Origin of the sequence: Vibrio sp. UCD-FRSSP16_30, from assembly GCF_001676025.1 — a bacterium.
GTDB lineage: Bacteria > Pseudomonadota > Gammaproteobacteria > Enterobacterales > Vibrionaceae > Vibrio.
The window spans coordinates 1-115343 of record NZ_LZFW01000057.1 but is presented as its reverse complement, the minus strand read 5'-3'; the positions used below and the strand labels follow the sequence as shown (position 1 = coordinate 115343).

Below are 115343 nucleotides of genomic sequence, written 5' to 3'. Positions count from 1 at the left end.
CCTAGCTCGACACAACCTCTCAAGGTGCAGTCAGTGTATTTGTTTTTAGTCGGGGTGAATCAAATTACGCCGTTACCAGAAAACAAACAAGATGGGCCCAATATCAAAAAGCGCCTAGCGCTATGGATACACAACGCTTTACCGGATAATGATCCGCTAAAGTAAGCATTTTCTATACAAGATTAACGAACTTTCAAATGCATCTAATTTGCTGATTAGGTGCATTTTTTATTTATAAGTGATGCTGTTGCAAGCGTTACGCTATCGGATTGACCTTAATATAAATAGGTTAAATGCACCGCGCCAACCATCGAATTTTGCTTATACTTATCGCGGTCAAATAAGACAGCAGTAAAGTGCAACTGGCCACCAATGGAATGTAGACCGAAACATCTATCCAATTAAGTAACCAAGGCTGAACCGTCTGAAAAGCTTTAATAAATAATGGATGAATAAGGTAGATACCAAAGCTGACCTTAGCAATATTCTCAAGCTTTAGGTTTTTATTGGCATAGTGCTTAATGATAAAAAATAGCGCGATGGAGGCCAATACGATATTGATACTCAGATACGAATAAAAATACAGATGAGTAATAAAGTAACTGCCTGTAATCGTGATTAATATCGCAATGCAAAACAGCAGCAGACAAGCTTTGATATTGACGCTCACACTGTATTTCGCAATATAGCCACCTAAACAGAAATAGCCGATATAGCTTAAAAATTCATTCGTAAACAGACTCACTTTTGCGTTCAAATTAAAATACAGCAGTACGATGTCACTAAGGGCGGCGAGCATGGCTAACGCAAAGCAAAGACAGATAACCACCAACATCTCTTTTTGTGTAATTGCGGTGATGATGACTCTTAATACCGGGGTTATAAGATACAAAAATGGGATCATAAATAGATACCAAAGATGATAGTAAGGCTCACCTAAAGCCCAACCTTTTGCCACGGTAAAATAGGCGCTCGAAATATCCCCATTCATGCTGTGCTTTAATAACAGCCAAATAGAGTAGAACACGGACCAAAAGAGCAATGGAATACCAATTCTTTGCAGACGTTTTTTATAAAACAGTCGGTGTGGCTCGGATGTATTGAGTAAGAAGTAGCCACTGATCATGACAAAAAGCGGAATACACCACATCGACACTGAGGCATAAATATTGCCAGCCCACCAACTGCGACTGCCATACAGTATATCCTGCCCATCAATGTTGCTGACAAACTCAGAGGCGACGTGCAGCAAAACTACCGCAAAGATAGATAAGGCTCTTAAATTATTAGCCCACAGCAGCGGCGGGGAATTGAGCTTATTGATATCCATTTTGTGCACAGCAATACCCTAGATTTTAAAAAAGGGTCTGAACATGATATTCAGACCCTTATGTATGAACTTATTTTAGCAAGATGACTTGCTAACGGTGATTCATTTAAAACTACATGCGCTCTAGAGTTTCGATACCCAATAGAGACAAGCCTTGTTTAATGGTTTTTGCAGTTAACGCGGCAAGTTGTAGACGGCTTTGTTTCGTTGCTTCATCTTCTGCCACTAGGATAGGGCATGCTTCGTAGAAGCTAGAGAATTGACCTGCTAGTTCAAACAAGTAGCTACACATAATGTGTGGCTGACCTTCACGAGCAACAGACTGCACTGCTTCTTCAAACTGCATAAGTTTAGCCGCTAGTGCTTTTTCTTTTTCATCAGTGATGATGATATCGCCTTGCAGGTTGTCCATAGACACACCGGCTTTAGCAAATACAGAAGCAACACGAGTGTAGGCATATTGCATGTAAGGCGCTGTGTTGCCTTCAAATGCTAGCATGTTGTCCCAATCAAACACGTAATCGGTTGTGCGGTGTTTAGAAAGATCTGCGTATTTAACTGCCGCCATTGCGACTGTTGAAGCAATTGATTTTTTCTCTTCTTCTGCAAGCTCAGGGTTTTTAGATTCGATAAGCTTTTGCGCGCGCTCTTCAGCTTCATCCAGTAAATCGACAAGACGAACTGTACCGCCAGCACGAGTTTTGAATGGGCGACCATCTTTACCTAGCATCATGCCAAATGCGTGGTGCTCAAGAGAAACCTCTTCTGGTACGTAGCCTGCTTTACGCACGATAGTCCAAGCTTGCATTAGATGCTGATGTTGACGTGAATCGATGAAATAAAGCACGCGGTCAGCGCCAAGCTCTTCGTAACGGTATTTAGCACATGCAATATCGGTGGTGGTGTATAGGAAGCCACCATCGCGTTTTTGCACGATAACGCCCATAGGGTCGCCATCTTTGTTTTTGTATTCATCAAGGAACACAACTTGAGCGCCGTCATCTTCTTTTGCTAGGCCTTTTTCTTTTAGGTCAGCAACCACGTTTGCTAGCATGTGATTGTATTGGCTTTCACCCATCACATCATCACGAGTTAGAGATACGTTTAAACGGTCGTAGTTAAGTTGGTTTTGAGTCATGGTGATATCAACCAACTTCTTCCACATATCAACGCAGAATGCATCGCCACTTTGCAGTTTTACTACATAGCTACGAGCTTTAACGGCAAATGCTTCGTCTTCGTCATACAGTTTTTTAGATTCGCGGTAGAAGCCTTCAAGATCAGACAGTTTCATTGAAACTTCGCCTTCTTGCTCTTGAACACGCTCAAGGTTAGCAATCAGCATACCGAACTGAGTACCCCAGTCACCAATGTGGTTAGCACGGATAACTTTATGACCTAAGAACTCAAGAGTACGAACTACTGCGTCACCAATGATGGTTGAGCGCAGGTGACCTACGTGCATTTCTTTAGCAACGTTAGGCGCTGAGTAATCGGCAACGATAGTCGTTGGCGCGTCAGCTTTTACGCCTAAACGAGAATCAGCTAATGCTTCTTTAGCAGACTTAGCCAAAAACTCTTCGCTTAGGAAGATATTGATAAAACCAGGACCGGCGATTTCAGTTTTGCTCGCAATGCCTTCAAGGTCTAGGTGCTCAAGCACTTTCTGAGCAAATTCGCGTGGGTTTGTACCTAGTCGCTTTGCTACGCCCATTACGCCGTTAGCTTGGTAGTCACCAAACTGAGCTTTTGCAGATTGACGCACTGCCGCTGGACTGCCTGCTGGCGCGCCTGCGGCTTCTAATGCTTGAGATACTTTGTCGTTAATAAGTGCTTGGATATTCACACGCAATTCCTTCAATTCAAGGACTGTCAAGAAAGCAATTTGTGCTTTCGTGTCGTAGGTAACAAAAATGGCGGTAATGATAACAAGTTAATGGCAAATCTAAAAGCGCTTGAATGACTTGCTCAGGCAATTATCAGTAGTAAAACTCTGTGTTGTAGGTAAACTTTTTCAAAAATAAAGTGAAATGGCTAAAGGGCAATGAAAATGGAACGTTTAATCGCAGCAGGTCTTCATCCACAGCAGATGCTAGATCGAGTACAACAGTTTGCCAATAACATCGAAAAGCTAGGACAGAATCTAGGTTTAGACCTTACGCAGTATCAAGCCGATCATATTGCACTGCGTATTAATGACCATGAATTAGCCGCTTTGGCCCATCAAGCATGGTCTGAACTGGGTAGCACAATATCAGAAGCGATGATTAACGGTCGACCTATTGTCGTGATTGCTTTTAATACGCCAATTAAAGTGGGGAGTTGGTCAATAGAGTGCTTAGAGTTGCCCTATCCAGCGGCAGGTAAAACGTATCCAAAGCAGGATTGGGAGCACATTGAGTTTGTGATTCCGTCAGCAAAAGAGTCAGCCGACGAGTACCTAAAGGATCTGCAACAGAGATTGCCAAGCTTTAACCCTACCAGTGATTTTAAAATGAAGCTATCGAGTCCAAAAGGAGAGGGAGAGCGTATTGCCAACCCAACCGTTGCTTTTAAAAAGGATGGTTTGTGCATCAAACTGCATCCACATCCATTAAAACGCATTGTTGAATCAGAGCAAGGGTAGGGTTCTGAGTACTGGTTCCTCGGAACCAGTACTCCCAGAGTCTTTACAGAATGACCGTCTTATTGCCATAAACAAACACATGGTCATTGACCACTTTGTTAAGGGCTTTGCTCAATACATTCTTCTCTACGTCTCGACCGGCTTGCGCCATATCTTGCGCGCTAAAGTTATGATCAACAGGGATAACGTCTTGCTTAATGATTGGGCCTTCATCTAAGTCATTAGTTACAAAGTGCGCGGTAGCACCAATGATCTTAACGCCACGCTCATAAGCTTGCAGGTACGGCTTAGCACCAATAAAAGCAGGCAAAAAGCTGTGGTGAATATTGATGATGCGATTTTGGTAATGCTCAACAAAACCCGGAGTTAAAATGCGCATGTATTTGGCTAAAACCAAATAATCTGCATCAAAGCTATCAATCGCTTCTTGAACTTTCAGCTCATGCTCTTCTCGGTTGAGACCTTCATGACTGACATGGCGAAATGGTATATCAAACTTATCAACCAATGGCTCAAGAATATCGTAGTTACTGACTACGGCAGTAATATCGACATTTAAGCTACCATCGAATGTTTTCATTAAAATATCACCTAAACAGTGAGATTCTTTGGTGACTAAAACCACCACTTTCTTTTTGCTCGAATCAACCAGTTTTTTCTCTGCATTGTTTGGCAAAGCAAGCTTAAGATCTTCCATAAATACCGTGTCGTTGAAGTTCCCCTCAAGCTCGGTACGCATAAAAAAGTGGCCACTGGTATTATCAACAAACTCATTATTGTGAATAATATTAAGTTGATGTTTGTAACAAATATTGGTGATCTTTGCGATCAGGCCTGGTTCGTCCGAACAGTGAGTAAGTAGGGTCTTTCTTTCCATGATAACTCTTTGATTTAAGATTGATAATTGTATGATGTTGATACATCGCAGCATTTGACAATATCGAATTATGGGCTACCTTGCAAATTCGAGTGCTTGCAGTGTCGGGTATCGCACCTATCAGTAAAAACTGACATAATTATCATTGTCAGTTGCCAATGAACGTTAAGGCCTTTTTTGAATATTCGTACTGTTTTTTCCACCGATGGCGCGCTAGGCCAAGCTATCTCAGGTTTTCAGCCTCGTGATGAGCAAACAATGATGGCGCAAAGTGTGGTGCAAGCTATCAAAGATCAATCGCAGTTAGTGGTTGAGGCAGGAACCGGTACAGGTAAAACCTTTGCCTATCTTGCTCCTGCGTTGCTCAGTGGCAAAAAAACAGTGGTATCAACCGGTTCAAAAAACTTACAAGAACAGCTTTATCATCGAGATTTACCCTTGATGAAAGAGGCGCTTGGCTTTACTGGGCGCATTGCTTTATTAAAGGGGCGTTCTAATTACCTGTGCCTTGACCGATTAAGTCGTCAAATTATTGAAAGTCATAGCCATCAATCCGACCCACAATTACTGAGCCAGTTGGTAAAGGTCCGCGGTTGGTCTTCTGCCACTAAAAGTGGCGACTTGGGTGAATGTGAAGATCTGGCTGAAGACAGCAAAATCATTGCCGACATTACCTCAACAAATGAAAACTGCTTAGGCAAGGAGTGCCCAAGCTTTGATGACTGCTTTGTGTTTAAGGCGCGTAGAAAAGCCCTTGAAGCGGATCTTGTGGTCGTAAACCATCATTTATTTTTAGCGGATATGGCAGTCAAAGAAACTGGTTTTGGTGAATTGTTGCCAGAGGCGGAAGTGTTCATCTTTGATGAGGCTCATCAAATTCCCGATATTGCCAGCCAATACTTTGGTCAGTCGATGAGCTCCAAACAAGTGGCGGATTTAGCCAAAGACATTGAAATTGGTTATCGCACCGAAGCTAAAGATATGCGTCAGTTGCAAAAAGTGGCTGACAAGTTGGTAAGTTCGGCCTCTGAGATGCGTCTTGCCCTTGGTGAACCGGGTTTTCGTGGTAATTGGCGTGATGCATTAAAGAACACTAAGTTACAACGTGAAATCGAGCGACTGCAAGATGCGCTACAACTGTGTCGCGATGTGTTGAAAATGGCGCTCGGGCGCAGTCAATTACTCGACACCGCGTTTGATCGAACCATTCAAATTCAAAATCGACTGACTCGAGTCTGCGATACTTCAATTATGGGTTACTCCTATTGGTTTGAATGTACTCCGCGCCACTTTTCGCTGAACATTACCCCGCTATCGGTGGCCAATAAATTTCAAGAGCAGATGGATGCGCACGGCGGCGCGTGGATTTTTACCTCCGCTACATTATCGGTGTCAGGAGATTTTCATCACTTTACGTCTCGCCTTGGACTAAAAGCCAAACAAAGCTTGGCCTTAAACAGCCCTTTTGATTATCAATCTCAAGCAAGGTTGTGTGTGCCGCGATATTTACCTGAGCCCAACAGTCCGCAAATGGCCGAAAAATTGGTGACTATGCTAACGCCAGTTATTGAGACAAATGGCGGTCGTTGCTTCTTTTTGTGTACCTCACATGCCATGATGAAAAATCTAACTGAGCGTTTTCGTCAATGCTTAGATTTGCCAGTATTGATGCAAGGGGAAAGCAGTAAGCAAGCACTGCTTAAAGAGTTCACTCAATTGGGCAATGCCTTGTTGGTGGCAACGGGGGCATTTTGGGAAGGGATAGATGTTAGAGGTGATGCATTAAGCTGTGTTATTATCGATAAATTACCGTTTACCGCCCCGGATGATCCATTACTAAAAGCCCGCATTGAAGATTGTAAACTCAATGGTGGCGACCCTTTTAATGAGGTTCAACTGCCTGATGCGGTTATCTCTTTAAAGCAAGGGGTGGGGCGTTTAATCCGAGATCAAAGCGATAAAGGTGCATTGATTATCTGTGATAATCGTTTGGTCACTCGTGATTATGGCAAAATGTTCTTATCCAGTTTGCCTCCGATACCGCGCACGCGCAGCATTTCGAGCATTATTGATTTTTTGCAGCTACCGAACGAACAATAAGTTCGGGGCTTAGAGCACAACGAAGAATAGAGAAACAGATGAAAGCGAAAATCCTAGCACTAGATACTTCAACCGAATTTTGCTCTGCCGCCATTATAATTGATGGCGAGATTTTATTTAAAGGGGAAGTTGCCCCAAGAGAGCACACCAGCAAAATCTTACCTATGGTCGATCAATTGTTGGTTGATGCTGGTGTCAAACTCACTGATTTAGATGCGTTAGCGTTTGGTCGTGGTCCGGGTAGTTTTACCGGTGTTCGTATTGGTATTGGCATTGCTCAAGGCTTAGCGTTTGGCGCAGATTTACCTATGCTAGGCGTTTCAACATTACAGGCAATGGCGCAAGGTGCTTATCGTCAAAATGGCTCTAAGCATGTAGCAGCTGCAATTGACGCACGCATGAGTGAAGTTTACTGGGGACGCTTTAGCCGCTTAGAGTCAGGGCTATGGCATACTGAAGATCAAGAATGTGTGATTGCACCGCAAGAGTTACTGGCTCAAAATATCGAAAGTGACGAGCAATGGGCGCAAGTAGGTACAGGTTGGGAAGCGTATGCTGATGAACTGAATCAACTTGGCTTACAGCGTACACAAAGTGGCGTGCTTTACCCTGAGTCACAAGATATTGTCGTGATTGCTCAACATGAACTTGAGCAAGGCAATCAAATCAGTGCAGAACAAGCTTCGCCAGTGTATTTACGCGATAAAGTGGCTTGGAAAAAACTGCCAGGTCGTGAGTAGCATTACTTAAAATAACCCTATTGTTAAATATAGATTCAGTTGTACAAGGACGTAGTATGAGTGTATGTAAATTATTGGTTATTAGCATTTTGGGTATCATCATGACAGGGTGCAGTGCCTTGCCTGAAACACTAGTGTCATCAGATGATAAAAAAGTGGTAACGGATTACGAAACATGGATAAATAATCCAACAGATAAAACCTCTGAGATTCGTCTGGGCGGCGTGATCGCTAAAGTGACAAACTTAGAAAGTCGCACCCGTTTAGAAATGGTTAACCTTCCAATCAAAAAAGACGGCAAGCCAAACATCAGTGTTGAGCCTCAAGGTCGATTTGTCGCTTATATCGATGGGTTTATTGACCCAACTACGTTTGCCGAAGGACGTTTGGTGACGGTACTTGGTCATCCAGATAGCGATGAAGAAGGTAAAGTTGGAGAGTTTGAGTATCGCTTTCCGGTATTAAATGCCACCGGTTACCATCTATGGCAGATTCGTGAAAAATTGATTGTACATGATCAGCCTGTGAGCCGTTTTCCTTGTCGCTCATTGCATTGCCGAGATGCACGTTACGGACCAACCACAGGCTATGTGATACAAAGTGTTGAGTAGTAATAAAAGAGAGTTAATGAGTGTTTAAACATCGCACTTTTCAGGTTCGAGACTTTACGTTAGCTGCGCTTTGCCATGAGCCTAAGACTCCTTCCCATATCGTTATTTTTGTTCATGGCTGGCTAGATAATGCCGCCAGTTTTCAGCCTTTAATGAACGAAATGTCTGTGAGGCTACCAAGCGCAAATTTAATCTCAATCGATCTTCCCGGGCATGGGCTAAGCTCCCACGCCGAAGCGGGCTTTTATCCTTTTCATGATTACCTCGATAGCCTTCACCAAGTGATGCTGCAAATAAAGTCGCATAGCACTTGTCCTATAGCACTGGTTGGGCACTCGATGGGTGCACTTATTACCAGTTGTTATAGCGCCGCATTTCCTGAAAATGTTGACCATTTAATTCAAATTGAGGGTTATGGACCTATCTGGGAGTCAGAACAAAATGCGCTGACTCGCTTAAGAAAAGGGCTGCTCAGCAGGCAGAGAATCAGCAAAAAACCACCGCGCTATTTTGCAAGCTTTGAGGAAATGCTAAATTTGCGCGCGGCTCGCTATAACCTCAGTTCAGATTTACTGTTGGCGCTGGTGGAAAGAGATGCCCAGCATACGCCGCAAGGATGGCAGTGGCGACACGACAACAGACTCAAAGCTCAATCTTTGTATCGAATGTCTCAGGAGCATGCCAATCAAGTGACTCAAGCCTTACCTTGCTCAAATCTACTTATTTTGGGAGAGTCAGGTTTTAGTGACTTGAAGACAAATATCCCGACAAAGGCAAATATTTTACAAGTTAAAGGTGGGCATCATTGCCATTTAAGCGCTGCTAAATTAGTAGCAAACTCAATTATTACGCAAATTTCGCCGTCTTAATGGGCTTTTGTGACCTACGTTTGAATGCATTTCAAATTTCCGACTATTCTGTAATCAAATCGCAATAAAACAAACAAATTCATACTGATAGTCGTATATAATGCGAAACCAAATTTTTCAGGAGTATTAACGTGAATAAACCTTGGCTCTCTCGATATCCTTCTGATGTACCAGAAACTATCGACCCTGACTCTTATCCATCTTTGGTCGAGATGTTTGAAAACAGTGTTCAACGATTTGCCGATCAGCCTGCCTTCTTAAATATGGGCTCGGTAATGACGTATCGTAAATTAGAAGAAAGAAGCCGTGCATTTGCCGCTTATCTGCAAAATGACCTCAAGTTAAAGAAAGGCGATCGCGTTGCTTTAATGATGCCCAACTTATTGCAATATCCGATTGCTCTGTTTGGTGTGCTTCGTGCTGGCTGTATTGCCGTTAATGTAAATCCGCTTTATACGCCTCGTGAGCTTGAACATCAATTAAACGATGCACAAGTAGAAACCATTGTTATCGTGTCCAACTTTGCCAATACCTTAGAGCAAATTGTTGATAATACTTCGGTTAAAAACGTGATACTGACCAGTCTGGGTCAAATGCTGCCTACCGCGAAAGGGACATTAGTTGATTTTGTGGTGAAGTACGTCAAAGGCATGGTGCCAAAATATGACTTACCGGGTGCAATATCATTTAAAAAAGCACTGTATAAAGGCCGTCGCCTACAGTATGTAAAACCGTTTATGAGCGGTGAAGATATCGCTTTCTTGCAATATACCGGTGGTACAACAGGTGTGGCAAAAGGCGCAGTGTTAACCCATCGCAATATGGTTGCCAACGTACTGCAAGCTAAAGGCGCTTACGCACCTAAATTAGAAGAAGGTAAAGAGCTAGTTGTGACTGCTTTGCCTCTTTATCATATTTTTGCTTTGACGGTAAACGGTCTGTTGTTCCTAGAAATGGGCGCAAATAATTTATTGATTACCAACCCTAGAGATATCCCTACTTTTGTTAAAGAGCTTAAAAAAGTGAATTTCACCGCGATTACTGGGGTAAATACATTATTTAACGCTTTAGTGAACAACGAAGATTTTCATGAGCTTAACTTTAGCAAAATGAAGCTTGCGGTTGGCGGTGGTATGGCCGTTCAACAAGCGGTGGCTGATAAATGGAAGAAAACGACAGGCACTTTTTTGTTGGAAGGTTACGGTTTGACAGAGTGCTCACCATTGGTGTCTGGCTGTCCATACGACATGGTTGACTACAATGGCTCAATCGGGCTTCCTGTGCCGTCTACAGAGGTTCGTATTGTTGATGATGAAGGCAATGAGCTTCCTCATACCGAAGTGGGCGAACTTCAGGTTCGTGGCCCGCAGGTTATGCAAGGTTATTGGCAACGTCCTGAGGCAACTCGTGAAGTGATCAATCAAGACGGTTGGTTATCGACAGGTGATGTCGTGAAATTTGATGATGAAGGTTTCTTGCACATTGTCGATCGTAAGAAGGATATGATTCTAGTTTCTGGTTTCAATGTTTATCCAAACGAAATCGAAGATGTGATTGCCCTGCATGGTAAAGTGCTAGAAGTGGCGGCTATTGGCGAACCTCATGAGGTTTCTGGGGAAGTGGTTAAGATTTGTGTTGTGAAACGCGATCCATCATTGACTAAAGAAGAGTTAATTAACCATTGCCGTCAGCATCTAACAGGTTATAAGATACCGAAGATTGTTACGTTTATGGAAGATTTACCTAAAACTAACGTAGGTAAGATTTTACGTCGTGAATTACGCAGTAACGAAGCGACGAAAAAGTCAGCATAACCCATACTGAATATCCTACCAATCACTGACTAAGATTGGTATTAGCCCTACAGAGCAAACGCAATTGCGAATGCAATGTGGGGCGTTTTAATTAAGGTATAGAGAACATTTTGAATTTTCAGATAGTGACAGACACTCAAACTCTGGCCAAGGCGTGCACACAAGCACGACAGAAAGAAGCGGTAATGCTAGATACTGAATTTGTTCGTACTCGCACCTTCTTTCCACAGCTTGGTTTGGTGCAAATGTATGACGGCGAACTACTTAGCCTGATTGATACCACTGTCATTGACGATATCACGCCAATTGTCGAGTTGCTTCAGGACCAAGATTTATTGAAAGTGCTGCATGCTTGCGGTGAAGATATTGAAGTTTTTCAGCATCATTTTCAAAGTGTGCCAACGCCAATGGCCGACACTCAAGTTATGGCTGCATTCTTAGGTCATGGTTTGTCGACCGGCTTTGCCAGTTTAGTCAGTGAATACTTATCGGTTGATCTTGATAAGAGTGAATCTCGCACTGATTGGCTAGCAAGACCACTAACCGATAAACAGCTTGATTATGCTGCGGCTGATGTTTTCTATCTGAAACCGTTATTTGATAAACTGCATGCGGCGCTACAAGAGTCAGGGCATTGGCAAGATGCATTGCAAGAGTCTAAGCATCAAGTTGGCAAGCGTATTCGCCACCATAACCCTGAAAACGCCTACCTTGATATCAAGGGTGCTTGGCAGTTGTCACCAAAGCAATTAAATGTATTAAAGCCTCTGGCTATTTGGCGTTACGAAACCGCACTACGCAAAGACTTAGCTTTGAACTTTGTGTTTAAAGAAGCCGATCTTTTGAGTGTTGCACGTTTTAATCTGACATCTAGTCGTGATATGGAGCGTCAAGAGTGCGATGTACGCTCAGTGCGTCGTTATAGTACGGTACTGGGCAATATTGTGCGTAATGCGCAAAATACCCCAGAATCTGAATGGCCAGAAAAGATTGATCGTCTGGTAGATTTGCCCAACTATAAGCAAACATTTAAGACGCTAAAAGATGAAGTGAATACAGTGGTCAAACAATCCCATTTTGCGCCGGAATTCTTAGCCTCTAAAAAGCAGATTAACCAGTTAATCTCATGGGTGTGGCGAAAAGACAAAGCGGAAGATGCCACTCCTGATTTAATGCAGGGCTGGCGTAAGTCATTATTAGGCGAGCGTTTACTGAAAAAACTAGATTAAAAAAAGAGGCGATGATGATTCATCGCCTTTCTCTTTATTGGGCTTACTGTTTGTTGGTGAGAGTCGTTACTCTTCTTCAGGAAGTTTAACGTTCAGCTCCAATACCGATATATCGTCATCTTTTTGTTCAAAAGAGACATTTACCATATCAGGATCAACCTCAACGTACTTACTGATCACCCTGAGAATATCGGCTTTTAATTCTGGCAGATAAGATGGCGCAGGATCGTCATGACTGCGACGCTCAGCAACAATAATTTGCAGGCGCTCTTTCGCTACGTTAGCAGTAGATTTCTTTTTCGGACGGAAAAACTCTAATAAAGACATAGATAATTAACCTCCAAATAGACGTTTAAAGATGCCTTTTTTCGGTTCGGTTAGGAATCGAAATTCGATTTGCTCACCTAATAGGCGCTGCACCGTATCATTGTATGCCATGCCTGCATCTGACTGGTCGTCAAAAATCACAGGAATACCTTTGTTTGATGCGTTCAGTACCGCTTGGCTTTCTGGGATAACGCCCAGCAAGTTGATATGCAGAATCTCTTCAACATCTTCCACACTGAGCATTTCACCTTGAGTCACTCGTGCTGGATGGTAGCGAGTAAGCAGTAGATGTGTTTTAACAGGCTCAAGACCTTGCTCGGCACGTCGAGACTTAGAATCAAGGATACCTAAAATACGATCAGAATCTCGAACAGAAGAAACTTCAGGGTTAGTTGTCACAACTGCTTCATCTGCAAAATACAGCGCCATTAGAGCGCCTTGCTCGATGCCGGCAGGAGAGTCACAGATGATGAAGTCAAAGCCCATGTCATCCAGGTCATTAAGCACCTGCTGAACACCTTCTTTAGATAGCGCATCTTTGTCGCGAGTTTGCGAAGCCGGAAGAATAAATAAATTCTCAGTACGCTTATCTTTAATCAGTGCTTGGTTAAGCGTTGCTTCACCATTGATAACATTAACGAAATCATAAACTACTCTGCGCTCACAACCCATAATTAAGTCGAGGTTACGCAGGCCGATATCAAAATCGATAACGGCGGTCTTTTTGCCCTGTAGAGCAAGACCTGATGCAATAGCAGCACTAGAGGTGGTTTTACCTACGCCGCCTTTTCCTGAAGTGACAACAATAATACGTGCCATACTTTATCCTTTATTTAATGTTGAGAAGGTCACAGTGTAGGGTTTGATCCGTTAAACTTAAGATCACTTGCTCACCCCAATAGTGAGATTCTATTTGTTCACTAAGCCAATAGTTTCCTGCAATAGAAACTAATTCTGCTTGCATGTTATGACAGATTATTGAAGCCGATTGACCATTTGCTCCAGCTAACGCTCGTCCTCTTAAAGTGCCGTAAATATGAATACTACCATCAGCAATCACTTCAGCACCTGCGCTTACGTGACTGAGTATAATCAGATCGCAGTCTTTAGCGTAAATTTGTTGCCCAGAACGTACTGGATTACGAACGATTTTACTTGGCGTAATTGCAACGGGTGCTTTATCTGGGCGTTGAGTTCCAGACATGACCGCAAGGCCAGCTTCACGAGCTGCTTTTTCTAAGTGTTTATTGGTACATTCGGTCACTCCAACAGGAACCATACCAATATTAATAATGCCTTGTTTAAGGCGAGTGAGGTCTAGGTCAGCGTTTGCCTGAGATAGATTGATAACCACCGGAGCCGATTTGAAAAAAGCAGGGGCTTTTGCCACCTTCTCATCCAAATAACTAATAGCTGAATCGGTGTTGTGTTCATACATATGAAGCACAGTAAGAGGAAAACTGCTTCCCTTTAGATCTGGAGTTTGAGACATCTAACCTAGCCTTGGCATATAATCAAACAATTAGGTGTCATGTTATCCATCGAAACGACACTCGACAAGTAAACTTGTTGTCAAATATTAGTTTTAGACCCAAAATCGAACTAAGTCTTTAAAAACGATGTTTTTACTGCTTAATATTAGATATGAACCCGATAGATCAAGGCTGTGTATGATTTGCGCAATTTATAAAAGTAATAAAAAACAAGGGATGTATCTTTACATTACCAAAAAAGATGACTTCTCTAGTGTGCCAGACGAACTGATGCAAATGTTTGGTAAACCTACCATGGTAATGGTAGTGAATTTGTCTAAGCGTCCTCTGGCAACGGTGGATGTAGAGAAGGTGAAAGCGTCTTTGTTAAAGGATGGTTTTTTCTTGCAAATTCCACCACCGGTAGTGAATGAACTAGAGAGTTATAAGGAACGTAAAAAACAGCAAAGTGACGCAGAAAACGAATAATCGCTTTTAAATACGTTATTTGAATATGGAGACAGCATGATAGGGAAATTGACATACATAAAGAGCGCTGGGCTCATTGTATTTGCCAGTAGTTTTTTCGTATCAGCTAATACTCAAATCTCTGATAGAGGAATGAGTTTTGATGAGTATGTAAAAACCTTAAAAAGTGAGGCAATAGAGCAGGGCATTAGCCGCAAAACGGTGGATAGTGCATTCGAGAGTGTTGAGTTTAAACCTAGAGCGGTCTCATCAGATCGTTCTCAGCCAGAAGCAAAACTCACCCTTGATCAATACCTTCCAAGAGCCGTGCCACAATGGAAGGTAAAGCAAGCTAAACAAAAGTATCGTCAATATCAAACGCAACTGCAGCGCATTGGTCAAGAGTATGGCGTTCAACCTAGGTTTATCGTCGCTCTATGGGGCGTAGAAAGTAATTTTGGTGCATTAACTGGCGGATACCAAGTTATTGATGCGTTGTCGACTATGGCTTATGAAGGGCGCAGAGAAGCCTTCTTTCGTAATGAGGTAATGTCAGCATTAACCATTATTGACCAAGGGCACATTAGTGCCGCGGACATGAAAGGCTCTTGGGCAGGTGCAATGGGGCAACCTCAGTTTATGCCAAGCTCATTTTTAAAATATGCAGCGGATGGTAATGGTGATGGCAGCCATAATATTTGGCACAGCGAAGCGGATGTTTTTGCTTCAGCGGCTAATTACTTAAAACAAGTTGGCTGGGATGACACATACACTTGGGGTCGACAGGTAACGCTAAGTCAACCAGTTAAAAAATCAGACTTTGGATTAAAACCACAACAAGCAAAAACGCTAATCCAATGGCAGGCACTTGGCGTGCGTAATCTTCAAGGACATGATTTGCCTAAGCTCAACAAAGAGATTGATGCATGGCTTATTGCTCCAGATTCACCCTCTGGCAGAGTGTATTTGGTATATGACAATTATCAGGTATTGATGGATTGGAATCGCTCGTACTACTTTGGTTTAGCCGTCAGCTCACTGGCCGATCAGCTAAAGTAGGGGCGGAGTAAAATAAACGTTACATAGAAAAGATTGAGCGAGGAGAACCCTCGCTCAATGTATTTTTATTTACCGTATCGCTCACAAGCAATCATGGTATTTTCAATTAAGCTTGCCACTGTCATAGGACCTACGCCACCCGGTACAGGGGTAATGAAGCTTGCTCTATCCTTGGCCACATCAAATTCCACATCACCAATAAGCTTGCCACTTTCTAAGCGGTTAATGCCTACATCGATCACGACTGCGCCTTCTTTCACCCAGTTGCCCGGTACAAAATTAGGTTTGCCCACTGCAACCACAAGAATGTCAGCCTGACGAACATGGCTTTCAAGATCCTTAGTGAAACGATGGCAAGTAGTGGTTGTGCAACCAGCCAATAGCAACTCAAGTGTCATTGGACGACCGACAATATTGGAAGCACCAACGATAACCGCATGCTTACCATGAGTTGGAATATTGTAACGATCGAGAAGTGTGATAATGCCCTTTGGCGTACATGAACGCAGCTTAGGCATACGTTGAGCAAGGCGACCCACATTATAAGGGTGGAAGCCATCAACATCTTTTTCAGGAATAATACGCTCAAGAATATCTGTTGAGTCGATGCCAGCAGGAAGTGGTAGCTGAACCAAAATGCCATCAACCTCATCATCAACATTAAGCTGATCGATAAGTGTTAAAAGTTCTTGCTCCGTTGCCGTAGAAGGTAGATCAAAAGATTTAGAAACGAAGCCGACTTCTTCACATGCACGGCGTTTACTGCCCACATAGACTTGTGAAGCCGGATCTTGACCCACTAGCACTACAGCCAAACCTGGAGCACGTAATCCCGCTTCAGTGCGAGATTTCACACGAGCTTTAACTTCAGAACGAACAGTTTGAGAAATCAATTTCCCATCAATATTTTGAGCAGTCATGACTATCCCTATAAAGGCGGTTCAATATTTGGGCGCATTGTCGCAGAAAAGAAACACTTTTGCTACATAGCAAACGTTTGCCTTTTTGATTTCTAGACAAATACAGCGTCATTGACTTTTTTTTCGACACTTAGATCTAAATGTGAAATAAACCCGTTGACCAACGCCTCTCAACTCGTATAATCCTTTCCCTATAACGCGCCCTTAGCTCAGCTGGATAGAGCACGTCCCTTCTAAGGATGTGGTCGAAGGTTCGAATCCTTCAGGGCGCGCCACATTCTATAAGGCCTGACAGCTTTTCAAGTTGTCAGGCCTTTGTCGTTTTTGGCGTTTGTAGATAAGTTTGTAGTCAAGTAAGCGCGTGCCTTGGTGATTCATGGATTGCCAAATAGACAGTTAGCACGATGGAGAACGAACTTAACACCAACGTAGCTAAAGGGTAAAAGAGGCTACAGCGTTCCCAAAAACGGCCGAAAATTATTTTGCGGAGAACAAAAAAAGCCTGTTTTAATCAAGACTCGAGGTGGTTTGTAAATCCGTTACTTTATCTCTCCCCATATATTTTGGATGCTTTAGTTTGTTGAAGCGAATGAAGCATTTAATTCAATATCAGTCGGCTTTGTCTGTTCTGAGACAGTATCCCCCGCATTCATATATGTTGTCGAATTTCTTCTGAAAATTGGCTTGCCATCTTCAACTTCCCTTGCAGTGTCTTTATACGGTTTATTGGGGCTGAAATCAGTTTGAGTATGAACAATGGCTTGCTTTGTCGAAGGGTCAGTCTCGTTTATTCGATAGAAGGTTAAATAAATTGTTGTTAATCATAGAATTCATACGGTTCTTCCTAAGATAACGAGCATTGTTAAAAAGTGATAACACGCACGCTCGCTTTTACGTAAAGAAAGAACGCAAATTGTGATGTATATTCGTTATATTTCAGTGGCTTATGGTATTTTAAATGAAAATTAGGTAAGTGGAAAGACGAGCAGGCCTGTTATTAAGAATGTTATGTGATGGCGAAATTTTGGAGTTTCAGTGGCAGAATTATTAATTAAAAATGCGAGTGCTGTATTCGCAATTCTCGGTGTGCTTTTGGGGGCTATTGTGACAGGCCTTTTTGGTTACTTTGGAAAATCAAGAGAAACCAAATTGAAGCTAGCCGAGAAAATAGTGGATAAAAAGCTAGATGCGCACGACCAAATAATCAATTTAGCAAACTCGATGCGTACAATGTGTGTTGTCGAAGGGGATCATGAGGGTACAGAATTACCAAGATATCCCGCGTTATTTGCTAATAGACATCAATTTGACGACTTCTTGAGTTACTTGAGTCAAGTACAAGCTCATCAGAACGTTGGCTATCAGCAGAGCTCAAGCGTGAATTGTGTTTCTTTATTGATTACCTAGTGACTTTGCGTAAGTGGACTGAGCAAGTTAACGACATAGGTTTACCGCGTTTGGGAGTTGCTCTTCGCAATGACTTCATTGACATTTCAAGTCGCATTGAGGACGCAGCTCACGACTTTATCAACAATGACGTTGTAAAGATTAATTTTAAGACCGATCGGCGTTGGCATAAGTTTACTCCCGTAGAAACTGCAAGAATGTTATCTGAGACAATTTTGGTGAGAAGGCAGTCAGAGCTAAAAAAGATTGTTGACGGTGAAATTACATAACAAAAACATCAAGGTGACGGGTTACACTCGGCGGTTTTGGTATGGAGTCCGGTGCGCTTGGTAAGTTTATCGTGGCGCACCTTATATTCGGCGTTAAGTGCCTACGTGAACTATTGGAATTTTGAGGAAAAATTAGTACATGTCAAAAGTTGAAAAAGATATAAAAAGTAATAACTTTTATTCACAAACCAATATTAATTATCAAACAAGAGAGTCAATCGACATCCCTAAAAATAGTGATGAAAAAGCTTTGAAGCACCTGTTTAAAATTGCTCTAGAGAGTCGAAACTTTGAGATAACCCAATTAGTACACAGAAATAATTATTTTATGATATTTCAAGGTGTAATATTCATGGGGCTCATCCAATCCTCACATAATGTACCCATCGTGAGCTTTATGATCTGTTTGGTTGGCTTAGTGACATCATTTTATCAAGCTAGGATGGCTTCTGGTGCAAAGTTTTGGCAAGAATACTGGGAAGCTGCCTTATCGAGAATTGAGCGCTCATTGCTATTAGAATTAAAGGGTTCTAGTGAAGAAAGACGTTCTTTATTTGCTCTGTTTCATGATGATCAAGAAGTCTATAACTCAATGGTAAGGAAAAAAATTGGCGCTAAATCATCATCCTTCATTAGCGATATGATAATGAAAAGACACTCTGTTAGTCGTATCCCTATTCATGTTGCTTTGGCGCTTGGATGCATCTGGTTCATTCTATTGCTATGTACTATTGCTCCATATCAAGGTTTTGGAGTTCCAGAATTTATCGTTGGTTTTTAAGCGGCACTTAACAAATAAGGATAAGTGTCGCCCAGCCGACACTTTATCTGGGTGTTGAACAAGCTCAATCGTGTAATTGTCCTCTATTAGTAAATTGCTTTTTGGTGAGTAGCTTGAAATGAAGGTAATTTACCTTTTGCTCAAAATCTTGTGATGAACAAACTCATAAGGCATAGCGAATCAAATAAAGCGCTATAGCGATAGAGGAACAGTGTTCCTCCATTATATCTGATGATGATTAGGAACCTGTGATGCTAAGCTTTTTAACCATTTTGAGTGAATGTTCGAATATCACAGAAGATACTTCCATTGGGAAGTCTTCTGGAAGCCTAGCTTGTAAACGCTCAATGGCGTCAGGAAGTTCGATCTGTATGCCATCCAAAATTTTCTGCATTTTTTCAGTACTAAAATCGATAGAAGCTGCGGTATCCAAGAAATGGTGGGCGTAGATTTTGCTTATCTGACGCTTTTTACCATGAGTCGCCTTGAGTCCCATTGCTAACTTAAGTTTTCTAAGATCTAGGCCTTTTTTGCCCGTAATCGGGTAGGCGGATAGGATGTCATAAAATGGTGTCAGTCGGTAACTACCTTGCTTCTCAATAAAGAGAGAGTAGTTTTTCGCATGTCCATCAATCGCACCTATAGACCACTGAAATACTTGAAATCTCATGAAGTTATATTGGTCTTGCAAAGCATTAGAAGACCCTTTTAATAACTCCATGATCTCTTTGATTCCTGGTCCACCATCACTTTCATACTTTATTGAGGATGGTATCCCTTTGGCTTGACAGATATCTTCCTGAGGAAGGCGTAAAAGCTGAGTATTATTTTTAACCCAACGTCTATCAAAGCGCTCAACAGCAATGGCTTTAAAATTCGCTGTATTGATGATTTCGACTTGTGGGACATCAAAGCCTAGCTCTCTAGCTAATTCGATGCAGATAAACTCATTTTCAACACTGTCGGTAAGATCTAGAGTTGAGCTAGGTTGCTTGATCTCGCCAATAGGCAATTTGATTATGTGACTCGTTGGCGTGTTGCCTTTTGGCAGGCACCAATCATCGGCTACCTTTAAAAGTGCGGTTTTCTCTTGAGCGCCTGCGACAGAAATTCGGAAATCCTCTTCTTCTTTGATCATACCTAACGGAATATCAGAATTATGAGCTGCTAAGATTTTCTCTAGTCTTTCCTCGCTTAGGCATTCATACGAGAGTTCGTGATTCACGTATGGCTGTTCTGGTGTGAGTAGGGCAATTGCACCAACACTGTCTTTACCGATCTCTTTCAGTAGATCGAACGGTTGGTTGGAAGTGGTTTGATAGCGAGAAACGATTCGATTACGTATTGCAATGTTGTCGGGTAGCAAGTTGTCGAAGTAGTTGATAACTGCATCAGAGGTGATCACAGGTAACTGCAACTTAAGTGATAAAGACAATGGGCGAGCTTTATCGTTGTTTAGCCAAGAGCTATCGTATTGAAACTCATGAGAGCCGTTCTTTTGCTTGGTTAGAGTACCAACGAGTTCTCCATTCATGTAAGCATTAAGTTGCTGCATTACCAGTCTTCCTCATCAACAATTTTGTTCTTAGCTCTTGCTTCTACTTTTACCGTTAGGTCTAAGGCTTGAACGATTTTGAACATAGTTGCAATGGTTGCTTTTTCAGGCTTATTTTCAAAGTTTGAAATAGTTGCCTGTTTTATACCGACTCTTTTCGCTACCTCAGACTGGGTCCATCCGTTTTTTTGACGAATTAGTAGTAGAATATTGGCTAATTGTTGCGGGCTATAAATCACAGATACTCACTCCTCACTGCTTGTTATATACCTACAAGAGAGGATAAAAGGGTTGCTATCCTTTAGTGGGTATAGAGATAGTATTATACCTTACAAAGGATAAAGCAACCTTTATACCCTGATAAGGATAAGTGTCGCCCAGCCGACACTCTATCTGGCTGCTGAACAAGCCCAATAGTGTAGTTGTTTTCTATTAGTAAATTGCTCTTTGGTGAGTAGCTTGAAATGAGCCTCATCTACTTTCTACAAGTCGCACGAGGCTATCGAGTCGAATCCGCTATGATTGACCCTAATGAACTTTAATTATGTTGTGATTTTAAGAGTGTTTATCCCTTTCGGGAGATAAAGTAAAGATTATACCCTCTTAAGGATAAGTTGTGTGTGAGAGTGGGTGCTCTAATGATCAATTTCTATTAGTCCTGCCCAACTTTAGTGCAAAAGTATTGAAAGGTTAGTACCAAGTATCACGATCACTCGATCCCCTAAAGCTTTGACTAAACGAAATAAAAGTTAGTTGGTAAACCGTTGAATAATAGAGAAGCACTGTTCTTGTGGGAGACTACTGTTGCGTATAAGAAATGCATTTTCTTACCTGCCGTACAATTAGAAATAAAGTCATGGCCGATCCGAAATAAGCAATAGCTAAGTACAGTTCAAAATAAAAGAATAGAGATAGCACAAATGCTATGTAAATAATGGATGCTATATTCAGCACAAATTGATAACAATTAGCATGCTCAAACATGCTAATCGTTAGAAGCATAAATGCGTAGAGAATTGCAAATACCACCACGGCAAACGCAAATAATATACTGTGCTGAGAGACTGTAATTGCACCAAGGAAATGTAGCATATATGCAGAAACAGCAAGACCGACCAACGTACCAATTATGCTACACCCTATTTCGAAAGTGAATTCAACAATTCGTACTGTAAAGCGCACAAGGTAACTTTGCTTGTCACTTATATCTCTATGTTTTTTACCGAACCTTGTTGTAATTGCCACAAAAATAAATGCAGATAACATAAATAAAGAGAATGTAAATACTGAAACTGGCTCTGTTGCGGCAGTAAAGCTTTCATCTGGAATCGAGCTAGAAAACCCATGCTTTAGTCCAATATAAATGTTGAAAAGTAAGCCATATAAACCGAAAAGAAAAAAACATGTAAGCCATTTTTAAATACGAATCTTTTTAATGTATTCAACTGCTCAACTCCATATCTAGCCCTGAGGCATAATGTTAATTAGACGACTAACAGCCGTTTCTTTTTTGTTGGTTCAATAATTTAAAGCTTCTATTATTTAGTTTATGTTAATTTTTATTGTCATTTTTCAAGAAGCATAAGATTTAAAATGTTCTGCTTATTTTTTAGTTAAGCTGAGTTGTCATTATTACTCTGTATTTCAGTTAATTGAATGTTGTCTGTGTTTGTTTTCTTGGTGGTTGGTAGGGGTTTGATTGTTAATAAATTAGCTTGCTGTAATTATATGCTATCGATCCACTTGTTGTAATTAATGCTAGTTAACATATGAGTAACTTAATGTTTTTTAGTGGTTTTATGTGTCCGAATCTTTATTTCTCACATTAATATTTCCGTTATTTTTCTTTAATAAGAACGACATAAAACAAATCTATATTCCATTTAGTTTTTAAATAATGGATATAACAACAATGAAACTCTCTAATTCTACTCTTGCTACCTCTATTGCAGCCGCACTTCTTCTTTCTGGCTGTCAATCTGAGAGCACTCCAGATGAAGTAAATGACCAAGTAAATGACCAAGTAAATAAAACTAAAAACGTTATTTTAATGATCACTGATGGAGCAAGTGATGGAGCTTGGGATATCGCCAGTTTTTGGCAACATGGTGAGCTATTAAATGACACTTACCCATTCAATGAGTTAGATACTCGTTATGCAATGACGACTTATGCTCTAAATGGCAACTCTGCACCAGATGAAAGCGACAGTTGTGACCCAGACCAATATGGCGATGGATTTAGCTATGATGCTGAAAAAGCTGCTGATGACACACTGATGCCAATTGAAAGTGACAAGGTCTTTGCTGGTTACGATTACATTAATACTAACTACACTGACTCTGCCGCGTCTGGTACAGCTATCGCTACAGGACAATCAACATACAATGGTGCGATTGGCGTGAACAACTGTGGTGTAGCTCAAAAACAAATCACTGAGTATGCGCATGATCACGGCCTATCAACAGGTATTATTTCTAGCGTAATGTTCTCTCATGCAACGCCTGCTGCATTTGGTGCGAATAATATTTCGCGTAATAATTACCATGAAATTGCCAACTCAATGCTAAAAAATGGTCATGCTGATCTTATCATAGGCAGTGGTCACCCTATGTATGATGGTGATGGTCAAAAATTAGCAGAGGCTGATTATAACTTCAGATATATTAGTAAAGACGATTGGAATGAGCTTCAAGCTGGTGAGTTAACTTCGGCAACTTCTGAAACGCCTTGGACTTTCATTGAAACTAAAGAAAGTTTTGATCAACTAGCGCAAGGCATCGCATCAGATGAGATGATGAATGGCCCGCTACTTGGTATTTTCCAAACAGGTTGGACGACACAATATGATCGTACTTGTGAGGATGAAACTTTACGTGAAACCGCTTTTGCTTGTCCTGAACTGACTACTGTTCCAGATCTAGGCACTATGTCTGTAGGTGCTTTAAATTACCTATCTCAAAATGAGAACGGGTTCTTTGCCATGATTGAAGGCGGAGCGGTAGATTGGGCAGCTCACGGTAAAGATACTGCGGGTATTATCGAAGAGCAAGTTGATTTCCATGATGCAGTAAAAGCGGTATATGATTGGGTTGAAGCAAACAGTAACTGGGATGAAACACTGCTTATTGTCACTACTGATCATGGTAATGCGTATGTACTAGGTGAAACCTCTGATTCAGCTATCTATGCTGGTGTAGAGAACCCAGGTGCAGAACAAATGCCAACGGTCGCTTATTACAGTGGCTCACACACCAACGAGCTTGTTCGTTTCTATGCTAAAGGCAATGGGGCTGAAAAATTCTCGCAATATGTTATCGGTACTGACGAAAACTATTCGACACATTACCGTCATACTGGTGCAAATGGTGACTACTTCCAAAATAATCACCTATTCCATGGCATTAAAGAGGTTATTGAAGAATAGTTGTTAATAATCTTTAGATAATGAAAAAGGCATACTTGAAAGGGTGTGCCTTTTTATTATGTTTGACTCATCTGGAATAAGTTGAGATTGAAGCTGTTTATTTAGCAAAATTAAGCTTATAGCAAATTCATTTTGCACCAATATTCATTTAGCTACTTTTGGCGTATGATCGATACACGATTGATTCAGATAGATCATTATGAACATAAAACGATTATTTCTTATAGTGTTAGTGCCAATGGTATTGTCAGGCTGTGCAGGTTATATCAACGCAAATCAATATTCGATGCTGGATCATGAAGTTACTTATGCTAAGGATGAGAACATACTTGTTACTGTTGATGATCAAAATGATAGTCAGTCTCAGAGTTATATTCAGCCAACCATAGATGCGTTACATAAACGTGGCTTTAGCCATGTTTTTACTAAACAAGAAATTGATTCTCAAGGGATTATCCCTGACATAAGAGCATCGGTTGTTATGAAGCGTAAGTTTGAAGCATATCAATACGTTTCTGATGATTATGGAATGGTTGAAACGGGTACAACTCATACCAAATGCAATAAATCTGGCACTTCATGTACAACAACTAATGAGAAAAAGTTTGCGGTTGTAGGGTCTTCTGCCAAAAACAGCACTCGTATATTAACCACTTACATACTTAATTTTTGGAATGTAAAAGATCAAGCTAATGAGTTGTTTGCTAAAGGTTATACAGACAATGAATCTTGCGGTGAAGATTACTTATATCAATTTTTAGTAGAACAAACGATCGACAGATTGGATTTTGCTAAGCCAACGAATTACACCTATATGTCCGTCATACCGATGGGAACAAATTGTAAAAGAGCTGAATAATTAAATTCAGCTCTTTAGATTTGTGATTTTATATGGACACCCAATGATTTTTAATATGGACAGCCAAAGTCTACTCATGCCACCCTTTTTCTAAATACCCATTTCCAAATAGCGCAATTTATCATCACCGACTAAACTGAAGTAAGTAACCGATGCTGGAGCAACACTATGCCACGTCCTCGCAGAACTCAGATTAGTATTGAAGACACTCCTTATTACCACTGTTGTAGTCGAGTTGTTCGGCGGGCATACCTTTGTGGCAACGATTCATATTCTGGTAAAAACTATGACCACAGACGAGGTTGGGTTGAAACGTTATTGATGAAGCTTGAAGGTGTTTTTGCAATTGATGTGGCTGCATTTGCCGTAATGTCGAATCACTTACACGTTGTACTGTGCATTGATATTGAAACTGCAAATAAATGGACAGATCGAGAAGTCTTAATCCAATGGCATAAATTATTTAAGGGTGATGAATTAACTCATCGATTTGTAAAAGGTGACCTAGTTCAGTCACATGAAGTGGGTCAGTTAAAACATAGAATTGCTATTTATCGAGGCCGATTGTGCGATATTAGTTGGTTTATGCGCTGTCTAAATGAACCTATTGCTAGGCAAGCAAATAAAGAAGATAACTGCTCAGGAAGGTTTTGGGAGGGACGGTTTAAATCACAAGCATTACTCGATGATGCCGCACTTTTAACATGTATGGCTTATGTAGATTTGAACCCGATTAGAGCAAATATGGCTAAAACTCCTGAGCAATCAGACCATACGAGTATTCAATTACGTATTCGGGCGGCTTTAAAGGGTGAGCAACCGTTAAATTTGTTGCCTTTTCTTGGGAGTGAGCAAGTTAATCAACCTCATGGGATTGGTTTTTCGCTAAAAGATTATCTAATGCTAGTGGATGAAACAGGCCGGATTATTCGTAATGATAAGCATGGCTCAATAAGCGAAACTAGCACTAAGCTACTTACCAGAATGAACATACCATCTGACAATTGGACTAAACTCGTTACTGAGTTTGGTGGGTTATTTCATGGTCCAGTAGGCACTCTAGAGGAGTTAACGTCCTATTGTCATCATCTCGAAAAACGACGACGCCATTTCTCCGCATGTTGTCAGTATCTAAAATCTGGTTAGCATTATCTGAGCCAATATCCTTTCTTTAACAGCCAAACATCGCTTTGGTAGATTTTGTTTGTCTCAATTATTCTGCTCTTGCTTTAAATAAGCAAAATACTTCGTTCAGCTCGTCTTGACTGCTTTTTCTATTGATATTCATATTTGAAGTCATTTTTACTGGCTCAATACAGTTTAAATGCTGCCTTTAAACATGGGTGGCAAGATTATAAACGTTCAGCTCGTCTTGACTGCTTTTTCTATTGATATTCATATTTGAAGTCATTTTTACTGGCTTAATACAGTTTAAATGCTGCCTTTAACATGGGTGGCCTAACTATTGGCCGTTACAGCTGTTCTCAGCTGAAATAATCATGGGTGTCTCGATTAAGGAGATCTGTGTCTCAATAAGGGAGATGAGAATCGTTTGTAAAGCTTAATGTTAATAATTGTTGTTATTTATTGTGTGGTTTTGTTAATGGTGGCTATACTCGGTATTAACTTTTATAAGCTTGCCTGTTGGCGAGTGTGTTTGTTTGTGTAACGTCATTACTCGATTGATGGATATGATCGTTTGAATGCAGGGATGGAATCAATGATTAGGAAACTCCTAAGCGTGCTAACGCTCGGGGCTTTGGCCTCGAATGCGAGTGCAGAGAATTTACTCGATGTGTATCAACAAGCTTTAGAGTATGACCCTCAATATCGTGCGGGTATTGCTCAGCATGATGCAGATAAAGAAGTCTATGAACAAGCGCGAGCTTTTCTACTTCCAACCTTAGATTTAGAACTCAGTCATACCCAGACCTATCAAAAAATCATTAAGACTGATAACCCTATTTTATCGTCTCGAGATTCAACAGATTATCCAACTAATGAGCTTAACCTTTCTCTGACCCAATCAATCTATAGCTACAGCAACTGGGCTGAATTTGCTCAAGCAAAGCAAGATGTAAAGGGTGTTGCGGCGGAATTAGAAGATGTTCGCCAGGAGTTAATGCTACGAGTCTCGCGCGCCTATTTCATGGTTTTAAAAAGACGTGATACCTACTTAGGTATTGATGCTGAGGTGAAATCTCTTGAAGAGGTGAATGAGTTTGTAAAAACTCAAGCAGCTAATGGTTTAGCTCGAAAAACCGATGCATTAGATGCAGAAGCAAGATTGTTGCAAGCTCAGGCTCGAAAAATTGAAGTTGGTAATGCGTTGCGTGATTCTTTGCAAGGGCTCTATGAAATTACCGGTAATGTACCGCCCACAATGGCGACTCTTGGAGAAGAGTTAGCATTGGTTAAACCGGATCCTTTCCAAGTAGAAAGTTGGTTGAGTAATGCTCAAAAGAATAACCCATCGATTATAGCTAAACAAAGCGCGTTGGAATCGGCGCGTGAAGATATTCGTAGCCAGAAAGGCGGGCACTACCCCGAGCTAGATTTAGTGGCGAACTACAATATTACTGAAGTAAAAGGCACACTATTTGACGGTCAAAGTGAGTTAGAAACAGCCGATGTCATGATTCGTTTAAAAGTACCTTTGTATGCAGGTGGCTCGGTTTCTTCAAGAGTTCGCGAAACGGAAAGTCTTTACCACAAATCAAGAAACGAATTAGAGCAAACTTGGCGTCAAACTTCCCGAGAAACTCATGATGCATTTACTGGCGTTACAAGTTCGATCAGTAAAGTTCAGGCATTAAAGAAATCAGTTGAAGCTTATGAATCCGCAGTGGAATTTAAAGAGCAGTCTTTTGAGTCTGGTGTAGCAACGAGCATTACCGTGCTGGATGCGGTCCGAGATTTATTCATCGCTCGCACTGAGTACTCCGCCGCTCGTTATGACTATCTTTATAATAATTTACGTTTAAAAAGAGCGGTTGGGACGCTAACTGAGTTTGATTTACAGCAGATCAACAATACGTTGCAAGGGAAAGAAGTGCCAACCGATTTAAGTGTTTTAGATGAAGATTTAGAAATCTCGAAATTAGTACTATATTAAATTAATGTCACATTTTATGTGGCATGAAAGCAGAGCCAAAGGTCGGTTCGATAAATTCTGTTTTTAAACGAATATCAGCAAATTTGCTCGGTTTCAAACAGAAGTTTTTTTATATGAAAAGGAGTTCAACGTGGCTACACAACTATTGATTTACGGACAAGTAGAAGCAGTCAATAAGAAGCGCCATCAAAACTGGTCGATTAAGGCTGAGAATAACTACGATTTTGCTAAAAAGGTCAATTCTGTACCTTTGATGGCCGCTGAGTTTCCTCATGCAGCTCAAGATTATTCAATTGTGTTTGCCGGTGAAGGAAAGCAACTTCTTCCTGTTGTGGTTATGGGTATCAAGCAAGATGAAAATTTATATGTTAATGACCAAGGTCAGTGGGTAGCTAAATATATCCCTGCATTTGTTAGACGTTATCCTTTTGTTTTTGCAAGTACTGATGAAGATAAAACACTCACTTTGTGTATTGATGAGTCTTATTCTGGCTGTAATCAAGACGATAAAGGCGAGCGTTTATTTGATTCTGAGGGTGCTCAAACTCAATATCTCGAAAAAGTGCTGAGCTTCTTACAAGACTATCAAAATCACTATCAACGAACTCAAGCATTTTGCGAAAAACTTGTAGAGCTTGATCTATTTGAGGACATGGGCGCGAAGTTCACTTTACCTACGGGTGAAGAACGCACTTTGACTGGCTTTAAAGTCATCAATAAAGAGAAGCTTAAAGCATTGAAACAAGAAGACCTATCGGCACTGTTTGCTTCCGATGGACTAGAGCTTGTTTATTTGCATCTGCATTCTCTTCGCAACCTGAACAAGATGTTGCAGAACACTCAACCAGCACAAAGTCGCAGCGACGAGCATGGCAGTGTTCACTAGTTGCGAACAAAAAGAGCAAAAGATTGCTCTTTAATTAAATGGATAGCACAGCCCTAGGGCTGTGCGTTTTTGCTTTTAGTGGATATGAAATCCACATTAGACGTAGGGTTGCTGGTGCCGCAGTGCCTTATGAAGGTTAAAGTTATGGATAAACAACTGGACGATTTTAAAGTATCAAAGCAGGCTAAACATGCTTCGACAACCCCGAAACTATCGAATTTGATGACGAGCATTAACAATGCCATCAAATCCTCAAAATGGGGGCTGTCACCTGCGCAAAATAATACCTTTGCTATCGAACAGTTGGAGCCAAGGCTGCTGCTTTCTGCCGATCCTTTAGCCACGTTAGTGGCTGATGCTAATGATGTCACTCTGCAAGTGGTAGAAAATGCATCCAATGAGCAATATATCCAACTAATTGACAATCAAGATAATGGCGCAGTACTTGCGGAGCGTAAGCTCGATAGTATTGGCTCAGCCAGTGTTATTACCGTCACCGGCACTGACGGAGATGACACATTCACTGTGGATCAATCTTTTCTCGATCTTGGAGAGAGTAATTTTATTGTCCAGTTTGATGGTGGTGAAGGTTCAGATACTGTCGCTGTTGCTAGCACGGTAACCACCAGTAATTGGCAGATAAACGGTGATAACGAAGGTAACCTTGGTGACAACGGAACCGTCGAATTTTTAAATACTGAAACTATTGAAGCGACGCAAAGTGATGATTCTATTCATGTACTAGCTGCGGTCAATAATAGCTATAACTGGCAAATTGATGGTGAAGGAGAAGGCGTTCTTTCTACCCTGCAAGATGAAGTTGGTGGCATTCTAGATTCAGCCTCATCAACGTCAATAGCCTTTAAAGGCTTTGATGAGCTTGGTGGTAGTGGCAGTGATTACCTTGATTATAGTGGTTACAGCGAAGGCGTAACCATTGATCTTGAGAACGAATTAGTCACAGGTTTTGACAGTGTAACAGGCATGAGCACTCTTATTGGTTCTGATTATGCCGATAGTTTTGTGGGTGATACTAACAACAACATTTTTGTTGTCGGTTTTGGCGACAGTGTTGATGGCTATGGCGGTTATGACACGGTTTTATTTAAAGAATCGGCGGCGACAGGCATCGATCTAACGGTTCAGTTAGACAGTGACGATTCTGATATTGATTATGTCTATCAAGGTGGTACTTGGGATGGCGCAACCTTCACTGAAACCTTAGATCAAACCATCACTATTTTTGATGTTGCGTTACTGGCTGCCGAAGGTGGCAGTGGCGATAACTATTTTGATTTCTCACAATCTGAGTTGGATGTGCATCTTGTCGGCGGCGCAGGTTCAGATACATTATTGGGTGGTTCTGGCTCTGATGTTTTTGTTGGCGCTGCGGGCAGTGACACTATTGATGGTGGCGATGGCAGTGATGAAGTCATCACTGTTAGAGCGGCAGATGTGGTCATTGACGGCAATACCATCAAGGTCAGTGATGATGAAGTCGATACCTTAACGGATGTAGAAACCGTTTATATTAAAGCGTTATCAAATGATGACGACATTGCTGGCTACACTTTAGACGCTAGATTAGCCAACGATTTTGATATTACCCTTGAGGGTACAGAGCTTGCCGATACGTTATATGCCTCAGATCATGGCGATACGCTGATTGGTCTTGGGGGCGCTGACAGTTTTACCTCTGGCGCTGGCGTTGACACCATTCAGGAATCATTTGAAGGCCGAGCAAGTATTGCTGCGTTAGTAGGAAGCTATGAGTTGGATCTTTCTCATGGCGTAAATGAAATTATTGCGCTTTCATTACCTGCCATTACGAGCGGCTCTGGCTATACATTAAGCATAGATGTTGACTCACAAACACTGGTTACGGATGAAATTGCATGGGATTCGGGCGCTCGTGATGTATCACGTGCTATCGAAAAAGCGTTAGATCTTGCTTATGGTCAGCTGATTGTTACTCAAGAAACAGATGGTTGGAGCATTGAGTTTTCAGGGCTTTATTCAGGTCAGCCTATCATCGATTCTATTGCCGCTAGCAATGATGCCACTGCGACTTTATCGCAAGTAGGTACGCAAGTATTAGATACGCTAATTGGTTTTGATTCGAGTGATTTTATTGAGCTTGAAGGTAGCGTTGGCGCCGATGATGTTGATCTGTATGAGTTTTTGGGTAACAGCACAATTTCGACTCTTGCAGGCAGTGATACCATTCGTGGCTCGCAAGGCAGTAATGTCATTGATGCGGGAGCGGGGGATGATTTTGTTACTATCTCGGGTGAATCTAGCGATACCGTTATTGGCGGAGAAGGTGAAGATACATTAACCGCGGATATGAGTGGCAATACCGGTGCTGCCCACAGTTTTGATCTGAATAACGATGCTCTTATTACTGACCTGGCGACGATTAGTTTACTGGGCTTTGAAAGTGCAGAGCTGATAGGTGCAGATGGTGACGATACCTTTAATGCAACGGACTTTTCGGGCTTATCAGAAACCACCGATATCTATCAACTTGATGGCTGGGCTGATCTGAGCGAATTCTCGTTACTGTTTACTCTAGATGATGATAGTGCGGTTTTAGAAGTTGATACGCAAACGGCGCAGACACTCGAAGAATTGATCGCGATGATCAATTTAGCTGATGATAGAGAAAGTGGCGCGATGTTTGCCTCTTTTGATCAAAGTACCAGCCAACTTTCCATTTCTGGTATTTCTGCGTTTAATGTTTCAGGTGACGATAGTTCAATTCTAAGCGTGTTGGGTCTTGATGGTGCGTTAGTTTCCAGTGATATGGTTACGGGTGTCAGCTTAGGCTTAATGGCATCCGCGCAACTGACCACTCAGCGTGGTAATGCAGGTACAGACAGCTTTGTCGGCTCGCAAGGTATGGATCTTTTTGTCATTGATGATGACGATGCCACAGTACAAGGCCTAGGCGGTTACGATTCCGTCTCAAGTGCTACCACCGTCACCCATACTCAGGTGGATATAACCGATGGTGCATTGGTTTGGAAAGGCGATGCGCAAACCGATAAAAGTGTCACGATTGAAGATATTGAACATGCTGAAATTACAGCAGTAGCGGGCGCGACCTTAATTGATGCCTCAACGGCGACCATTGATGCCACATTAGATGCGTTTGATACTACCGCTGATCTTATCGGTGGTATTGGCATTAATGAATTTAGAATTTATGTGGACTCTCGCATTGATGCAGTTAACGTGACTGTGTCCGACCTTGCAGTAAGCAATGATGTCGTTTTCTATGGTGGCAGTGAAATTTTCTCAGTGAGTGATTTTGCTTTTGCCAATATTACCGGTGATAACTACTCATTAGTGAGTGAGTCAAGTGGTGATCTGACGATCAACAGCGATGTGTTTTTAGTCGGTCAATCAGTTAAGTTTGAAGTTGGTGGCACTATTACCGTCAGTGCTGATGTAGTGACGGATGACAACGCCGATTTTGCAGGCGATATTGGCTTCTATGCTCGCCATATCAACATCGATGATGGCGTGAATATCTCGGCGACAGGCTTATCTCTTGGTCAAAGTGGTGATATTAATATCATTGCATCTGACTCGCAAAATGCAATTAAAGGCATTGGTTTTTATAACTACGATGATGTGAGTGCCAGCGTCACTATTGGCGCGGCTAGCATTGAAGGTCGAGATGTCACGATTATTGCATTTGCCGAAACCAATCCCGATAGTCCTGTTAACTACGGGGGCGATTCTTTAGAGTCTGACGAGCTCAGCATTAAAGATTTTAAAGCCGAATTAGAAAACTTCTCCTTGTTCTTTGGCTATTCCCGCTCTCAAGTAGACACCACAATTACTATTGATGAGAATGCAGTCATTAAGGGTGATAACGTCACCATTGAATCTCATTCTATTGCTCGCGTAAAATCAGAACCAATCGCGATTTTATTTTCCGTTGCCATTGGCAGTATTCGCTCTGATGCGAATGTAGAGATGAATGGTACGGTCATTGCTGAGGGGGATGTTGTCATCACCTCCAGTGTCGAAAACTACTTGAAAGTGGCCGCTGAACCGTATTATGGCTTTAAAGGATTTGCTGCCAGTGTCGCCGTTGGCATACTAGAAAGTGATTCAACTACGTTAGTGTCAGATACAGCGCTGATTATCGGAGAAGGCGATCTTGAAGTTTCAGCCTATACCTCAGATTTTACTTATGTAGGCGCGTTAAGTGACGCGGGAGCAAAAGGTAAGCTTGCCGCCAGTGTTGCGATTCATATTGAGCATGGCGATACCAATGCAACGCTTGCTGGAGACATCATTATTGCAGGCGACGTGGATGTTAATGCCGAGCATAAGCAAGGAAGAGTCGACGGTGTTTGGGGGACCGAAGTTGAAGCGATAGTCGACCGTGTGCCAAGCATTTTAGATAACTTCAAAGATAAATATAAGCAAAAAGCGGCCAACGTTGCCGCCAATACCTTCTTACCTAATTTTATTACCAAGCGTATATCGCCGTCAGATCGATTAAAACCAACCAAATTTACCTTGGGTATCGCCTTTGGTTATGCCGATGATACTAATAATGCCAACGCATTGATTGGTCTTGAAGATAAAAGTAGTGATATTCAAGTTGGAGGCTCTCTTGAGCAAAATGCTCAGGTACAAAGCCGCCAGTTAACCAGCGTATCATCAACCTCAAGTTCTGTTTCACAAATGTCTCAGCTTTCGGGTTCTACCGGTACTAAGAGTGCATTTAACCAAGTGCCATTTGGCGGTGCTGTATCGGTCATGATTGCGGATATGGACAACAATGCCAATGCATTAGTGCAGGGTAATACTCAGTTAGGTGTGTTAGATAAATTTACCTTAGATGCTCATACTGAAAACTTAACCGGTCTTATCAGCCCAGATACCACCTTTAAATACGTTAAGCCTGACTTTATTCAACCAAGTGATATTGATACTGACTACGTGGTCAGTCCAAACGATTTAGTTGGTTTTCACTATAAAGATTATGACTGGCAACAAGAGTCTGAGTCTCAGCAACCGGATATTGGTTTTTTAGGTGCGGTTTATAAATTTATTGGTGATGAACAACAAACGTTGCGCCTTTCTACTTCCGACTTTAGCGATGTCACGCTATGGGAGCTTCTGGGCGACAAAGTGACCAGCTTGCCAAGCCAATTATTAGGTGGTGATTCTGATCTTTACCTGATTGATAACACCATAAAATCGGAGGCCGCGGGAGCGAAAGTCTCTATTGGCCTTAATTTTGGCTATCTGAATGTGTATCAAAACGCGAACGCTAAGGTCGGCGGTACGGTTCAGATAAACCAACGAACGGATCTAGAAAATACCTTCGATGAGGTAAGCGATAAAGCTTACCATGATATTGTTGATTCTTTCTTAGGCGGCTTATCATCGAGCAATCGTGATATGGCAGTCACTTCAAATACTATCAATCAGCAAGTGGATTATGTCGGTCTAATGACCGCGACCAACTCTAACATTCCAATTCTAAGTACTATAGCTGAAAAATCAGGCCAATCAGAATCGTTAAATGGCTCTGGTGTGAGCGTTTATATCAATACCGTAACCTTAGACAGTACTGCCATTATTGAAGATGGCGCTATGGTGTATGCTGACGATCTTACCGTTGACGCCGATAGCAATGTGTTTGCGATTAACCTTGGTTATTCAGCCGGTTACGGTAAAGGCACATTAGGTTTATCGGGTCTATTTATTAACAATATTGTCGAAACCGATACCCAGGCTCGCATTGAATCAGGCGTGGATTTAATGGTTGGTACGCGCATTTCTAACCTAGGTGATGTTGAGCGCTTGACGGTCACTGCCGATAACCGCGTGGATATTATTACTGTTGCCGGAGGCGGCGCATCGGGCGGCGCAATTGGGGTGGGTGCATCCTCTATTGTCAATATCGTGACTAAAGTGACTAAAGCTGAGATAGGCAGCGAAGATGCAGCAAGTCGCAGTGGTGATATTGATGTTAACGGCGACGTGAAAGTTGCGGCAAGCAGTGATGGCTTTATTATCGGCTCTGCGATTAGTGCGGCATGGGCAACGGGTAAAGTTGCCCCTTCAGGCGGAGATACACCAAAAACGAACAACAGTTCATACGGCATTTCAGTGTCGGGTGCCTTTATCTTTAATATTGTGGATCACACCACTTCTGCTTCTATCTACAACTTAAATAGCTTTAATGCAGAAGCGTTAACCCTAGAGGCCGTTGATAACTCAGGTGTCTTTGCCTTCCCTATTGCTTATTCCAGTTCAGATGCGCAAAAGTTTGCTTTAGCAGCGGCAGGTATTGGTTTACGTAATGATGTGGACGTTGATATCGATGCGGGCATTTCCGGCATCAATAATCTGACGTTAGGCAGTTTATCGATTAATGCGACTAACAATACCACAGTGGTCAGCGCTTCAGTATCTGCCGCGCTTTCTGGGGTGGCAGATACGCCAGAAAGTTCAAATACCACCAGCATTGCCATTACCGGTAATGTCTCGGTGAACAATGTGATTAATGATGTTGATGCCTTCTTAATTGATGTTGATTCGGCCACGGTCAGTGGTAAAGATAGCGATAATTTGGCCGTTGATATCGAAGCAAAAGACAGTTCAGAAATTTACGCAGTTGCCTTGGGCGTAGCTTACGCAGGCAATGGCAGCGTGGCCGTGACCTATTCAGAAAATAATATTGAAAGTGACATTGATGCATTGATCAGTAATGTGGATATGGACGTAACCAGCGGTAAAGTACGTCATCAAGCCAATAGTGAAGCGGATATTTTATCGGTTGCCATTGGCGCTGGTGTCAGTAAAGACACCTCACCAAACTTTGATACTAAGGTTGGTTTATCAGTAGCCGCAGCCGTGAGTTACAACACGGTGCGCATGAATACCCGCGCCAAAGTACTCGATAGCACCATTACTTTGCCAAGTGAGGATTTAGATACCTCAATAATGGAGGTAAAAGCGCATAACGAAACCGATATTATTGGTGTGGTGGTTGCGCCTTCTATTGGTTTACAAAGTGGCAGCGAAACAACGATTACCTTATCGGGCAGTGGCGCTTCTGTAGAGAATGAAGTTTATGGTGACACCATTGCTCAAGTTGATGGCAGTACCATTGACCAGCTGACTACCACTAACGATCCATCATCGGCCGATACGGGTTTATATGTTAGTGCTGATGCCGATGGTGATATCAGTGCTACGGTCATTTCGGCATCCATAGCCTGGGCTGGTGCGACGACAGGTACGGGGGTCTCAGGTGGTATCGGAGTAGCTTTAGCGCAAAACCGTATTGGAGATGACAGCGGTAGTGCGAATGCGATTAGTGCGACTATTACCGATTCGAGTGTCGATATTGCTGGCGCGGTAGAGACTTACGCTGAAAGCAAACAAGAAATCACTGCGGTTGTTGTTGCAGCCTCAGTGGCTTTAGCCAATTCAAACGATGGTGTGGCTGGCGCGTTAAGTGGCGTTGGCGCATCTACTGAAAATTCAGTGATGATTGATACCACTTCAGGTATTTCCGCGGTTGAAGCTGACCATGTTATCAAAGCGGGTTCCATCTCTGTTGAGGCGAAAGATACTAGTTCAATTACCAGTGCGGTGGTGGGTGCATCCATTGCCGGTACTTTCTCTGCATCATCGGGCGCGGTCAGTTTAAGCATTGGTGTGGCACTGGCTGAAAACGATATCGACAATGATACGGTTGCGTTAATTGATAATGTTGATATTGGCGCAAGTGATGACCGAGCAGGCAGTGTCAGTGTGATTGCGACGTCTAACGCGACCATTACCGCGACTTCAGTTGCGACCTCTTTTGCTTTAGGTTGGGGTTCGGGCACCATTTCTGCAACAGGCGCGGGTGCAAATGCCATCAATGCTATTGCGGGTTCAACGAAAGCTTCAATCGCAAACAGCCAAATATACAGCTCTGGCGATATTTCAATTAATGCCAGCAATACCTCTAAGGTCAATGCTGAAATCGCTGCCGTTTCTGTGGCAGGTGCTGTCGGTACTGATGGCGGATTGGGTGTCTCGATTGGCGCTGCAGAAACTGAAAATAATATTGGCTCGTCAGGCAATCGTTTGTCTGTGATTGCGAGCGTGATTGATTCCGATATCGATACGTCAGGTAATATCACCATTACCTCAACAGCTGATTTAGATATTGATGCCGGAGTAGGCGCAGGTTCAATGGCGATTGCCGCAGGAGGCAGTGGTGTTGGTGTCGCAGCATCTGGTACCGGTGTAAGCGCGCTTAATGAGATTTATGCCAATGTTGATGCTTATATTGATAATGGCTCAGCGGCCAATCAAACTATAAAAGGTGCGTCGTTAACCCTTAATGCCAGTAACGTGTCTGATATTGACGCAGACGCCGCTGCAGCATCGGTTGCAGCTGGCTTTGCTTCGGGTGGCGCGGTAGCCGTTACCATTGGTGTCGCATTAGCTCGCAATGAAATTGACAACAATACTCGTGCTTATGTTGCTGGCGCGGATGTTGATTTAGGTACTGGGGCATTAGATATTGATGCCTCAACCGATAACACCATTGATTCTCTATCAGTAGCCGCATCTCTAGGGGTTGCTTTTGGTTCAAGTGGCGGTTTATCGATTAGTGGTGCTGGTGCTAATTCCATTAACTCGATTCATGGTGAAACACTGACTTATCTTGATGGAGTCGATGTTGAAAATGCAGGCGCTGTGACGCTTGATGCAGAAAATACCTCTGATATTAGCGCAACGGTGGCATCGGTATCGGTTGCTGGTGGCGGCGGTTCAGGAGGCGGTATTGGTGTGTCGATTGGTGCATCCGTTTCTGAAAATGAAATCGGCACGTCAGGTGATAGGCTCTCTATTGCTTCGTACATTCAAGACTCAAGTGTTAACGCTTCCGGTGATTTATCACTGACAGCAAGTGGTGATATGACCATTTTTGCCGGTGTTGGCGCGGGAGGTATGGCAGTGGCAGGGGGCTCCGGTGGCGGTCTTGCGGGCGCAGGCTCTGGCGTTTCGGCAACCAATGATGTTTATGCTGCAGTTGCAAGCTATATCGATAATTCAAACGCGGCTAGCGCAACCATTAGTGCTAACAGTATTTCAATCAGTGCAACCAGTGAATCAACCATTACTGCGGAGCTAGGCTCGGCTTCTTTAGGTATTGCAGCAGGTGCTGGCGGTGCTGGAACACTTACCATTGGTATTTCTATTGCTGACAATACCATTGATGTGAATACATCCTCTTATCTATTAAATGCAGGCTCAGTAGACAGCAGTGGCGCGATCAGCGTTTCTTCTTCAACAACCAATGATATTGATGCAACCTCGGTTGCGGCAACCGCTTCTTTTGCTGCAGGCGCAGGCGGCGCAGTTTCCATTAGTGGTGCGGGCGCAGAAGCGGTCAATAGCATCAATGGTGAAACACTGGCCTATATTGAAGGCTCGCAAATTGATAGCGCAAGCCAAGTTAGCCTCACAGCTTCCGATACCTCTGATATTGATGCCACGGTAGTGGCGGTTGCGGTTTCCGCTGCGGCAGGTGCGAGTGGTGGTGTTGGCGTAGCGATTGGTGCGGCGCTTGCCAGTAATAACATAGGTAATAGCGGTTCCCGTCAAGCGGTGCGCTCTTATGTGAAGAACAGTGGTATTACGACCACAGGTGCGCTTAACCTTGATGCTGACGGAAACATGACGGTATTCTCAGGTGTTGGCGCAGGTAGTATGGCCATTTCTGGTGGCGCCGGTGGTGGTGTATCGGGCGCAGGTGCAGGTGTTAGTACTGTCAATGATATCTATACCGACGTAGAAACCTATATCGATAATAGCTCAGCTTCTAGCAAGATCATTAGCAGTAGTTCTGTTGATTTAGATGCTGATAATACCAGTAAGATTACAGCCGATGCAGGCGCTGCTTCATTAGCCGCCGCATTTGGCGCAGGTGGTGGCGTTTCTTTAAGTGTTGGTGTGGCGCTGGCTGAAAATACAGTGGATGCCAACACATCAAGCTATATCACTGACGTTGGCGAGCTAAGTAGCGGTGATATTAGCGTGACCGCAACGACTGATAACACCATTGATGCAACGGCCGTTGCAGCTTCTATTGCAGCGGCTGGCGGCGTTGGTGGCGGGGTCGCGATTAGCGGCGCTGGCGCTGAAACAGTCAATTATATTTATGGTGAAACGCAGGCTTACATTGCAAATAGTGCCCTCGGTGAATCGGCGGATAGCACTGTAGGCAATGTCGATGTCAAAGCGGACAATACTTCGAAAATCAACTCAACAGTGGCCGCTGTTTCGGTGGCGGGTGCTGGCGGCGCAGGGGGCGGTCTTGGGGTGTCTCTTGGCGGTTCGGTTGCGGTGAATGAAATTGGCGCAGACAGCGATCGCATTGTAGTAACAAGCTACGTTGATAACAGTGAACTGTACGCCTCTGGCGCGCTTGAAATTGATTCGACGTTAGATATGACCATCAACTCAGGCGTAGGCTCAGGCAGTGCGGCTGTTGTTGGCGGCGCAGGTGGCGCAGCAATTTCTGGCGCAGCTGTGCGCGTAGAAAACGAAGTCTATGCTGACCTTGATAGTTATATTAAAGACAGCACTCAAGTAACCGCAACCGATATATCAGTCACTTCATCAAGCACTTCCGATATAGATGCTACGGCCGCAGCTGCTACCATTGCTGGCGCATTTGCACCGGCAGGTATTGCTATTTCAATCGGCGCATCTCGTGTGGTCAATATTGTTGATGTTGACCTTAATAGTGACATTGATAATTCAAATCTGCAGGGCAGTGGTGATTTCACATTAACGGCTAAAACAACCGATGATGTATTTACTACCGGTATCGCCGCTTCCGTTTCATTAGGACTGGGCTTTTCTGGCGCTGGGGTATTTGTTGAAAGTGACGTGACGGGTGATATTGGCGTTAGTATGACCGATTCTGATATTGAAGCGGCAGGTGACGGCACCGTTAAAGCCATTGCCAGTGCTGAGCAAACCTCAGAAGCGTATGGCATATCGGCTGGGTTCATTTCCGCCGGTGTAGTGTTTGCCGACAGTAATACCGATATCGATACTCTAGTGACTCAGTCTAATACCGACTATCAAGGGGGCGATCTGAGTATCGTTGCCAAAGCCACAGAAAATAATTATGTGCTGGCGGTTGCCGGGAGTGGCGGCGTGTTAGCTGGCGCAGGTGTTGGCGCTGATACTGCGTCCACCAGCAATACCAAAGTCACCGTCGATGATGAATCTTCGATTATTTTAGGTGAAGAGTCTGGCGATGGCATCTTAGATATTAAAGCGGAACATATTGCTCAATTTGATGCCAAAGTGGTCGTGGCATCCGGTGGTTTGTTATCGGGATCGGGCGCTGAAATTGATCATGATGTGACAGCCGATGTCACCGTGACCTTAGGTGATGGAGCAAGTAACAGTGATAATTTGCTTATCACAGCATCGGATATCAATGTTGATGCAATCAACCGCGCCGAGAAAAACCAAGACGGAAGAATTGATGTGGTTGCGGTTGGCCTTGCCAGTGCGGCAGGCGCAGATAGCCGAACGGTTCTGGATATGGCAACCACCATTGATGTTGGTGATGATGCAAGTCTAACGGCTTGGGGCAGTGGTGACAGCGATGGTATTGCCCTTAATGCGCTAAACGATTTAGACATTACCGATAAGGTGGTTCTTAATGCCACTGGCGCATTAGCCGGCACGGGTGCAACCGTTAAAATCAGTGATGATGAGCTCCTTGCCAAGGTCCGAATTGGCCAAAATGCTATTTTAGAATCAGAAGGCGATGTACAAATCTCAGCGCGCGGCCAAGGTACGGCAGTGGGCAATGTTGAAGCGGATTCGAGCGGTGCAATTTCGGTCTCTGTGACGAATTCAACAGTCAATATTACCCCAGTCAATACCGTACTCATTGATATGGGCGCAGATATTACCGCTTATGGCGATATGAATATTTCTGCAGGTACAGATACGGACTTTAATCGTGATGACTATAAAGTTCATGCGCTAATAGACAGTTTCTCGGATAGCGTCATTCCAGTAGATGATGCCGGCGCGTATGCCACGCTATCACAAACCAACAGTATTACCGTTGCCTCTGGCGCGCATGTCAAAACTGCCCGTCAAATGAATTTACATGCTGAGCGTTTTGGTTATGCCGATATGGATGCACAAACCAAAACGGTTAACTGGGCGTCAGCGCTTGGTGGCACTGCCGACCTTGGCGGTGAAGTGACCATTGGCACCACAGGTACCGTCAATAATGCCGGTACGCTTGAAACCGGTATTGGCCGAAACCAATCCATCGAATTTATTAGCTTAAATGATGATGGAACGGTGGATGAAGTGATACAAACTGATGGTATTAGCTTCTCAACCTCTATCGAAGCATTAAGCTCTAGCTTATTTGAAGACCTTGAATACGCAGAAGAACAGCTGTCTATTTTCAATGATGGTGAAGATTCTGATACCGATATCGAAGCCTTCTATAAATCTGAAATCACTCGATTGCAAGCCGAACTACTTGATAAAGGCTTAATGGATGTCAGTGCCAGCGGTGATTACTTTGCCGTTTCACTTTCAACATCGGTGATTACAATTGATGATATTCACGCCGAAGCGGGTCGCATTGATATTCGTTCTGGCGAGTTTGAAGATACCGGCAGCGTGCTATCACCTGGTGATGCATCGGTATCGATTCTTAATCACACATTAGCCTCGTTGGTCGTTAACGATATCACTATCCCGCAAGAAAATGGTGGCGTGTATCTTAATGGTGAGCGTCAAGATACGGGCGTGGATGATGAGCCTCTTATCAGCATTATTAATGATGTAGATTTAGACTTAGCGCAAGCAGAGCTTGCCATTAGCCTACCAGATAATAATGCAATATTAACTTGGCCTTCAATTACCTTAAATGGTGAAGTGACCAATAGAAGCGGTAGCTTAGAGCTGAAAAGTTTAAGCGGTGAAGATTCCACTACCTTAGGTAAAGGCGACATCAATATTTATGCTGATATTGATGTAAAAGAACAAGTCATCATGACAGGCGGCTCAACCGTTATTAGCCTGCCACCAGGTTCGGTCTATTCAGTTGATGGTTCTGAATACGCAAAATGGAATGAAGAAATTGGTGATGATGGTCTTAGTGAGGCGTCAGATTCTGAGATTGATGATCTGGTTGGACGTGAAATTACCGGCCCGAGTATCTATGCAGACAATATCTCGATTACAGCTGAATACATTAACATCAATGGTAAAATTCAAAGTGGTAAAGAAAGCTTCACTTTAGAGATTGATGAATCCCTAGAAGATACTATTGATGGACTGCGCGCGGATGGCGCAACCGGCCTCATTCGCCTAGATGTCGATAGCGAAGATTTCTCAGTATTTTACGATGCCACAAACGATCAAATCGTGGTTGGAGATATGCGAGTCAGCGGTGGTTACATCGAGCTTGAAGGGCATATTTTAAATACCAATACCAATTCAGAAATTGAATTACTTGGTGGCTACGCCGATATTGACGTGGTGAACAGCACCGACTTAGATGTGAAAATTCTAGGACTGGATGCATCACAGCGCGGTCAAGGTACGCTTATCATTAGAGATAAGGCGAAAGGTACTTCTGACAACCCTCTTGAAACCACTTATATCAAAGATGAAAACGGCGTAACGGTAACCACCAATGGTGTGGAAACGTCTGGCTCTGATGATATGACCTATGACCCTAAAACGGGCTGGCGTTATTCTTGGACTATGGGCCAAGAGAAATTTGAGCGTCGCTATACCACAGAGGCAACCTCGTCTTGGCTAGGTATAGATGCGTTTGCTAAAGATCCTGATGATGTGGTCTTTGATGGCGCCCCTGAGCCTTTAGGTCCTGCGACACTGCGTGGTGAAGGTGCTTATTTTGAATATGTACCAAGTGATTCTGATGATGACTATACCTTTGATACCAACCATATTGAGCTGTCGTCAGAAACCTCTCTAGTACGTAAGTGGACGAAGAGTACTTGGTGGGGCAAGAAAACCTATTACGCTAAATTTGTTAACGAGAGTAAGGTTCGTGATGAATCTACGCACTCGATTAAAGCGGATTACGGCGTGGCGATTACCTTCACTGGTAAAGAAGCCGGATCAATTGATATTGTTTCCAATCAAGGTGGGGATGTCATTGTTCAAGGCGCTATTAGTAATACGCAAGGCACCACAACCATAACCACTAATGCCGATATTTATACCCAATCGACAGGTTCTGTTGGTGGTAACAATATCGAATTAATCGCCTCAAATATTGGTGGCGTTGCTCAAACCAATGTTGATGGCAGTATTGATGCTTCAATTACCGCTCTAAACACCAACCTAAATAATGATGGCAATGGCGGTATTACGGCGCGCACTTATGGCGGTCGTATCAACATTGTGGAAACGGATGGCCCATTGGTGGTCAACAACATCACCTCGGCCAGCAGTTATGGTTTGGCAACCGATACCGGTGGGGAAGTTTACCTTTCGGCTGTTGGCGGCGTAGAAGGTCAATCGGGTGAGACTGGCCTTGTGCGTGGTGGCACCATATTGATCAATTCTGAAGCGCATGTAGGCACCTCGTCTCAAGCCTTGGTAATTGATAGCGGCGAGTTAAATACCGATAGCGTGAGTGTGATTGCCATCAATGATATCTACTTAACGGAACTGGATGGCAATTTCTTAGCCAAAGAGATCAGCAGTAGTTCAGGCGATGTGTCTATTACCGTCTCTCAAGGGTCTCTGGTGGATGCGAACAATACCACCGCTCGTGATGAGCGTACTTATGAAGAATTAAGTACCGGCCTTTGGCAGAACCTAGGCCTAATTGAAGGCAGCGATACCGCGCAAGATAAAATTGACAATGTCATTGATGCGTATGTGACCGCTCGTGAAATGGAATACAGCACCTATTGGAATATCCGTAATGGTCAATTTGATGGCGTTTATACCGCCGATGAAGAAGTGGCGTTAAGTGCTGATGAAGAAGAATACTATCGTGAAGTGTATGAAACGATTGGCTTGGAAGATGGCTTAACGGATGTTGAGCTTGAGACCTTTGTTGATGATGCAATTCAAACACTGGTGAACAAACGCACCGCTGAGTATCACGCTCTGCATGCCAGCTATGGCGCAGATGATTATGACTCAGAGTATGAATATCAACTCAGTGACGAGCAGCGCGCTGAGCTAACAGGCAGTGTGCATGTTTGGACCGAAGATGAGCTAACAAACCTAATTAGTGGCAGTTTGCTTAAACCGATTACCAATACCCAAGCTTCTATTGAAGATGCCAATATTTCGGCTGGCGGGAACATTACTATCGTCACCAAAGATGATATTGGTAGCGCAGTGGGTTCGGTGGAAATCGACCTTGATGGTGACTATAGCGATGATGAGCGTGTGCAATTGGCCGCCGCTGAGCGAAATGATGTTTACTTCTTGCTAAGTGAACGTGCACAAAGCGTTGAAGTAGATGTGGTTGAATCTGATAGCGGTGATGCTTTAGTCCGTGAATCAGGCAGTTGGATTGCTGATGGTTTTGTCGCAGGCATGCAAATTCGCATTGCGGGTGACAGTGGTAACGCCAATGATGAAGGCAGCTTCTACGAAATTGCTGCGGTTACCGCCGATACTATGACGCTAACCTCTACGGCATTAAGTGTTGAAGTTGCGGTCATTATGGATGTCGCCGCCATTAGTAGTACTCCGGATCTCAGCACCTTGATTAATACTCAAGATCAAACATGGGAAAGTTTAGGTTTAGTCCAAGATAGCTTTGTCTCTATTGGTTCAGAGGTTTATCAAGTAAACCGCATTGCGGCAATGGTCATCGATTTAGAAGAGGTTGATCCAAGCATTGCTTCTTCGATTATTGCGTTAAATGCAGCCGATTATCGCATGGCAAGTGTGACTAAAATTGTCATCGATCAGCGTGAAGATATCGATGTTTTGGTTACCGGCACGATAAGTGCGACAGCAAGTGGCAATGTGTATCTGGGCTCTGAGCAATCCATGATGATTGACTCAATATCGGGTGACAACGTACGCATTAAGTCAAAACAATCGTTAACCGATGAAACCGGCACTGTCGCTTCAGTTTCTGCCACTAGCACGCTGATTCTTGAAGCAGGCTCTGGCGCTATTGGTAGTGCAAGTAATCGATTTAATATTGACCTTGCAGATGATGCAACCCTGACTGCTCGTGCGCAGCAAGATATTTATATTACTGAAATTAACTCTGACTTAAATATTGCGACCATTTACTCAAGTGGTGGCACGGTCGATCTGCAAGCACTGAACGGGTCTATTTTAGATAGCTTTGATCATGAATATGAGAATATTCGAGCTCAAGATATTGTGCTTACAGCAGATGCAGGAAGCATTGGTGTACTGGGTAATTTACTGGATATCAACTTAACCGGTGGCGTATTAAATGCATCGGCATTAAATGATATTCGCCTTAATGAAACTGACGGCAACCTTGATGTTGACCATGTTGAGTCAACTCAAGGTGATATAGAACTGATTGCGCACCTGGCTATTTTAGATGGCGTTGTGGACGAGGCCTCTGAAATTGCGGATGTGGTCGGGGCAAGTATTTCCCTAACGGCGCGCTTTGATACGGTCGGTCAAGTCGGTAATGATCTTGAAGTGGATTCAGGTTCAACTGAAGGTGAAAACCTGACTGTTTCAAGTGCAAATAATACCCATCTAACAGAAACTCGTGGCGATCTTTACTTAAATAGCATTGAAACTGGCATTGCCGCGATAGCCTTTATCGCCGCACCTGCCGGTCGTATTCTCAATGATAATGCCAGTGGCGATAACGTTGTTGCAGGTAAGACTTATCTATTTGCTTCTCTGGATATTGGTAGTGCGGATAAAGCGCTATCGACTCAGGTGGGTAACATTCAAGGTCAATCGACCACAGGCAGTACTTATATAGAAAATACCGGCGCACTGAGTGTGGGTGGTGTGGTTGATGGCATCAGCAATGGTTTTGCCGCAGGTGGCGAAATCAACATGATTACCCGCAGCCCATTAACGGTTGACCAAAGTATGCTGGCAGGTGGGGACATTAATCTGACCTCAACCGATAACTCTGACAATGATGATATTACCATTGCATCGGGCGTGACTCTTGAAACATCAGCCAACATCAATATTAACTCCGGTGATGGCTTTACCTTGCAATCAGGTGCGGTACTGGATGCGGACTTAAACATTAATATTCAAGTTGATGTTGGTGATACAGGTAATCAAGATCTAGCAGGTGCAACCATTGATCTGCAAGGATCAATGACCGCAACTGGCGACATCAATATTAACGGCGCAGATGATCAAGACAGTTTGATTATTCAAGGCATGTTACAGGCTGAAAATATTGTGGTTAACATGGGCGCAGACAATGATTCTGTGCTGGTGGATACGCAAACACTTGTCGGTGATACCTTTATTAATCTGGGCAGTGGCGATGATGCGATTACCATTAACCAGTTGAATACTCGTGAAGATCAGTTAGTGCTGGATGGTGAAGGTGGTACCGATAGCTATATCATCAACCGCAGTGGCACAGATAAAGATTACGTTATTGATGTGCAAGACTCTGGAGCGGCTAATGACGGGGCGGATGTATTAACGCTCAATGGACTTGCCAGTGATGATACCTTCTTAATTCGCGCCAATTTTGTGGCGGCGATTAATGATGATGGCAATGGCGGTTATAGCGACGCGGTTGAACGCATTAACTATGACGGCAATATCAATGCCCGCCTTATCATTAACGGTTTAGATGGCGAAGACAGTTTCTATAGTGATGATACCGGCACAATTGTGACTCTTGATGGCGGCGCGGGTAATGATACTTTCCAAGTAGGTCAGCTATTTGGTAGTGATCGTCAAGCCTCTCTTGGCATGGTGGCCGCAGGTGATGAAATTGAAACCACAGAAACGACCCTTGGCTTTTTAAGCAATGGTAATAGCCTACCTATGGTTATTTATGGTGGCGATGGTGAAGACAGTATTAAAGTCTACTCAAATCAGGCGGTGACTAAGCTTTATGGTGAAGCCGGTGATGATAGCTTTGTTGTGCGTGCCTTCTTGCTGGCCGATAGTGGCTTAACCAATAGCAGTGTCGATGTTGAACTGTTTGGTGGTGATGGCGCAGATACCATTGAGTACAGCATCAATGCGGCGCTGAAAATTGATGGCGGCGCAGGCAGTGATAAAGTGGTCGTGTTGGGTACAGAAGGTGATGATAGCTTCATGATCACCGAAGATGGCATCTTTGGTGCTGGCCTTAACATTAGCTATCAAGGAGTTGAGTTTGCCGAGCTTGATGGCCTAGAAGGGGATGATACCTTCTATGTGTTGAGTACCAATGCCGATGTTGAAACCACCATTATTGGCGGCCTTGGCGCAGACGTATTTAACGTGGCCAGTGATGTCACTCAATCCATCGTCTCTTATTCTGTCGAAGGACGTAGCAGTTTTATCAACCACAGTGTGTTTAGTGATGATGACGCTTATAACGGCATTTTTGTTGATGGTGTCTCTCTTAATGTTGCAAGCGAAGAGAACGGCGCGATTGCGATCAGTAACCAATCCTTGTTGGTTGATGAAGATGGTATGACAGATAGCTATGAGTTATCTCTAAGTGTTGACGAGCCGAATGTGGCAACCCTTGCTTATGTAACGGTATCCGCGGCGCGCGCTTCTACGAGCGACAAAGACAATAGCAATGGACAGGCATCGAGTGTGCTGGTTTCTATTGATAATATTAACTTTTATGAATCGTTAGTCGTGACGTACCAATCAGGTGTTAACTGGCAAGATAGCACGCAAATTTTTGTGAAAGCCATCGATGACAGCGCGATGGAAGGTGAGAGCGAATACGTCATCAGCCATAGCGTCAGCAGTGACAATCCTGATTTTGATAACCTAGATATCGCTAATGTTGAAGTTCGTGTATTTGACAATGACCAAGCCGATATTATTTTGATGGCTCAAGGTGACGAGCAAATCACCGAGGGCGGCACGGCGGCGCAGTTTGATGTGCGACTATCCACTCAGCCTGAGATTGGCGAAGTGGTCACGGTCTCTTTAGCTGAGCTTATTGGTAGCGGTTTAAGTGGTCAATTATCCCTTAGCGATAGTGAATTAACTTTTGATCACAGTAATTGGGATCAGGTGCAGAGCTTTAGCGTGACTGCAGTGGATGATGCTGATGTAGAAAATCTGTACCAAGGCAGTGTTCAATTAAGCGCAACCAGCAATGTTGCGGATTCTGATTACAACCAATTAGATGATGTTGAGCAGATTCTATTTGTCACTGATAACGACAGTGGCGCCGTGATTGTGACCCAAACAGACGGTTCAACGCTGGTTAGCCAAAATCAGGATGATGACTACAGCCTAGTGCTAAGTAAAGCGCCAACGGATGCGGTGACCATTAATTTACTTAATGATGGTCAGACCTTATTTAGCAGTGAAGATCCTCGCTTTAATGCTGATGACAATACCGTCACCTTTGATGCGGATAATTGGAATCAGCCAATTACCATTACTCTTTCTGTGAATGATGAATATCAAGAACAAGATGCACAGCCTGTGCAGAATCCACCATTGCAACCGCATACCTTAACCGGTATTCAAGGCAAGTTGATTATTGAGGGTGGTGTACCTGAAGGTAAGGCTCGCGCACTCAGTGTCGCCATCATGTTACCAACAGAAATTGATACTGAATTGCCAATCAACAATATTGAGGTAAGTGAAGTTCTGCAAACGGATGTACTTAACATCTTTAATGACGGCAGTTTAGAAAATGACAGTGGTGTATTGAGCGACACAAGCCTAACGGGCTTAGGCATGGGTGTTGGCATTGAATACGCTGATGTTGAAGTGGTGGAACTGTTCTTAGGCCAAGGTGATGACAACCTTGTGGTAGAAGATACTGCTGCTGAAGTGATTACGGTGGTCCACGGTGGTGGCGGTAGCGACACGCTAAGTGTGACTGGCAGTGATGAAGATGGCGTGCTCATTTTGTTTGGTGATACCGGACAAAATGGCTTTGCCTACAACGCAACATCAGATGAAAAAACCGATAGCGCTCGTGAATTTACCAATCCAGGTAATGATGTTATCGATGCATCAGGCGCGGGTGGCACAGTCACTTTATTTGGCGGTGCTGGTAATGACACCATCATTGGCAGTGAATATGGCGACCATATTGCCGGTGGTTCAGGTAATGATCAGATCTTTGGCCTAGGGGGTGCCGATCATATCTATGGTGATGCAGGCTTTAATATTGATGTCTCAACCCGATTAGATTTAAGCACGCAGATTCTGAGTGTTGTGAATATTGCCGATCTTGAAAACGATAACCTTGATACCTCTGATGTATTGACGGTGGGCAATGACAGCATCGATGCCGGCATTGGCGATGATATTGTGATTGCAGATAAAGGCGTCATTAACCAAGTGGCCGATACCAATCGTATTCTGTCTACTTCATTTGCTGATGTTACAGAGGTGACTAACAGCGGATTTGTTAATGGTGGCAGCGATACCCTAGTAGGTAATGGCGGCAATGATATCCTGCTAGGGGGTAATGGCAGTGATTACCTGTATGGCGGCAATGGCCCTGAAGGCAGCGCGATTACTGGCGATGACCAAGATATTATTTTAGGTGATATGGGCAGTGTGCAAGTTGATACTGGCATAGTGACTTTCATTAATACCTCTGATACCGAGCAAGGCAGTAATGATGTCATTTACGGTGATGCTGATGACGATATTATCCTCGCCGGCGCGGGCAATGACTATGTAGAGTCAGGCTCGGGTAATGATTGGGTGTTGGGTGACTTTGGTGAAGTTGACCTACGTAACAGCGCCATCATTTTGAAAACAGAGCAAGGCGATGAAAACGCGTCTGGCAACGATGAAATCCACCTTGGTACTGGCAACGATAGTGTGTTGGGCGGCCTTGGCAATGACACCATTACCTCTTTATTAGGTAATACCCATCTTATTGCTGATAACGGCACTCTAACTTACGACGTGAACAGTGATGATAGCTGGACTTTAGTTAACGCAACCTCACTAGATTCAACCCTAGGCGGTAATGACACAGTTAGCTTAGGTGATGGTGACAATCTAGTGATTGGTGGTAAGGGACAAGATACGATTACCACAGGTAACGGCCGCGATACTGTGATCGGCGATAACGGTCAGGTTGATTTAATTGATGGCGTAATTCGCACCATTCAAAGCAGTGATACTGATAACACGACAGCCGGCGGCGACACCATTAAAGTCGGTGCAGGTGATGACCGAGTGATAGCTGGTCTTGATAGTTATATCGAAGAGTATTTTGAAACGGTTGATGGTATTGGCATGAGTATTAGCTTTGTCAGCGATACGGTGCAGTCCGACTCAGGTAACACACAAGTGCTTGCCGACAACGGTATCCTAACCTACAACGAACACGGCATTTTAATCCATGCCATATCGACCGAAACCAATATTGGTGGTGATGATGAAGTGACCCTAGGTGAGGGTGATAATCTGATTATCGGTGGTTTTGGTTCCGATACTCTGCTGACCGCTGGTGGTAACGATCTTATCTTTGGTGACAATGCGCAAGTGAGCTTTGATGATGCCGGTGTACTGATTCAGGCAGAGTCCATTGCACTAGCGCAGGGTGGTGGTGACCGCATTGATGCGGGTGACGGCGATAACCGTGTGATAGCCGGTTTTGGTGATGATGATGTGATGACTGGCAGTGGCGCAGATGTGGTCATCGGCGACAACGGTCAGCTTGATGTAATTGATGGCGTGATTCGCGTGCTGCAAAGCACCGATACGGATAATGCCACCGCAGGCTCAGACACCATTCAAGTGGGCACAGGTTTTGACCGCGTGATTGCCGGCCTTGGCAGTGACAGTGTGCAGTCAGATTCTGGCGACACCCATGTATTGGCTGATAACGGCATTCTCACTTACAACGCACAGGGCATTTTGACCCAAGCTCTAAGCACGCAAACAGAGTTGGGTGGTGATGATGAAGTGAGCCTTGTTGGTGAAGGGAACAACCTAGCGGTGGGCGGCTTTGGCTCTGATCTTATCCAGACGGTCAGCGGCAACGATCTGCTCTTTGGTGATAATGCGCAAGTGAGCTTTGATGATGCCGGTGTGCTGATTCAAGCAGCGTCCATTGCACTAGCGCAAGGTGGTCATGACCGCATTGATGCGGGTGACGGTGATAACCGTGTGATAGCCGGCTTTGGTGATGATGATGTTATGACGGGCAGTGGCGCAGATGTGGTCATCGGCGACAACGGTCAGCTTGATTTAATTGATGGCGTGATTCGCGTGCTGCAAAGCACCGATACGGACAATGCCACCGCAGGCTCAGACACCATTCAAGTGGGCACAGGTTTTGACCGCGTGATTGCCGGCCTTGGCAGTGACAGTGTGCAGTCGGATTCTGGCGACACCCATGTACTGGCTGATAACGGCATTCTCACTTACAACGCACAGGGCATTTTGACCCAAGCTCTAAGCACACAGCCTAACCTAGGTGGTGATGATGAAGTGATTGCCGGCCTTGGCGATAATCTTGTCATCGGCGGTTTTGGCGCAGACACGATATTGACGTCTAACGGCGCTGATACGTTAGTCGGTGATAATGGCCAATTAAACTTTGATAATGCGGGCGTATTACTACAAGCGAGATCAACTCAGTTAAGCCTTGGTGGCGATGATGTTATCAATGCAGGTAATGGTAACAATCTTGTGATTGCTGGCATTGGTGATGATGAAGTGACCACCGGCAGTGGCGCAGATGTGGTCATTGGTGATAACGGTCAGCTTGATGTCGTCAATGGTGTCATTCGCGTGATGCAAAGCCTTGATAGGGATGCAAGTACGACAGGTTCAGACACCATTAATCTTGGCTCTGGCAATGATAGAGTGATTGCCGGTCTTGGCAATGACAGTGTGATGTCCGATTCAGGCAACACTCAGGTGCTTGCTGATAATGGCGTATTTATCTTTAACTCTACAGGTATTTTAACGCTTGCTCGCAGTACTGAACAAGAGCTAGGTGGTGATGACACTGTTTCTCTTGGTGAAGGGGATAATCTGGTTATTGCAGGTCATGGCTCTGATGTGATTAATACTGCGAATGGCGTAGATGGCATCATAGGAGATAACGGACAATTTATCTTCGATAATCAAGGCATATTAATTCAAGCGAAAACGACGGCCATTGAACACGGCGGCTCAGATATTATCAATGCGGGTAACGGCATCAACTTAGTCTTTGGTGGTTACGATAGCGACCAAATTACCACAGGTGATGACAATGACATTGTAGTTGGTGACAACGGTGAAGTGGATTATGTGGATGGCGTTCGTCGCCTAATTGCAAGTACCGATACGACCAATGAAACCGGTGGTGATGATCTTATTCGTTTAGGTGGCGGTCAAGATCATGCCATTGCAGGTGTTGGTAATGATGAAGTTTATAATGCCTCTGGCGAAACCATTATCATTGGTGATGATGGCTTTATCAGCAATGACAGTGAAGGCCGATACATAACCGTAGCAACCGGCAATACTGATATTGGTGGTGATGATTTACTGGTGGGCGGCGTTGATCGCGATATTATCTTTGGCGGCTATGGCGCAGATGAGATTAATGGCGGCGCAGGCGATGACTTGCTTGGTGGTGATGGCTCTCGAGTCAGTCGAACCGATGACGACACCATAGTGTTTGAAGCTATTGATTTGTTTGTCGGTGGTCAAGATACCTTAATTGGTGGTGAGGGCCTAGATTACCTGCAAGGGCACTATGGTAGTGACTTCTTCTATGCCAACTTTAGTGATGATGTGTTAGTGGGCGAGTATGGTCGATTTACCTTTGCTGAAGTTGATGGTGAGACTCAAGCAGAATCGATAGTGTCTCTTGCGAAAGGTGAACTTGATTTAATTAGACGCCTGCAAACGGGTCTATTTAGCGGTTATGCCAATGAGCTTTATCAAGATTCAGCTTATAGAGAAGTGGCTAATGACCGTGCAACGGATGATGCGCAATCTGAGACTGAATTTACTCAAGAAGCTCAACTGGCGTTTAATCAACTAGGTGCGTCGTCATTTGGCGCGAGCCAATTAGGTATGGGACAGTTGGGGGTGCATCAGTTACAAGCAATGTTGCTACCAACAGGCTCAAGCGGTTCAGCGACTAATCCTACACCAAATGCACCGCAAAAAGCGCAACCTAACGATGCGAAAACAGCACCAGTTAAACAGCAAGCTGCAGTAAAAGAAACGGCGCAGGTTAATGATCGCGGTTTAGATAAGGTGATTGATATCCATCAAGCAATGAAGCAAGCGTCGCAGCAGTGGCAAGCGCTAGATATAGATGTTGCTAAAGAGTCACTCAGTAATGATCTATCAACTAATGAAGCGTTGCTTGCCAGTGATGACAATATCGACCTAGAGGTTACAGTAGCAAGTCTAGTGGGGGCGTCAGGTTGGATTGTTGCGAAAAATACACCGAAACATCCTGCATCTAATTACTCAAAAAATGCAGTACTTAAAAAGTCTGCACTTAAGAAGTAAAAAGGTTTACCAAAAAGGACGGTATAAAGGGTAACCACAAGCAAAAATACTGTGCGCAGTCATTGGCACAGTATTTTTTCGTATTACCTAGACACTTCAAATAAACAAGACTAAATTTATCAATAGTTTGCGTATCTATTGGTGCGTAGTATTGATTGCAGTTAGAGCAAAGGCATAGACCATAGGATTGGTCAACGTAGTGTGCTGATAAGGACTTTTTATGACTCAACAGGTCGAAGCTACGCCGGTTCAAGAGACCGATGAGTCTTGCGCGCCGCAAAACGATTACTATTATGATTGGCTTGCCAAACATAAATCGATTATTGCCGGATTGCAGTCCGCGGTAATCTACCTTCCAATCAAAGATGAATTGGTTCCTGTTGCTAGCTTTCAACCTCAGCATCCGACCTTTAGCCATTTAACCGAGTTACTTGATAGCAATCAGCAAGCAATGCAGCCACAAGTGATGCGTTTTACTTTTTCGTCAGCATCAGCATCAGCATCCTCATCCACACAAACCGCACAAGTTGAGCAACAAGACCCGAATAGTGAAACTTTTGGCTTGCTGTACCCAATACTTGATGAGCAAAAACAGCTTATAGCTTTTGCCTGCTTTGCAGTGCAGGTTCATTCTCAAGCAGAGCTCACCCAGAGCTTAACTCTTTTGCAATGGAGCGCGGCAGGGATTGAGGTGGCAGAGCATCAACTGCGGGCGCGCAAAGCAAAGCGGCAACAACAGTCTTATTCAACCCGAGTCGATATTCTGGCAAGGGTATTGTCGGAATCGAGTTACGGCGCTTCGGCGACTTGCGCGGTGACTGAGCTTGCGGTGCTACTCAATTGTGATCGAGTGAGTATTGGTCATTACAAAAGAAGCCGTTGTCACCTTAAACACCTTTCTCACAGTGCTCAGTTTGGGCAGAAGATGAATCATGTTCGTCAAATTGAAAGGGTGATGGATGAATGTGTCGATCAGGGCGAAATCATTCGTTATCCCAACACCGACACCGATGAACCGCTCATTATTCAAGCTCATCAAACATTATCGGCAGCTCAAGGCGAGATTGGCATTATGTCAATTCCTCTTTATTTACGTGGCGAAATCTATGGCGCGTTAGTGGTAGAGGGAAAATCTGAGCAAATATGGAGCGTAGAGGAATCAGAGCTGTGCCAAAGTATTATCAGTTTGATTCTGCCAACACTCGAAGATAAACAGATTAATGATCGCCCAGTGTATCGAAAAGTCTACGATGCAACCAATAAGCAATTGGGCAGGCTATTCGGCCCTAAATTTCTAGGGCGTAAGTTGTTTGTCATTGGTATTGCCATCGTGGGTTACTTACTTGCCACTACCACCAGTGAATACAAATTATCCGCTAATGCGCAGATTGAGAGCGCAGTACAAAGAGCCATTGTTGCCCCCTATGACGGCTATATTTATCAAGCTATGGCTCGCGCCGGCGATCAGGTCATCCAGGGTGAACCGTTAATCCAGATGGACGATCGCGACTTACGTTTAGAGCGTTTAAAGTGGCTCAGTGAAGAGAGTAAATTAGTTCGTCAGCGCTTGGAGGCATTATCAATTCGTGATCGCGCCAAGATTAACATTTTGAGTGCTCAAGAAAGTCAGGTACAAGCTCAGCTTGCCTTAGTTGAAAGCCAGCTTGATCGCGGCCGTTTATTATCACCCTACGATGGCCTTGTCGTCAGTGGCGACTTGAGTCAGCGTTTGGGCAGTGCGGTGAATAAAGGTGATCTTTTACTGGAAGTTGCACCCATCAATAGTCACCGAGTGAAACTGCAAGTGCCAGAAAGCCGCATAGCGGATCTTCAATTAGGTCAATCTGGCCGGCTTTATTTGGCGGCGCTTCCTGAGCAAGGATTTGAGTTTGAAGTCAGTAAATTGACGCCGGTTACAGAAGCCATTGATGGCGCAAGTTACTTCATCGTTGAGGCCACTTTGAATGATCTTTCAAAACAACTTCAGCCCGGAATGGAAGGGATCGGCAAAGTCGCGATAGATGAACGTTTGTTATTTGATATTTGGACTCGAGATATGCTGGAGTGGATGAGATTACAAGCGTGGTCTTGGTGGGGTTAGTCAATCATGTCACAGACTCTTTTTAGCCCAGCTTGGTATAAGGTTTCAAACTTAAAAGTACGCATTCGCAAGCATGCGGATATTCATCGTCATGTCTATCGAGGCAAGGTGTGGTATGTACTGCAAGACCACGTTACAGGGCAATTTCAGCGTTTTACGCCGCAAGCTTATCAACTGATAGGTTTAATGAATGGTGAACGCACTTTGCAACAAATCTGGGATATTGCCTGCGAAAAATTAAAAGAAGATCTGCCCACCCAAGACGAAGTCATCAACTTAGTCGGCCAACTTAACAAAGCCAATGTGGTGCAAACCAATGTGTTACCTAGTATCAAACATCTGCATCAGCGCCATCAAAGTGAACAAAAAAAGAAACTGCTACAGCAACTTAAATCCCCATTAAGTGTTCGTATTCCCTTGCTTGATCCTGAACGCTTTCTCGCGGCAACCTCTTGGATTGCGCGATGTTTATTTTCAAAACTAGGCGCTTTGTGCTGGCTAGTTATGGTGATACTCGGGGTAGTGTTAGCGACTTTGCATTGGACCGAGCTGACTAATAACTTAAGTGACCAAGTGTTAGGTCTTGAGAATTTACTTCTTATGGCACTCGTGTATCCGGTGATCAAACTAGCCCATGAATTAGGCCATGGCTGGGCGGTGAAACGCTGGGGTGGTGAAGTGCATGAGATGGGAGTGATGCTGCTGATTTTCATTCCGGTACCTTATGTGGATGCATCTTCGGCTTCTTCTTTTAGTAATAAGCATCAAAGAATGATTGTGGGCGCAGTAGGGGTACTTGCCGAGCTTTTTATTGCGGCGCTGGCCATGACGATTTGGGTACTAGTTGAGCCCGGCATCATTCGCGCACTGGCCTACAATGTGATGTTAATTGGTGGTATCTCAACGCTGCTGTTTAATGGCAATCCATTACTTAGATTTGATGCTTATTATGTGCTTGCTGATTTTCTTGAAATTCCCAATCTGGCGGCAAGAGGCAATGCGCAGGTAGGGTACTTAGTTAAACGTTATTTATTTCGTATTGGCGCGGTGCGCACCAATGCCTACAGCAAATCAGAGTCATTTTGGCTGGCATTGTACGCCGTGGCTTCCTACATCTATCGATTGTTTGTGATGGTGGCAATTTCTCTGTTTGTGGCCAGTAAGTACTTCATTATTGGCATTTTACTGGCGATTTGGTCAGTGATGAGCAGTTTGATCATTCCTATCCTTAAAGTCATTGTAAAACCAAGACAAGATCCCCTTATGCGAAGAAAAAGCGTTAAAATTTATTTAGGCGGTGGCATCGTGATAACCGGTATTGCCTTGCTGTTGTTCTATTTTCCTGTGCCTTATCAAACCTATGCTCAAGGGGTGATTTATGTCCCTCAAGATTCGTATATTCGAGCAAAAAGTAGCGGTTTTGTGGATAAGGTATTAGTCAGTGGCGGTCGTAATGTTAATCAGCAAGATGTGCTGATACAGCTGCATTCCCCGGCGTTAATTGCCAGAGAATCAGTACTCAAAGCGCAAGTTAATGAAGCTAAATTTAGGTATGAGGCAAGCGTTAATAACCGCACAGAATCGGATATTTTACTGCAAGAGTTGAAGTATCTGGTGCAGGAGTATCAACATGTGACTCGCCAGATGAGCAATTTAGAGATTGTGAGTCCAGCAGAAGGCCGTTTTGTTTTTGCACAAAGAGAGCTTGAGGTCGGTCGATATTACAATCGAGGTGAAGTACTTGGATTTGTAGTAAATTTTGATCGTTTGCCTCTTGCTGCCATGATTTCAGAAGATGATATCGATAAGGTCAGATATCAGACTCGTGCGGTCTCAATTAAATTAGCCTCTCAACCTAAACAGCAATACTCAAGTGCTGTTATCAGGCAAATGCCTTCCTCTACGCACAATTTACCAAGTTCAGTTTTAACGACCGATGGTGGTGGGCTTATTGTTCTAGACCCTAATCGCGCGGCGGAAATGAAAAGTTATAAAAGCTATTTTAGAGTGGAATTAGATAGCTCAAATGCGCCAATAAAACGCTTTGATGAACGAGTGCATGTGCTGTTTGAGCATGAACCTGAGCCGGTTGCGTATCGTTGGTATCGCTCAATAAGACGTTTGTTGTTGAGGCAGTTTGATGTATAAGCGCCCGCAGAGAAGACCCAGTTCGGTATTGGAACGCCCGCAAAAAGTGATCGAAACTGAAAAACGAATGCAGCGCTGGTGGCGTACGTTAACCGCTTACTGCGCTCGACCATTGCGAGCCTCTATTTGGATTTATAAGCCCTTGCTATGGCGCATTAAAAAGAGAGATGCTTTTTATCGTGCGCTCTCCTCGGCACAGTTGGATCAACAGACTATCAGGCTCAAGCAGTCTCTTCTTCGACATGGGCTGACTCATTCATTAACCGTTGAAGCTTTCGCACTGATTCGTGAGGTTGCAGGAAGAGAGCTAGGAATGTGGCATTTTGATAGCCAAATTATGGGTGGCTTAGCTATTTTGCATGGCAATATCGGCCAGATGCAAACGGGAGAAGGTAAAACATTAACTGCAACCTTGCCGGTGGCCGCCGCTGCTCTTGCCGGAATTCCAACTCATGTTGTGACGGTTAATGACTATTTAACGGAGCGTGACGCACAGTTGATGTCGCCGGTTTATCAGCGACTAGGGCTGGGTGTCGGCGTTATTATTCAAGGGTTAACTGTTGCGGAGCGTAAGGCGCAGTATGCGATGGACATTGTTTACTGTACCAACAATGAGCTGGCCTTCGATTATTTAAAAGATGGTATTCAACTTAACCGCTGCTGCGATGCGCTACAACTGCATGCGTTAAGAAGTCTGCCAGCAGATAACAGTCAAATGCTCGATAGCCTAATGCTGCGTGGTCTTCATTTTGCGGTAGTGGATGAAGCTGATGGGGTCTTTATGGACGAAGCTACAACACCGCTGGTGATTTCAGGTGATGCCGCGCCTCAGTTAGAGCAGCAAAGTATGTACTTACAAGCGTTTGATATCAGCCAAACCTTGCAACAAGAGCAACATTTCATCATTCGGCAGCCATCCAAACAGATTGAATTTACACCCATTGGTGAGCAGGAAATTGAACAGTTAACTAAAGGGCTGAGTCCTTTATGGCACGGTCGTACTCGCCGATTAGAATTGGTTAAACAAGCGTTAACAGCGCAGTATCTGTTTTTACGTGACAAGCACTATTTAGTTGATGAAGAAAAAGTAGTCATCATTGATGAGCATACAGGCAGGCGCATGCCAGATAGAACTTGGGAGCAAGGCTTACACCAATTAATTGAAATTAAAGAGGGCTGTGAGTTGAGCGATCCTCGCGTGACTTTAGCGAGCATTAGTTTTCAAAACTTCTTCCGTTTTTATCACCACTTATCGGGTATGACTGGCACCGCAGATGAGGTGAAAAGTGAATTTTGGCGTGTATATGAATTGCCAGTGGTGGATGTACCAACACATAAATCAAGTCAGCGGCAGCAATACGGTTGTAACATTTTGCTCACTAAACAACAGAAGTGGCATGAGATTGCTCGGCGCATTAAAGAGATAAACTCGCACAGTCTGCGCCCCATTTTAGTTGGCACTCAGTCACTGCAAGATTCCGAAGTACTTTCGCAGCTTTTGCAGGATGTAGAGGTGCAGCATCAAGTGCTTAATGCTCGCCAAGATCAGGCCGAGGCGGAAGTGGTAAAACAAGCCGGTTTACCATCAACGGTGACCATTGCCACTAGTATGGCAGGGCGTGGCACTGATATAAAATTAGATAGTGAGGTAGAAAAAGAAGGAGGTTTACATGTCATTATCACCGGTCTGCATGATTCCTCTAGAGTTGACAGGCAATTAGAAGGGCGTTGTGCACGGCAAGGAGATAGGGGCAGTGTCGAGTTTGTATTGTCGTTAGAAGAAGAGATTATCACCCCTTATTGGGGTAAGATGATGCGAATAATAGTGTTAATGCCACTGCCCAATATATTGAAAAATAAGCTATTGTTTAGCTGTATTCGTCGCTGTCAAAAGCGGATTGAAAATCAACAGCAGCAAGTTCGTAAGCAATTATTAAAACATGATGAACAACAACAGGATGTTTTGTCTTTCTCACTGAATCAGGTGTAAATAATGAAAAGCTGTCAAACATGGATGTTAGGAAGCGCGCTACTATTGGCGTGTCACTGGGCGCAAGCAAACACTCAACTTAACATCAATGATGTCAATAACAACGACACAAATGTGACCCCGCTCAGCTGCCTGTTAGAACCCAGTTCTGATGTGGAGCTAAGTAGTGAAGTACAAGGCATTATTAAAGAGTTAAAAGTGAATCGTGGCGATCGAGTGAAGAAAGGGCAGGTGGTTATGAAGCTCAACTCGACCCTAGAAATCGCGGCGCTGAATACCGTCAAGGCAAGGCTTGAATTTGCCAGTAGAAAAGTAAAACGAAACGCTGATCTTTATCGCAAGAATTTAATTTCAGATAACGAACAAGATGAGATGCTCACCGAACAGCGCTTGGCGGGCTTTCAATTGAAAGAAGCCAAAGTGCGATTAAATCAAAGACAAACGCGCAGCCCTATTTCTGGTGTTGTGATTGAGCGCATTAAAGATCCCGGCGAATTTGTTGATGAAGAACCCTTCTTACGTATAGCTACGCTGAATCCGATTCATGCCGAAGTGGTGTTGCCTGCTGAACTGTACGGGGAAATTGTTAAAAATCAGAGCGTTGGATTATCACCTTTAGGCAGTGATTCTATTTATCAAGGCAAAGTGACCATCATTGACCCCATCATTGATGCGGCCAGTAATACTTTTGCTGTGACGGTCTCTTTAAATAACGATGCTGGGGATTTATCCGTTGGGGTACGTTGCCAAGCTGAATTTAAAGATAAAATTTAAAGATAAGAAAACAGCCAATAAAGTTAGTTAAAACGCCATGCAATAAAGCGACTGACTTTTTGGCCTTGTGACATTTCAACCACTTTAATTTCAGTGGCTTTTAGGCTTTGCAGTGTTTTCTTCATGGGAAAAACGTTTTCTTTCTTGGAAATAAGCGTACTAAACCAACCCACTTGCTGTTTAAAATCGGCACTTTCTCGGGCCATTTTTTTGATAAAGGCTTCTTCACCACCGGGGCACCACAATTCTGCTTTTTGTCCGCCAAAATTTAGCTTTGTCGATTTTGTGGTAGCAGATACAGGCGCTTTATTCATTGGCTGAGAGCCGCGTTTGGCTCGGTTTTTGGCCAGATTATCGGTCTTTCTTTTTGTCCCTAGTTCAGCATCTTTCAATGACTTATGAAACGGGGGATTACACATAGTGAGATGGTAATACTCACCCTGTTGAATGATGCCTTTAAAGATAGAGTCCGCGTGCTTTTGCAATCTAGGGCTGATCTTGCCTTTAAGGTGCGCATTGTTAGTAACAATCTCTGTGGCGACCTTAATTGATACCGGGTCAATATCACTGGCAGTAAAATGCCATTGGTAATCCGTTGCGCCAATAATGGGGTAAATACAACTTGCGCCAGTGCCAATATCTAACACATTAATTGAGTCATCGGTGTCGTTTAATAGATCGGCCAGTCGGTGTACATAATCAGCGCGGCCTGGGATCGGCGGGCACAAGTAACCTTTGGGGATGTCCCAATTCCGCACTTGATAATGATGACTGAGCAGAGCTTTATTCAACATCAACACGGCATCGGCATTGCTAAAGTCGATGGTTTTTTTACCCTTAGGGTTTAAGGTGACTTTGCTTTTAAGGGCGGGTAGGGCTTTCACTAACGCTTCAATATTGTACCGACCATGATGTTTGTTTCGAGGATGAAGACCACTTTGGATAGGTTTCTTTGGCGAACGATTATTGTTTTTCATCAGGTGTTGGGTACTCAGTGTTAGATTTAGCGTTGCAGGGGTTATTTTATCACGGCACTTTATCATAGTATCTGCTTATCATAGAACCTGCGCAAACTAAGTCGGCTTTTACTTGAAGTTTTAGCTTGTCATACAAATTGGATTTCTTATCAAAAGACTGCTATCTTCGCGCGTCTTTTATTCATCTCCATTTTTAGGTCACTATGCGCATTCAAACGGTTACTCAGGCAATTCTACTTTTAGTCTTGGCTAACTTCTTAGCATCACTCTCCGATGTCTCTTTGAAAGTGCTCAATGGTGAAGTGCCGACCTTTCAGTATGTGTTCATCCGTCAGGTTATGAGTTTGCTGATCATTGGACCTTTGTGGTTGAAGCTGCCTAAACAAGAGCGAATGCTTGGTTGCGGTAAGATAAACTTTTGGCGTGCTCAATTCATCCTTATTGGTAGTGGTTGCGCGATGGTGGCGATTACTCATTTAACCTTAGCCACCGCGAATGCCATGTTTTATGTGGCTCCGCTATTGATGTTGCCACTTTGCATGGTGTTTTTAAAAGAAAGACCGGCACGCAAAAAGGTGTTTGCTACCATGATTGGTTTTATGGGGGTGCTGGTGGTATTAAGACCTGAGCATTTTCATTGGGCGGCGATTATTGCATTAGGCAGTGCGCTGGCGATGGCGGTGGGGAATGTATTAATCAAACGTCTGCCGCCGGCTCAGTCAGTTATATCAACTTTATTTTGGACAACAGTGCTGACCATCCCCGGCGCATTGTTATTAGCATTGCCGTCTTGGGCAAGCATCCAATGGCATCACCTTTTTTGGATTGCAGCCATTAACATTTTTGTGCTGAGCTATCACGCGCTAGTGGTTATCGCCTATAAGAAAGCGCCAGCCAGCCAAATAGCTTTGGCAGAATACTCAGGCTTAGTCTTTGTGACGATATTTGGCATTTTATGGTTTGATGAGATCCCAGACATATTGACCTTGATGGGTATTGCGATGATTGTGGTACCTTTGATGCCGATACGTTGGCGCAGAAAATCAAGCACAGCTGAAGTGGCTTCTGATATTGCGGGCTAATCACCTTCTAATACCGATTTACCGCGTAAAAAACACCTAGGGTTTGCTTAAAACAAACCCTAGGTGCAGCTCAATTTATCTAATAGAAATTCAATCTAAATGGTTGGCAGTCGATTGATCAATCGCCAATAAAGATTTTTAAGTAATAGTAAAAAGCCTATTGGGATCAAAATTGTTTTTAGAACAAACATCGCAATCAATGTCAGTAGATTGACCACTAAAGATTCGGTTTTACTCTGCAATTGTTCAAAGTTCTGCTGCATTTCCTGTTTGGTATCACTAAGCCCATCGGTAACTGTGTGCCAAGTCTGTTTAACACTGCCTAAAAAGCTATCGTCCTCTTCATTGCTAGCGCCTTTTTCCTTTAATAGATCTTGATTAAATTGATGTAGATCGGTGGCAATCAAATCCGTTTGTTGAGTGATTTGTTCGGTTTGCTCGTTTAAAAATAAGGCATCGACAGCGCTATTGAGTAGCAATGTCGCCACTAGTAGAAAACGAGTGAAGCACAAAATAAAAAACAAAGGCTGAGTGTAGCGACGTAAATGAGTCAGTGGTTGATACCAAAGCGTGCTTAGGTAGGCGAATGCACTGAGCGCGATGGTGATGTTGACCACCTTAGCGGTAAACACTTCGAGTAGAATTCGTTGTAAGCCCAGAGAGGCTAACGCCGTAGTTAACACACCAGAGGTTGATTGCAGTATTTCGGTGGCAGGAGATAAGATTTCACCAACACTTAATGTTAAGACTGGCAGGCTAATTTCAGTACCTTGCAGCACTGAAATAATGGCATGAATACTGCGCACTGAAGCAAAGGCGATTGCGCCTTGCTCGATGGAGTCATCAAGTTTGGTTAGGGTGTAATGGTCCAGTAAATTAAATACTGCGGCAATGGTGAGTATGATGACAATAACGCTAAATAACAGGCGATGCTGATTGGCATTAAAGGTAGGTGTGGGGGTTTGTTGCAGTATGGGTACATTACTCATGAAGTGTTCTCAGTCAATAAGGCTGAGTTAGACTCAGCCATAAAAAATAGATGCAGGCGTTTAATAAGGGGCAGGGTACTGCTTAATGACTTGGGTGATACGCTCGCAGGTTTCAGTATCGAGCGTAATGTCAAAGGCTGAAATATTCTCTTTAAGTTGCGGCAAGCTGGTGGCGCCTATGATGCTAGAGGTCACGCCTTGTACTTGGTTACACCAAGCTAGAGCAAGCTGCGCTGGCGTGATGCCGATGTCATTGGCGATGTGGCAATATTGCGCCACTGCTTCATGAGCAAGAGCTGAACTTCTATAAATGCTACTAGGATTCATCAAACTCCAGCGACTGCCGTTAGGGCGTGCGTTATTGGCGTATTTGCCGCTAAGCAGTCCTGTGGCAAGAGGAGACCAAGGCAAATAAGCCACATCATTATGATGACAATGCTCAATAAGATAAGGCCAATCTTTTTGACACAAGAGACTAAATTCGTTTTGTATTGATACCATTTTCGGCAAGCTGTGTTTTTCTGCGAGCTCTAAATAAGTACTGATTCCCCATGTGGTTTCATCGGAGAGTCCACAATGGCGAATTTTCCCTGCTGCAATACATTCGTTTAAGGCTTGCAGTATTTCAAGCATTTGCGCGCGTTGGGCCTGGGTATCAACTTCGGTAAAGCTAAATTGATTTGGCCACTGTTTACCAAAGTGTGGCGAGGTACGATTAGGCCAATGCAATTGATAAAGATCGATGTAGTCGGTTTGTAATCGTTTAAGAGATTGTTCTACTGAGGCAATCACCGATTCGCCAGTAATGGGACCGCCGTCCCTAACCCAGTGCATTCCAGGTCCAGCAATTTTGCTGGCAATGATGACATCTTGTCTTTGAGATTGATGTCTAGAAACCCAGTCACCGATAATAGATTCGGTTTTTCCGTAGGTATCAGGGGTAGCGGGAATGGCATACATTTCAGCAGTATCAATAAAATTAACACCTTGCTCTAGAGCATAGTTAATTTGCAGATCAGCATCTTGTTGATTATTTTGAACACCCCAAGTCATGCTTCCTAAGCAGACGCGAGATACATCCAGTCCGCTGTGGCCAAGTTTGGCATACTCCATTTTGGGTTCTCCTACCTTTATTCCTAATTATGCATTTAAGATACTCCATGAAACTCGCTGAAACCAGTAACTTGAGTTATCTTGGTATCAGCTTATGAGCAATTATCAGGCAAGGATATTTTTTGCACCCACATCAATTTACCATTGCTACCTTCAATCTATTTAACTACCTAGCTCCGCCGGGGGCTTATTATGATTTTGAAAACATCTATAGCGCATCGCAATGGCAAGATAAGCAGCAGTGGACCCATGACCAAATAAAGCAAACTGATGCTGATATTATTGGTTTCCAAGAAGTGTTCAGCCCATCGCAATTACAACAGCAATTAAACGCGCTAGGTTATCCCTACTTTGCGGTAGTGGATAAGCCTCATATTGAAGATGAGTATATTTATTCTGAGCCTGTTGTCGGCATTGCCTCTCGCTTTCCTTTGCTATCAGTTGAGGCGGTCGCTAATGATCCTTTGGCAGCCAAAGAATTGGGTTTTTCATACAGTCGCGCGCCATTACATGCGCTGGTGGAAGTGCCTAATCTTGGCAAGCTTGATGTGGTTGTGGTGCATTTTAAATCCCAACGACCAAAGGCCCTCAGTGAGGCAAATGAATATTTAATGGATGTAGAACGCTGGCGTTCCACTATGCAAAGAGGATTGGAAGCTCGCTTTTTAAGTGCGTTTCTTACGCGACGTAAAAATGTGTATGGTTATCCGCAACTATTAATGGGGGATTTTAATCGAGATATTCATAGTGCTGAATTTAGTGGTTTTACCCACAATGATGAGAAAACCTCATCTGAGACAGGGCTAACTCACAGCGCTTTACTCGCAACAGAACCCTGTGCTTTTATTGCGACTCATTATTATGGGGCTAAAGGCAGCGTTTTAGATTACATCATGTTGTCTGATGAATTTGACTGCCATAGTGCATCTTGTCTGTATGAAGTGAGTGAGTACTCAGTGTTAGATAGCCACCTAGTTAACCCCATTTACGCCATCGATCGTATGGCGAGTGATCATGGTATTGTCACCGTTACCGTCAAAGAGCGCGGTTAAATCCACCACTAAAAAGCGCTGTAGAAAACATAAGGTAAAATTATATTAAAAACGCAAATGAGAATGGTAATCATCTAATGTTGCTGTTATGATTGTTTTCTCTGCAAATTAGCCGATTTTTGTGATCTGGCTATCAAATCAAGCAACTCATCTGGCTGATATATATGGGGTTTTTGGAATAACTTGTTTGAACGCAAAGTTTACCTAGAATCTTGTTTCATATTGGTAATGTTAGGTTTCACCGCTATTTATTGTGAATGTGTTCTGTATCACCTACATTATTTGCACAGGTGATGGGGTTCCACCTACTTAACCGCCAGATTACTGGCTGATGACTCCTACTAAGATCGAAAACAGTGACTTATTATCCTAGGGTAATTGTAACTAGTGCCTTTGTGGTACTCGGTTTGGTAGGGCGTTTCAATAATTTCATTCCAACCCCTCTGTTCACTGTTTTCCCAAGCTTAATTCATTTGTTAGAGCGGAAAACACTATGCATTACACAGACGAAATTCAATCAATGTGCCCAATTCAACGTGGCGACCTACATGCTTCTTCTCCAATCCCAGTAGAAGGCCGCATGATTAACCCTAAAGAAGTTATCGCGATCTCTGGTCTTAGCCATGGTGTCGGTGGTTGTGCTCCACAACAAGGCGCAGCTAAGCTAACTCTTAATGTTAAACAAGGCATCATTGAAGAAGTACTTATCGAAACTATCGGCTGTTCAGGTATGACTCAATCAGCAGCGATGGCGTCTGAAATTCTTACCGGCAAAACCATTCTTGAAGCAATGAACACTGACTTAGTGTGTGATGCAATCAACGTTGCAATGCGTGAAATCTTCCTTCAATTCGCTTATGGCCGTACTCAATCTGCATTCTCTGATGGCGGTTTGGAAGTGGGTGAAGCACTAGAAGATCTAGGTCAAACTCTTCGCAGCCAAGTGGGTACTAGCTACTCAACTAAAGCGAAAGGCGTTCGTTACATGGAAATCGCTGAAGGTTATGTGACTAAAATGGGTCTTGATGACAACGGTGAAGTTATCGGTTACCAATACATGAACCTTGGTAAATTCATGAAAGCACTCGACGCAGGCGTTGATGCAGAAACAGCTCTAACTCAAGCAAGTGGTCAATACGGCCGTTTTGATGAAGCTGTTAAAACTATCAACCCACGTCAACAGTAAGCGAAGAGGACTGAATCATGAACAACGCAACTCAAGTTCTATTAACAGAAATGAATTTAAACTCTTTAGAAGAAGCTTTCGCTTATTGTAAAGAATTTGGTATCGATACTCGTGAACAAGTAATGGAAACTCAACCTATTGCTTTTGAAAGCGCAGTAGAAGCGTACACAGTTGGTACTGCTTACGCTCTATTCACAGATAGCAAAACGTCTATCGAAGCGGCTACAGCAATTGGTAAAGGTCTACAAGTATCTTGTAAGCCTGGTAGTGTTGCAGACCAACGCCAAGTGGGTATCGGTCACGGTGCACTTGCCGCTCGTCTTCTTGACGAAAAAAGCACATGTTTTGCATTCCTAGCTGGTCACGAATCTTTTGCAGCAGCAGAAGGCGCAATCAAAATTGCACTTAACGTAAACAAAGCACGTACTGTTCCACTAAGAGTTATTCTTAACGGTCTTGGTAAAGATGCGGCTTACCTTATCTCTCGTATCAATGGTTTTACTTATGTAAGAACTCAATTTGATTACGATACAGGTGAGCTTAAAGAAGTTGAACGTCGTCGTTTCTCACAAGGTCCTCGCGGCGAAATCTGCTGTTACGGTGCCGATGATGTACGTGAAGGTGTTGCGATTATGCGTAGCGCTGGTGTCGACGTAAGTATTACGGGTAACTCAACTAACCCAACTCGTTTCCAACACCCAGTTGCAGGTATCTACAAATCTGAGTGTAACCGTGAAAACAAACCATACTTCTCAGTAGCATCTGGTGGTGGTACAGGTCGTACTCTACACCCAGATAACGTAGCAGCAGGTCCTGCTTCTTACGGTATGACTGATACTATGGGTCGCATGCACGCTGATGCTCAGTTTGCTGGTAGTTCTTCAGTACCCGCTCACGTTGCAATGATGGGCTTCATCGGCATGGGTAACAACCCAATGGTAGGTGCATCTGTAGCACTTGCTGTAGCGGTAGATGAAGCGCTTAAAGCAAAAAGAGCGCAATAAAAAGTATTCTGGAGATTAGCTGAAATACCTCTTATTTATGTTGTGGCCTAGCCAGAATGTACAGCTGATTTCCGGTTTATACCAATTTGAGATGTTCCTGATCAGATTGGTATCATGCTCAATATATAAATGGCTTTCTATCACTAGATTAATATTTATTAAACTGCCTTTGATTACCAACCATCCTCAAAGATTGGAGGGTTAGGGTAGTTTCAGGGTAAAAGTAATACCGCTCATTGCTTTTTTCTTGTGAGCATAGAGAGCAAACTCATTATGTGGGTTTGCTCTTTTTCTTTTCTAAAGACTAATATTCATTACTATTTTTATATTCTGCAACCGCAGAATGATTCCTTTTTTAGGTCATGTTATGTCAGCGTTCATTGCTGGATTTTCTATTGGGTTATCTTTGATTTTGGCGATTGGCGCGCAAAATGCGTTTGTGATTAGGCAAGGTTTACTTCGTCAGCATGTTTTTTGGGTGTGCTTAGTGTGTGCATTGTCTGATGCCATACTCATTAGCGCAGGGGTTGCGGGATTTTCTGTGGTGGTTAAAGCCCATCCTCAGGTAGAGGATATTGCACGATATGCCGGCGCTGTATTTTTAATCGTGTATGGTTTAAGCAGTTTATGGTCAGCGTTTAAGAATAAACATACCCTTGATCCTACGGCTAAGTCTCCTTCTTCTTTAAGCAAAACTGTTGCAGTGTGTCTGGCGTTTACTTGGCTTAATCCTCATGTCTACCTTGATACTTTAGTGCTGTTAGGCTCAGTCTCTACGCAGTATGGTTCGGAGCATTATATATTTGGCTTGGGCGCAGTGTGCGCCTCGTGGGTGTTCTTTTTTAGTTTGGGTTATGGAGCCAGATTATTAACCCCTTATTTTAAAAAGGCGCAGACTTGGAAAATACTGGAGGGACTGGTGGGAGTCGTGATGCTGATTCTCGCTTCTAAGCTACTATTGTAATAGGGTTCAAAAAAGGAATAGCAGTGGCGCAGCAGGAAGCTAAATTTGTCGAAGGTTCGACAATGAAACACATACTCACCATGTCGGGTGCCGGCTCTATCGGTCTAATGTCGCTATTTATTGTCGACTTACTCGATATGATGTTCATTAGTATGTTAGGGCAGGTTGAACTGGCCGCGGCGGTAGGGTTTGCTGGGACGTTGATCTTCTTTTCAACGTCAATTTCAATTGGTACTTCAATCGCGATGGGAGCACTGGTTTCCAAAGAGTTGGGCGCGAAAAGAGTGCCAAGCGCTAGGCGTCTGGTGATCAATATTCTGGTGAGTGCATTTTTAGTCAATGCCGTGATCACTGGAATAATGACCTATTACATTCCAGAGTTATTGCAGTTGATAGGCGCTAAAGGCGCCGCTTTTGAGCACGCTAAAGATTATATGTATATCTTGCTGCCAAGTACGCCTATTGTCGCACTGGCGATGGCGGCAGGCGCGGCATTGCGTGCAGCCGGTGATGCGAAACGCTCTATGATGGCCACAATATGGGGTGGAGTAGTAAATGCCATCTTAGACCCCATCTTTATTTTTGTTTTGATGTGGAATGTTGAAGGTGCGGCTATCGCCTCGGTAATATCCCGATTCACTGTTTTAGCCTTTTCACTTACCCCTTTAATTCGTCAGCACAATCTTGTTGGACGGTTTCATTTTCGGCAGTGGCTTATCGGTCAACGAGTCATATTTGCCATCGCCTTTCCTGCTATTTGTACCAATATATCCACCCCAGTGGGTAATGCCTTTGTCACTAGTGCCATTGCTCAGTTTGGTGAGGATTTTGTTGCGGGGTTTGCCGTAGTTGGTCGTCTGACCCCAGTTGTTTTTGCTGCGATCTTTGCTTTATCTGGCGCAGTAGGGCCGATAATAGGCCAGAACTATGGCGCAGAACGCGTAGATAGGGTCAAGGAAACCTTATGGAACTCTTTACTGATAGTGAGTGTTTACTGCGTCGTGGTGAGTTTGATTCTGTATTTCTTACAATCTTATATCGTGAGCGGATTTAATCTAACCGGTGATGCCGACCTATTAGTTCGTACTTTCTGCACTTTTGTGGCGATAACGTTTCTATTTAATGGCATGCAATTTGTTGCCAATACCTCATTTAATAACCTAGGCAAGCCGCTGTATTCCACTGCATTAAATGTCGGAAAGGCTACCGTTGGCACAATCCCATTTGTGTATATTGGTTCTGCATGGTTTGGCGCGCTGGGTGTGTTGTATGGGCAAGCGCTAGGTAATATTGTTTTTGGTTTGATTGCATTGTGCGCTTTGCGTTATCACGTTTACCAGTTAGATAAAGAAGCGCTGATAGATGAAGAAATAGAAGCAGAGGTTGATGAAGGAGTGCATTGTGTCAACATGCAGCCGTTTTGTACTCATGACGCGGTAGCGATGGAAGAGCTTGTGAAAAGTGATGAACTGATGACTGAGAAAGTTTAAACCCATTTTTTTGATTCATCTTTTTTAGATCATAAAAAAACGCCTATGAGATTTAACCCATAGGCGTTTTTATTGTTGAGTGATTACCCTGCTAAGACGTCAGTGGCAACCTTGTAACTTGGATCTTCCTTAACGTTGATTTCCACTAAGCTGCCTGCTTTATGCAGTAGTGCTCGGCAATCTTGGCTAAGGTGGCGCAGATGCAATGTTTTACCAACTGCATTATATCGCTCAGCTAATGTTTCAATGGCTTCTATAGCTGAATGGTCTGTGACGCGAGAGTCGGCAAAATCAACGATGACATCATCAGGATCATTGTGTGCATCAAACAATTCAAGGAAGTTAGCCGCGCTACCAAAGAATACTGGGCCATGAATTTGGTAAACCTTAGAACCTTCTTCATTGACTTGGCTGCTTGCATAAATGTGTTTTGCGTGTTGCCAAGCAAACATGAGTGCAGAGGCAATTACACCGACGGCAACGGCTACGGCAAGATCGGTTAACACCGTGACGACGGTAACCAAGATGATGACAAAGAAATCTTGTTTTGGTACGCGACGCGCCAGTTTAAAGGTAGCCCATTCAAACGTACCAATCACCACCATGAACATCACGCCAACCAGCGCAGCCAGTGGGATCATCTCAATTAGGCTAGAAGCAAACAAAATAAACACCAGTAACGCGATAGCCGCAACGATGCCAGACAGGCGACCACGACCGCCGGAGTTTATGTTGATCATAGATTGACCAATCATCGCACAACCACCCATCGCGCCAAATACCGAACAGCTTAGGTTAGCAATGCCTTGACCCACACATTCACGGTTACTCTTACCGCGAGTATTGGTCATTTCGTCAAGTACAGTCAGCGTTAGTAACGATTCAATCAAACCGATAGCCGCTAGAATAACCGCATACGGCAAAATGATTTTGAGCGTTTCAAGAGTAAATGGAACCTGCGGAATAGCGAAAGTTGGCAGTGACCCTGCTAAAGTCGCGCTTTCATCTCCAGACATTGAGCGTAGGAAATCCACCACGGTGCGGGTATCTAAACCTAGGAAGTGCACAATTAATGTCACAGAAACAATCGCAACTAATGATGATGGAATCGCGGTTGTGAGTTTAGGTAAAAAGTAGATTATGCCCATGGTTAAGGCGATTAAGCCAAGCATTACCGCCATTTGATCACTTGGTAGCCAAGTCATTACGCCAGTAATATCTGGTGCTTTAAATTGTCCAAGCTGTGCTAGGAATATAACAATGGCTAAGCCATTAACAAAACCGATCATCACCGGATGAGGCACGATACGAATAAACTTACCCAGCTTAAAGACGCCGGCGAGTACTTGTAGGCAGCCTGTTAGCATAATGGTTGCAAACAGGTATTGAACACCGTGAACGGCTACTAGGCTAACCATTACAACTGCCATCGCGCCAGTTGCGCCAGATATCATACCTGGACGACCACCGAAAATAGACGTAATTAAGCCAACAATAAAGGCGGCGTAAAGGCCAACCATTGGATCAACCCCAGCAACAAAAGCAAAGGCTACGGCTTCGGGTACTAATGCTAGTGCAACGGTTAGACCAGACAAAACATCATTCTTGACGCTTTGCGCTGAAAACTGTGGAGATTCAAACATAAGAGTTTATTTCGTCTTCTTGGTTAAATTCAATTTCACTAACAATCCTTGTTTATAAATTGTCTGAAATTGAGGTAGTTATGAAATGCTTAGTAACATTTCATCGAATAATGGGCGAATCCTAGCGGAAATACAATGCAAGTTCAATTAATTGATAAGATACAAGTTGAGTATCTTATATCCAAATTACATAAATAGAAAAATGACATAAAAAAAAGAGCCAACCGAGTGGTTGGCTCTTAGTAAACGATTAAGTTCTATTAAAAGTTTGGCTTAGTCGTTACAGCAGTTGCTTTGCTGGTTGCCGCTTGGCTACCACCTGCTTTGCCTTCGAAGCGTTCGCTACGGAAGCTGGCTGCTGTTACCGCAATTTCTCGTACTTGCTGAGGACCTGGCGCACTCGTCATTCCTGAATGAGCGTGACCTTTACAAGTCATAGTTGCTTTTGGCGCAGCTTGCTGCACTAGAGCAACCGCTGGCTTAACAGTTGGCTCAACAGTTGGCTCAACAACAGGTTCAACCGCTGCTTCAACAATAACGTTCTCAGTCACTGTTTCTGCAATTGTTTCAACAGCAGGCTCAGTCGCTGGTGTTTCTACCACGGCAACCGCTTCAGTTTCTAATACTTCAACTGTAGGGGCTACTTCAGGAGTAGAAACTTCGACAACTGGTGCTTGCTCAGCTACAGGCGCTGCAACTTTTACTGTCTCAACAACTTGCTCAACGATAGTTTCAACAACAGGCTCAACGTGCGTAGTAACGTTCACTGTTTGCTCAACTTTAGTTGGTGCTACAGCTTTCATTACGATGACTTTACCCATAGACATTTCAGGGAAGGCAACACCACCAGTAATCTGTGTTGGAGTGTTATCTACAACAGGTGCTTTCTTCTTAGGCTTAGGTAAGTCGTATTTAGGCATAACTTTACCCATCGCCATCTCAGGAGAGGCAACACCACCTTTACGTAGGCGGAATGGGTTAGGTCTGCGATCACGACCGCGACGGCGACGTTGACCACTGGCACGTAGATGACGAGGAGAACGACGATTGCGACGTTGTTGCGGCGCTTCGTTTTTCTCAGAATTGTCAGCTTGAGCGTTATCAACTTGAGTATTATCGTCAGTAGAAACTTTACCTTTCGGTTGTTGTTTCTTAGCTGGCTTCTCAGTCTCAACTACTGGTGCAGCAACAGGAGCTTCAACGTTTACCGCTTGTGGGTTTGCTTCAGCTTGTTGATCTTTAACACGCACTTGTTTCTTCATCTGACGACGTTGACGGCGTTGTTTAACCTGACTTGTTTTGGTTTCGCTATCACTCTTAACTTCAGGCTCTTGTTGAGCTTGTTGAGCGATCTCTTTACCTTGTTCTTCAACTTTAGTTGGTGCCTTTCTCTCTTTACGAGGTTTGCGTTTATTCTCTTTACGAGGCGCATCCTGTTGAGCGGCTGGTGAACGAGGTGCTTCCGTTGCGTTTTCATCGCGATCCGTATTATTACGGTTAGGACGATTATTACGACGACGGTTGTCTCGGTTATTGCGACGACGATTGTCATTGCCATCACGACGTTGTTGTTTCGGCTTCACTTCTTCAACAACAGGTTTTTCTTCTTTCACTTCTTCTGAGCTAAAGAATTTACCAATAGCGGCGAAGATGCGTGAGAATAGACCCGGTGTTTTTGGTGCTGCTGGCACATCAGCTTTAACTACTGGCGCAGGTTTAGGCGTTGGCGCTGCAGATTGTGCTGGAGAAGCAAAACCTTGTAGTGCTGGCTCTTCAATGCGTTTTGGTGCAACTTCAGTTTCAACAGGTTCACGAGCTTCCGCTTCTTTCATTGCATCTAGCTTTTTAGGCAGTAGATAAGAAAGTAGGCTTTGCTCTTCACCTTCACGAACACGAACAATCTCGTAGTGAGGCGTTTCCATGTCAGAGTTAGGCACGATCAAGATTTTAACGTCTTGGCCACGCTCAATGTGGTTCACGCTACGGCGTTTTTCATTGAGTAGGTAAGAGGCGATAGGCACAGGCACAACCGCAAGTACTTGCGCTGTGTTGTCTTTTAATGCTTCTTCTTCAATGAGACGCAGTACAGATAGAGCAAGTGATTCATTATCACGTACTACACCAGTACCGCTACAGCGAGGACAAATATGGTGACTTGCTTCTGCTAGAGACGGGCTCAAACGTTGGCGAGACATTTCTAGAAGACCAAAGCGAGAGATACGACCGATTTGAACACGAGCGCGATCTAAACGAGCGGCTTCACGGATGCGGTTTTCTACTTCACGTTGGTGACGCACTGGTGTCATATCGATGAAATCGATAACGACAAGACCACCTAGGTCACGCAGGCGTAATTGACGAGCAATTTCATCTGCCGCTTCTAAGTTTGTGTTGAGTGCGGTTTCTTCAATATCACTACCCTTTGTTGCGCGAGCAGAGTTGATATCGATAGACGTTAATGCTTCGGTTGGGTCAATAACAATTGAACCACCTGAAGGCAAACGAACTTCGCGTTGGAACGCAGAGTCAATTTGGCTTTCAATTTGGTAATGGCTAAATAGCGGAACTTCACCGTCGTATTTTTTAACACGGCTAACAAAGTCAGGGCGTACTAGCTGGATGTGTGCTTGAGCACGTTCAAAGATCGTATTGCTATCAATTAAAATTTCGCCGATATCGCGACGTAAATAGTCACGAATAGCACGAACAATAACATTACTTTCTTGGTGAATTAGGAAAGGTGCTTGGCTTGCATCAGCCGCTTCTTTTACCGCATTCCAGTGATTAAGTAGAACGTTTAAGTCCCACTCAAGCTCTTCGGCACTTTTACCAACACCGGCTGTACGAACAATTAGACCCATGCCTTGTGGCAGTTCTAATGTGCTAAGTGCAGCTTTAAGTTGAGTACGCTCATCACCTTCGATACGGCGAGAAATACCGCCAGCACGAGGGTTGTTAGGCATCAATACTAGGTAGCTACCTGCAAGAGAAATGAAAGTAGTAAGAGCTGCGCCCTTGTTACCACGTTCTTCTTTTTCTACTTGAACAATAACTTCCTGACCTTCTTTAAGCACTTCTTTAATGCTTGGACGGCCTTGGTAAGTATAACCTGCGGGAAAGTAGTCGCGTGCAACTTCTTTAAGTGGGAGGAATCCGTGTCGTTCTGCGCCATAGTCAACAAATGCTGCTTCTAAGCTTGGCTCAATGCGAGTGATACGTCCTTTGTAGATATTCGCCTTCTTTGATTCATGGCCAGGACTTTCGATATCTAAATCAAACAGTTTCTGTCCATCAACGAGGGCGACACGCAACTCTTCTTTTTGAGTTGCGTTAATTAACATTCTTTTCATTCGAAATCTCGTCGGTTTTCTTTGATTATTTTATTTGTGATTGCCGCAGTTATTCCTATCAATGGTGCCTGATCCCATGGTCGATCATTGCAGCCTCTCGGCTGGAAGGGATGCTCGGGGACACATAGTCATCACATTTTCCTCTTCAGAAAAACATGATCTGCGAAGGTGTGCAGTCGAACTGTGCATTGATAGGTTAAAGTCGTGCGAGCAGAGTTGCTTAAATTCAATGTCTTATGCCTTACGCAGCACGGAAAATAAACAGTCGACTTAGGTTTTTATGTCAATTTGCACCTAAGAAAGGTGTAAAAAATAACCAAAGGCGCATATTGATTGACGAACTATAACAGTGTCACTAATACACAGCAATCGACAAACGTAGAAAGGATAAGAAAAAATGCAAAAAAAACCAAAATATAGTCACTAATAGGCTGATAGTTATGGATTTAAATTAATCTGGTTTAAAGTCACAAAACGATAATATGTCAGGTTGTACACAGGTTCTTAAATTTTTTGTCCTAAGATGCATGGCTGACTTTGTTTGTCCAATGATTGCAGAAATATATATTTACAGGGTCGTTGGATGATAGACTACGCCAATGAGTGAAATTAGAACCCCAGTCCAGTTTGTCGAGATTGATTCTGACATGGCAGGACAGCGCATCGATAATTTTCTGCGCAATCAATTAAAAGCCATCCCTAAAAGTATGATCTATAGAATCGTGCGTAAGGGAGAGGTAAGAGTAAATAAAAAACGTATTAAGGCAGAGTATAAATTACAGGCCGGCGATCTTGTGAGAATCCCGCCGGTTACTTTAAGTGAAGCCGAAGAAAAGCCCGCGTTAAGTACTAAACTGAATAAAGTGTCAGAGCTTGAACATTGTATCTTGTATGAAGATGATCATCTTTTGATTCTTAATAAGCCGTCAGGTACGGCTGTACATGGTGGCAGTGGTTTGAAGTTTGGTGCCATTGAGGCTCTGCGAGCATTAAGACCTGATGCTAGGTTCTTAGAGCTTGTACATCGCATTGACCGAGATACATCGGGCATTTTACTTGTGGCAAAAAAACGTTCAGCATTGCGTCACTTGCAAGCGCAGTTTCGTGAAAAGACCGTACAAAAGTATTATTTTGCTTTAGTCATGGGCGAATGGAAAAGCAGCATTCGTAAAGTGACTGCGCCACTGTTAAAAAATGAAGTGAATAGTATTGTTCGAGTGAACCCTAATGGTAAAGCTTCCGAGACTCGCTTTAAAATTATTGAAAAGCTAAATAGTGCGACTTTGATTCAAGCAAGTCCAATAACGGGCCGTACTCATCAAATTCGTGTGCATGTTCAATATACCGGCCATCCTATTGCATGGGATGACCGTTATGGTGATCGTCGTTTTGATGCCTTTACCGCAAAAGTAGGGCTTGATCGTTTGTTCCTACATGCGGCTAATATTAAGTTTACGCATCCTGGCTCTGAAGAAGCGATGGATATTTCCGCGCCGATGGAAGCTAAACTGACTCGTGCTATAGAAGGCCTAAGGCTTAAATAACACTGACACCTTCGTTTTCTAACAGTTCGATAAGATCAATCAGGGGAAGCCCAATCAAAGTATTGGGATCTTTTCCTTCTAGAGAACGAAATAATGCAATACCAAGTCCTTCACTTTTAAAACTACCCGCGCAGTGGAACGGTTGTTCTTTGTCGACATAGTTTTGAATTTGAGAATCAGATAGTGTTTTAAAATGGACTTTATACGTATCAATACTCACTTGGGTGCGTTGTTGCTTGGTGTTGTAAAGCGCAAGACCGGTATAGAAGGTAATGGTTTGACCGCTTTGAGCGGTTAATTGTTGAATCGCCCCTTCTCGGTTGTGTGGTTTGCCGACAATTTGATTGTTGACCACACAAACCTGATCTGAACCTATAACTAGGTGCTGACCTTGGGGTAGGGGGCAAGCTTTTGCTTTTCCTTCAGCCAGTCTTGCGACTAATTGCTCTGGAGTTTCATTGTCCAAAATCGTTTCATCAAAATTTGGACTAACCTGAGTAAATGAAAGAGATAATTTATGCAGAATTTCAGCTCGGTAGGGTGACGTCGACGCTAAAACAATGTGATATTCGCTCATGAATTCCTGCTACAAGTTGGGATTGAATGATATAGAATAATCGACGTACAAAAATTGAGTAAGTTTTTTCTGTTTTCCTTTGACTAAATTTAATTAGAGAGATAATATTCGCGCCCTATGCAAAAGGTAAAAATACCGCGAACGGTTGACCCGAGTAAAGCTGCCCAGAAACGACTAGACTATGATGGTATCATCCAAGTCAGTCTGCTCAAGCGCTTGGCCGAGTCGGTCGAAGGCGTAAAACGCAACGCAGATGTCACATTGTCATTTGATTTAGATGAACAACGATTGGTCGTTATCTCTGGTAAAGCTAACGTCGAAGTCGATTTAGAGTGTCAACGCTGCAATGAGAACTTCGCACATTATTGTGAAGTCCAATTCGTCTATACCCCTAATAAGGGCGAAAAGAGCGAAGAGGAAGCCCCGGAAGAGTACGATTTGGTAGATCTGAACGAGTACGGTGAATGCGATCTCATACAGTTAGTTGAAGACGAGTTTCTTCTAAAATTGCCTCAAATAGCAATGCACGATATTTCTGAATGTAGCGTAAATACACATAACTTGGTTTTTGGTGACATTCCTGAAGAAATTGAGGAAGATAAACCAAACCCGTTCGAAGTTTTAAAAAGCTTAAAAGCAAAGACAAAGGAGTAGGGTCAATGGCCGTACAAAAGAGCAAAAAATCACGTTCAATGCGTGGCATGCGTCGTTCACACGATGCGCTTACTACAGCTGCACTATCTGTAGACGCAACTTCAGGTGAAACTCACCTACGTCACAACGTGACTGCTGAAGGTTTCTACCGTGGCAAAAAAGTAATCAATAAGTAAGGTTACTTTTTGCAAACGATTACCGTTGCACTTGATGCAATGGGTGGGGATTTCGGTCCCCATGCTACAGTGCCTGCCGCCGTGCAGGCATTGTCTATTTTCCCAGAGCTGAAAATAATTTTAGTGGGCGACGAATCCGTCCTCATTTCCCACCTCTCTTCATTGGGTTTTTCTCCCAATGAGCGTCTTCATATCCAGCATACCGAAAAGGTCATTGCTGATACCGATAAACCCTCTTCTATAATGCGCCGAAGCGTAGGAACCTCTATGCGTCAAGCTATTGACCTTGTGGAAGATCATACTGCGCAAGCGTGTGTCAGTGGGGGAAATACCGGTGCTTTAATGGGTTTATCCCGTTACCGTCTTAAATTATTACCCGGTATTGAGCGTCCAGCGTTAGTGTCGGCGTTACCAACTCGAAATGGACAAAAGGTATGGTTATTGGATCTTGGGGCGAATGTCTCGGTCAATGCTAACACTTTGTTTCAATTTGCTGTTATGGGTTCGGCATTGGCGGAGCAACACTTACAACGAACGCCAAGAGTGGCTATTCTCAATGTCGGTGAAGAAGAAGTTAAAGGGAACGATCTGGTAAAAGACTGCGCCGAAATGCTACAGAAGATACAATCCATTAATTACGTGGGCTTTATTGAAGCACACCAACTGCTACAAGATGAAGTCGATGTTGTAGTCTGTGATGGGTTTGTCGGTAATGTGTGTTTAAAAGCGTCTGAAGGAGTAGCAAACCTATTCCTCGATAGATTGAAACATCATATGCTTGCGTCTAAATTTAGAGCGTGGGTATCAAAAATAATCTTCTCTGAGCTGTTTTCTGAGCTAAAACAACTGAACCCCGACCAGTATAACGGGGCAAGTTTGCTAGGATTGCGCGGCATTGTTATTAAAAGTCACGGAAGTGCGGATAAAACTGCTATCATCAATGCAATCATAGAGGCAGTTCACGAGGTCAAACGTCAAGTACCCAGTCGTATAAGTGACCGTTTGGAAACCGTTTTACTCGAGAGGCAAAATTAGTCTTCATGTATAGCAAAATATTAGGCACAGGCAGCTATCTGCCTTCCCAAGTGCGCAGCAATGCAGATCTGGAAAAAATGGTTGATACCGATGATGAGTGGATTGTTGCTCGTACTGGTATCAAAGAACGTCGTATTTCAGCACCGGATGAATCTGTTGCCGATATGGGCCTCATTGCGGCAAAAAACGCAATCGAAATGGCGGGTATCGATAAAGCTGATATCGATTTAATCATCGTAGCAACAACAAGTAGTACACACGCATTCCCATCATCAGCTTGTCAAATCCAAGGAATGCTTGATATTCCTGGTTGTGCTGCTTTTGATATTGCCGCGGCATGTACTGGTTTTGTTTACGCACTGTCTATTGCGGATCAACATATCCGTTCAGGAATGTGCAAAAACATCTTAGTTATTGGAGCAGACGCTCTATCTAAGTCTGTTGATGAAATCGATCGCTCAACGGTTATCTTATTTGGTGATGGTGCAGGCGCTGTGGTTGTTGGTGCTAGCGAAGAGCAAGGCATTCTATCAACTCATTTGGGTGCAGATGGTCGTTACGGTGAGTTACTAAGTCTAGAAATGCCCGTTCGTGGTGGTGAAGTCGATAAGTGGCTACACATGACTGGCAACGAAGTATTTAAAGTTGCGGTAACACAACTTTCTCGTTTGGTAACCGACACACTAAAAGCCAATAATCTACAAAAAACAGATTTAGATTGGTTGGTTCCACATCAAGCGAACCTAAGAATAATTAAAGCAACTGCGAAGAAATTGGCTATGTCGATGGATCAAGTGGTTGTTACCCTAGACCGTCATGGCAATACATCAGCCGCTACCGTGCCTACAGCACTTGATGAAGCGGTTAGAGATGGCCGTATCCAACGTGGACAACTGCTGTTACTCGAAGCTTTTGGTGGCGGTTTCACTTGGGGTTCTGCTTTGGTCAGATTCTGATTCAAACGCAACTGATTAATTTAAAGAAGTGCTTTGGCACTTCTTTTTCAATATTTAGCAAGGCTTAAAGGACGAATTATGAGCAAATTTGCAATCGTATTTCCAGGTCAGGGCTCTCAAAGCCTTGGTATGTTAGCTGATCTTGGCGAGCAGTTTGATGTTGTAAAGCAAACATTTGCGCAAGCATCAGAAGTGCTTGGCTATGATCTTTGGGCGCTTATTCAAGATGGGCCTGTTGAAGATCTAAACCAAACTCATCGTACTCAACCTGCTTTATTGGCAGCATCAGTTGCGATTTGGCGTGTATGGAACGAGCAAGGCCTAGCAGCGCCTGAGCTTGTTGCCGGTCACAGCCTTGGTGAATATTCAGCACTTGTCTGTGCGGGTGTGATTGATTTTCAACAAGCAATCAAACTTGTTGAGCTACGCGGTCAACTAATGCAAGAAGCGGTTCCTGCGGGCACTGGAGCTATGTACGCAATCATTGGCCTTGCCGATGATGCGATTGCTAAAGCTTGTGAAGACGCCGCTCAAGGCGAAGTCGTTTCTCCAGTCAACTTCAACTCTCCAGGTCAAGTTGTGATTGCGGGTAGCAAAGCGGCTGTAGAACGTGCTGGTGCTTTATGTAAAGAAGCGGGCGCTAAGCGCGCATTACCACTGCCTGTTTCTGTACCGTCACATTGTGCTTTGATGAAGCCTGCAGCCGATCGTTTAGCTGAAGCATTAAAAGAGCTTGAATTTAATGCACCTTCACTGCCAGTAATTAACAATGTTGATGTAGCTGCTGAAACTGACCCTGCAAAAATTAAAGATGCACTAGTACGTCAACTCTATTGCCCAGTACGCTGGACAGAAGGTGTACAAAGCATGCACGAGCAGGGCATTGAAAGACTTTTAGAATTAGGCCCAGGTAAAGTCCTTACCGGTCTAACAAAACGTATTGTAAAAAGCATGACAGCTGCTGCAGTTAATGACACTGCATCACTTGAAGCTGCAAAATAGATTCTTAACGGAGAAAACCAACAATGAACCTTGAAGGAAAGATTGCACTCGTTACTGGTGCTAGCCGTGGTATCGGCCGCTCTATCGCTGAAACGTTAGTCGCGCGTGGCGCAACAGTAATCGGCACTGCGACAAGTGAAAATGGCGCAGCGGCTATTAGCGAGTACTTAGGTGAGAATGGTAAGGGATTGGCACTAAATGTAACAGATCCTACATCTATCGAAACCGTTCTTAAGCAGATCACAACTGAGTTTGGTCCTTTAGATATCCTTGTGAACAACGCTGGTATCACGCGTGATAACCTATTGATGCGTATGAAGGATGACGAGTGGACTGATATCATGGATACTAACCTGACTTCAATCTTCCGTTTGTCTAAAGCCGTTCTACGTGGCATGATGAAGAAACGTTGTGGCAGAATCATTAACGTAGGTTCTGTTGTGGGTACTATGGGTAACGCCGGACAAACTAACTATGCAGCAGCAAAGGCTGGCGTAATTGGTTTTACAAAGTCTATGGCGCGTGAGGTTGCTTCTCGCGGAGTAACAGTCAATACTGTAGCACCAGGCTTTATTGAAACAGATATGACAAAAGCATTGAATGATGAGCAACGCGCTGCGACGCTATCTTCTGTGCCTGCAGGACGCCTAGGTGATCCTCGTGAAATTGCAGCGGCGGTAGCATTTCTTGCTTCACCGGATGCAGCTTATATTACAGGTGAAACATTGCACGTTAATGGCGGCATGTACATGGTGTAATTTTGCGCATTATTTGACGTGATATATGTCAAAAGTGCCATTAAAATCGGTTAAATTAAGAAAATTGTGGTTTGACCAGCAAGGATAAACTTGCAACTTTTTATCTTTTGAATAAACTACGCAAAACATCGCATTCAGCGACTATGTATAGGAAATAAAAAATGAGCAATCTTGAAGAACGTGTAAAAAAAATCATCGTTGAACAACTAGGTGTTGACGAAGCTGAAGTGAAAAACGAAGCATCTTTCGTTGATGATCTTGGTGCTGACTCTCTAGACACAGTTGAGCTAGTAATGGCTCTAGAAGAAGAGTTCGACACTGAAATCCCTGATGAAGAAGCAGAGAAAATCACTACTGTTCAAGCAGCTATCGATTACGTAACTAGCGCTCAGTAATTCTCTTCTCAGGCGGTCAATCTTGACCGCCTGATTCATTACAACTCCCTTATCGTTGTATATCTATATCTAATTAATCTAACCCCCGGAGTAAGAATCGTGTCCAAGCGTCGTGTAGTTGTCACTGGCATGGGTATGTTGTCACCGGTCGGCAACACCGTAGAATCTTCCTGGCAAGCCCTGCTATCAGGTCAAAGTGGTATTTCAAATATCGAGCACTTTGACACCACCGATTTTTCAACACGCTTTGCAGGTCTAATTAAAGACTTTAACTGCGAAGAGTACATGTCTAAAAAAGATGCACGTAAAATGGATTTATTTATCCAATACGGCATTGCAGCAGGTATCCAAGCACTCGATGATTCTGGCCTAGAAATCACTGACGAAAATTGTACTCGCGTAGGCGTTGCAATTGGGTCTGGTATCGGTGGCTTAGGTCTAATTGAAAACGGTATCCATACTATGAATGGAAAAGGCCCTCGTCGTGTGAGCCCATTTTTCGTTCCATCGACCATCGTTAATATGATTGCAGGTAACCTGTCTATCATGCGCCGTCTTCGCGGCCCTAACATTGCTATCTCTACAGCATGTACTACTGGTTTGCATAATATTGGCCATGCGGCTCGTATGATTGCTTACGGTGATGCTGATGCAATGGTTGCCGGTGGCTCAGAAAAAGCATCAACCCCAATGGGTATTGCAGGTTTTGGCGCTGCTAAAGCTCTATCAACTAATAACGAAAACCCACAAGCAGCATCTCGTCCATGGGACAAAGATCGCGATGGTTTCGTATTAGGTGACGGCGCAGGCGTTATGGTACTTGAAGAGTACGAATCGGCTAAAGCACGCGGCGCAAGCATCTACTGTGAGCTAGTTGGCTTTGGTATGAGTGGCGACGCTTATCACATGACCTCTCCGAGTGAAGATGGTTCAGGTGGTGCATTAGCGATGGAAGCGGCAATGCGTGATGCTGGTATTACTGGTGAACAAATCGGTTATATCAATGCACATGGCACTTCAACACCTGCTGGTGATGTGGCAGAGCTTAAAGGCGTTAAACGTGCTTTAGGTGATGCAGGCACTGCGCAAGTTAAGGTTTCTTCTACTAAATCCATGATTGGTCACCTACTTGGTGCCGCAGGTTCAGTTGAAGCTATCATTACTGCCTTGACGCTTCGCGATCAAAAAGTTCCGCCGACAATCAATCTAGATAATATTGATGAGCGTGCAGCTGAGCTAGGTATTGATCTTGTGCCAAACGTTGCTCAAGACGTTGATATCGAATATGCATTATGTAACTCATTTGGTTTTGGTGGCACAAACGGATCGTTAATCTTTAAAAAGATTTAACTTTCTTTGACCGCATAAACAAATAGTTAGCTAAAATATTTAGGCTAGATTCAGTTTCAGTAGAAACTGGCTCTGGCCTTTTTTATTGCAGGTAATCTTAGGAAGAGATGATGTATTGGATAAATGGTGTCCCTAAGGATACGATCCCTACAACAGACAGAAGTTTTAACTATGGTGATGGTGGATTTACCACAATTAAAACCGTAGCAGGTCGCCCGGTACATTGGTCTTATCATGTCGAGCGTATGCAGGCTTGTCTTGAACTATTACATATTGCTCAGCCAGATTGGCAGCAAGTGAGTTTATGGGTCGAGAACGCCGCAATTAAATCTGGGGTTGCTGGAATTAAACTGCATGTTAGCCGTGGCAGTGGTGGGCGAGGCTATAGTCCTACGGGCGCAGATTCTACTTTGGTGACGATAAGTCACTTTTCCTATCCTACTCATTATCTCTGTTGGCAAGAGTCTGGCATTGAGCTTGGTGTTGCCAGTCTTAAACTGGGGCTAAACCCGGCACTTGCCGGCCACAAACACAATAATCGATTAGAGCAAGTATTACTTAAGGCCGAAGCCGAACAGCAAGGCTTTCAAGATGTGATTGCCTTGGATCTCAATGAGCAAGTTATTGAGACAACAATGGCTAATTTGTTTTGGGTTAAAGAGGGTAACTTGTATACGCCAAGTCTAAAAGAATGTGGCGTTGCGGGTGTGGCGCGTCGATGGATTATCGAACAAGCGGAAAAATCAGGCTTCAAAGTAACGGTAGGTGCATTTATACTGGATCATTTACTGGAAGCTGATGAAGTGTTTATCTGCAATTCACTTCTAGATATCGCCCCAATAGTAAAAATAAAACATAAACTGTTCGCCGTCGGTATTACTACCCGCGATTTTCAAAAGAGGTTAAATAGTGCTTAAAAAAGTTATGACCCTATGCTTATTGCTCGCTGTCTTAGTGGGAGCAGGGCTCTTTTACACTTGGAATCAATTAACGAGTTACGTTAATCAACCGATTTTATTGGATCAGCCGACTCTGCTTACGATTAAGTCGGGTACGTCATTCAATACATTATTAAATCGACTAGAGAGCAACGGCTGGATTGAAAGCAATGAGTTTTCTAAGTTGGTAAGCCGTGCCTATCCAGAATTAACTAAAGTAAAAGCCGGCACCTTTGAGATTGGCCCTAATTATACGTTACGCCAAACGTTATTAGGATTAGTTAACGGCTCTCAAGCACAATTTAGCATTACTTTTGTTGAAGGCAGTACCTTCAAAGAGTGGCGTCTCATGTTTGATAAAGCGCCGCATCTTATTCATGCAACCCAAGACATGACTGAAGCCGAAATAGCCAAAGCATTAGATATTGATAATGAAAAATTAGAAGGCTTATTTCTAGCGGAAACCTATCGCTACACCGCGGGTATGTCCGATCTTGATGTGATGAAAAGAGCCCATGATCAGCTTGATAAAGTATTGAGCTTGCATTGGGACCAACGCCAGAAAGGTTTACCACTAAAGACGCCTTATGAGGCACTTGCTTTAGCATCTATTATCGAAAAAGAGACTGCGGTTGCGGATGAAAGACCCGTGGTAGCGTCGGTGTTTGTCAATCGTTTAGAAATTGGTATGCGCCTGCAAACTGACCCAACTGTTATTTATGGTATGGGTGATAGCTATCGTGGCAATATCCGTAAGCGAGATCTCCAAAGACACACTCCTTATAATACCTACACTATCTATGGATTGACGCCGACACCGATAGCGATGGTAGGGGAAGAGGCCATAGAAGCGGCTTTAAATCCTGATGATACTAATTATCTCTACTTTGTCGCCAGTGGCGATGGTGGGCATGTCTTTACTAAAAATTTAAAAGATCATAACCGTGCCGTGCGTGCATATTTGAAAAAACTAAGGGCTCGAAACTAAATGAAAATGGGTAAATTTATTGTCGTTGAAGGCCTTGAAGGGGCGGGAAAGAGTACCGCAATAGCCAGTGTTCTGTCTTTGCTACACTCTTCGGGCATCCAAGATATTGTTTCTACTCGTGAGCCTGGGGGAACGCCCCTAGCTGAAAAAATGCGTGCCTTAGTCAAAGAAGAGCATGGCACAGAAGAGTTGCAAGATACGACCGAATTATTGCTGATGTACGGCGCAAGAGTGCAATTGGTTGAAACGGTGATTAAGCCAGCATTAAATGAAGGGCATTGGGTGGTTGGCGACCGTCACGATCTCTCTTCACAAGCTTATCAAGGTGGTGGTCGACAGATTTCTGCCTATACAATGCAAGCACTAAAGCAGATCAGCTTGGGCGACTTTAAGCCAGATTTAACACTGTATATGGATATAGATCCTACTCTAGGGCTGGAAAGAGCTCGCGGTCGTGGAGAACTCGATCGCATTGAAAAGATGGATATTTCATTTTTTGAACGAGCGCGCAGTCGATATCTAGAACTGGCGCACAGTGATGATTCAATCCTAATTATTGATGCCTCACAATCGGTAGAGGAAGTTGCATCGGACATTCGCTCAGCATTGAGTCAGTGGTTAAGCGATGCTGTGACTGATTTGGCTGCTCAATGATGAGTATTCAATACCCTTGGTTACAAGAAACTTGGCAGAAACTGCAATTAAGCTTGCAGCAAAAGGTGTTGCCGGGCGCTTTACTGTTTAGTGCCACCGAAGGTTTGGGCGAACAGGGGATTATTGACCAATTAATTAAGGTTCAGCTTTGTAATAACAGCGAAGTGGAAGCCTGCGGTTTTTGTCACAGCTGTTCATTACTTCAAGCTGGCACTCATCCTGATTTACATAGAATTGCACCAGCCGAAGGCAAGGTCAGCATCTCAGTGGATCAAATCCGTGAGGGAAATCGTATCGCGCTTGAGTCATCACAGCTCAGTGGACAGCGCGTGATTGAAATCGCACCAGCAGAAGCCATGACGGAGCAAGCGATGAATGCCTTGCTCAAAACATTAGAGACACCGCCTAAGAGCTGTGTCTTTATTTTAAGAAGTCATGCACCTCATCGTTTACTGCCAACGATCAAGAGTCGCTGTCAGCTCTGGCATATTCCAACGCCAAGTTTAAGTGAGTATCAGCCTTGGTTGATGGAAAACGGTATCGAGCATGTGCCAGAGTTGCATTATCAAGTTTGCTTGGGCGCGCCATTAAAGCTAAAAGAGTTTGTGGAGAAAGGGCTAAGTAAGCAGTTTGATGACATACTCAATGCATTATCTAATTTTATTGAGCAAGATTTTGCACTGCCGAAACCGTTTATAGATGCTTGCGCCAGTGATACTTTAATTGTGCTTCATCGCCTTTCATTAGCTTTGATTGAATTGCAAAAGGGCTATTTTATTGCTGTGGCTACGGTGGATAACCACTCAGCTTTAAACAGATTAAAATCTCAGCTCACTTATCAACAAGCTTATGATATGTCGCGTCGTTTAGCGCAGTTAGTGGAGCAACTCACTCTTCATTCAGGTTTAAACAAAGAGTTATTACTCAGTGAATGGCTCATTCAAGCAAAGACGTTATAACGGCTAAATAGGTCGTGTTAATTGTATATCAATCGTAGTAAGTAACAGCTAGAGACTGACTACGATGGGTATAAGACAGCGTGCGTAGGCACGCTTTTTTTATAGGTATAGTATGTTTGTAGATTCTCATTGCCATCTTGATAAGCTGAACTATCAAGATCTTCATAGCAGCGTTGCGGATGTGGTTGCGAAAGCTGAAAAAGCCAACGTTAAGCAATTACTGTCGGTTGGCGTCACATTGGATGCATTTCCTAAAATGATGGAGCTTATTGCACCTTTTCCTCAAGTACATGCATCTGCAGGTGTGCATCCATTAGATGTTGAAAGTGATTTTGACTATCAGCAATTACGCTCTTTTACCAGCCACGACAAAGTTGTTGCGATTGGCGAAACAGGGTTAGATTTTCACTATAAACCAGAAACAAAAGCACTGCAGATCCAGCGCTTTGAGCAACAAGTTGAATTGGCAGTAGAAGTCAATAAACCGTTAATTATCCATACTCGCTTAGCTCGCGCAGAAACACTATCGATACTTAAACAAGGGCAGGCTCATCGTTGCGGTGGTGTGATTCATTGCTTTACCGAAGATCAAGCGTTTGCTGAAGCCGCTATGGATTTAGGTTTCTATATTTCTATCTCAGGCATCGTGACCTTTCGCCAAGCAAAAGAATTAAAAGAAGTGGTTAAATCTCTTCCTTTGGATCGTTTACTGATAGAAACAGACTCACCTTACTTAGCCCCCGTCCCTCACCGTGGCCAAGAGAATCAACCTGCGTATGTGGTTGAGGTTGCGAGCTACATTGCTCAATTAAAAGGACTGTCTTTAGGGGAAGTCGCGCAGAAAACAACTGCAAATTACCAAAGACTTTTTTTGAGTCGCTAAGTTAGTTTTTGACCACCTCTACGACTAAAGTGTAAAAAATCACCCATATTGGGTGATTTTTACTATATACGTTTAATTTTATTATTTACGTTGAAAACTCATATCACAGAGTTCGAGGCAATAACTTCTGTATAAAAAATAAGTAGATTTATCTTTAGAATTGAATATTTTTTCAATATTGAACTAGAATAAAATATGAAAATTCAAAAAGTTATGTGTAATTTGTTTATTTAGTGTCCATATCGTCAAGTGTGATCTATAACGGCTTTTGGCAACTTGGATTTTACTGACTAAAGACAGCTAATTTGCATAACTTTATATTTAGAGACGAAAAATATAATCATAGTTGGTTAGATTTATTAAATCAGGACTATCATTCAGACTGCGGGGGTAAGTCGATAGTCCCTAAAATACTTACAATATTCAGGAGCTTAAACATGTTTAAAAACCTTTTTGCCAATCTGCAGAAAGTCGGTAAGTCATTGATGCTTCCAGTATCAGTACTTCCGGTTGCAGGTATCTTACTCGGTGTTGGTGCTGCCGATCTAAGCTTTATTCCAGACGTTGTATCCAATTTAATGGAACAAGCGGGTGGTTCAGTATTTGGACAAATGGCATTGCTATTTGCAGTTGGTGTTGCACTTGGCTTTACTGATAATGACGGTGTAGCGGGCCTTGCTGCGATTGTTGGTTATGGGATTATGACCGCAACGCTTAGCGTTATGGCTGAGATTGGTGGTCACGATACCATTGATACTGGGGTGCTTGGTGGTATCTTAGTCGGTGGTTTGGCTGCATGGTCATTTAACCGCTTCTATCGAATTAAACTGCCGGAATACCTTGGCTTCTTTGCGGGTAAACGTGCTGTACCTATCATTACTGGTTTTGCTGCTATCCTACTTGGTTTTGTGTTGTCATTCATTTGGCCTCCAATTGGTGATAGCATCGGCTGGTTCTCTCATTGGGCTGCCAATCAAAACCCACAACTTGCATTTGGTATTTATGGCGTAATTGAGCGTTCTTTAATTCCATTTGGCTTGCACCATGTATGGAACGTTCCTTTCTTCTTTGAAGCGGGTAACTGTGTCAATACTGCTGGTGAAGTTCAGCACGGTATTTTAACTTGTTATTTAGTGGCTGATGACGCATCACGCGCTGCGGGTAATGGTTTTGGTCAGTTAGCCGGTGGTTACATGTTTAAAATGTTTGGCCTACCTGCCGCTGCAATTGCAATGGCTCATTGTGCTAAACCTGAAAACAGAGCTAAAGTCATGGGTATCATGGTGTCTGCAGCACTGACGTCATTCCTGACCGGTATTACTGAACCAATTGAATTCTCATTCTTATTTGTTGCACCAGTACTTTACGGTATTCACGCACTACTAGCCGGTTCTGCTTACATTGTGTCGAATACATTAGGCTTTGTGCACGGTACTTCGTTCTCTCATGGTCTAATCGACTTCCTTGTTCTATCCGGTCACGCTCAGAAAATGGGATTGATGGTCGCTGTTGGTCTTGGCTACTCGGTTATTTACTATTTTGTGTTCCGCACGGTTATCATCGCGTTGGATTTAAAAACGCCAGGTCGTGAAGATGAAGCAGAAGAAGAGACGGTTAAGATCACGGGTAGTGAGTTGGCAGGTGAGCTTGTAGCTGCATTTGGTGGCCGTGAAAACATTACCGGTCTAGATGCTTGTATCACTCGTTTACGTGTAGCGGTTGCTGATACAGACGCTGTTGACCAAGACAAGCTGAAACATCTTGGCGCTGCGGGTGTGGTGGTTGTTTCTGGTGGTGTTCAGGCTATCTTTGGTACTAAATCAGACAACCTTAAAACGGATATGGATGATTGGCTTCGCCACAATAATTAATACTGTGGATTAATTTGATGATAAAGAGCCTCAATGGTCCCATTGAGGCTCTTTTTTTATCTTTAAACTTTATCACTGAATTTGTTACTGAACTTGTTTAACACCCCTTATACATGGGGAAACTGTGTCTTAAGGCGCACTTCTATATATTTCATAACTTTTTACTGACAGGGGAGAGATAAACCAAGGTAAAATATGTGAAGTTTTGAAATACCAAGGAATGTAAAGTGAAGATTGGAAAGTTAGCGTTGTTGACAGTTGTTCTTACTGGGTTGGCAACTTATGTTGGAGCTGCAAAGGCCGCTAATACCAATGATAGTGCTGTAAAGTTAGGTATGGGAATAGACCAGGGCCTAAGTGCTATTTTTAAATTCGAAGATAAATACAATCTATCAGTAGGTAATGACGGAATGGCATTTGATTACCATTTTGCGCGTGGCAGCTTTTCGGCTGATGTTCCTTTTGATTGGTTTGTTGGTGCAGGCGCATGGTACGAATGGAACGAAGATTTTGGCTTGCGTGTTCCTATGGGACTAGACTGGAATTTTGCACCTAATTGGAATGCTTACGGACACATTAACCCTGAATGGCAATTGTACGATAAATCTAAGTTGCAGTTCGGCGCAGGCCTTGGCGTTACCTATAGGTTTTAAGAGTAAATACTAGGTCAACGTTGAAAAACACCGGTTGTGAGTTGCTAGGAAACCCAAACGCCGTTTTAATCACATATCAACCTAGAACCTAGAACCGTCTTCTCTTCACTCATAAAAAAACCGAGCTATTAAAAGCTCGGTTTTTTGTATTTAACGTGATGTTATTTTTGCTTTTGCTTGTTCATCGCTTTACGGATACAGATGGCAGCGCCACCCCAAGTAATCCCAAGACCAAGAACCATCATAATGATTGCGCTAGTAGTCATAATTACGCTTCCTTTTTGCTTAATACGTTGATAGCAACACCGATAACAACAAGCAGTGCTAATAGTCCCCAACCTAATAGAAGAAGATCCGATTGCGCGTAGCCACCGTAGCCGTCAGTTAGTGTTGTTTTCAATGTGTTGAATAGAGTAAGAGCAAGAATTGCCGGGCTTACTATCTTCAAGCAGAAATCATACCAAGCACCAATCTGGAAGTCAGATACTGAGTTTACATAGCTGCGAATAGCGGCAGTTTTTACAACCCAAACAATCAGTAGTACTTCAACGAAACAGCTTACAACGATACCAATTTGGTTAGTAAAGTAATCAACTAAATCAAGAAGTAGTAGGCCGCCGTTAGTTGCAAATGCTAGTGAAACGATAGCACCAATACCACAAACTAATGTTGCTGCTTTCTTACGACCAATCTTGAATTTATCAATGATTGCAGACGTTACCGCTTCAATAATAGAAATGTGAGAGCTTAGACCTGCAATCGTTAATGCTAGGAACAATAGTGGGCCTAGGATATACGGAGCAGGAAGTTCATTAATTGCCGCAGGCAGAGTAACGAACGCAAGACCAACACCAGCTGTAACAACGTCGGTTAACTCTTTACCTTGTTCATGAGCCATAAAGCCAAGAACAGAGAAGATCATGATACCGGCTAGAATTGAGAAGCCACAGTTAATCAACACAGTCATAAAGGCATTGTTGTTGATATCAGACTTTTCTGGCAAGTAGCTAGAATAAGCAAGCATGATGGCAAAACCGATACTTAGGGTAAAGAAGATTTGTCCGTATGCTGCTGCCCAAACTTTAAGATCCATGATCTTGCTAAAGTCTGGTTCAAATAGGTAGTTTATGCCGTTTAGTGCGCCCGGTAGGAAGATCATGCGAATAATCAGGAACAGTACCATTAAGAATAGCACTGGCATCATGATTTTAGCCGCACGTTCGATACCTGACTTAACACCACCTACAATAGCAGAGTAGGTGACAGCCCATGCTAGAAGCATAGTACCTGCAATTTTCCACTGAATAGAACCTAGGTTAGAAGGTGAGTTATCACCTAAGTTTAGGTATTCGCTAAAGAAGAATGCATTGGTGTCTGTGCCCCAACCTTGATTGAACGACAGGCTCAAGTACGAAATCGACCAACCGATAACCGCAACGTAGTAAACAGCAATACATGCTGCAATACCCACTTGGAACCAGCCTAACCATTCAAATTTAGGGTTAACAGCTTTTAAAGCGGCAGGTGCAGAACCACGGTATTTTTGACCCAGTTTGAATTCCATAATCATAAATGGAATACCGGCAGTTAACATGGCAAAAAGGTAAGGGATAAAGAATGCGCCACCGCCATTTTCATAAGCCATATATGGGAATCGCCAAATATTGCCTAAACCGATTGCTGAGCCTACTGCGGCTAAAATAAATCCTGTACGGGAACCCCATTGTTCTCGTTTCATAACTACTCCTTGTAGTATTTCTTAAAAGTGGCATCACAGAGCGTAGACTTAGAGTGTCTTTAGCTACTATAAACGGCATATATAAAATAATAATCCTGATCGATAGTGTCAGGTTGGTTATTTACTCTGCTTGCTAACTTTAAAACTAGTGGTTTGTATTGTGGGTTTGTCTGCTCAGTCTCTAAAAGTAGTAGAATATCCTGAGCGATAAAGCAAGATTACCGTGAGACTATGCCTCTGGCAAGATAAAATAAACATCATACGGGGGGATAATATTGGTACATTTACTATAAGTAATACAAAATGTAACGTGATTGACTGCGTGAGCCTTAATTTTTATTGATATAAGTCACGTTTTTATCGGCTAGTAGTAGATATGACTGAATAAGAAATTAAGAGCGAAAAACCAGTAACCTTTCGCTCGTTAATATTTTGTTGTGATCTTGTGTGCTATTAGAAGCTAAATGTAAAGCCAGCATTAGCTTGAAGTTGATTCATCCAGTTACCTGAAAAGGCAATTTTACAAGTGTTGGAGGTACTGCTGGATTGACAGAGCGTTATTGAGTCACTGTCGACTAATGTTCCTAAATAACGCAGTTGCCCTTGGAAGGCAAAATTATCAGTGATTTTGTATTCCAAGCCGCCATAAACACCTAAAGAGAACTTATAATCGGAATCGGCACCTTGGATATCAATCTGTGTCCCACCAAGACTCAAACCTAAATAGGGAGACCAGTTATCTGGGCTTGGGTAATAAACAGCACTTTGAAAATGAATGTAGCGCAGAGAAGTATCACGGTCGATGCTTTCAATGGATGAGTTTTGCTGAGAGTAGAATAAACCTAATCGACCAGCGTCAACATTGGTTTCTATAGCAAGGTTGTAGTTTACGTTTCTATCGATATCGTATTCATTGCCATCTTCGGTATCGAAAGATCCACCCATACCATAACCAACCATTGGTGTGATATAGACTTCCGCTTGGGTTACAGCAGGGTAACTGCAAGCTAATAATAGAAGGGATAGGGTCTTTTTATTCATCTCTTTTGTCATCCTTGTCAATCTTGGGACATTTAACCTAAGTCACATTCTATGTTATAAGATACGTACATGACTTAAGGTCATTATACGAGTAAACGTGATAGTAACTACATAATTCTGCGTGAGTTTTCACAAACTCTTGAACAAGTATATAGGATTGCCAATACTTAGCGTAGATTAAGATAGTCACCATCATAATAACTCGTCTCTCAATATGTAATAGATTAGATAGTAAAGGTGAAAAATGAGTACAGAATTGAAATTTTCTCTAGTGATTGTGGTAAGTGCATTTTCTTTGATTATTGGCTATGGATTAACTGCCATTTTGAGCTAATCGCTCACGGCAAACTATATGGATAATAGTGGCTTAATTTGGGGTAAAGATACTTCATACAAGCAAACTGTCTTTGCTAACTATATCGGTGGCAAAACTGCTCTAGTTGCCCAAGGTGGGGGACAAAGGAGTATTTTTACCGCCGGTGTACTTGATGCGTTTCTCTATTCCAACTTTGACCCCTTTGATACCTTTTATGGCACTTCCGCTGGCGCGCTTAATTTATGTGCCTATCTTTGTCGGCAACCTGAAATCGGCAAATCATTCTTGCTTGATTTAACCACCGACGATCGCTTCTTTAATTTATTCAGCTTTATCAGACAAAAACACTATATCGGTCTGGATTGGGCATTAGACCAAATCTGTGCTCCTCCCTATAAATTAGACATCGATATGGGTCGATACGTACTGCAAAATCGAACCGCTTATGCCGCAGTGACTCGCGTAGATACCTTTCACGACAAATACCTTCCCATGCTACAAAACGACTGGCTTGAGGTCATTCGAGCAACCTGCGCTATCCCGAACTTGGTTTCAAGACCGGTGAATGTTGCCGGTGACGAATTTGTTGATGGTGGTGTCTCGGCTTCGATACCTTTGCAAGAAGCTTGGCGCTGTGAAGCGCGCAGTATTATTGTCATCCGTACCGAGCTTCCTGAATCCTTTGAGATTGAAGGTGCAGACCCCTCAGTAAAGACGCAAGATATTGATGTTCACAATATTGACGATAAAGAAGCTTGGTATCAAAATTCGATTGATAGTCTGCAACTTTTCTGGAATGAACAAGTTGATAAAGGTAAGAAATCAGTAGAAGAGTTTATTGATGACAGGCTAGGTCAAAACCGCCTCAATAATGAAAAATCCACACTAGACTTACTTAATGGCGGTCGATGGTTATTTGGCGCGGATAACGTTTATCGATTATCCCATCTATTAGGCAATCGCCTTGATGCAGGTTTAGCGGATATGCTGATGGTGCATTACCAAACTTATGCACTTACCCAAGCATTTATCGCCAAGCCGCCACCAGATTGCTTTGTGATGCAGATTGTCCCTGATGAACCATTACGCAGTTCATCATTAATGAGCAGTGTTGATGATCTTCTGTTTGATTATCAACAGGGTTTAAATTCAGGCTATCGTTTCATAAATGAGTATCAAAGTACGCTAAATTGCAAAGTTATGAGGTGATCTAGCATCGAATTATCATTAATGAGTGAGCACGCTCACGCCTTGCAAAATCAGACCTTCACAATTACTTCGCGCTGTAAAATAATAAACTCTCTAGACTAGGGGGGAATTATCATGTACACGGCACAACCAAGCCATATTGATCATATCAAACAAATAAATGCCGGTAAGGTGTATAAGCTTATCGATCAATTTGGCCCAATATCTCGCATCGACCTTTCTAAGTTAAGTGCTCTTGCCCCTGCGAGTATTACCAAAATTTCACGAGAACTCATTGATGGACACCTGATTCATGAAACTGTGGTGCAAGAGGCAACCAGTCGTGGTCGTCCCGCGGTAGGTTTGCAAACCAATAATCAAGGTTGGCAGTTTTTATCACTGCGACTTGGACGTGGCTACTTAACGATTGCATTGCATGAATTAGGTGGTGAAGTCATTACAGAAAAATACATCGATATTGAGCAGCGAGAGCAAGATGAAATGCTGGCTCGTTTATTAGATGAGATATATCAGTTTTTTGAAGAAAAAAGTGCAGTGCTGGAACGTATGACAAGTATTGCGATTACGTTACCGGGGCTTGTGCATTCACAAAGTGGTCTGGTTTTACAGATGCCTCATTTTAATGTGAAGCATTTAGAGTTAGGTCCTGCCATTTATAAAGCCACAGGTTTACCTGTGTTTATTGCAAATGATACACGCGCATGGGCATTGGCCGAAAAACTGTTTGGCAATTCTCAGCAGAACAAAAACTCAGTACTGATCAGTGTTCATAATGGTATTGGCGCAGGTATTATTTTAGAAGATAAAGTACTTCAAGGTCGATTAGGTAACGTTGGTGAGTTAGGGCACATTCAAATTGATCCAAATGGCGATCTTTGCCATTGCGGCAATAAAGGGTGTCTAGAAACCGTAGCCAGTTCGTATTCGTTACTGCGTCAAGCTAAGCAAGCCATCGCAGATGGAGAAGAAACCTGCTTAAAACTTGAATCACTGTCAGTGATTAATATTTGTATGGCAGCCAATAACGGCGATCCAGTCGCGCTAAAAATTATCACAAAACTGGGACAACATTTAGGTATGGCAGTCTCTTTAGTCGTCAATATGTTTAACCCAGAGAAAGTCCTTATCGGGGGCGACATTAATGTGGCTAAAGGCATCATCATTCCTGAAGTGATTCGCTGCGTTAAGACTCAAAGCTTGCCTATCTATAATCAAGATTTGGAAATTATGCCAAGTCGTTTTATTAAAAATGCGACGATGCCGGGCGCGGCGCTTATCAAGCAAGCACTGTACGATGGTGAGCTATTGATGAAGCTCGTAGAGGGTTAAGAGCCAGCGACTCTATTAATAACAGGAGAGTGACTATTAGCGCAGGTCACTTTCCATAACGAATTAGTAAACAAAGCACAGCAAGTGCACTTAAACTTGCAGCAATAACCATCAACATATCCAGCCTCCTAATACAGTTATATTAGATAAAGCATTTTCTATGCCAGATCACTAAGTTTTATAATCTGATAATTACTTGTTTAATATCAATGCCTTATATTGCTGTGATTTTCGCTAAAGACAGTTAGAAAACAGATTTAATGCAACATTGCACCTATGTAGGTAGATTGCAGACAAAAAAATACCGGCTAAGTTAGCCGGTATTTAATGTTAGCTATTGAGGCTTACATTACACGCATGCCAGGTTGAGCACCTTCATGCGGTTCAAGAATCCAAAGATCTTTACCACCAGGGCCTGCTGCTAGCACCATGCCTTCTGACATACCAAATTTCATCTTACGTGGTTTTAAGTTAGCCACCATAACAGTGTGCTTACCAATAAGATCTTCTGGCGCATAAGCGGATTTAATACCAGCAAATACCTGACGAGTTTCACCGCCTAAGTCGAGTACCAGTCTTAGCAATTTATTCGCTTTAGGTACAGATTCACATTCAACAATCTTGGCAATGCGTAAGTCAATTTTGGCAAAATCGTCAAATTCGATTTCGTCAGCAATTGGCTCTTTGCTCAGCTCTGTTTCGTTTTTCGCTTGCTCTGCTTTTTCTTTAGCGGCCACTTCTGCTGCTGCATCTTCTTTAGATGCTTCAACCATAGCTTCCACTTTCTTAGGATCGATACGGTTAAATAGCGCTTTGAACTTGCTGATTTCTTGATTCACTAGAGGCGCTTTTACACCATCCCAAGTGAGTTCTTGGTTTAAGAACGCTTCAGTGCGAGCGGCAAGCTCAGGCATCACAGGTTTCAAGTAAGTCATCAGAACGCGGAACAAGTTGATGCCTACAGAACAGATGTCTTGTAGTGCTTTATCTTGGCCTTCTTGTTTTGCAACAACCCAAGGGGCTTTTTCATCAACGTATTGGTTTGCTTTATCAGCAAGAGCGGTAATTTCACGAATAGCACGGCTAAACTCACGAGCTTCATAAAGATCCGCGATACGCTCTGAGGCATCGGCAAATTCTTGATACAGCTCAGGCTCGGCAAAATCTTCAGATAGCTTGCCTGCAAAACGTTTGGTAATAAAACCTGCGTTACGAGAAGCTAGGTTAACGATCTTATTAACTACATCTGAGTTTACACGCTGCGTGAAGTCTTCAAGGTTTAAATCAAGATCATCAATACGGCTATTTAGTTTTGCCGCGTAGTAGTAACGTAAGCACTCAGGATCTAAGTGGTTAAGGTAAGTGCTTGCTTTGATGAAAGTCCCTTTAGACTTAGACATCTTCGCGCCATTTACCGTTACGTAGCCATGTACAAAGACATTGTTTGGTTTACGGAAACCTGCGCCTTCAAGCATTGCTGGCCAAAATAGGCTGTGGAAGTAAACAATGTCTTTACCGATGAAGTGATAAAGTTCTGTCGTGCTGTCTTTTTTCCAGTACTCATCAAAATCAAGATCATCACGTTTGCCACATAGGTTTTTAAATGACGCCATGTAACCAACAGGGGCATCAAGCCATACGTAGAAGAACTTGTCTTTCTCACCTGGGATTTCAAAACCAAAGTAAGGTGCATCACGAGAGATATCCCACTGATGCAAGCCAGATTCAAACCACTCTTGCATTTTGTTTGCCGTTTCATTTTGCAATGAACCAGAGCGAGTCCACTCTTTTAGCATGCTTTCAAACTGTGGCAAATCAAAGAAGAAATGCTCAGAGTCTTTCATAACAGGCGTCGCGCCAGAAACAGCCGACTTAGGGTTAATCAGTTCTGTTGGGCTGTAGGTTTCGCCACAGTTATCACAGTTGTCACCGTATTGGTCTTCTGACTTACACTTAGGGCAGGTTCCTTTTACGAAACGGTCAGGCAGAAACATTTCTTTTTCTGGATCGAAAAGTTGAGAAATGGTGCGGCTAGAGATAAAACCATTCTTTTTAAGCTCAAGATAGATGCTTGAAGCCAATTCACGGTTTTCTTCACTGTGTGTGCTGTGATAGTTATCAAAGCTGATATCAAATCCGGCAAAATCTTTTTGATGCTCATCGCTGACCGCTGAGATCATTTCTTCTGGTGTAATACCCATCTGCTGGGATTTAAGCATGATTGGCGTGCCGTGCGCATCATCAGCACAAACAAAGTTCACTGTGTTGCCACGTAGACGTTGGTAACGCACCCAAATATCAGCTTGAATATGCTCTAGCATATGACCTAAATGGATAGAACCATTGGCATAGGGTAGTGCACAAGTGACGAGCATTTTTCTTAATTCAGTAGTCATACTTAACATTTCGCAGATAGGATAAATTTCTAACCGCTAATATTACCGCAAGCTAGCGATAACGAAAAGCATCTCGCGGATAAATCGCTGCTAGTTTCACTTTCAATACTTATGTTTGGATAATATTGCACGCAAAACAACAAAATGAGCCCTTGATTTGTGTCTATCTAGCCCAACTTAATGAGATGAAGCAAAAATTCACGCTAATATGTAAGGCATATCAGCAAAAGGGAAACATCAATGAACGACAAAACACAACAACTGCACGCTTGGTTAAATCAGTTTCAACATCCACTATTGGTGGCAGAATGGGCCGCAACCCAAGGTGTTGTAACGATTAATGATAAACAAAAAGCCATCGATGTAGAGATTCCCTTTTTAGTCGAGTCTTTGACTCAAGCATTAGGTCAGTGGATATCGGATACTGACGCGCCAGCGGTATGGGAAGAATATACTTTTTATGTTTCAGCGCGCGTGCGTCCATTACAAACCAAAGTGCCGAGCTCTCTTAGCACCATTAAAAACATCATTGCAGTCACGTCCGCTAAAGGTGGCGTGGGCAAATCTACTACAACCGCAAACCTTGCGTTAGCTATCGCCAAACAAGGCGCGACAGTGGGTGTATTAGATGCGGATGTGTATGGCCCATCGATTCCACTGATGTTTGGCACAGTGGGACACTCTTTAGAAGTCATCGACAATAAATGGATGAAACCATTAGAAGCGCATGGCGTATTTACTCAGTCTATCGGCTATCTTATTTCTCGTGATGACGCGGCAGTATGGCGCGGCCCTATGGCATCAAAGGCGTTGATGCAGTTGCTAAAAGAGACTCAGTGGCCAGAGCTTGACTACCTAATTATCGACATGCCACCGGGTACAGGTGATTTGCAGTTGACCTTATCTCAAGATATTCCATTAACCAGTGCGTTAGTGGTCACTACGCCTCAAGATCTTGCTTTAGCGGATGCAATTAAAGGTATTGCTATGTTTGATAAAGCGGATGTGGGCGTGTTAGGTCTGGTTGAAAATATGAGCTATCACGTTTGTAGTAACTGTGGTTCTCATGAAGATATTTTTGGCAGTGGCGGCGCGGTAAAATTAGCCGCTGAAAAAGGCATCTCTGTGCTCGCTCAATTGCCACTGCATCTTAACGTTCGTCGTGATATTGATCAGGGCGTTCCATCAGTGGTTAACCCTGAATCAGCCGAGCAAGCGCAAGGTTATCTGGATCTTGCCGAGCAAGTGGTGAGCCGATTATTCTGGCACGGCAAGCCTCAGCCTGAGCGAATTAGTTTTGTTGAAGTAAAATAATTAAAGAGTTTGTTGAGTATTTGATACCAGTTGGATAATTTACGTTCAATCTTGAATGATTATTATGTTAGTTCTGGTATCAAAGATTATCCGTCTCTATAATTACCCAGTTTTATATCTGTTTTTGTTAGGGTTAATGAATGTCTGAAAAAAATCAATGTGTCATCATCGGCATAGCCGGCGCCTCTGCGTCTGGTAAGAGCTTGATTGCAAGTACCATCTATAACGAGCTACGCGCCAAAGTTGGTCCAGATCAGATTGGAGTTATCACGGAAGACAGATACTACAGTGATCAAAGTCATCTGAGCATGGAAGAGCGTGTAAAAACTAACTACGACCATCCTCAGGCGTTAGACCATGATTTATTGTGTGAGCACCTTCAGCAATTAACCAATGGCGAAGCGGCTGAAGTACCAGAGTACAGCTATACCGAACACACGCGTACACAAAATACGAAAACCATGGCTCCTAAGAAAGTGATCATCTTAGAAGGTATTTTACTGCTAACCGATCCACGCTTGCGTAACCTAATGCACGCAAGTGTCTTTATGGATACGCCACTGGATATTTGTCTGCTTCGCCGCGTGAAGCGTGATGTAGAAGAGCGTGGACGCACGATGGAATCGGTATTAGAGCAATACCAAAAGACGGTTCGTCCTATGTTTATGCAGTTTATTGAGCCATCAAAGCAATACGCGGACATCATTGTTCCTCGTGGCGGTAAAAACCGAATTGCCATTGATGTATTGAAAGCTCATATTGCTAAATTGCTGAAATCTTAGTAATTTATGACTGAGTTGTCAGTTTAGAAAATTTATCATTGGCTGCCTACATACAAGCAGTGAATTATGGTTAAGAATTAAATGGCACAGCAGTGCCATTTTTTATGTCTAGCGTCTGCATAAACGGTGGATAATCGCTCAAAGACGCATGGAAAATTCAGGTTACAGGGAAGAAAAGATGAAGAAGATTTCACTATTTATCGTCACGCCAATCGTGCTTGTGATACTTGCAGTGGTGGCGCTATTGGTATTTGTTGATCCCAATCAGTTTAAACCAATGCTGGTTGAGCAAACAAAAAAGCAAACCCATTTAGATTTGACCATTGATGGTGATATCGGCTGGCAGTTTTTCCCCTCGATTGGATTCTCCCTTGGTAAAACAACCTTGAGTAACCCTGAAGGCTTTACCGCCCCAAACATGCTAAAAGTTGAGCAGGTTGGCCTGGATATCTCGGTTCTGCCACTTCTTAGTAAAGAGCTTAAAATTGGTAACGTGACTTTAATTGGCGCGCAATTTTATATGGAAACTCACGCTGATGGCTCCAGCAACCTTGATGCTTTAACAGGCACTAAGCAAACTGAGTCAACAGACGCAAACTCTGAGCCTCCAGAAGACAACACTGCATCTACGCAAAACAGTGACACTCAATCACAAGCAGAACCTTGGACTATTTCTTTAGCTGGGGTCGATATTAAAGACGCCCTTTTAGAAATTAAAGACGATCAGAACTCACTGTACACGAAACTAGAGAACGTGAATGTCAGTGTGAACAGCTTTGAGTTTGATCAGTGGACGCCAATCAGTTTTAGCTTCTCTGGTGTAAATAATCAGCAAAAATTTGCCATTTCAGGTAAAGCCAACGCCAAAACCGATGCTAAATTTATCGACCATCAAGTCAAAGACGTTGAGTTAAACGGTAGCTTTTCTCAACCAGATTTTAATTTAAGTCAGTTTGAAGTGAAGGTAGACCAATTTAAGTTAGATTCTTGGGCAAATATATCGCTAACCGCAGAAGGCGTAGCGGCGGGTAATGAATTTGATATTACCAGCTCAACCAAAGCGCTACTGCAACAAGATATGGCTACCTTTGCCATCAAAGACTTTGAGTTAGAAACCCCATTAAAAGGTAAAGATCTTAATATGGAGTCGATTAAGCTGAGTTTATCGACCTTCATTCTTGGTGAGCCTGGCGCTTTTCAAGTGGGGTTAAAAGGGCGAGCAGCTGATCTCGATGCCAATCTAGTATTGATGGGCAGTTTAAAGGTCGATGAAAAAATATCGAAAGTGAACGTCGACGGCCTTAATGTGAAAGGTAAAGTAGCTGGGGAGACACTGCCACAAAACCCGATAACTTTGGCAATGAATTCAGATATTGCATTTGATTTAACTCACAACAAATTATCATTACTACTCAAGAAATTCTCCGCTAATGATTTAAATCTTGATGGCAGTGCTAGCGTAGTACTGGCCGATATTCCTAAAGTCCGCTTTAAACTGCACAGTCCACAAATCAATGTTGATGAATGGACAGCAACTCAAACAACGAGTGAAGCAACGCCATCGGCAGAGGCTGCATCAAATTCAACCGCGCAAACTTCATCGCCTGCTACTGAACCTGATTTATCGGTACTGAAAACGGTTGATGTTGCCGGCAACATTCGCATTGATAAACTCCAAGCAAATAATGCCAAACTGCAAAATGCTTATACCGATATTGCAATTAAAGACGGCGTATTTAATTTACGAGCACTCAAAGCCAATCTTTATAAAGGCAGCATTAATGCTAAAGCGGTGATTAACGCAAAAAATCCAGTCGCAACTTATGACATTGATGCCAAAGTAAAAAATGTCCAAGTAGGCCCATTGCTGGTGGATGTTGCCGATAACAACACTTTGGAAGGTACGGGTAATATTGATGTTGATCTGCGCGGAAAAAGCTTGATTCCAGATGAGCTTAAGAAGCATTTGGCAGGTACTGTGCAAGTGAAATTTGCCGATGGTGCGATTAATGGCATTAACGTGGCGCAACTTATTCGTACTAACTATGCCAAATTTAAGGGCGAGAAAGTGCCGGCAGACAATGAACCTAAGAAAACAGACTTTAGTTCAATGGATGCACTGGTTAAGTTAAATAAGGGCGTTGCGACATTATCGAATGTTTCAGTGCAATCACCGTTGTTGCGTATCAAAGCAAGTGGTAATGCTAACTACTTGGTTGAGACCATGGATATTTTGTCTAAAACATCAGTGGTAGGTTCGCTAGAAGGTCAGGGCGGTCAAACAATTGATGACTTGACGGATTTGACGATTCCACTACGCATTAAAGGCAGTTGGGCAAGCCCTAAAGTCAGTTTAGATTTGGCGGCATTGCAACAACAAGAGCTTGAAAAAAATAAGAAAAAGTTGGAAGAAAAGGCTAAGAAAGAAGCTGAGCGTGGACTTAAAAAACTGTTTGGTGATAGCGCTGACAGCAATGACACCAAGAAAATGGCCGATTCTTTATTGAAGAAACTGTTTTAATTAATCACGATTAAGCCATTAATTTAATCGGGTATAAAACGAGAAAGCCGAGATAACATTATGTTAGCTCGGCTTCTTTAATTTGTACTCAGTGATAACCGATTACCAATCGACTCAGAGTGAGATCTCCAGCGTTATTAGAACAAAATCATGTGCATTATAGGAGCAAGTCTTTGTGGCATGGATGCCACAATGAAGCCATCAAGGATGATTTCACGGCGTCTTGTGGAGATGATGCACATGATGGGTTGATAAGTGTTCACTCCTCGTTCAGCCTACCAATCGACCCCTTTGCGGGCTTTAATTCCAGATTCAAAAGCATGCTTTACATTACGCACTTCGGAAACGGTATCAGCCAGTTCTATAATTGAACGGTGCGCGCCGCGACCGGTAATGATGACTGATTGTTGGCTTGGGCGCTGTTTAAGAGCGTTAAGCACCTCATCTAAGTCAATGTAATCATAGCTCACCATATAAGTCAGCTCATCTAATAGCACCACATCAAGGCTTGGGTCTTGTAGCATGGCTTTACACTCAGTCCACACTTGCTGAGCCGCTAGGGTATCTGATTCTTTATCTTGAGTGTTCCAAGTAAAGCCTGTAGACATCACATGAAAGGCAACCCCAAGCTTTTCTAGCAGGTTACGCTCTCCGTTGTCCCAAGTGCCTTTAATAAACTGAGCCACACCACATTGAAACCCATGACCGACGGCGCGAGCTACCGTACCAAAGCCTGAGGTTGATTTTCCTTTGCCATTACCGGTGATAACCAGTAACAGTCCCTTTTCTTCGGTTGCTTCTGCGATTCTGGCATCAACTTTTTCTTTGAGTTTTTGCTGACGCTGTTGGTGACGATCCTGTGCTTGAGTCATTACGCTTCCTTTGTTTTGCGGTCTAGGACTATGATAAACACAGTTTGTCGCGACAGAAAAGAGATGATCTTGTAATGAGACACATTTTATAGGGGCAGTCGTGCAGGGTGAGATCACGAACGTTATTTGAACAAAATTATGTGCATTATCGGAACAAGCCTTTGTAACATGAGTTTGTGGCATGGATGCCACAATGAAGCCATCAAGGATGATTTCACGGCGTCTTGTGGAGATGATGCACATGATTGGTCGATAAGTGTTCAGTCATGCGTTTGCCTAGGGCAGTCGTGAGTGCGATGTTGATTAGTCGAATGGGTAATATATTAAAAATGCACTTTTAATATAGGCAATAAATGCAATAGAAATCAGTCTCTATATATTTAAGACTCACTTTGGTTGCTATTATGTTAACTAATATAGTTGGTTGTTGTTTTGTTTTTGTGGTTATTCGGGTGGCTTATTGTTTTGATTATGTTTCGTCGGAATGGTTGAGAATTGAAATAAATCACAAAAGTAACTAAATGTAAAAAATCTCGAGATAAATGTATCTAACATTGATTTGACCCCCTTTATCTCTGGTAAAGCTCTGGTAATTTGTAGTGGTAGTTAAATATCACTGAGGTTTATTAATATGCTAGAGCTTCTTATTGGGTTGGTTATTACCATCGCAGTTGGTTATTTTATAATTAAAGGTTATCGAGCCGCAGGTATATTACTTGTCGCGGGTATATCGTTACTTATTTTAACTGGTTTACTGGGACATACAGTATTACCAGCAAAAGTAGCATCAACAGGGAATACATTTACCGATGCTTTAGAGTTTGTGAAGTATATGCTTCAGTATCGAGGCGGTGGTTTAGGTCTACAGATCATGTTGTTATGTGGTTTTGCAGCTTACATGACCCACATTGGTGCTAACAATGTAGTGGTAAAACAGTTTTCTAAACCCCTTTCTGTTATCAAATCGCCTTATGTATTGTTAGTGGCTGCTTATATTGTGGCCTGTTTAATGTCTTTGGCTGTGAGCTCTGCAACTGGTTTGGGTGTGCTATTAATGGCAACACTATTCCCAATGATGACTGCGATGGGTATTTCTCGCCCGGCAGCAGTAGCGGTATGTGCATCGCCTGCGGCAATTATCTTGTCACCAACTTCGGGTGATGTTGTAGTGGCGGCGGAAAAATCGGGTATGGCTTTGGATGTGTTTGCTGTGCAAACCGTACTGCCTGTTTCTATCTGCGCCATCATTGTGATGTCTGCTGCGGCATTCTTCTGGAATAAATACTTAGATAAAAAAGAAAATACTCCAATGGAGAAAGTTGACCTTTCTGATATGAAAGTGACGGCTCCGACATTTTATGCGGTACTGCCTTTCTTACCTATCTTCGGTGTTTTTCTATTTAATGGCCGTACCATTCCGGGTCTGTCTTTGGATATTTATACTATTGTCGTTTTATCTATCTTCATCAGTGCTGTTGTTGATTACATCGTGAAACGCTTTGACGGTAAGCGCACTCTAGAAGATTTAGACTCATGCTATAACGGTATGGCAGATGCCTTTAAAGGCGTGGTGATGCTATTGGTTGCCGCTGGTGTATTTGCCCAAGGCTTAATGTCTATTGGCGCAATTGATCATCTGATTCACCTTGCTGACCATGCAGGCGCAGGCGCTGTAGCATTAATGCTATTGCTTACTGGTTTGACGGTTGCAGCAGCGATTGCCACAGGTTCAGGTAATGCACCTTTCTATGCGTTTGTAGAATTAGCCCCTGCTCTTGCTGGTAAAATGGGCATTAACCCTGCGTTTCTTATTATCCCAATGCTTCAAGCGTCTAACCTAGGTCGTACCATTTCACCTGTATCTGGCGTCATCGTGGCAACCTCTGGTATGGCTAAAATCAGTCCATTTGAAGTGGTAAAACGTACCAGTGTGCCAGTATTGTGTGGCCTAGCCACTGTGATTGCAGGTACTGTTTTCTTAGTTCCAATGACAGTGTAATCGGCATAGGAAAATCATTCATAAAAGCTCTTCTTTCGAGGAGCTTTTTTCGAGGTAATTATGACAATTTCTTTTAATCTAGATACCTATATAGAGCAGCTTTCAAACTTGGTAAATATCGATTGTGGCAGTCACAATCCGCAAGGGGTGGCTAAGGTTGCTGACGTGTTAGCACCAATGTTTGAAAGCATTGGTTTTCACGTTGTTAGACATAATATTCATCATGATGCTGGTCCATGTTTAGAGATCACTAACAAGCCCAATGCTGAGCATTATGACGTGATGCTATGTGGTCATATGGATACGGTATTTCCTGATGGCACGGTGGCAAAACGTCCGTTAACTCGTGATGATGAAAAGATTTACGGCCCGGGTGTTACTGATATGAAGTCGGGCATTTTAAGTGCTTGGTATGCATTGCAAATGCTGCCACAAGCACAAAAAGAAAAGCTGTCTATTGTCATTGCCCTTAACTGCGATGAAGAAATCGGTTCTCGTTACTCAAGAGAGTGGGTGGAAACACTGGCTCGTAAAAGTAGCAAAGTGTTGGTGTGTGAAGCCTCGCGTGCTAACGGTAACTTAATTCGTTCTCGTAAAGGGAATGCTAAGTATGAATTAACCTTTAATGGTGTAGCCTCTCATGCAGGTTCCGCCTTGCAAGATGGTGTGTCCGCTATTTATGAATTTAGCCACTGGGCATTAGCCATTAAAAATCTAGTCAACCTAGAAACGGGCACCACTATGAATGTGGGCACAGTTAAAGGTGGGGTTGCGGTTAACGTAGTACCTGACTACACACAAGCAATTGTGGATTTACGTTTTTGGAATAACGAAGAAGCACAAGTGATTCACAACACACTGCTGAACATGGCGGAAAATCCTTTTGAAGCGGGCGCGAGTGTTGAAGTAAAACGTCTGGCATTTAAGCCGGCGATGATTCCAACCGACGAGACAGAAGCGCTAATTACTATGGTCAGCGCAGAAGCGGACAAGCTTGATCTTGTTTATGATTGGGAAAATGCTGGTGGCGGATCTGATGGCAACTTTACCGCGAATGTGGGCACGCCAACCCTTGATGGTTTTGGTCCATCAGGCGCGGGGCTTCATTCAGATAAAGAGTATCTACTGATCAATACCATTGAGCCAAGACTGGTGTTATTGGTTAACGTGCTTAATCAGTTGTAGACTTCACAATCTACAGACTAAAAAGCCCGTGCTACATCGTTTAAAAGCGATTTAGCACGGGCTTTGTATTTATTTAATTAAGAACTATTTATAGGTTGGGTAATCCGTTAAGCCTTTTTCACCACCACCAAATAGTGTATCTGGGTTATGTTGCGCTAATGGCGCGCCAGTTTTAATACGCTGTGGAAGATCAGGGTTTGCAATAAATGGTCGACCAAAACCAATCATGTCAGCTAATCCTTCTTCGATAGCAGTCGCGCCAGTATCAGCTTTATAACGGCCTGCATAAATCAGAGTATTTTTAAACGCTTCACGCAGAGCAACTTTAAACTCTTTTGGTGTATCAGGCGCATCATCCCAATCTACTTCTGCAATGTGCAGATAAGTAATGTTATGGGAATCAAGCAATTTTGCCGCTTCGGTGTAAGTATGCACAGGGTTTGCATCTACAGTGCCGTTTAGCGTAGTAAGAGGCGCAAGACGAACACCAACGCGCTCAGCGCCAATAGCATCAACCAGTGTTGTAACCACTTCATCAAGAAAACGCAGACGATTTTCTAAGCTGCCACCGTATTCATCGGTGCGGTTGTTTGATTCTGAATCAATAAATTGATTGATAAGATAACCATTCGCAGCATGCAATTCGACACCATCAAAGCCAGCCTCAATTGCATTTAGCGCACCTTGATGAAATTCAGCAACCACAGCTTTAATGTCGCTAACGCTCATTTCGCGAGGTTCAACCACATCCACAAAACCGGGTTCGTCCGTGCCGTTATCAATAAATACCTTTACGTTTTCAGCCTTAATTGCTGATGAAGAGACAGGCTGATTGCCATTGATATTATCAGGGTGAGTCACACGGCCTACATGCCATAGCTGAGCAAAAATTGCGCCGCCCTTGGCATGTACTGCATCGGTCACTTTTTTCCAGCCGGCAATTTGTTCAGGACTGTAGATACCCGGTGTCCAAGCGTATCCTTTACCCATTGGCGAGATTTGCGTACCTTCAGAAATAATAAGACCGGCTTCTGCGCGCTGGGCGTAGTAAGTGGCCATTATATCATTGGCGACATCACCTGGTTGTGAAGCTCTTGAGCGAGTCATAGGCGGCATCACAATGCGGTTTTTTAAGGTGATATTACCAAGTTGAAGTGGCTGAAATAGTGCTGAACTCATGGGGAACCCTTACGGTATTTGATTACTGAGCCTAGACTATCAGCCATTACCGTGGTCAAAAAGTGCAAAACAAACAAAATACTTTTACTTGTTTTGCAACAATCGACCTAATAAAGGAGCAGGGAAGGTTAAGCTAAGTAACTTTCGATACCATTTAAGAACATTTGTACCGCAATCATCAGTAGCAACATGCCCATTAGACGCTCAATAGCCTCAAGCCCTTTCTCGCCAACCACTCTTTCGAACAGTTCCGAGAACATTAAAATAACCGCAGAGGCAAACCAAGCACCAATTAAAGCAATCGACCAGTCTGTCATACGCTCAGGCGCTTGGTGAGCAAGTAAAATTAATGCGGCAATAATAGAGGGACCAGCCATCAAAGGGATAGCAAGAGGCACTATAAGAGGCTCTTCGCCTGCGCCTAGACTTGCGCCAAGACCACCTTCGGGAGGAAAGATCATCTTCAAACTGATTAAAAATAAAATGATCGCGCCAGAAATAGAAACCGCTTCATTGTTAAGCCCCAAAAAGCCTAAAATCTTTTCGCCAGCAAACAAAAATAGCAACATCACTACCAGAGCAATCAATAGCTCTCTGATAATCACAATACGACGTCGTTTCTTATCAATATGTTTTAACATGGAACTAAAAATGGGTAAGTTGCCCATAGGATCCATAATAAGAAAAAGCATCACCGCAGCTGAAATAGTGTCCATTTTATATCCTAAAATTAAGGCGAATCCGATATAGGCGGTGATTATGAAACAGGAACTATCAGCCTGTACAGCACATTAATGAACTATTTATTTTAATACCAACGCAGTGGCATATTTATGGGCAGAATAAAGCGAAATAAAATGAATTAATCGTTTTGTTGATTTGAATTTAATCCGCATTCTTCGCAAAATTTGAATAAAAATAAAGCATCCGTTTTAGCAAAGATTGTCCATGAGCAAAAGCTATGATAAAAATACGTCTACGTCCCCTTAGTTCAGCTGGATAGAACAAGGACCTCCTAAGTCTTAGACACAGGTTCGAATCCTGTAGGGGACGCCACTTCATATATACTTGCTTTAAAACTCAATGATTTAGATTACACCTGCCTTTGGGATGCCTTTACACTTTAGTCCTATTTTAGCCGTTTTCTGTTGTGCCAAATCTTTATCGCTTAGTTTGTGACTGAGAAACTAAATGTTTTCTTTTTTTTATGCGGGTGAGGGAATGGGTAAAGGAGGATCTGTTAAATCTGAGTATATGAAAATGTATGCTCTGCCCGATTATTGTCACTGCAATTAGTAATAACAGGGCATACATTTGCGAAGTATTTATTATTGTTCTAAGTCTAGTTTATAAAAACTAGCTTTAGCATAATCGCCTGCGGCTATGCCATTATTTTTACATCCAACAGGGCCAACATTGCACTGGTTATATACACCTGCTTTGAAATGCAATACAGATTGCGCATAACCCTCGTCATAAGTGTTGCCAAGGTAGTGGCCTTTAGCAATATTCATGACAAATGTTTTCTTAATCGGTTTAGCTGAATCTAGATTTTTAATAAATTCTAGGTGCATTTCCTCACCCACAACATCAATGCTATAAGCAAATTTCTCGCCTAGTTTAATGCCATCAGTTGGTGCTGGTTGACCGTAACGAATTTTTGATTTGCCGAAAACATCATGTGATACATCAAGACGTTTTGACTTATTTATGCCAGTAGCATTGTTCTCATAATTCCAATAAACCGAACCATACTCTTGATCAGGTAGTTTACGATAAAAAATCTTTAGTGGTTCGTTATCTTTTGAATGAATTTGACCGATTACAACACTAAATGAATCGTTGTTACGATGGTCGCCACTGGTACTTACGTGGTCAACAGAAAGAACGGCACTCAGTTTCCCACCAATTGCACCATAGTTTTGCGCATTGTCATGAGTAGAAAGCACAAAATTAGCACTAGGTTTAAATTCGTTAATGCCTTCAGTTGGATCTAACATTGCATGTAATTCAGAACGTGCATTTTTTGAATTTGGAGTCGTCATAGCTTTGTTGGGTGCAACAAAAACCATGGCACCGGTTTTTTTGTCAGTATAAAACCAATCTGAATGCGTATACCCCTTATTTAACTGCTTTACAGAGACTTCCATCACCTGATCTTTACGTTCAGGCTTAGTATCTTCCATAGGAACGTTCAACATCCACTTTGATAAGTCGAAATTTTCAGATGGTAGTTTGTGTGGATTTATCGCCGCCGATGCTAATGTCGAACAAGATAAACCAAGAATGAGAGTAAGTACTTTTAATTTACAGTTGAACATTATGATCCCTCTGGATTGGTAATATTTCCTTACCATAAAATAATACAAAACAAAGAAATGAAGCCTGTGTCACAATTCAGGCAAGGCATTGAATATAATAGATATTTTTGCTGATAAGTATGTTATGCGCAAGGTTTCCTATGGGGGTGTTGTTAAAACTAATACATTCAGACTAAATAATGATTAGCCAGTGATCTACAAAGTGATGCACATCGATGGGATTGAAAGTCATTTGGCGGAAATTAGTGATGGTTTGAGTAATTTTGGTTTATGACTTCATTTAGAGTGCTGAAATTTATCTGTAACTAATTGAAATGTAAGTTTTATTGAGAACGTTTGCTTTATTTGTGTTCAACTGCGCAGATTTCAACTTTAGTCTTAGGCTCTGTTTGGATTACGTATCATGATGACAAGTTAATATGGGCATCATCGTAATTTTAATAGTAGCTCATCGAATGAATTCTAAATAGATATGTCTAGCATTAGAATCGCAAGTTGTTGCCGAAGATCTCAGATTGATTAGACCAAAATAGCTCAATCTGGGTCATTACAGAGGCGCTTACCAATGTCAAAGCTAAGAACATAAGGTATGCCCAATAGTAAATATGGGGGTATGGGAGAGATCTACTTCCAGAGTTGTTTGGTCAACAAGGCCCTATGAATATTAACCGCCTTCTTAGAGGCGGTTAATATTGAAGGTTATTAATTAAAGCAAGCTTTAATCATACTAGGGTTAACCCATGGAGAACCTATATATTTATTGCTCGTTAAGTACGCAATAGCCTTTCCATTTTTAACTAACTTTGGTGGTTGAGTTGTATATTCATTGAAAGGTGAATACTGTGAGTACTTTCCACCATAAATGCCAAATGAGTTCCATATGCTACTGGTGGAGTATTTTCCGCCGTAAGTACCAAATTGATTTAAGACTGAATCAGAACTAAATTTATTTACGATTGAGCCTAAATGCTGTCCATCTGCTGCTGTTATTGTTGCCCCATTAATTGAATAGCATACGTTTAAAATTGAATTATCTGTAGTAGTTACTGTTGCGGGAGTAACAGCAGATTGGAACACTGGTTGAGAAACTACAGGCTTACTTGTAAGTGCTTTAATATAAGCATCTTTATCTGAAGATCTATAAAACTGGAAGTTATCTTTACCTAATGTTGGGTTGGATATATTTAATGCGATGTCTAGCATATTGATAGTATTTGAGCTTGAGATAGAGATACTAATACTTGATGTTCTTAAAACTTGATCATTAGAGTCTTTAAATCCCATGTTAGTCGATATTATACACGATGGGCCAGCTTGTAACTGTTTAGGTTGGCTTACCGTTCTTACTACTACAGAATCTAACGTATTACCATTTTCATCTTTAGCTTCAAACGTATGGATAATTTCAGCTCCACATTCAACAGGGAAAAGCGGGACATCAGATAATTCATAATAATAATTAGGTAATTTCAATGAATTAGAGAAAAAGTTAAATAATGAACGACCTGTGGATTTGTAATACTCGACTCCGTCACCTTTTGAAGTAACAGTGCCTAATTCACTTAATTCATTAAAAGCCTGTTGTGAGCTATCGAGTAAAGAAAACTTAAAGGTAAGTGAAGAACTTGTTTTGAGTAGGCTACCTCGAACAGTTTCTGAGCTAGTTAAAGATTCTAGATCAAAACTACTTTTACCATTAGATTGCATGAGTTGATAGGGGGGATTATTTAAGTGAGCAACGTGCTTGACTGATATTGTGATACTTGAGTTTTTATCAGTATCTAAGTCGGCTGTTCCTTGTTTAGAATTTACGTCCGTTGTTTCTTTATTATTTGATATAACTGTCAAGTCTTGAGTTGTTTTAGTTCCAGCTGTTAAAGAATCTGAACCATCAGAAGAGCCTCCACCACATCCAACTAGAAAGGTGGAAGTAAGTAATGACAATCCGATTAATTTGAAACTTGTTAATTTGTTCACTTTTTGTCCTTTAGGCAGATATGCCTATATCAATATGTTCATCACGGTACTTTGCGTTATCGGCGCTAGTTAACCAGAATAAAAGGTGTAAAAAGATGAACAGTAGTATTATTTTAGTTCCTGTTAATGTTGTTTGTGACAAGCAAAAAGCTATTAACATATTGAAAAGATGTTTTTTGTTGTTATTGATTCTTTCAAATAATTAAGTTAGCTATTGCTCTTTATCTTAAACATTTAGTTGGTCATATCGTATATTCCAAATAACTTATTTGGCTCATCTATAGTTCTTTTCTTAATTAATGCTTCCTGATTGGGATGCTGGCTTTGGTGCTTGTAAAGAGAGGAAAGATTATGTCTGTAGCGGTGACTTCTACATCTAATTTAACTAATGCGGATACTTTGTCTTTGTTGAGGAAGGTGGATCTTAACTTGATTGTGGTGTTTGAAGCTGTGATGGCGGAGCGTAATGTGACTCGGGCGGCTAAGATCTTGAATATGTCACAGCCTGCGGTGAGCAATGCTTTGTCGCGTTTACGCGTATTGTTTGATGATGAGTTGTTTGAGCGCGTGGGGCGGGGCATTATGCCGACTGCTCGTGCTCAGAGGCTACAAAGTGCACTGGGTCATGCGATGCATATTATTAAAGATGAGTTGCCTAACAGCGCTTTTGATCCTGCGACTTCGTGTAAGAACTATAACATTGTCTTTCGCGCGCCGATGGATCAACGATATGTGACAGCACTTATTAAGCATGTGCAGCAACTTGCGCCAAAGGTGTCTTTATCACTTAGCTCCGAAGTCAGCCCTATCTATGATAGCTTGAATAAAAATATTGATTTTGTCATAGATGTTGAACCTATTAATAACCAAGGTTTTACTAGTTGTATGTTAGCGTCTGATGAATTGGTGATAGTGATGGCGCAAGATCATGCTCGATTGGCTTCTTTAACTAATGTGAGCTTTGAAGCATTACAAAATGAAAAAATGGCAATCACCGCTAATTTACAACAACGTTTGCTGGCAATGAATGTCGCAGTTAATATCTGGAATCGGGAGCAAAAGCCTACATTTATCTCACATAGTATTGATGAAGTTTTGTCGGTCGTTTCAAAAACAGATGTAATAACCATAGCGCCAAGAAAAATCATTGAACAGGCTACAAGCGAGTTTGCAATTCAAACGTTATCTTTACCGAGTACAGATAATAGATTAACAACTTATTTAAATTGGCATCAAGCTAATGATAAAGAAGGCTCACATTGTTGGATGCAACAACAGATTAATAGGGTATTTGATCAAACTGTGCCGTATGTTATTGCGTAAGCTTTAAGTAATTACAGATAAATTGTATCGATAAGAAGTGTGGCTTATATATTGATTCTTGTCATAATTTATTTATGAACTTAAAGTTTTAAGATCTTTTAGACCTTGAGTTTTAAAATGAAAAAATTAATTAAAGCCTTCATTAACGATCAAAAAGGGGTGACAGTCATCGAATATGGAATGATGGGTGTCGCTCTTGCTACTACTCTTGCCTTTATTATGGGCGATCAAAATACAGGTTTTGTCTCAGCACTCATTTCTTTATACCAATCTCTTACCACTGCCATTCAATCTGCATAAAAATCACCCTTTAAATGGTGCTTAATTCACCGCATCAATTTACAAATTTATTACAGATTTAATCATCTGGATTAATGTCGCAAAAACTTGATTATCAGGCTTAGGTTAAATTTTTGGTTCTGCTAGATACTTTGTGATGCCAGTCACTTAATCTTAATGTATCTACTTACACTTTGAATATTTTAGTTGGTAATTTGTTAAGTTTATGTTTCAGCGGTCTTGCTTGGTGTTTTAGTGTCTCTTGGGTGTGGTGGGCTGTGCTTTTATTCTAAGACTGACTTTTGGGGATTCCCTAACATAATGATTTAACAAGGAACTTAAACATGTTTAAAGCTTTTTTGACTCGTTTTATTAAAGATGAACGCGGTGTGACTGCGATTGAGTATGGTCTGATTGCTGTAGCTATTGCTGTAGCCATAGGTGGTGCTGTTTTAACCATTGGAGATGAACTACTAGTCACATTTAATGAAATTGCCGCAAAATTAACTGCTGGAAAGGCAGGCTAAAATAACGTTGCTGTTATTTTTAATAATAAGTCTATATTGCGTATTCCGGTGATTGCGATCAGCTGTTTCGGTTTATTCCGATCACCAGATCCTGCCGTTTTTCTCTCTTCTTATTTTTACTCTAAGTGATCGGATTGCGCCAGTTTTCTCATTGATTCACCTCCCAGTTCTATTCGATGACTATTGTGTACGAGCCGATCCATTAGCGCGTCTGCAACGGTAGCGTTACCGATCATGTTGTACCACTCCTTTACGGGTAATTGGCTGATGACGATTGTGCTGCTGTTTTGATAACGATCTTCAAGCACTTCTAGTAAGTGACCCGCATGCTCT

At 42.9% G+C, this 115343-nt stretch carries 80 protein-coding genes, 2 tRNA genes, 1 pseudogene and 1 riboswitch (1 of these 84 running past the window's edge); of the genes and pseudogenes, 58 read left to right on the top strand and 25 right to left on the bottom strand.

All coding sequences use genetic code 11. From position 1 onward, the window contains the following. A protein-coding gene (locus tag A9260_RS13890) for a DUF5062 family protein (protein ID WP_068699921.1) crosses the window boundary here: on the top strand, nt 1–165 show its 3' portion. It extends 96 nt beyond the left edge of the window; the window shows 165 of its 261 coding nt (coding positions 97–261); its start codon lies off the left edge, out of view; the stop codon is at nt 163–165. A gap of 124 nt (nt 166–289) precedes the next feature. Here the strand turns inward: A9260_RS13890 and A9260_RS13885 are convergent, their stop codons facing one another. Together A9260_RS13885 and argS are read right to left on the bottom strand one after the other, a co-directional pair. After that, on the bottom strand, nt 290–1330 hold the full coding sequence (locus tag A9260_RS13885; protein ID WP_068699919.1) for an acyltransferase: 1041 nt from the start codon (nt 1328–1330) through the stop codon (nt 290–292). 112 nt (nt 1331–1442) lie between these two features. Next, a complete protein-coding gene (gene argS, locus A9260_RS13880; protein ID WP_068699917.1) occupies nt 1443–3176 on the bottom strand; it encodes an arginine--tRNA ligase in 1734 nt (577 codons plus the stop codon). A gap of 204 nt (nt 3177–3380) precedes the next feature. On the opposite strand from argS, the gene A9260_RS13875 reads away from it, so the two are divergent. Then, nucleotides 3381–3956 (top strand): VOC family protein, encoded by a 576-nt coding sequence (locus tag A9260_RS13875; protein ID WP_082957129.1) that lies wholly within the window; start codon nt 3381–3383, stop codon nt 3954–3956. A gap of 43 nt (nt 3957–3999) precedes the next feature. On the opposite strand, the gene purU is transcribed toward A9260_RS13875, so the two are convergent. Next, complete coding sequence (gene purU, locus A9260_RS13870) at nt 4000–4833, bottom strand: formyltetrahydrofolate deformylase (protein WP_068699913.1); 834 nt, start codon at nt 4831–4833, stop codon at nt 4000–4002. A 177-nt stretch (nt 4834–5010) separates the two neighbouring features. On the opposite strand from purU, the gene A9260_RS13865 reads away from it, so the two are divergent. The 6 genes from A9260_RS13865 (at nt 5011) to rnd (ending at nt 12196) form a co-directional block, all read left to right on the top strand. After that, complete coding sequence (locus A9260_RS13865) at nt 5011–6933, top strand: ATP-dependent DNA helicase (protein ID WP_068699911.1); 1923 nt, start codon at nt 5011–5013, stop codon at nt 6931–6933. A gap of 38 nt (nt 6934–6971) precedes the next feature. Next, complete coding sequence (gene tsaB, locus A9260_RS13860; protein WP_068699909.1) at nt 6972–7673, top strand: tRNA (adenosine(37)-N6)-threonylcarbamoyltransferase complex dimerization subunit type 1 TsaB; 702 nt, start codon at nt 6972–6974, stop codon at nt 7671–7673. Between the two features lie 56 nt (nt 7674–7729). Continuing rightward, complete coding sequence (locus A9260_RS13855; RefSeq protein WP_068699907.1) at nt 7730–8284, top strand: Slp family lipoprotein; 555 nt, start codon at nt 7730–7732, stop codon at nt 8282–8284. A gap of 20 nt (nt 8285–8304) precedes the next feature. Continuing rightward, nucleotides 8305–9153, top strand: a complete 849-nt coding sequence (locus A9260_RS13850) for an alpha/beta fold hydrolase (RefSeq protein ID WP_068699905.1) — start codon at nt 8305–8307, stop codon at nt 9151–9153. Between the two features lie 131 nt (nt 9154–9284). After that, complete coding sequence (gene fadD / locus A9260_RS13845) at nt 9285–10967, top strand: long-chain-fatty-acid--CoA ligase FadD (protein WP_068699903.1); 1683 nt, start codon at nt 9285–9287, stop codon at nt 10965–10967. Between the two features lie 110 nt (nt 10968–11077). Further along, nucleotides 11078–12196: a ribonuclease D gene (gene rnd / locus A9260_RS13840; protein WP_068699901.1), complete on the top strand. Its 1119-nt coding sequence runs from the start codon at nt 11078–11080 to the stop codon at nt 12194–12196. A 66-nt stretch (nt 12197–12262) separates the two neighbouring features. Here the strand turns inward: rnd and minE are convergent, their stop codons facing one another. The 3 genes from minE to minC are packed head-to-tail and all read right to left on the bottom strand — an operon-like array spanning nt 12263 to nt 14015. Beyond that, complete coding sequence (gene minE, locus A9260_RS13835; protein WP_068699899.1) at nt 12263–12523, bottom strand: cell division topological specificity factor MinE; 261 nt, start codon at nt 12521–12523, stop codon at nt 12263–12265. Between the two features lie 6 nt (nt 12524–12529). Beyond that, on the bottom strand, nt 12530–13342 hold the full coding sequence (gene minD, locus A9260_RS13830; RefSeq protein WP_068699897.1) for a septum site-determining protein MinD: 813 nt from the start codon (nt 13340–13342) through the stop codon (nt 12530–12532). 10 nt (nt 13343–13352) lie between these two features. Further along, on the bottom strand, nt 13353–14015 hold the full coding sequence (gene minC, locus A9260_RS13825; RefSeq protein ID WP_068699896.1) for a septum site-determining protein MinC: 663 nt from the start codon (nt 14013–14015) through the stop codon (nt 13353–13355). Between the two features lie 178 nt (nt 14016–14193). Here minC and A9260_RS13820 point away from each other — a divergent pair, with 178 nt between their 5' ends. Continuing rightward, nucleotides 14194–14484 (top strand): YcgL domain-containing protein, encoded by a 291-nt coding sequence (locus A9260_RS13820; RefSeq protein WP_068699895.1) that lies wholly within the window; start codon nt 14194–14196, stop codon nt 14482–14484. Nucleotides 14485–14520: 36 nt separating this feature from the next. Next, nucleotides 14521–15522, top strand: coding sequence for a lytic murein transglycosylase (locus A9260_RS13815; protein WP_068699894.1), 1002 nt, complete (start codon nt 14521–14523; stop codon nt 15520–15522). Between the two features lie 65 nt (nt 15523–15587). Here the strand turns inward: A9260_RS13815 and folD are convergent, their stop codons facing one another. Continuing rightward, nucleotides 15588–16442, bottom strand: a complete 855-nt coding sequence (folD, locus tag A9260_RS13810) for a bifunctional methylenetetrahydrofolate dehydrogenase/methenyltetrahydrofolate cyclohydrolase FolD (protein WP_068699892.1) — start codon at nt 16440–16442, stop codon at nt 15588–15590. A gap of 198 nt (nt 16443–16640) precedes the next feature. Here folD and A9260_RS13805 point away from each other — a divergent pair. From A9260_RS13805 to A9260_RS13790, 4 genes are all read left to right on the top strand, one after another. After that, nucleotides 16641–16717 (top strand) — tRNA-Arg (locus A9260_RS13805). A 760-nt stretch (nt 16718–17477) separates the two neighbouring features. Then, nucleotides 17478–17849, top strand: a complete 372-nt coding sequence (locus A9260_RS13800) for a hypothetical protein (RefSeq protein ID WP_068699890.1) — start codon at nt 17478–17480, stop codon at nt 17847–17849. After that, a complete protein-coding gene (locus tag A9260_RS13795; protein WP_068699888.1) occupies nt 17849–18118 on the top strand; it encodes a hypothetical protein in 270 nt (89 codons plus the stop codon). Before A9260_RS13800 ends, A9260_RS13795 begins: the two co-directional genes overlap by 1 nt. Before the next feature lie 139 nt (nt 18119–18257). Continuing rightward, a complete protein-coding gene (locus A9260_RS13790) occupies nt 18258–18899 on the top strand; it encodes a RipA family octameric membrane protein (protein ID WP_068699885.1) in 642 nt (213 codons plus the stop codon). A gap of 238 nt (nt 18900–19137) precedes the next feature. On the opposite strand, the gene A9260_RS13785 is transcribed toward A9260_RS13790, so the two are convergent. Next, nucleotides 19138–20454, bottom strand: a complete 1317-nt coding sequence (locus tag A9260_RS13785) for a type II toxin-antitoxin system HipA family toxin (RefSeq protein ID WP_068699883.1) — start codon at nt 20452–20454, stop codon at nt 19138–19140. Then, entirely contained in the window at nt 20454–20693 is a 240-nt protein-coding gene (gene hipB, locus A9260_RS13780) for a type II toxin-antitoxin system antitoxin HipB (RefSeq protein WP_068699881.1), read from the bottom strand. The genes A9260_RS13785 and hipB overlap by 1 nt, the downstream gene beginning before the upstream one ends. 1673 nt (nt 20694–22366) lie before the next feature. On the opposite strand from hipB, the gene A9260_RS13770 reads away from it, so the two are divergent. From A9260_RS13770 to A9260_RS13725, 10 genes are all read left to right on the top strand, one after another. Further along, complete coding sequence (locus tag A9260_RS13770) at nt 22367–23881, top strand: alkaline phosphatase (RefSeq protein ID WP_068699877.1); 1515 nt, start codon at nt 22367–22369, stop codon at nt 23879–23881. Nucleotides 23882–24080: 199 nt separating this feature from the next. Then, nucleotides 24081–24740: a hypothetical protein gene (locus tag A9260_RS13765; RefSeq protein WP_156684063.1), complete on the top strand. Its 660-nt coding sequence runs from the start codon at nt 24081–24083 to the stop codon at nt 24738–24740. A gap of 168 nt (nt 24741–24908) precedes the next feature. Beyond that, nucleotides 24909–25886: a transposase gene (locus A9260_RS13760; protein WP_068699872.1), complete on the top strand. Its 978-nt coding sequence runs from the start codon at nt 24909–24911 to the stop codon at nt 25884–25886. A 574-nt stretch (nt 25887–26460) separates the two neighbouring features. Then, nucleotides 26461–27855 carry a TolC family outer membrane protein gene (locus A9260_RS13755; RefSeq protein ID WP_231892603.1) on the top strand — a complete coding sequence of 465 codons (1395 nt, stop codon included), beginning with the start codon at nt 26461–26463 and terminating at the stop codon, nt 27853–27855. A gap of 130 nt (nt 27856–27985) precedes the next feature. Next, the gene (locus tag A9260_RS13750; protein WP_068699869.1) at nt 27986–28741 is read left to right on the top strand and encodes a SapC family protein; all 756 of its coding nucleotides are present in this window, start codon (nt 27986–27988) and stop codon (nt 28739–28741) included. A gap of 144 nt (nt 28742–28885) precedes the next feature. Then, entirely contained in the window at nt 28886–53446 is a 24561-nt protein-coding gene (locus A9260_RS13745; protein ID WP_068699867.1) for an LEPR-XLL domain-containing protein, read from the top strand. A gap of 220 nt (nt 53447–53666) precedes the next feature. Beyond that, a complete protein-coding gene (locus A9260_RS13740) occupies nt 53667–55547 on the top strand; it encodes an HlyD family efflux transporter periplasmic adaptor subunit (protein WP_068699865.1) in 1881 nt (626 codons plus the stop codon). A gap of 6 nt (nt 55548–55553) precedes the next feature. Next, a complete protein-coding gene (locus tag A9260_RS13735; protein WP_068699863.1) occupies nt 55554–57695 on the top strand; it encodes an efflux RND transporter periplasmic adaptor subunit in 2142 nt (713 codons plus the stop codon). Next, a complete protein-coding gene (locus A9260_RS13730) occupies nt 57688–59685 on the top strand; it encodes a preprotein translocase subunit SecA (protein WP_068699861.1) in 1998 nt (665 codons plus the stop codon). The genes A9260_RS13735 and A9260_RS13730 overlap by 8 nt, the downstream gene beginning before the upstream one ends. 3 nt (nt 59686–59688) lie before the next feature. Continuing rightward, a complete protein-coding gene (locus tag A9260_RS13725; protein ID WP_231892602.1) occupies nt 59689–60459 on the top strand; it encodes an efflux RND transporter periplasmic adaptor subunit in 771 nt (256 codons plus the stop codon). A 23-nt stretch (nt 60460–60482) separates the two neighbouring features. Here the strand turns inward: A9260_RS13725 and rlmF are convergent, their stop codons facing one another. Beyond that, entirely contained in the window at nt 60483–61436 is a 954-nt protein-coding gene (gene rlmF, locus A9260_RS13720; RefSeq protein ID WP_068700066.1) for a 23S rRNA (adenine(1618)-N(6))-methyltransferase RlmF, read from the bottom strand. Between the two features lie 203 nt (nt 61437–61639). Here rlmF and A9260_RS13715 point away from each other — a divergent pair, with 203 nt between their 5' ends. Further along, nucleotides 61640–62518 (top strand): DMT family transporter, encoded by an 879-nt coding sequence (locus A9260_RS13715; RefSeq protein WP_068699859.1) that lies wholly within the window; start codon nt 61640–61642, stop codon nt 62516–62518. A gap of 95 nt (nt 62519–62613) precedes the next feature. Here the strand turns inward: A9260_RS13715 and A9260_RS13710 are convergent, their stop codons facing one another. Then, complete coding sequence (locus A9260_RS13710; protein WP_068699857.1) at nt 62614–63507, bottom strand: hypothetical protein; 894 nt, start codon at nt 63505–63507, stop codon at nt 62614–62616. 60 nt (nt 63508–63567) lie between these two features. Continuing rightward, nucleotides 63568–64620, bottom strand: coding sequence for an aldo/keto reductase (locus A9260_RS13705; protein ID WP_068699855.1), 1053 nt, complete (start codon nt 64618–64620; stop codon nt 63568–63570). Nucleotides 64621–64742: 122 nt separating this feature from the next. Here A9260_RS13705 and A9260_RS13700 point away from each other — a divergent pair, with 122 nt between their 5' ends. The 5 genes from A9260_RS13700 to A9260_RS13680 all read left to right on the top strand — a co-directional run bounded on the left by A9260_RS13700 (nt 64743) and on the right by A9260_RS13680 (nt 70316). Continuing rightward, the gene (locus tag A9260_RS13700; RefSeq protein WP_068699851.1) at nt 64743–65672 is read left to right on the top strand and encodes an endonuclease/exonuclease/phosphatase family protein; all 930 of its coding nucleotides are present in this window, start codon (nt 64743–64745) and stop codon (nt 65670–65672) included. A gap of 280 nt (nt 65673–65952) precedes the next feature. Next, a riboswitch (Fluoride riboswitch) is annotated at nt 65953–66020 on the top strand. 145 nt (nt 66021–66165) lie between these two features. After that, on the top strand, nt 66166–66858 hold the full coding sequence (locus A9260_RS13695) for an iron-sulfur cluster assembly scaffold protein (protein ID WP_068699849.1): 693 nt from the start codon (nt 66166–66168) through the stop codon (nt 66856–66858). Nucleotides 66859–66875: 17 nt separating this feature from the next. Continuing rightward, nucleotides 66876–67862, top strand: a complete 987-nt coding sequence (locus tag A9260_RS13690; protein WP_068699847.1) for a GGGtGRT protein — start codon at nt 66876–66878, stop codon at nt 67860–67862. Between the two features lie 367 nt (nt 67863–68229). Beyond that, nucleotides 68230–68826, top strand: a complete 597-nt coding sequence (locus tag A9260_RS13685) for a LysE/ArgO family amino acid transporter (RefSeq protein WP_068699845.1) — start codon at nt 68230–68232, stop codon at nt 68824–68826. Nucleotides 68827–68849: 23 nt separating this feature from the next. After that, nucleotides 68850–70316, top strand: coding sequence for an MATE family efflux transporter (locus A9260_RS13680; RefSeq protein ID WP_068699843.1), 1467 nt, complete (start codon nt 68850–68852; stop codon nt 70314–70316). A gap of 83 nt (nt 70317–70399) precedes the next feature. On the opposite strand, the gene A9260_RS13675 is transcribed toward A9260_RS13680, so the two are convergent. Next, nucleotides 70400–71959 carry a SulP family inorganic anion transporter gene (locus A9260_RS13675; protein ID WP_068699841.1) on the bottom strand — a complete coding sequence of 520 codons (1560 nt, stop codon included), beginning with the start codon at nt 71957–71959 and terminating at the stop codon, nt 70400–70402. A 260-nt stretch (nt 71960–72219) separates the two neighbouring features. Continuing rightward, complete coding sequence (gene rne / locus A9260_RS13670; RefSeq protein WP_068699839.1) at nt 72220–75309, bottom strand: ribonuclease E; 3090 nt, start codon at nt 75307–75309, stop codon at nt 72220–72222. 599 nt (nt 75310–75908) lie between these two features. Between rne and rluC the strand changes: the two genes are divergently transcribed. Further along, complete coding sequence (rluC, locus tag A9260_RS13665; protein WP_068699837.1) at nt 75909–76853, top strand: 23S rRNA pseudouridine(955/2504/2580) synthase RluC; 945 nt, start codon at nt 75909–75911, stop codon at nt 76851–76853. Here the strand turns inward: rluC and A9260_RS13660 are convergent. Next, nucleotides 76846–77430 (bottom strand): Maf family protein, encoded by a 585-nt coding sequence (locus A9260_RS13660; protein ID WP_068699834.1) that lies wholly within the window; start codon nt 77428–77430, stop codon nt 76846–76848. The two genes, rluC and A9260_RS13660, sit on opposite strands and share 8 nt — an antisense overlap. 117 nt (nt 77431–77547) lie before the next feature. Here A9260_RS13660 and yceD point away from each other — a divergent pair, with 117 nt between their 5' ends. The 15 genes from yceD (at nt 77548) to A9260_RS13585 (ending at nt 90702) form a co-directional block, all read left to right on the top strand. After that, a complete protein-coding gene (gene yceD / locus A9260_RS13655) occupies nt 77548–78084 on the top strand; it encodes a 23S rRNA accumulation protein YceD (protein ID WP_068699833.1) in 537 nt (178 codons plus the stop codon). A gap of 5 nt (nt 78085–78089) precedes the next feature. Further along, nucleotides 78090–78260 carry a 50S ribosomal protein L32 gene (rpmF, locus tag A9260_RS13650; protein ID WP_004737376.1) on the top strand — a complete coding sequence of 57 codons (171 nt, stop codon included), beginning with the start codon at nt 78090–78092 and terminating at the stop codon, nt 78258–78260. 9 nt (nt 78261–78269) lie between these two features. After that, nucleotides 78270–79295, top strand: a complete 1026-nt coding sequence (plsX, locus tag A9260_RS13645; RefSeq protein WP_068699831.1) for a phosphate acyltransferase PlsX — start codon at nt 78270–78272, stop codon at nt 79293–79295. A gap of 5 nt (nt 79296–79300) precedes the next feature. Then, entirely contained in the window at nt 79301–80251 is a 951-nt protein-coding gene (locus A9260_RS13640; RefSeq protein WP_068699828.1) for a beta-ketoacyl-ACP synthase III, read from the top strand. Between the two features lie 78 nt (nt 80252–80329). Beyond that, on the top strand, nt 80330–81253 hold the full coding sequence (fabD, locus tag A9260_RS13635) for an ACP S-malonyltransferase (RefSeq protein ID WP_068699827.1): 924 nt from the start codon (nt 80330–80332) through the stop codon (nt 81251–81253). Nucleotides 81254–81276: 23 nt separating this feature from the next. Beyond that, nucleotides 81277–82011 carry a 3-oxoacyl-ACP reductase FabG gene (gene fabG / locus A9260_RS13630; protein ID WP_068699825.1) on the top strand — a complete coding sequence of 245 codons (735 nt, stop codon included), beginning with the start codon at nt 81277–81279 and terminating at the stop codon, nt 82009–82011. A 161-nt stretch (nt 82012–82172) separates the two neighbouring features. After that, entirely contained in the window at nt 82173–82406 is a 234-nt protein-coding gene (gene acpP, locus A9260_RS13625; protein ID WP_004737381.1) for an acyl carrier protein, read from the top strand. Between the two features lie 99 nt (nt 82407–82505). Next, nucleotides 82506–83756, top strand: coding sequence for a beta-ketoacyl-ACP synthase II (gene fabF, locus A9260_RS13620; protein ID WP_068699823.1), 1251 nt, complete (start codon nt 82506–82508; stop codon nt 83754–83756). 110 nt (nt 83757–83866) lie between these two features. Beyond that, nucleotides 83867–84673, top strand: a complete 807-nt coding sequence (gene pabC / locus A9260_RS13615; protein WP_068699821.1) for an aminodeoxychorismate lyase — start codon at nt 83867–83869, stop codon at nt 84671–84673. After that, entirely contained in the window at nt 84666–85682 is a 1017-nt protein-coding gene (gene mltG / locus A9260_RS13610) for an endolytic transglycosylase MltG (protein WP_068699819.1), read from the top strand. Before pabC ends, mltG begins: the two co-directional genes overlap by 8 nt. Continuing rightward, nucleotides 85683–86336: a dTMP kinase gene (gene tmk / locus A9260_RS13605; protein WP_068699817.1), complete on the top strand. Its 654-nt coding sequence runs from the start codon at nt 85683–85685 to the stop codon at nt 86334–86336. Then, nucleotides 86333–87295, top strand: a complete 963-nt coding sequence (gene holB / locus A9260_RS13600; RefSeq protein ID WP_068699815.1) for a DNA polymerase III subunit delta' — start codon at nt 86333–86335, stop codon at nt 87293–87295. The genes tmk and holB overlap by 4 nt, the downstream gene beginning before the upstream one ends. A 112-nt stretch (nt 87296–87407) precedes the next feature. Further along, nucleotides 87408–88178 (top strand): TatD family hydrolase, encoded by a 771-nt coding sequence (locus A9260_RS13595; protein WP_068699813.1) that lies wholly within the window; start codon nt 87408–87410, stop codon nt 88176–88178. A gap of 437 nt (nt 88179–88615) precedes the next feature. Next, nucleotides 88616–90049, top strand: coding sequence for a PTS glucose transporter subunit IIBC (ptsG, locus tag A9260_RS13590; RefSeq protein WP_068699811.1), 1434 nt, complete (start codon nt 88616–88618; stop codon nt 90047–90049). Between the two features lie 227 nt (nt 90050–90276). Next, nucleotides 90277–90702, top strand: a complete 426-nt coding sequence (locus tag A9260_RS13585; protein ID WP_068699808.1) for a hypothetical protein — start codon at nt 90277–90279, stop codon at nt 90700–90702. Between the two features lie 161 nt (nt 90703–90863). Here A9260_RS13585 and A9260_RS16965 read toward each other — a convergent pair whose 3' ends face one another. The 3 genes from A9260_RS16965 to A9260_RS13575 form a co-directional block, all read right to left on the bottom strand. Beyond that, on the bottom strand, nt 90864–90968 hold the full coding sequence (locus A9260_RS16965; protein ID WP_156684061.1) for a methionine/alanine import family NSS transporter small subunit: 105 nt from the start codon (nt 90966–90968) through the stop codon (nt 90864–90866). A gap of 2 nt (nt 90969–90970) precedes the next feature. Further along, nucleotides 90971–92440: a sodium-dependent transporter gene (locus tag A9260_RS13580; protein WP_068699806.1), complete on the bottom strand. Its 1470-nt coding sequence runs from the start codon at nt 92438–92440 to the stop codon at nt 90971–90973. Nucleotides 92441–92893: 453 nt separating this feature from the next. Continuing rightward, nucleotides 92894–93481: an outer membrane protein gene (locus A9260_RS13575; RefSeq protein WP_082957126.1), complete on the bottom strand. Its 588-nt coding sequence runs from the start codon at nt 93479–93481 to the stop codon at nt 92894–92896. A gap of 244 nt (nt 93482–93725) precedes the next feature. Here A9260_RS13575 and cydH point away from each other — a divergent pair, with 244 nt between their 5' ends. The 3 genes from cydH to mlc all read left to right on the top strand — a co-directional run bounded on the left by cydH (nt 93726) and on the right by mlc (nt 96335). Continuing rightward, on the top strand, nt 93726–93815 hold the full coding sequence (gene cydH / locus A9260_RS16960; protein WP_156684060.1) for a cytochrome bd-I oxidase subunit CydH: 90 nt from the start codon (nt 93726–93728) through the stop codon (nt 93813–93815). An 18-nt stretch (nt 93816–93833) separates the two neighbouring features. Beyond that, on the top strand, nt 93834–95006 hold the full coding sequence (locus A9260_RS13570; protein WP_068699802.1) for a patatin-like phospholipase family protein: 1173 nt from the start codon (nt 93834–93836) through the stop codon (nt 95004–95006). 114 nt (nt 95007–95120) lie between these two features. Next, a complete protein-coding gene (mlc, locus tag A9260_RS13565) occupies nt 95121–96335 on the top strand; it encodes a sugar metabolism global transcriptional regulator Mlc (RefSeq protein ID WP_068699800.1) in 1215 nt (404 codons plus the stop codon). 344 nt (nt 96336–96679) lie between these two features. Here the strand turns inward: mlc and metG are convergent, their stop codons facing one another. Then, nucleotides 96680–98731: a methionine--tRNA ligase gene (gene metG / locus A9260_RS13560; protein WP_068700064.1), complete on the bottom strand. Its 2052-nt coding sequence runs from the start codon at nt 98729–98731 to the stop codon at nt 96680–96682. Nucleotides 98732–98971: 240 nt separating this feature from the next. On the opposite strand from metG, the gene apbC reads away from it, so the two are divergent. The 3 genes from apbC (at nt 98972) to A9260_RS13545 (ending at nt 103348) form a co-directional block, all read left to right on the top strand. Beyond that, nucleotides 98972–100045: an iron-sulfur cluster carrier protein ApbC gene (apbC, locus tag A9260_RS13555; RefSeq protein ID WP_068699798.1), complete on the top strand. Its 1074-nt coding sequence runs from the start codon at nt 98972–98974 to the stop codon at nt 100043–100045. 140 nt (nt 100046–100185) lie between these two features. Further along, entirely contained in the window at nt 100186–100827 is a 642-nt protein-coding gene (gene udk / locus A9260_RS13550) for a uridine kinase (protein WP_068699795.1), read from the top strand. A gap of 178 nt (nt 100828–101005) precedes the next feature. Continuing rightward, nucleotides 101006–103348, top strand: a complete 2343-nt coding sequence (locus A9260_RS13545; protein ID WP_068699793.1) for an AsmA family protein — start codon at nt 101006–101008, stop codon at nt 103346–103348. Nucleotides 103349–103623: 275 nt separating this feature from the next. Here the strand turns inward: A9260_RS13545 and cobO are convergent, their stop codons facing one another. Beyond that, nucleotides 103624–104310, bottom strand: coding sequence for a cob(I)yrinic acid a,c-diamide adenosyltransferase (gene cobO / locus A9260_RS13540; protein WP_373604485.1), 687 nt, complete (start codon nt 104308–104310; stop codon nt 103624–103626). 541 nt (nt 104311–104851) lie between these two features. Here cobO and dcuC point away from each other — a divergent pair. Both dcuC and A9260_RS13530 read left to right on the top strand, forming a co-directional pair. After that, the gene (gene dcuC / locus A9260_RS13535; protein ID WP_068699789.1) at nt 104852–106219 is read left to right on the top strand and encodes an anaerobic C4-dicarboxylate transporter DcuC; all 1368 of its coding nucleotides are present in this window, start codon (nt 104852–104854) and stop codon (nt 106217–106219) included. Nucleotides 106220–106279: 60 nt separating this feature from the next. Further along, nucleotides 106280–107404 (top strand): M20 family metallopeptidase, encoded by a 1125-nt coding sequence (locus A9260_RS13530; RefSeq protein ID WP_068699787.1) that lies wholly within the window; start codon nt 106280–106282, stop codon nt 107402–107404. 84 nt (nt 107405–107488) lie between these two features. Here the strand turns inward: A9260_RS13530 and A9260_RS13525 are convergent, their stop codons facing one another. Then, nucleotides 107489–108583, bottom strand: coding sequence for an alkene reductase (locus A9260_RS13525; protein ID WP_068699784.1), 1095 nt, complete (start codon nt 108581–108583; stop codon nt 107489–107491). A 128-nt stretch (nt 108584–108711) separates the two neighbouring features. Then, nucleotides 108712–109299, bottom strand: a complete 588-nt coding sequence (locus tag A9260_RS13520; protein ID WP_068699781.1) for a YhgN family NAAT transporter — start codon at nt 109297–109299, stop codon at nt 108712–108714. Between the two features lie 264 nt (nt 109300–109563). Here A9260_RS13520 and A9260_RS13515 point away from each other — a divergent pair. Next, nucleotides 109564–109639: transfer RNA gene (locus A9260_RS13515), tRNA-Arg, on the top strand. A gap of 272 nt (nt 109640–109911) precedes the next feature. Here A9260_RS13515 and A9260_RS13510 read toward each other — a convergent pair. Then, a complete protein-coding gene (locus A9260_RS13510; RefSeq protein WP_068699779.1) occupies nt 109912–110904 on the bottom strand; it encodes a polysaccharide lyase family 7 protein in 993 nt (330 codons plus the stop codon). A gap of 702 nt (nt 110905–111606) precedes the next feature. After that, nucleotides 111607–112881 carry a hypothetical protein gene (locus A9260_RS13505; RefSeq protein ID WP_068699777.1) on the bottom strand — a complete coding sequence of 425 codons (1275 nt, stop codon included), beginning with the start codon at nt 112879–112881 and terminating at the stop codon, nt 111607–111609. A 351-nt stretch (nt 112882–113232) separates the two neighbouring features. Here A9260_RS13505 and leuO point away from each other — a divergent pair, with 351 nt between their 5' ends. The 3 genes from leuO to A9260_RS13490 all read left to right on the top strand — a co-directional run bounded on the left by leuO (nt 113233) and on the right by A9260_RS13490 (nt 115010). After that, entirely contained in the window at nt 113233–114204 is a 972-nt protein-coding gene (gene leuO, locus A9260_RS13500; protein WP_068699775.1) for a transcriptional regulator LeuO, read from the top strand. 117 nt (nt 114205–114321) lie between these two features. Further along, nucleotides 114322–114504, top strand: a complete 183-nt coding sequence (locus A9260_RS13495) for a Flp family type IVb pilin (protein ID WP_068699773.1) — start codon at nt 114322–114324, stop codon at nt 114502–114504. A 323-nt stretch (nt 114505–114827) separates the two neighbouring features. After that, entirely contained in the window at nt 114828–115010 is a 183-nt protein-coding gene (locus A9260_RS13490; protein ID WP_068699771.1) for a Flp family type IVb pilin, read from the top strand. A gap of 116 nt (nt 115011–115126) precedes the next feature. Here A9260_RS13490 and istB read toward each other — a convergent pair. Next, nucleotides 115127–115343: pseudogene (gene istB / locus A9260_RS13485) on the bottom strand (IS21-like element ISVch3 family helper ATPase IstB); the annotation flags it as partial.

Excerpts from the sequence above, each read along its gene's own strand:
- A9260_RS13885 (WP_068699919.1), bottom strand. The coding sequence starts at position 1,330 with ATGGATATCAATAAGCTCAATTCCCCGCCGCTGCTGTGGGCTAATAAT.
- A9260_RS13875 (WP_082957129.1), top strand. The coding sequence starts at position 3,381 with ATGGAACGTTTAATCGCAGCAGGTCTTCATCCACAGCAGATGCTAGAT.
- purU (WP_068699913.1), bottom strand. The coding sequence starts at position 4,833 with ATGGAAAGAAAGACCCTACTTACTCACTGTTCGGACGAACCAGGCCTG.
- tsaB (WP_068699909.1), top strand. The coding sequence starts at position 6,972 with ATGAAAGCGAAAATCCTAGCACTAGATACTTCAACCGAATTTTGCTCT.
- A9260_RS13855 (WP_068699907.1), top strand. The coding sequence starts at position 7,730 with ATGAGTGTATGTAAATTATTGGTTATTAGCATTTTGGGTATCATCATG.
- minE (WP_068699899.1), bottom strand. The coding sequence starts at position 12,523 with ATGTCTTTATTAGAGTTTTTCCGTCCGAAAAAGAAATCTACTGCTAAC.
- minD (WP_068699897.1), bottom strand. The coding sequence starts at position 13,342 with ATGGCACGTATTATTGTTGTCACTTCAGGAAAAGGCGGCGTAGGTAAA.
- minC (WP_068699896.1), bottom strand. The coding sequence starts at position 14,015 with ATGTCTCAAACTCCAGATCTAAAGGGAAGCAGTTTTCCTCTTACTGTG.
- A9260_RS13820 (WP_068699895.1), top strand. The coding sequence starts at position 14,194 with ATGATTTGCGCAATTTATAAAAGTAATAAAAAACAAGGGATGTATCTT.
- A9260_RS13815 (WP_068699894.1), top strand. The coding sequence starts at position 14,521 with ATGATAGGGAAATTGACATACATAAAGAGCGCTGGGCTCATTGTATTT.
- folD (WP_068699892.1), bottom strand. The coding sequence starts at position 16,442 with ATGACTGCTCAAAATATTGATGGGAAATTGATTTCTCAAACTGTTCGT.
- A9260_RS13790 (WP_068699885.1), top strand. The coding sequence starts at position 18,258 with ATGTCAAAAGTTGAAAAAGATATAAAAAGTAATAACTTTTATTCACAA.
- A9260_RS13785 (WP_068699883.1), bottom strand. The coding sequence starts at position 20,454 with ATGCAGCAACTTAATGCTTACATGAATGGAGAACTCGTTGGTACTCTA.
- A9260_RS13770 (WP_068699877.1), top strand. The coding sequence starts at position 22,367 with ATGAAACTCTCTAATTCTACTCTTGCTACCTCTATTGCAGCCGCACTT.
- A9260_RS13765 (WP_156684063.1), top strand. The coding sequence starts at position 24,081 with ATGAACATAAAACGATTATTTCTTATAGTGTTAGTGCCAATGGTATTG.
- A9260_RS13760 (WP_068699872.1), top strand. The coding sequence starts at position 24,909 with ATGCCACGTCCTCGCAGAACTCAGATTAGTATTGAAGACACTCCTTAT.
- A9260_RS13755 (WP_231892603.1), top strand. The coding sequence starts at position 26,461 with ATGATTAGGAAACTCCTAAGCGTGCTAACGCTCGGGGCTTTGGCCTCG.
- A9260_RS13745 (WP_068699867.1), top strand. The coding sequence starts at position 28,886 with ATGGATAAACAACTGGACGATTTTAAAGTATCAAAGCAGGCTAAACAT.
- A9260_RS13740 (WP_068699865.1), top strand. The coding sequence starts at position 53,667 with ATGACTCAACAGGTCGAAGCTACGCCGGTTCAAGAGACCGATGAGTCT.
- A9260_RS13735 (WP_068699863.1), top strand. The coding sequence starts at position 55,554 with ATGTCACAGACTCTTTTTAGCCCAGCTTGGTATAAGGTTTCAAACTTA.
- A9260_RS13730 (WP_068699861.1), top strand. The coding sequence starts at position 57,688 with ATGTATAAGCGCCCGCAGAGAAGACCCAGTTCGGTATTGGAACGCCCG.
- A9260_RS13725 (WP_231892602.1), top strand. The coding sequence starts at position 59,689 with ATGAAAAGCTGTCAAACATGGATGTTAGGAAGCGCGCTACTATTGGCG.
- rlmF (WP_068700066.1), bottom strand. The coding sequence starts at position 61,436 with ATGAAAAACAATAATCGTTCGCCAAAGAAACCTATCCAAAGTGGTCTT.
- A9260_RS13715 (WP_068699859.1), top strand. The coding sequence starts at position 61,640 with ATGCGCATTCAAACGGTTACTCAGGCAATTCTACTTTTAGTCTTGGCT.
- A9260_RS13710 (WP_068699857.1), bottom strand. The coding sequence starts at position 63,507 with ATGAGTAATGTACCCATACTGCAACAAACCCCCACACCTACCTTTAAT.
- A9260_RS13705 (WP_068699855.1), bottom strand. The coding sequence starts at position 64,620 with ATGGAGTATGCCAAACTTGGCCACAGCGGACTGGATGTATCTCGCGTC.
- A9260_RS13695 (WP_068699849.1), top strand. The coding sequence starts at position 66,166 with ATGCATTACACAGACGAAATTCAATCAATGTGCCCAATTCAACGTGGC.
- A9260_RS13690 (WP_068699847.1), top strand. The coding sequence starts at position 66,876 with ATGAACAACGCAACTCAAGTTCTATTAACAGAAATGAATTTAAACTCT.
- A9260_RS13685 (WP_068699845.1), top strand. The coding sequence starts at position 68,230 with ATGTCAGCGTTCATTGCTGGATTTTCTATTGGGTTATCTTTGATTTTG.
- A9260_RS13675 (WP_068699841.1), bottom strand. The coding sequence starts at position 71,959 with ATGTTTGAATCTCCACAGTTTTCAGCGCAAAGCGTCAAGAATGATGTT.
- rne (WP_068699839.1), bottom strand. The coding sequence starts at position 75,309 with ATGAAAAGAATGTTAATTAACGCAACTCAAAAAGAAGAGTTGCGTGTC.
- rluC (WP_068699837.1), top strand. The coding sequence starts at position 75,909 with ATGAGTGAAATTAGAACCCCAGTCCAGTTTGTCGAGATTGATTCTGAC.
- A9260_RS13660 (WP_068699834.1), bottom strand. The coding sequence starts at position 77,430 with ATGAGCGAATATCACATTGTTTTAGCGTCGACGTCACCCTACCGAGCT.
- yceD (WP_068699833.1), top strand. The coding sequence starts at position 77,548 with ATGCAAAAGGTAAAAATACCGCGAACGGTTGACCCGAGTAAAGCTGCC.
- rpmF (WP_004737376.1), top strand. The coding sequence starts at position 78,090 with ATGGCCGTACAAAAGAGCAAAAAATCACGTTCAATGCGTGGCATGCGT.
- A9260_RS13640 (WP_068699828.1), top strand. The coding sequence starts at position 79,301 with ATGTATAGCAAAATATTAGGCACAGGCAGCTATCTGCCTTCCCAAGTG.
- fabD (WP_068699827.1), top strand. The coding sequence starts at position 80,330 with ATGAGCAAATTTGCAATCGTATTTCCAGGTCAGGGCTCTCAAAGCCTT.
- fabG (WP_068699825.1), top strand. The coding sequence starts at position 81,277 with ATGAACCTTGAAGGAAAGATTGCACTCGTTACTGGTGCTAGCCGTGGT.
- acpP (WP_004737381.1), top strand. The coding sequence starts at position 82,173 with ATGAGCAATCTTGAAGAACGTGTAAAAAAAATCATCGTTGAACAACTA.
- pabC (WP_068699821.1), top strand. The coding sequence starts at position 83,867 with ATGTATTGGATAAATGGTGTCCCTAAGGATACGATCCCTACAACAGAC.
- tmk (WP_068699817.1), top strand. The coding sequence starts at position 85,683 with ATGAAAATGGGTAAATTTATTGTCGTTGAAGGCCTTGAAGGGGCGGGA.
- holB (WP_068699815.1), top strand. The coding sequence starts at position 86,333 with ATGATGAGTATTCAATACCCTTGGTTACAAGAAACTTGGCAGAAACTG.
- A9260_RS13595 (WP_068699813.1), top strand. The coding sequence starts at position 87,408 with ATGTTTGTAGATTCTCATTGCCATCTTGATAAGCTGAACTATCAAGAT.
- ptsG (WP_068699811.1), top strand. The coding sequence starts at position 88,616 with ATGTTTAAAAACCTTTTTGCCAATCTGCAGAAAGTCGGTAAGTCATTG.
- A9260_RS16965 (WP_156684061.1), bottom strand. The coding sequence starts at position 90,968 with ATGACTACTAGCGCAATCATTATGATGGTTCTTGGTCTTGGGATTACT.
- A9260_RS13580 (WP_068699806.1), bottom strand. The coding sequence starts at position 92,440 with ATGAAACGAGAACAATGGGGTTCCCGTACAGGATTTATTTTAGCCGCA.
- A9260_RS13575 (WP_082957126.1), bottom strand. The coding sequence starts at position 93,481 with ATGAATAAAAAGACCCTATCCCTTCTATTATTAGCTTGCAGTTACCCT.
- cydH (WP_156684060.1), top strand. The coding sequence starts at position 93,726 with ATGAGTACAGAATTGAAATTTTCTCTAGTGATTGTGGTAAGTGCATTT.
- A9260_RS13570 (WP_068699802.1), top strand. The coding sequence starts at position 93,834 with ATGGATAATAGTGGCTTAATTTGGGGTAAAGATACTTCATACAAGCAA.
- mlc (WP_068699800.1), top strand. The coding sequence starts at position 95,121 with ATGTACACGGCACAACCAAGCCATATTGATCATATCAAACAAATAAAT.
- metG (WP_068700064.1), bottom strand. The coding sequence starts at position 98,731 with ATGACTACTGAATTAAGAAAAATGCTCGTCACTTGTGCACTACCCTAT.
- apbC (WP_068699798.1), top strand. The coding sequence starts at position 98,972 with ATGAACGACAAAACACAACAACTGCACGCTTGGTTAAATCAGTTTCAA.
- udk (WP_068699795.1), top strand. The coding sequence starts at position 100,186 with ATGTCTGAAAAAAATCAATGTGTCATCATCGGCATAGCCGGCGCCTCT.
- A9260_RS13545 (WP_068699793.1), top strand. The coding sequence starts at position 101,006 with ATGAAGAAGATTTCACTATTTATCGTCACGCCAATCGTGCTTGTGATA.
- dcuC (WP_068699789.1), top strand. The coding sequence starts at position 104,852 with ATGCTAGAGCTTCTTATTGGGTTGGTTATTACCATCGCAGTTGGTTAT.
- A9260_RS13530 (WP_068699787.1), top strand. The coding sequence starts at position 106,280 with ATGACAATTTCTTTTAATCTAGATACCTATATAGAGCAGCTTTCAAAC.
- A9260_RS13525 (WP_068699784.1), bottom strand. The coding sequence starts at position 108,583 with ATGAGTTCAGCACTATTTCAGCCACTTCAACTTGGTAATATCACCTTA.
- A9260_RS13520 (WP_068699781.1), bottom strand. The coding sequence starts at position 109,299 with ATGGACACTATTTCAGCTGCGGTGATGCTTTTTCTTATTATGGATCCT.
- A9260_RS13510 (WP_068699779.1), bottom strand. The coding sequence starts at position 110,904 with ATGTTCAACTGTAAATTAAAAGTACTTACTCTCATTCTTGGTTTATCT.
- leuO (WP_068699775.1), top strand. The coding sequence starts at position 113,233 with ATGTCTGTAGCGGTGACTTCTACATCTAATTTAACTAATGCGGATACT.
- A9260_RS13495 (WP_068699773.1), top strand. The coding sequence starts at position 114,322 with ATGAAAAAATTAATTAAAGCCTTCATTAACGATCAAAAAGGGGTGACA.
- A9260_RS13490 (WP_068699771.1), top strand. The coding sequence starts at position 114,828 with ATGTTTAAAGCTTTTTTGACTCGTTTTATTAAAGATGAACGCGGTGTG.